Below are 113,179 nucleotides of genomic sequence, written 5' to 3'. Positions count from 1 at the left end.
GGCGGGGTTCCGCCGCGCGGTCGGCCCAGGAATAGCGGCCCCGGCGCGGGCGTTGACCCCATGCAGCGAGGGAAGGACTCTGTCGTGCCCGAGACCAGCGGTTCGACCGGACGGACCCCGGAGACGGATGTCATCGACTTCCGCGCCGCCGAGCAACTGCTCGCCGCGCGTGATCCGCGGGGCGCGGTGAAGCTCCTCGACCAAGTCATCGCCGCGCACCCGGAGAGCACCGCGGCACGGCTGCTGCGTGCCCGCGCCTTCTTCGCGGCGGCGCAGCTCAGACCGGCCGAGCTGGAGTTCACCATCGTCCTGGAGCGCGAGCCGGACAACGCGTTCGCGCACTTCGCGCTGGCCCGCACCTTCGAACGCCGGGGCTGTCCCGACCAGGCCAGACGCCACTTCCGGCTGGCGGCGGCCCTGGACCCGAACCCGGAGTACCTGCAACAGGCGCGGTTCGACTCCTGATCCCCCGGGTGCGCGTCCGGGCTCCGGGTGCGCGGCTACGGGCCGCCGGGCGGCCGCGGCTGCCCCGGAGGCCGCGGCGGCTGATCGGTCCCCGTTCGCTGTCCCGGCGGCCGGTACGGCGGGACGTCCGGGCCGGGCTGGTAGTGCGGGCCCTGGCGGATGTGCCGCAGGACCACCGTCAGGTCGACCGTGACGATCAGCCACAGCACGGCGAAGGCGGCGGCCCAGCCGGGCCGCCCGATGAGCGCGAAGACGGCCGTCCCGAAGATCGTCCAGACCAGTCCCCACACGCACAGCCAGAGACGCGCCCGCAGGGCACTGCGCGCGGTTGTCGGTTCACTGCCCGTACGCATGGGGACGACCACTCCTGTCAAGCAACGTACTCCCGGAAGACCGAGGAGGAAACCGAGCCGTGCGACCGGACCGAGCCGTGCTGCCCGACACGGACGACCTGCCCGACGTGCTGCTCGACCTCGCCGTCCCGTACGAGGACGTCAACACGCTGATCGCACTGCGGCGGGTGGTGACGGGTGACCCCGCGGTGACGCGGCTGCTGGAGGAGTGCGTCGAGGAGCTGGTGCGGGATCTCGGCGAGGTGGCCGTGCCGGCGGACGTGGCCGACGACGGCCCGCGGGACGGACGGGCGGCGCGGGCGGGCGGCGTCCCGCGGTTCGTCGAACGGCTGGCCGATGCGCCGGACGCTTTGGGCGACCACTTCGCCGCCTTCGTCTTCGTCGCGGCCCTGCCGCACACCCGCGCGTACCACCGCGAACGCGGCATCCCGGCCGAGATCACCCGGCGTACCCTGGCCGACCTGGGCCGCAACATGGCGGGGCATCGCAGCCGGCACGGCACGGGCGGGGTGCAGGCCCCGCAGTGGCTGGCCCACCACTTCAGGGGCGAGCTGTACCAGCTGGGGAGGCTGCAGTTCGAGCGGGCCCGGTTCGGCCGCCGCACGGCACCGCTGCTGCGGCAGGCCGGCCTGGACGCCGTACCGGGGGAGCCCTGCCTGAACCTGCACATCCCCGGCTCCCGGGGGCCGCTGACGCCGACCGGGTGCGACCGCTCCCTGGCCCTCGCCCGGGAGTTCTTCCGCCGCCACTTCCCCGAGGAGCCGTACCGGGCCGTGACGTGCCACTCGTGGCTGCTGGACCCGCAGTTGCGGCGTCATCTGGGCGGGGACTCCCGCATCCTCCTCTTCCAGGAGCGCTTCCGGCTGGCCGCCGGCACCGAGCCGGCCGACACCGAACCCGTCCGGTTCGTCTTCGGGGACCCGGATCTGCCGGTCGAGCTGCTGCCGCGGCGTACGTCGGTGGAGCGTGCCGTCGGGGACCATCTACGGGCCGGCGGCCACTGGCACCTCGGGCACGGCTGGTTGCCGCTCTGAACCGGCGACAGCCGGGCGTTCACTCGGTCGGGTGAAGCGGCCCCGGAGTGGAACGGCTGTGCGGGTGCGGCCCGTTGGACGGGCATGGAGCTGGAAATGCGAGAGGGACACCAGGGGACAGGACCCGGAGCCATCACTCCGGACGGCTGCGCGGTCGAGCTCTACTCGCGGCTGCCCGTCGGCACCGAGCCGGACATCGTGGCCTCGGCCGTGCCCGCCGGCGCCCGCATCCTGGAGCTGGGCAGCGGGGTGGGCCGCATGACCCGGCCGCTGCTGGAGCGCGGGTTCGCCGTGACGGCGGTCGACGAGTCCGCCGAGATGCTGGAGCAGGTGCGCGGGGCGCGGACGATATGCAGCCCGATCGAACACCTCGGCCTGGACGAGACGTTCGACGCGGTGATGCTGGCCTCGTTCCTCGTCCACACCGGGGACGTCGCGGTGAGACGGGGGCTGCTGGAGACGTGCGCCCGGCACGTCGCCGAGGACGGCTGCGTACTGATCCAGCGGGAGGGCGAGGACTACCACACGAACGTACCGCGCGAGCGGGCCGATCCCAGCGGCTTCACCGTGCGGATCGTGTCGGCCGAGCCGGTCGGCGACGGCGTCAACTCGGTACACGTGGAGTACGAGTTCCCGGACGCGGTCTGGACGCAGACCTTCCGCGCCCGCCCGCTGACCCGGGACCAGTTCGAGGAGGCACTCGCAGAGGCGGGACTGCGGGTGGACCGGTATCTCACCGAGGACAGGACCTGGGTCCGGGCCATTCCCACGGGCCGGGGCTAGGCAGCACCGCGGGAGGACATGCGGAAGGGGCCGGTGCGGGGCCGGCCCCGTCGTCTCAGTGGCCTTCCGGGCGGCCCATGCCCTCCAGGCCGCGCAGGCGTTCCAGCTCGCGCCGGTCCCGCTTGGTCGGACGTCCCGCGCCGCGGTCGCGGATGCCGGCCGGGGCGACGGCCTCGCGGGGCGGGGGCGGCGGGGAGTTGTCGATGTAGCACTGTGCGGCGACCGGGGCCCCGACCCGCTTGCGGATCAGCCGCTTCACGACGACGACCCGCTCCCTGCCCTCGTGCCGCAGGCGCACCTCGTCGCCGACACGCAGGGAGTACGCGGGCTTCACGCGCTCGCCGTTCACCCGGACGTGACCGCCCCGGCAGGCGGTCGCCCCCAGGGAGCGCGTCTTGATCAGGCGGACGGCCCAGATCCAGCTGTCGACGCGGACGCTTTCGCCGTTCTGCGGCCCGGCAGCCTCGGCGGCGGCGATCGCGGCGGCGGTCTTCGGGTCCGGGGCAGGGGCGGCGGCCTTCGCCACGGCGGAGTCCGGTGCGGCGGTCGTCGCCTCGTCGTTTCTGCCTTCGTCATGCTCGGAAGCCATGCCCCGACCTTAGCCGCCCGGCCTCGCGCGGGGGATCGGATATCCGCGGGGCAGGGCAGGGCGGGGCCGAGCGGGACGGGACGCCGGGAGCACCGGGGGCCTTGCCGGCGCGGTGACCCGGTGGTCTTACGGTGGGGGCATGGACACCAGCGGCCTCGTCGGACTCGATCAGCGGATCGCGGGGTGCCGGGCCTGTCCGCGGCTGGTCGACTGGCGGGAGGAGGTGGCCCGCACCAAGCGCGCGGCCTTCGCCGACTGGACGTACTGGGGCCGCCCGGTGCCCGGCTTCGGCCCGCCGGACGCGCGCCTGCTGATCGTCGGGCTCGCCCCCGCCGCGCACGGCGGCAACCGCACCGGCCGGATGTTCACCGGCGACCGCTCCGGTGACGTGCTGTACCAGGCGCTGTACGACGTGGGGCTCGCCTCCCAGCCCACCGCGGTCTCCGCCGACGACGGCCTGGAACTGCACGGCGTGCGCGTCACCTCCCCGGTGCACTGCGCCCCGCCCGCCAACAAACCCACCCCCACGGAGCGTGACACCTGCCGCCCCTGGCTCGTCCAGGAACTGGGCCTGCTGCGGCCGACGCTGCGCGCCGTGGTCGTCCTCGGAGCCTTCGGGTGGCAGGCCGCGCTGCCCGCGTTCGCCGGGGCGGGCTGGACCGTGCCCCGGCCCCGTTCCGCCTTCGCCCACGGCGCCCACGTCACGTTGCACGCGCCCGACGACCCGGACCTGCACCTCTTCGGCTGCTTCCACGTCAGCCAGCGCAACACCTTCACCGGCCGGCTCACCCCCGAGATGCTGCGGGAGGTGCTGCGCACCGCGGCCGGGGCGGCGGGGCTGCCCACGCAGGAAAGCAGGTGAAGCGCCCGGAGGCAGGCGCTACGGTGCCCCGATGGGCCTGTATCCGAAAATCGAACCGTACGCCCACGGCATGCTCGACGTCGGTGACGGCAACCGCGTCTACTGGGAGACCTCGGGGAACCCGCACGGCAAGCCCGCCCTCGTGCTGCACGGCGGGCCCGGATCCCGCACGAGCCCGAACCTGAGGCGCTACTTCGACCCGGCCGCGTACCGGATCGTGCTGCTCGACCAGCGGGGCGCCGGACGGTCGCTGCCCCCCGCCAGTGACCACGCCACCGACATGAGCGTGAACACGACCGACCACCTCCTGGCGGACCTGGAGCGGCTGCGCGCCCACCTGGGGATCGAGCGGTGGCTGGTGTGGGGCGTGTCGTGGGGGTCGGTGCTGGGACTGCGGTACGCACAGACCCACCCGGGCGTCGTGTCCGAACTCGTGCTGACCGGAGTGGCGACCGGCTCGAACCCCGAAGTGGACCTGCTCACCCGCGGGTTGGGCCACGTTTTCCCGGAGGCCCACGAGCGGTTCCTCGCCGGCCTGCCCGCCGACGAGCGCGGCGGCAACCTGGCAGCCGCGTACAACCGGCTGCTGGAGTCACCCGACCCGGACGTGCGGGAGCGGGCCGCGCGGGCCTGGACCGACTGGGAGACGGCGACCGTCCCCGCGCCGCCGGGCTCGGTCGCACGCTTCCAGGACCCGGTGTTCCGTCTCGGCTTCGCCCGTACCGTCACGCACTACTGGGGCAACGACCACTTCCTCGGCGACGGCAACGACGAGGGCGTGGTCCTGCGGGACGCGCACCTGCTGAAGGGGATACCGGGCACCCTGGTGCAGGGCAGCCTCGACTTCGGCAACCTCCTCGGCATCGTCTGGCGGCTCCACCACGCCTGGCCGGACAGCGAGCTGGTGGTCGTGGACGAGGCGGGACACGACGCCGGAGCGGCCGGGGACGCCGCGCTGGTGACGGCGACCGACACGTACGCCCGCGCCCAGACCTGACCGGCCCGGTGGACCTCCGCGGCTGCCACCCGTACCGCAGGTCGGGCTCCCTCTCCCCGTCGCGGGCACCGTCCGTCCACTCCCGCGGCCGTGGACCCGTGCCGCTCGTAGAAACGCCGCGCGGGCGTGTTGACCTGGAAGGTCCACAGTGAGAGTCCTTCCGGACGGCGCCGATCGGCCAGGGCGACGATCCGGTTCTCGATCCCGCGCCCGCGCCGGTCGGGGGCGAGGGCACCACCCCGTGCCGGAACCAGTCTCGGACCTCCGCATCGGTGCGAGGCCGCATCACGGCCGGCAGCGCGGCGGTGAAGGATCCAGCCAGACGTCGGCGGCGGCCAGGGCATCGGTGGCCTACGCGCGCCGCTCCTGGGATGCGTACGGGCAACCCGTGGGCCCTCTGCTCCTCGTCCGCCCGGCGCACCCGAATGTGCCTCGTGCTCCACCCCTCGGCCGCCTAGGCTTCCGATGTCCGCTCTTGCCGGCCCCCCACCACCACCAGGAGCCCGCCGCAGTGCCCTCCGTCACGGACCAGGCCTTCCTCGCCACGACCGCCGACCGGCTCGCCGCGCTGCCCGCCGTCCGGGCCGTCGCCCTCGGCGGCTCCCGGGCCCAGGGCACCCACCGGCCCGCCAGCGACTGGGACCTGGCCGTCTACTACCGGGGCGCCTTCGACCCCGACGACCTCCGCGCCCTCGGCTGGCCGGGGGAGGTCTCCGGCATCGGAGAGTGGGGCGGGGGCGTCTTCAACGGCGGCGCCTGGCTGACGATCGACGAGCGCCGGGTCGACGTGCACTACCGCGACCTCGACGTGGTGGAGCGCGAGACGGCGGAGGCGGAGGCGGGCCGTTTCGCCGTGGAGCCGCTGATGTTCCACCTGGCCGGCATCCCGACGTACCTGATGGTCGCGGAGCTGGCCGTCAACGAGGTGTTGCGCGGCGAACTTCCCCGCCCCGCCTACCCCGAGGCGCTCCGCGTCACCGCCCCTGCGCACTGGTACGGCGCGGCCACGGCCACACTCGCCTATGCCAAGGCCGGCCACGCCCCCAGGGGAGCGCTCACCCAGGTCGCCGGTGCGATCGCCCTCGCCGCGACACAGACGGCGCACGCGGTGCTGGCGGCACGCGGGCAGTGGGTCACCAACGAGAAGGGGCTGGTGGAACGGGCGGGGCTGGGCGGGACCGACGTGCTGATGGCGGAGCTGCTGCCGGAGCCAGCGGCCTTGGCCCGGTCCGTGACGCACACTGAGATGCTGCTCCGTGGGGCCATGGAAGCGGGCTGACGCTCGGCGGAATCAGCCCGCCCACCGGGACGGGGAGGACAGGCCAGGTCGTTTCACCTCCGCGAAACACGCTCGTTTCCGCCTCATCGACAACCGCCCGTACCCTTGACAGCGCACGTCACAGCCCGGCCACCGTCGCCCGAAGGCTCACACCCGCCCTCGACGAGACGACAGGAGCCCCGCCCCGTGCCCCGCCCCGCCCGCCCCGCCGCCCTCGCGCTTCCGCCCTGGCTCGCCCACGCCCTGAGTGCCCAGCGCGGCCCCGTGCCCTGGAGCGCGGTGACGCGGGGTGCGCTGGCCGGTGGGCCGCTGCTGCTCGCCGCGCTGCTCGCCGGGCGGACCTCCCTCGGTGTCGTCGCCGCCATCGCCGCCATGCTGGCCGGCATGAACGACCGGCCCGGCAGCCGCCGTACGTCGGTCAGGCGGATCGGCATGCCGGCGCTCGCGGGAGCGGCCGGGCTGTTGGGCGGCACCTACGCGGGGCAGCACCTGGGCCCCGTGCCGCTGACCCTGGCGCTGACCGTGCTCGGGCTGGTCGCCGGAGGCATCAGCGCCGTCGGGACCGTCGCCTCCGGGACCGGGACGCAGTTGCTGGTCACCGCCGCCGTGGGGGCCGGCATGCCGCTGCCCGGCCCCGGGTGGCAGAGCGGCCTCGCCTTCCTCGCCGGCGCCGGCTGGCTGCTCACCCTGCGGCTGCTGCTGCCCACTCCGGGCTCCCTCACCGGTGAGGTGCGCCTCGGCTTCCGTTTCGACGGGGAGCGCGCGGCCGTCGCCGAGGTGTACGACGCCGTCGCCGCGTTGCTGGAGGCGGCGGGCACCGAACACGCCGGTGCCCGCCGGGCCGCGCTCACCGCCGCCCTCGATCACGCGCAGGACGCCCTCGCCGGCCCCCGGCTGCGGCGCCACGCCTCCTCCTCGGCCGAACGGCGACTGCACGCGCAGTACGCCGCGGCGCTGCCCCTCGGCGAGGCCGCGACCGCGCTCGCCTGGGCGGAGCACCCCGTGCCCGCGCGGGCCGCCGCAGGCCCCCGGCGACTCGCCGCCGCCGTCCGCGGCAACACCCACACCGGGCCGCTGCCCGCCCCCTCCCGCACCGAACCCGCCCTGCGCGCCCTCGACGACGCCCTGCTGCACGCGGCGGAGGTCTTCGACCAGGGCCGCGCCCGGGACCTGCACACCCGCAGCCGGCCGCTCGCCTCCGTGGCACGCACCGTCCTCGGCGCCGGCGGCCGGGAGTACGGGCTGCGCGTCGGTCTGTGCTTCGGAGCCAGCGCCGCCGTCGCCCAGATCCTGCACCACGGCCACTGGTACGGCCCGCACCAGCACTGGTACTGGCTGCCCGCCACCGCCGTCTTCCTGGTCAAGCCCGACCTGGGGCCGCTCGTGTCCCGGGTGCTGTGCCGGGCGGCCGGGACCGTCCTCGGGGCCGTCGTCTTCGCCGGGTTCGCGGCCGTGCTGCCCCGGCCGGAAGGACTCGTCGCGCTCGTCGCCGTCAGCGGCGCCCTCGTGCCCGTCGCAGCCCGGCACTTCGCCGCCCAGACCGCCGTCGCCACCGTCCTCGTCCTCGCCCTCGTCATGACCGGCGGCGAACCGCAGGCCGCGCTCAGCCGCATCGGGGAGACACTCCTGGCCTGCGCGATCGTGCTGATCGTCGGGCACCTGCCGATGCCCGGACAGCGCGGCGGCACGGTCCGCGCCCGGCTCGAGGCGGCGGGCGACGCCGCGCACGCCTACCTCGCCCACGTGCTGAGCGAGTCCGACGACCGCGCCGCCCGGTGGCGGCTGCGCAGGGAGGCCTACCGCACCCTCGCCGAGGCCCGTACCGCCGTCGCCCTCGCCGCCGCCGAGCTGCCGGCGCTCGCCCGGCACTCCGCGGGCGGGGAAGAGGTCGCCGCCGTACTGGAACGGCTCGTCGACACCACCACCGCGTGCGCGGTGCACCTCGACGACAGTGGCCGCCTCACGCCCCGCCACACCCGACGGCTCGCCGAGCTGAGGGACGAGCTGGCCGAGCGTCGCGACCGCGCGGGACTGCGCCTGCCGGAGCTGCCGGTCGCCGGGTAGCCGTTACGCCGTGCGACCGTCAGGCGCGGCGACCGTCAGGCGCGGCGACCGTCACGCAGGGACCGCGGGCACGCCGGACCGTCGGCCCGGTGAAGAATCTTGCCGCGCCGCGATGAGTTACGCGCCTCCCTCGGGTCAGCACCCCCGACGGACCGTTGCACCGGAGGAGCTGGAGCCCATGTCGCTTCCCGAGATCGTCTCGCGCGAGGACTGGCGCGCGGCGCGCGAGGCATTGCTGGCCAAGGAGAAGGCGGCCACACACGCCCGGGACGCGCTCAACGCCGAGCGGCGCGGACTGCCCATGGTGGAGATCGACAAGGAGTACGTCTTCGAGGGCGGCGACGGCAAGGCCACCCTCCTCGACCTCTTCGACGGGCGCGACCAGCTCGTCGTCTACCACTTCATGTTCGCCCCCGAGTGGGACGCCGGCTGCCGCAGCTGCTCGGCGTTCCTGGACCAGATCGGGCACCTCGCGCACCTGCGCGCACGCGGCACGTCGTTCGCGGCGGTGTCCCGGGCGCCGTACACGAAGATCCTGCCGTTCAAGGCGCGGATGGGCTGGACGCTGCCCTGGTACTCGTCGTACGTCAGCGACTTCAACACCGACTTCGAGGTGACCCTCGAACACGACGGCGAACTCGGCGAGCGGCCGGGACTCAGCTGCTTCCTGCGGGAGGGAGACCGGGTCTTCCACACCTACTCGACGTACGAACGCGGCCTCGACGGGCTCGGCTCGACCACCAGCCTCCTGGACCTGACCGCGCTCGGCCGGCAGGAGCGCTGGGAACGGCCGGAGGGGCGTGCGTCGGCTCTCGGGGCGCCTGCGGGCAGTGAGGCGATCCGGTACCACGACGAGTACGAGGACTGACACGCACCGTAGCGGAAGAGCCCGAACAGCTGAGACAGCGCTCACACTTTGCGGTGAACGAGTGTCAACTTAGTCTCAGTACCATCACTTCACGAGGCGTTCACTCCATGGTTGGCGTTTAACTCTACGAGTACAGCGCTACATGGAGGTGCAGGGTGAACGGGCGAACGGTGCTCGAGCGCTTTCCCGCCGGCGGGCCGCGCGGCTCCTGGCCGGCGGAGGAGTTCGCGCATGCGCGGCGTCTGGAGGGCCTGCCCGCCGAGGTCGTCATGGACCTCGCCACGGACATGTTCCTGGTCGTCGTCCGCAGCGGTGAGACCGCCGGTGGCGCGGTCGCGTGACGGCGGGCCCCGCGTCGGGTGAACGGCAGGGCCGGCCCGCCTCCGGGGCGGCCCCCGGCCGGTCCTCGGCTCGTCCGCGACGAGGGTGAGGCCCGGCACCGTGCGCGTCGGCGGCTACGCGCTCACCGGGCGCGACCACGTCGGCGTCGTGCCCGTCAGGCGGCACAGCGCCAGGTACAGCGGGATGGGCGGGGTGTAGGGGACCGTGCCGTCCGGCCGGTGTATCAGGCCGGGGACCGCCGGGGCGTCGGGGACGACCGCGCCGGCGGCGTACCGCGCCGGGGCCGGCCACTCCAGGGCGTAGTCGGAGTCGGACGGGACGATCCACCACCAGTGGGCCTCGTCGGCGTAGACGCATCCCACGCGTGGCAGCCGGGGCAGCACCAGAGGGCCGAAGCGTGCGGGCACCGCCACCGCGTCGCAGCCCAGCGGGGCCGTCATGCCGTCCGGCACGGGCAGGCGCCGGGGCGTTCCGGGCTCGCGCAGCGCGCGCTGCAGGCGGACCAGGGTGTCCAGGCCGAGCGGGCGGCTGCCGGACGGAGCCCTCATAGCCATTCGGTCCCCGTTCCGCGGTGTGCCTCTCGGTGGTGTGCCTCCGCCTCGCCGCCGCCGTCGTCGCCGGCGTCGTCGGCGGGTCCCGGCTTCGGGCGGGCGCCCCAGCCCAGGTCGTTGCGGGGCTCGGACGGGTCGCGCGGCGTGTCGGCCTTGCGTGGCAGTTCGGCCCAGACCAGCAGTCCGGGCCCGTTCTCGTGGGCGCCCCAGGCGTCGCACAGGGCGTCGACGAGGAGGAGTCCCCGGCCGTGCTCGTCGTCGGGCCGCTGCCCGTCCGACGGGTGCGGCTGGCCGGGCGCGCATCCCTCGTCGTGCACGGCTATGCGCACCAGCTCGTCGCCGTCGTGCAGCTCGCACACGATGTGCCGGCTCGCGGTGTGCACGATCGCGTTGGTCACCAGCTCGGAGACCACCAGGGCCGCGGTGTCGCAGGTGTCCTCGCACACCGACCAGCCGTTCAGCCGGGCCCGTGTCAGGCGTCTGGCCTGCGCGGGTGAACCCGGATGTGCGGCCAGCTCGAAGCGGAACCGGCGCTCGGCGGCGGCGGCCCCCGCGGGGCCGGCTCCCCTCGCGGTGCCGAGGCCCGGCGGGGCCGCGACGGCGTCTGTTCCTAAGGGCGCGGACGGAATCACGCTTGCCACTATCGCCCCGCCATGAACACTTGGCAAGTGTCACTCTGAAAATTGCAGAGTGCTGTGTGACGGTCCGGGCGGCCGTGGCACACTGCTTCGCAACAGCACGTCGAGCGGCGCCACTTCAGATCACCGAAGGTCTGCCCAGGCTTTCGAATAGGTCTTCGAATGGCGCCGCCGGGCTGTCCGCGCACATCGCGGCCGGCCCGTCGATGATCGCGGGGTCGCCGGTTCGGGGACCATCGGATCACGGGACGGTTCAGGACTCTTCGTGGAGGTGGGGCGGTGAGCGAGCCGCGGTCCGCGCCGACGGTCGGCCAGGTCGTCCTCGGCCGACGCCTGCTGGACCTGCGCGAACGCGCGGGGCTCAAGCGCGAGGAAGCCGCCCGGATCCTGCGTGTGGCCCCCGCGACGGTGCGCCGCATGGAGATGGCCGAGGTCGCCCTCAAGATCCCGTACCTCCAGCTGCTGCTGAAGGCCTACGGCATCGGTGACGAGGAGGCCGAGGTCTTCGTCCAGCTGGCCGAGGACGCGAACAAACCCGGGTGGTGGCAGCGCTTCCACGACATCCTTCCGGGATGGTTCTCCATGTACGTCAGCCTGGAGGGCGCGGCCGCGCTGATTCGCTCCTACGAGCCCCACTTCGTCCCCGGGCTGCTGCAGACCGAGGACTACGCGCGCGGCGTGCTCCGCTCGGGCGCCATCGGCCAGACCCGGCCCGACGACATCGAGCGCCATGTCGCCCTGCGCATGCAACGCCAAGACCTGCTCACCCGTGAGGACGCGCCCCGGCTGTGGGTCGTCATGGACGAGACCGCGCTGCGCCGCCCGGTCGGCGGTCCGGAGGTGATGCGTGCCCAGATCGACAGACTGCTCGACGCCGCGAAGCTGCCCAACGTGACGCTGCAGATCGCCCCGTTCGCGAACGGGCCGCATCCCGGCACGTACGGGCCCTTCGTGCTGTTCCGATTCGCCGTGCCGGAACTGCCGGACATGGTCTACAGCGAGTACCTGACCGGCGCCGTCTACCTCGACGCGCGCGCCGAGGTGGCGACCCACCTCGAGGTCATGGACCGCATGGCGGCCCAGGCCGCCACGGCACATCGCACGAAGGAGATCCTCCGGGATCTCCGCAAGGAGCTGTGAATGAACCGCATCAAGTCCCAGCCATCGCCACGCGGCCGCGCCGAGCGGATCTACAACGGCATGCCCGCCCGCGAGCTGGGCAGCGAGGGCTGGCACAAACCGTGGAGCGGCGGCAACGGCGGCAACTGCCTGGAGGCGATGAAGCTCGCCGACGGCCGCATAGCCGTACGGCAGTCCACCGACCCCGACGGACCGGCGCTGATCTACACCTCCGCCGAGATGACCGCCTTCATCGAGGGGGCCAAGGCGGGAGAGGCGGACTTCCTGCTGTCCTGAACCGCGCACCATTGTTGATGATGTTTCTTCCTAAGCTGTTTGGCACTGAGTCGATCACTTGTCGCTGCGAGAACCCCACACCGTGGAGCGCGCCATGACCGGGCAGGACGACGGGGTCGTCCCGGGCTACGGGGCGGTGGCCCGCAAGCCGTGACCGCGGGCGGGGACGGCCCGACGGGGGAGCGGGGACCGTCGGGGTTCAGGCCGTCATCGGACGGTCGTACGGGCCGATCGGCGCGGGCAGCCGTGTGCTGCCGCCCGACAGGTGCCGGTCGACGGCGGCCGCCACCGACCGTCCCTCGGCGATCGCCCACACGATGAGCGACTGCCCGCGGGCGGCGTCCCCGGCGGCGAAGACCCCGGGGACGTTGGTGGCGAAGTCCTCGCCGCGGGCGATCGTGCCCCGGCGCTCCAGCTCCAGCCCCAGCCCGTCGACGAGCCCGTCCGTCCGGTCGGGTCCGGAGAAGCCGAGGGCGAGCAGCACCAGGTCGGCGGGGAGCGTCCGTTCGGTACCCGGCAGTGGACGGCGTCCGGCGTCCACCCCGACCAGGTGCAGCGAGCGCACGTGCCCCTGCGCGTCGCCGGTGAGGCGGAGCGTGGACGCCGCGAACAGCCGCGCGTCCGCGTCCGCCGCCGGTGCCGACCGCAGGTGGCGTGCCTCCTCGTGGGCGACCGACAACCGGTAGAGCTTCGGATACGTCGGCCAGGGCTCCGCCTCCTCGTCGCGTGCCGCACCCGGCTGGGCGTAGATGTCCAGCTGGGTCACGGACGCGGCCCCGTCCCGCACCGCCGTGCCCAGGCAGTCGGCGCCGGTGTCACCGCCGCCGACGATCACCACGTGCCGCCCGGCGGCGGACAGCGGGGAGGCCACCAGGTCCCCCTCGCACACGCGGTTGGCCAGCGGCAGGTACTCCATCGCCTGGTGCACCCCGGCCAGCTCCCGGCCCGGTACGGGCAGTTCGCGCCAGACGGTCGCCCCGGTGGCGATCACGAGCACGTCGTAGCGGGCCCGCAGCTCCGCCGCGTCGGCGTCCCGCCCGACCGCCGTCGACGTCCGGAACTTCGTGCCCTCGGCCCGCATCTGCTCGATGCGGCGCTCCAGATGCCGCTTCTCCATCTTGAACGCGGGGATGCCGTACCGCATGAGCCCGCCGATCCGGTCGTCCCGCTCGTAGACGGCGACCGTGTGCCCGGCCCGGGTCAGCTGCTGGGCGGCCGCGAGCCCGGCGGGCCCCGACCCGATCACCGCCACCGTCCGCCCGGACAGCCGGTCCGGCGGGTGCGGGGAGGTGAACCCCTCCTCCCACGCCCGGTCCGCGATGGCGCACTCCACGTTCTTGATGGTCACCGCCGGCTGGTTGATGGCGAGCACGCACCCCGCCTCGCACGGCGCCGGACACAACCGGCCCGTGAACTCGGGGAAGTTGTTCGTGGCGTGCAGCCGGTCGCTCGCCGCCCGCCAGTCCGCGCGGGAGACCAGTTCGTTCCACTCGGGGATCAGGTTGCCGAGGGGGCAGGCCTCGTGGCAGAAGGGCACACCGCAGTCCATGCACCGGTCGGCCTGCGGACCGATCAGGGGAAGCAGCGCGCCGGGGACGTACACCTCGTCCCAGTCCCGCACCCGTTCCCCGGCGGGCCTGCGGGGCCAGTCCTCGCGGGGCGTGGTCAAGAATCCCTTGGGGTCGGCCATGGCCGTCTTCCTTGCGTGCGGGCTGGCAGGCCGGGCGTCGCCGGGCGACGCTCTTGCCGTCACGATACGTCCGCCCGCCGCCGCCCGCAGAGCGCCGGACCGGGCCCCGGGCGCCGGCCCTCCCGTCAACCCGCCCGGCCCTCTTCGCACCGGGCCGCCGCAGGTCCCGCGCTGCGCCGGCGCTCAGGCGAGGGCAAGCACGTACGCCACCGCCGCCGCGGCCGATGCGGCCGTGCGGACGTGGTTCCACGCGGTCCACTCGCGCACGTACGCGGCCCAGTGGCCGGCCGCCTCCGCCGAATCCGGCTCCAGCCGGAGCAGCGCCGCGTTGCGCGGCACGTTCGCCGCCACGGTGACCCCGAACGCCCCGAACAGATAGAGCGCGCTGCCCAGCAGCAGCCCCACCGCCCCCTCGTCCGGCCACAGCACGAACGTCACCACCGCGATCACCGCGGAGACCACCGTCGTCCCGAGGAACACGAGCATGAACGCCGGGCGCACCGCGGCCGTGTTGATCGCGTTCATCGCCGCGAGGCCCTGCGCGGGCGGCAGCGCGGCGAGACCCCGCATGACGAACGTCGAGAAGGCGCAGAACACCCCGGCCGCCAGCCCGGCACCGAGCACCCCCAGCACCGCCAGCACGAAGTACGGCCCATTGATCATGTCGCGTCCACTCCCACCCCTCGGGCCGGTGCCCCTCCGGCACCGCCTGCCATCGGTCACCCCCAGTCAACCCCCGCACGGGCACGGTGACCATGGGCGAGCGGCGCTGGACCGTCCGCGGGCGTCCGTACGGGCCCCCACGCGTGCCGGACCGCCGACGGAGCATCATGGGCACGTGCGACTCGAAGCGATCACCTGGGACCGGCTCGGCGACCGGCTCGCCGAGCGCCTGCTCGACCTGACACCGGCCGACGGCAGCCCCTGGCCGCGCGTCGCCTTCGACGGTGCGCCCGCCGCCCGCCCCGGCGACCTCGCGGAACGCGTCGGCGAGGCACTGCGCCTGCGCGGCCGCCCCTCCCTCGTCGTCGGCACGGAGGGCTTCCTGCGGCCCGCCTCCCTCCGCCTGGAGTACGGACATCAGGACGTCGAGGCCTACTACAACGGCTGGCACGACACCGGCGCCCTGTGGCGTGAGGTCTTCGATCCCCTCGGTCCCGGCGGCGACGGACGGGTGCTGCCCGACCTGTGGGACCCGGTGACCGACCGGGCCACCCGCAGCCCCTACGTCCATCTCCCGGCCGGCGGCGTGCTGCTGTTGCACGGACCCTTCCTGCTGCGCCACTGGTTCCCCCTCGACCTCAGCGTCCACGTCGTCCTCACCCCCGGCGCCCTGCGCCGCCGCACCCCCGAGACCGAGCACTGGACCCTCCCGGCCTACGACCGCTACGCCGAGGAGGCCGACCCCGCCGGCACCGCCGACGTCCTGGTGCGCGCCGACGACCCGCGCCACCCGGCGTGGAACGGCTGACCGGACGGCTGCCGTGCCGCCTGCGCAGGAGACCCGTCAGAGCCAGCCGTTGCGCCGGAATCCCCGGTGCAGCACCAGGCACGCGACCGATATGACGCCCAGCACCAGGCCGTAGCCGTACCGCCAGCCCAGCTCCGGCATGTGGTCGAAGTTCATCCCGTACACGCCGCAGACCATCGTCGGCACGGCGACGATCGCGGCCCAGGCGGTGATCTTCCGCATGTCCTCGTTCTGCGCGACCGTGACCTGGGCGAGATGCGCCTGCAGGATCGAGTTGAGGAGTTCGTCGAACGCGGCGATCTGCTCCACGGCCCGCAGCAGATGGTCGGACACGTCACGGAAGTAGGCCTGTATCTCCGGGTCGACCACCCGGGCCGGCCTGGTGGCCAGCTCCTCCAGCGGGCGGCCGAGGGGCACCACCGCCCGCTTCAGCTCGAGGAGTTCACGCTTGAGCTGGTATATCCGCCCGGGGTCGACCCGCGCGCCGTTCTCCGCGAACACGTCGGTCTCGACCTGGTCGATGTCCGCCTGCACCGCCTCGATGACCGACAGGAAGTCGTCGACCACATGGTCGGCGATCGCGTGCAGCACCGCCGACGGCCCCTTGGCGAGCTGCTCGGCGTCGGTCTCGAGTTCCTCGCGCAGCGGGCCGAGCGAGCCGTGCCGGCCGTGCCGCACGGTGATCACGAAGTCCTCGCCGACGAACACCATGATCTCCCCGGTGTTCACCACCTCGCTGGTGGCGGTGAGTTCCTCGTGCTCGACGTAGCAGACCGTCTTGAACACGGCGAAGAGGGTGTCGCCGTACCGCTCCACCTTCGGGCGCTGGTGGGCCTCGATCGCGTCCTCGACCGCCAGCGGGTGCAGATGGAAGAGCTCGGCGATGCCGGCGAACTTCCGGGCCGTCGGTTCGTGCAGACCCAGCCAGAGGAAGCCGTCGCCGTGCGCCCGCATCCGCCGCACGGCGTCGACCGGTTCGTCGTCCGCGGGAGTGCGGACACCGTCCCGGTAGGTCACGCAGTTCACCACCGAGGAACCCAGCGGGGAGCGGGCCGGGTGGCTCAGATCGACGCGCGGGCGCCGCCGGGCCAGCCGCGCCACTCCGCGGAGACCGCCGACCCTGCCGAGAGTCGTCACCTTCCGCAGATTCCCCGCCATCGACATGCCGATCTCCTCGCGTGGGCCCTCTCGCGCCGCGCTTTCCGCGCCGTGGCGCGTCAGTCTGCCAGCTCGGCGGGAACGACGTACGAGCCTGTGGAAACGGGAGATTCCGCTTCGTTCCCGCCTGTGGAGGGCCTGTGGAAAGAGTCCTCGTGCCCCGCTTTCCGTGGACCGGCACCTCGCCGAACTCGCGGTCCGGCTGCATGAACCAATGGCCCCTGGCCCCCCCCCAAACGGTGCGTGCACGACGGCGCGCGTCCGGGCGGGGGCGCCGATCCCGGTGGTCCCGCCGTCAGCCGTCAGCCCCGGCTCGCGGGGGCCTCCCGCCCACCCGCTCGACCGCCACGGCTCCCGCCCGGCACCCAGCCGTCGCCGCGTCCTCGGGTGTCGCACCCGCGATCAGCGCGGCGAGGAACGCGCCCGTGAAGGCGTCGCCGGCGCCCGTACTGTCCCGCGCGGACGCCGGGACGGCGGGGACACGTGCGCACACGGCACCGGACCGGGCCACCAGGGCGCCCTCGCCGCCCTGTTTGGCGATCAGCAGCGGAACGTGCCGGCTCAGCTTGGCCGCGGCGTCCGCGCCGTCGGGCAGCCCGGTGAGCAGACACGCCTCGTCACGGCTGGGCAGCAGGACGTCGACTCCCTCGATCAGCTCCAGGAAACGGTCGACGCCCAGGTCCGTCAGGAAGCCCGCCGACGCCGGGTCCAGGCTCACCGGCACCCCGCGCGCGCGTGCCGCGCCCAAGGCGACCTCCACCAGCGCCCGGCTCGGTTCCGAGAAGAGGAGGTAACCCGACAGGTGCAGCCGGGAGACCCCGTCGAGCAGCGTGTCCGACCAGTCACCGGGCTCCAGGCGCAGCGACGCACCACTGTCCGTCAGGAACGTCCGCTCGGCCGAGGCGCCCGTGTCGACCAGGCAGATCACCGTCCCCGTCGGTGCCGACCGGTCGACGACCAGGAGGGGCCGCACCCCGTGCGCCAGCAGCTCCCGCTCGTGCCAGGCCGCCGCGTCCGCGCCGACCCGCCCCAGCAGCCGCACGTCCCCGCACCCCCCGTACGCGGCCCAGCAGGCCACGTTGGCGCCCGCCCCGCCGGGCAGCCGCCGGATCGACGCGGCCGTGTCCGTGCCGGTGGCCAGCGGGCCCCGGTGCCGGGCGACGACGTCGGTGACGACGTCCCCGACCACCAGCAGCGCACCGCCCGCTGCCGCGGTCATGCGCCGGTCCACGCCGCCGCGACTCGTGCCGCCAGCCGTACGTTGCCGCGCACCGCCGCCAGGTTGGCGCTCAGTGACGCGCCGTCGGTGTGCCGTACCAGGTAGTCCAGCAGGAAGGGGGTGACCGCCTGGCCCGTGACGTTCTCCTCGTCGCACGCGTGCAGCGCGTCGGCGAGTACCCGCGCGTGCAGTGCGGGATCGAGCTGCTCCTCCTCGGGGACGGGATGGGCGACGACGAGTGCCGACTCCGGGCCGCCGAGCGCGTCCTGCGCCCGCATCACCGCCGCCACCTGCCCGGGGGTGTGCAGCGTCCAGTCCACCGGTTGCCCCGAGTCCGACAGGTAGAAGCCCGGGAAGCGGTCCGTGCCGTACCCGGCCACCGCGACCCCCAGCGTCTCCAGCCGCTGCAGGGTCGCCGGCACGTCGAGGATGGACTTCACGCCCGCGCACACCACCGTGATCCGGGTGCGCGCCAGCAGCCCGAGGTCGGCCGACTCGTCCTGCGTCACGGTCCACTCGCGGTGCACGCCTCCCAGCCCGCCGGTCGCGAAGACGCGCACCCCCGCCCGGGCGGCCAGCAGCGCCGTCGCCGACACCGTGGTCGCCCCGCTCGCCCCGGCGGCCAGGGCGAGCGGCAGATCGCGGTGGCCCAGCTTGCGGATGCCGTCCTCGTTCGCGATCCACTCCAGCTGCTCCTTGTCCAGGCCGACGTGCGGCCGCCCGTCCAGCACGGCGATCGTCGCCGGGACGCCGCCCTCCTGCCGCACGGCCTCCTCGAGCTCCCGTGCCACCAGCAGATTCCGTGGGCGCGGCAGCCCGTGCGCGATGATCGTGGACTCCAGGGCCACGACGGGGCGACGCGCGTCGATCGCCTCCCGTACCTCTTCCGACACCACCAGCATCAGCGCCAGCCTCCCCAGTCCGTCGGTTCTCCCTCATCTCTGGCGGTCGGGAGGCCGGGTCAAACCACGGAGTGCGCGGGGCGCGGGCCGGAGCGCCGAGGCCGGATCAGAACAGCGGCTCGGGGAGCACACCCTCCAGCGCGAGCAGCCGCCGCTTGGTGTCCACGCCGCCGCCGAACCCGCCGATGCCGCCGTCGCTCGCCACGACCCGGTGGCACGGCACGACGACCGGCAGCGGGTTGGCCCCCATCGCCGTGCCCACCGCCTGACCGGCCCCGGGCTGCCCCACTCGCCCGGCCAGCTCGCCGTAGCCGACGACCGAGCCGTAGGGCACGCCGGACGCCAGCTCCCGCAGCACCTGCCGGTTGAACCCCGATATCAGCGACCAGTCCAGCGGCAGGTCGAAGTCGTGCCGCTCGCCCGCGAAGTACGCCTCCACCTGCCGTACCGCCTCGGCCAGCAGCGGGGATCCCGGCGCCTCGACGGGCCTGGTGCCCAGCCGGGACGCGAGCCGTTCCAGTGCCCGGTCGCGGACGGCGTCCGTGGCGTGGAAGACGACGTTGACCAGACCGTCGCCGGTCGCGGCCAGCAGCAGCGGGCCGATGCCGGTGCCGACCACGGCCCACACCACCTGCTGCTCGTACTGCCCATGGCTGTCCATGCGCCAACCGTACGGCCCGCCACTGACAGCGCCCGGGGCGGCGGACGCGGGCCGCCCCTCGCCCCGGGCGTCGCGGGTCAGCGGCCGGAGGAGTCCGCCGCCTGCTCCACCGCGTCCCGGACCACGTCGGGCTTGTTGGTGATGACGCCGTCCACCTCGTACCCGGCGACCCGCCGTGCGGTGTCCGCGTCGTCGACCGTCCAGGTGAAGACCTCCATGGTCCGGCCGTGCGGTCCGGTGAAGGTGTGCACGGCGGCCACGTAGCTCTGGGAGACCGAGCCGTAGGAGGGGTTGATCTGGTCGGTGAACCCGGCGTACTCGGGCAGGTCCGCCACGGCCGGGGTGCCCAGGAAGCCGGTCTTGACGGCGGGCTTGAGGCCGTGGACGGTCCGGATGCTGTCCGCGTCGAAGCTCTGGACGATCAGCCGGCCGGCCACGTGCCGCCGGTCCAGCCAGCCCTCGTTGGCGAGGACCTTGAGGGTCTGCTGTTCGATCCCCGGGTAGAGCCCCGGGCTCTTGAGCTCCAGCAGCAGCTTCTGGTGGTGGCGCTCCACCCGGTGCACGTACTGCTCCAGCGTCGGTACGCGCGCGCCCGCGTACTCGGCGCCGAACCAGCTCCCCGCGTCCAGACGGGCGATCTCGGCGGCGGTGAAGTCCTTCACCTTCCAGGGCGCACGGTCCGGGAAGACCTCCTCCACGTCAGTGGTGCGCTGCAGGCTCTCGTCGTGGATGACGACGAGCTCGCCGTCCTTGGTGCGCTGAACGTCGTTCTCCACCCAGCGGATGCCCAGGTCGGCCGCCTTGTCGACGGCGGCCAGCGTGTTCTCCGGCGCGTAGGCGGAGGCGCCCCGGTGGGCGACGACCGTCGGCGCACCGGCATCGGACAGAGTGTCTGCGTGAGAACCGGGGGCCGTGAGGACGACCCCCACGAGCGCGGTGGTCAGGACGGCAACTGCGCGCGCGTGCATGCGTACTCCTCGCGTCTAGCATTCACGGACAGCACCACTGTGACAGCAGAGAGTCAACGAGAGATGGGTGCAGAATGGCCACAGGCTGAATGGAGTTGATCAACTCCGCTCACCGGGGCCGCACAACTGGGGCAAGGGCGTGATTCTTTGCCGGAGAATCGTTCGTCCATTCCGGTGGGAGTCATACTCTCTGCCTCGGCCCTGACCGTTTGTACGGTCCTGGGAAGGGCGCACATCAGGGCATTCCGGGACGTAAAAGGGCGGAAGGGCAGCCGCACATGCAAGGCACGGTCGACGGCTTCAGTTACGGACTCGTCACACCGCTGGTGGCCTACCTCATGGCCTGCTTGGGCGGGGCCCTCGGCCTGCGCTGCACCACCAGGTCGATGCTGGTCACCCGGTCGTGGCGCCCCGCCTGGCTCGCCCTCGGCTCGGCGGCGATCGGCTCCGGGATATGGACCATGCACTTCATCGCGATGATGGGGTTCAGGATCGAACACACGCCGATCCGCTACGACTGGGCGATGACGTTCGCGAGCCTGGCCGTGGCCATCGTCATGGTGGGCGTGGGGACCTTCATCGTCGGCTTCCGGGGCGCGCGGGGAACGGCCCTGTTCACCGGGGGCACGATCACCGGCCTGGGCATCGCCTCGATGCACTACCTGGGAATGGCCGGTATGCGGCTGGACGGGCAGCTGGAGTACAACACGCTCACCGTGGCGGCGTCCGTCGCCATAGCGATGGCCGCCGCCACCGCCGCCCTGTGGGCGGCCGGGCAGGTCCGCGGCTTCGCCTGGAGCCTGGGTGCCAGCCTCGTGATGGGCCTCGCCGTCACCGGGATGCACTACACCGGCATGGCCGCCCTCGACGTCCACGTGCACGGCACGTCCGACCCCGGCACGGGCGGCTCACCGGCCGAGCTGCTCGCCCCCATGCTGATCGGCCCCCTGGCCTTCCTCCTCCTCGCCGGCGCCGTGGTGCTGTTCGACCCGCTGATGGTCATGGGGCGCCCGGCCGGAACGCCCGTCGAGCACAAGCCGGGCATCCCCGCCCACGGCGACCTCCCGCCGAGGGCCCACCGTCCGGCGCCGCACCTCACGCACCACACGCGCCGCCCCCTCGCCCACCGGGGCCCGCGCACCCCGCAGAACCGCTGATCCGGGCCGGTTGTCAGTGCGGGGTCGTACGGTGGATGCCATGCGGCCCGTTTCCCAGATCGAACGCACGGTGGCGCCCTTCGAGGTCGTCAGTCCCTACCAGCCGAGCGGCGACCAGCCCACGGCCATCGCCGACCTCGCCCGGCGCATCGAAGCAGGCGAGAAGGACGTCGTCCTGCTCGGCGCGACCGGCACCGGCAAGTCCGCCACCACCGCGTGGATGATCGAGAAGCTCCAGCGCCCCACCCTCGTGATGGCGCCCAACAAGACCCTGGCCGCCCAGCTGGCGAACGAGTTCCGGGAACTGCTGCCGAACAACGCCGTCGAGTACTTCGTCTCGTACTACGACTACTACCAGCCCGAGGCGTACGTCCCGCAGTCGGACACCTACATCGAGAAGGACTCCTCGATCAACGAGGAGGTGGAGCGCCTGCGCCACTCCGCGACCAACTCGCTGCTCACCCGCCGCGACGTCGTCGTGGTCGCCTCCGTCTCCTGCATCTACGGTCTCGGCACCCCGCAGGAGTACGTCGACCGCATGGTCCCCCTCCGCGTCGGCGAGGAGCACGACCGGGACGAGCTGCTGCGCCGCTTCGTGGACATCCAGTACACGCGCAACGACATGGCCTTCGCCCGAGGCACCTTCCGCGTGCGCGGCGACACCATCGAGATCTTCCCGGTCTACGAGGAGCTCGCCGTCCGCATCGAGATGTTCGGCGACGAGATCGAGGCCCTTTCCACGCTCCACCCGGTCACCGGCGAGATCATCAGCGACGACCAGCAGCTGTACGTCTTCCCGGCCTCCCACTACGTCGCGGGCCCCGAGCGCATGGAGCGGGCGGTCAACGACATCGAGAAGGAGCTGGCCGAGCGCCTGACCGAGCTGGAGAAGCAGGGCAAGCTCCTGGAGGCCCAGCGCCTGCGGATGCGCACCACGTACGACCTCGAGATGCTCCGTCAGATCGGCAGCTGCTCCGGTGTCGAGAACTACTCGATGCACTTCGACGGCCGCTCGCCCGGCTCCCCGCCCAACACCCTGCTGGACTACTTCCCGGACGACTTCCTGCTCGTCATCGACGAGTCGCACGTCACCGTGCCGCAGATCGGTGCCATGTACGAGGGCGACGCATCCCGCAAGCGGACCCTGGTCGACCACGGATTCCGGCTGCCCTCCGCGCTCGACAACCGCCCGCTGAAGTGGGAGGAGTTCCAGGAGCGCATCGGGCAGACCGTGTACCTCTCGGCGACCCCCGGCACCTACGAGCTCTCCCGCTCGGACGGCGCCGTCGAACAGATCATCCGCCCCACCGGCCTCGTCGACCCGGAGGTCGTCGTCAAGCCCACGGAGGGCCAGATCGACGACCTGGTGCACGAGATCCGCAAGCGGACCGAGCAGGACGAGCGCGTCCTCGTCACCACGCTCACCAAGAAGATGGCCGAGGACCTCACCGACTACTTCCTGGAGCTCGGCATCCAGGTCCGCTACCTGCACAGCGACGTCGACACGCTGCGCCGCGTGGAGCTGCTGCGCGAGCTGCGCGCCGGCGAGTACGACGTCCTCGTCGGCATCAACCTCCTGCGTGAGGGCCTCGACCTGCCCGAGGTCTCCCTGGTCGCCATCCTCGACGCGGACAAGGAGGGCTTCCTGCGCTCCGGCACCTCCCTGATCCAGACCATCGGCCGCGCGGCGCGCAATGTCTCCGGCCAGGTCCACATGTACGCCGACAAGATCACCCCGGCGATGGAGAAGGCCATCGACGAGACCAACCGCCGCCGGGAGAAGCAGATCGCCTACAACACGGCGAACGGCATCGATCCGCAGCCCCTCCGCAAGAAGATCAACGACATCGTCGCGCAGATCGCCCGCGAGGACGTCGACACCGAACAGCTCCTCGGCTCGGGGTACCGCCAGTCGAAGGACGGCAAGGCCGCCAAGGCCCCCGTGCCCTCCCTCGGCGGCAAGGCGGCGGCCGGTGCCAAGGCGGCCAAGGGCAGGAAGACGGAGACGGTGCCCACCGACCGCCCCGCGGCGGAGCTCGCCGAGCAGATCGAGGACCTCACCACCCGCATGCGGGCCGCCGCCGCGGACCTCCAGTTCGAGATCGCCGCCCGGCTGCGCGACGAAGTCTCCGAGATGAAGAAGGAACTGCGCCAGATGAAGGAGGCCGGACTGGCCTGACGGCCCGCCCGGCACGCACTGTGTTGCAAGACCGACACAAAGTGCGGCCCTGGGTACGGCACGGTCAGTGGCTCTGCGTAGGGTTCTGGTCAACCGCGGGCGCCGCGGCAACAGGGGACAGTTCGTAGAGGGGAATCAGCGCGTGACCGTCAACATGACCAAGGGTCAGGCCATCAGTCTGCAGAAGAACGACGGCGGCAGCCTGACGTCGGTGCGCATGGGTCTCGGCTGGCAGGCGGCTCCCCGGCGTGGCCTGTTCGGCTCGCGCACCCGGGAGATCGACCTCGACGCCTCCGCCGTCCTGTTCGCCGACAAGCAGCCGGTCGACGTCGTCTTCTTCCGTCACCTGGTGAGCGACGACGGCTCGGTGCGCCACACCGGGGACAACCTGGTAGGCGGCGTCGGCCAGGGCGGCGACGACGAGGCGATCCTCGTCGACCTGCAGCGCGTTCCGGTCCACATCGACCAGATCGTCTTCACCGTGAACTCCTTCACGGGCCAGACGTTCCAGGAGGTCCAGAACGCGTTCTGCCGCCTGGTGGACGAGACCAACGGCCAGGAGCTCGCCCGTTACACGCTGGCCGGCGGCGGCGCCTTCACGGCCCAGATCATGGCCAAGGTGCACCGGGCGGGGCAGGGCTGGTCGATGACCGCCCTCGGCTCCCCGGCCAACGGCCGCACCTTCCAGGACCTGATGCCGGCGATCCTGCCGGTCCTGTAAGGCGGGACACCGGCCCCGCCCGTTCCGCCAGGGACGGGCGGGCGGTCCACTGCACATCACGAGCGGCGCACGAGTGACACAGGGGGAAAGGCGATGACGGCCGAGCTGGTGCGGGGGCAGAACCACCCGCTTCCCCAGGCCCGTCTGGAGATTCGGGTCTCGGCCGGCACGCCGGTGGTGGCCGCGGCCACGCTCGGCGACGAGAACGGGACGGTCCACGGGGCCGAGTGGGTGGCCCATCCGGGCACTCCCGCGCTGCCCGGACTGGAGGTCTCCCGGCAGGCAGCGGCCGACCACCGGCTCGCGGTGGACCTGGACGCCGTTCCCGACGCCGTGCACCGGGTCAGTGTGCTGCTCGCCCTCGCCGCGGCCCACGCGGCCGGCCCGACCCGCTTCGGCGCCGTCGCCGCTCCCTTCGTCGCCGTCACCGGCCTCGACGGGACCGAGGTCGCCAGCTACACCATCACCGGCCTGGAGGCCGAGTCGGCCGTCGTCGCGCTGGAGCTCTACCGCAGGCAGGGCGCCTGGAAGGTGCGCGCCGTCGGCCAGGGATACGCGGGCGGTCTCGCCGAACTCCTCGCCGACCAGGGCCTGCCGCAGGCCCACCGGCTCGCCGGCACGGTCCAGGAGGCGGTGGCCGGCGGCCTGGCCCGCTCGGTACCCGCGCACACGGCGGACGGTGACCGCGCCCGGCAGACCACCGCCCCGGCGCTCGGCCCGGACCACGCGGCCGGCGCCCCCCAGGGGACGCCCCAGGGCGTGCCCGGACCCGTGCCGGCGGCGTCCCCCTACGACCCCCAGGGCACCGGCGGCCCGCAGACGCCCGGCGGACCGATCGACTACAGCCACCCGCGCCGGCAGCACGCGGCTCCGCCCGCACCCGCGCCGACCGCGCCCCCGGCCGCACCCGGGCAGCCCGCACAGCCCGTCGCGGGCGACGCCACCGGCTGGTCGATGGACGAGCGGCTGTACAACCAGGTGTGGGGCATGTTCGAGGACCTGGCCCGCACCGCGGCCGCGTACCGCAGCGCCGTCGACTTCGCCGAGTCGCGCATGGACAAGGAGATCGACCAGGCCCTGTCCGACCCGCGCAGCCGCATCGGCGGGCAGGGCGACGCCGCGCGCGAGGCCGCCCGCGCCCGGCACGCCCAGCTCGTGGCCCAGGCCCGGGAGGCCCTCGACCGGGACCTCGCCCAGCTCGCGGCCGAGGCCGAGGTCGTCGAGCCCGCCCTCCCGGCGGCCTACGCCCGCTGGGACAACCCCGTCTGGCACGCCTACCGCGTGCCCATGGAGATCCCGATGGCGGTGCGGCTGGGCGACCTCCGCCTGCCCGAGGCCGACCGCATCCGCATACCGATGCTCGTCCGGCTGCCGCTGGAGCGGGGCCTGTGGATCGACAGCGGGCGTTCCGGCTCGCCCGACGGTTCCTTCGCCGACTCCCACGAGACGGGACGCCTGGCCCTGGAGACGGCGGTCGCGCACGCGGCCCGGCTGCTCGCCGTCTACCCGGCGGGCGAGTTCACCGTCCACGTCATCGACCCGGCCGGAGCGGGTGCGCAGGCCCTGGCGCCGCTGGTGCACACCGGGGTGCTCGCCGCCCCGCCGGCCCAGGGGGCCGCGGGGACCGCGGACGTGCTCGCCCGGCTCACCCAGCGCGTCGACCTGGTGCAGATGGCGCTGCGCGGTGGGGCGGCCGACGCCCTGCCCCCCGGCCTCGACACGTCCCAGCAGCTTCTGATCGTCAACGACTTCCCGCACGGCTTCGACGACCGGGCCGTGAACCAGCTGCGCTACCTCGCCGACGAGGGCCCGGCCGTCGGTGTGCACCTGATGCTGGTCGCCGACCGCGAGGAGTCCGCGGGTTACGGACCGCTGCTCGACCCGCTGTGGCGGTCGCTGCTGCGTCTGACCCCGGTGGCCGACGACCATCTGGCCGACCCGTGGGTCGGCCACGCCTGGACGTACGAGCCCTCGCTCGTGCCGCCGGGAAGCCAGGTGCTCCAGCAGGTGCTCACCATGGTCGCCGCGGCCCGTCGTTCGTGGAACCGGTGAGCCGGCGCCTGCACCAAGTCCACGTAAAGCCACGCTGAACTGCTGCTTTGGCTTTTCCTTTACCTCTCTCTTTACCTTCCCTTGGTGATTGGGGTACTGTTTTTCGTACGGAGGGGAGTACTCCCTGCCAACTGCGGCGTACCCGTCAATACGGATCAGGCCAGATCCCGGGGCGTCGGCCCGTGGGCTCCGGACGCGCATCGCGCACCGGGCGCCCGGGGTGGAAGAGACCTCCGGCAGCGACGACGCTGACATCTGCCGTGTGACGTACTGCCGGAGGCGTAAGTGGAAGTTTCCGTGACCCTGTGGGTCCTGACCATCGTGGGCCTCGCGGCCCTCATCGCGGTCGATTTCTTCATCGGCCGCAAGCCGCACGACGTGTCGGTCAAGGAAGCCGGGATCTGGACGGTCGTCTGGATCGCGCTGGCGGGTCTCTTCGGACTCGGGCTCCTCGTCTTCGGCGGCGGCCAGCCCGCCGGCGAGTTCTTCGCGGGCTTCATCACCGAGAAGTCCCTGAGCGTCGACAACCTCTTCGTCTTCGTGCTGATCATGTCGAAGTTCGCGGTGCCCTCGCAGTACCAGCAGCGGGTGCTCCTCGTGGGTGTCCTCATCGCCCTGGTCCTCAGGGCCGTGTTCATCGCCGCCGGTGCCGCGATCCTCGCCAGCTTCTCGTGGGTCTTCTACCTCTTCGGTGCCTTCCTGATCTGGACCGCCTGGAAGCTCATCCAGGAGGCCCGGGCCGAGGAGGAGGACGAGGAGTTCGAGGAGAACAAGCTGCTCAAGGCCGCCGAGCGCCGGTTCGGTGTCGCCGACCGGTACCACGGCACCAAGCTGTGGATCCAGGAGAACGGCAAGCGCGTCATGACCCCGATGCTGGTCGTGATGCTCGCGATCGGCACCACCGACGTCCTCTTCGCCCTCGACTCCATCCCGGCGATCTTCGGCCTGACCCAGGACCCGTACATCGTGTTCACAGCCAACGCGTTCGCCCTGATGGGTCTGCGGCAGCTGTACTTCCTCATCGGCGGCCTGCTGAAGAAGCTGGTCCACCTCTCGTACGGCCTGTCGATCATCCTGGGCTTCATCGGCGTGAAGCTGGTGCTGCACGCTCTGCACGAGTCCGGGGTCCACGTCCCCGAGATCAGCATCCCGGTCTCGCTCGGCGTGATCTGCTCGGTCCTGATCGTCACCACGATCACCAGCCTCCGGGCCTCCCGGAAGCAGGCGGAGGAGGCGGCTGCCCGGGACGCGGCGAAGCACGACGTCGAGGCCTGACCCGCGTACCGCCCGACGGGCGTCCGGGCACCACCGGGAGCGGCGAGCGGCGCGGAGCCGTCCGCCGCTCCCGGCGCCGTGACGCGGGCCGGGCGAGGGGCCCCGGGTGCAGGACTCGGCGGTGTTCCCCGTCCGTGTGACCGGGAGTGCGGGGTCCGTTCGCCTCTGCGACGATCGCTGCATGATCACTCGGCCCAGGGCGCTCCTCGCACAGTGGACGACCGTCACGCCTGTGGTCGCGGTCGTGCTGCTGGGCCTCACCTGGGGGCGCGACCTGCCCGGCTTCGTCGTGGCGCTGCTGACCGTCGTCCTCGCGGTGTCCGTCCTGGCCGCGGTGCACCACGCGGAGGTGGTCGCCCACCGGGTCGGTGAGCCCTTCGGCTCCCTCATGCTCGCCATCGCCGTCACCGTCATCGAGGTCGCCCTGATCGTCACCCTGATGGCGGACGGCGGTGACAAGAGCGCGACGCTCGCCAGGGACACCGTCTTCGCGGCCGTGATGATCACGTGCAACGGCGTCGTCGGGCTCAGCCTGCTCGTCGCCTCCCTGCGCCACGGCACGGCGGTGTTCAACCCGGAGGGCACCGGCGCCGCCCTCGCCACGGTGGCGACCCTGGCCACGCTCAGCCTGGTGCTGCCGACGTTCACGACCAGCGCGCCGGGCCCGGAGTTCTCCACCGTCCAGCTGACCTTCGCGGCGCTGTCCTCGCTGATCCTCTACGGGCTGTTCATCACCACCCTCACCGTGCGGCACCGCGACTACTTCCTCCCCATCACCCGGCAGGGCGAGGTGATCACCGTCGAGGACCACGCGAACGCACCGTCGGCCCGTACCGCACTGCTCAGCCTGGGACTGCTGGCGCTGGCTCTGATCGGCGTCGTCGGGCTGGCGAAAGGGGTGTCGCCCACCATCGAGGACGGGGTGGCAGCGGCAGGACTCCACCACGCCGTCGTCGGCGTGATCATCGCTCTGCTGGTCCTCCTCCCCGAGACCATCGCCGCCCTGCGCACCGCCCGCCGCGACCGGGTGCAGACCAGCCTGAACCTCGCGCTCGGTTCCGCGATGGCCAGCATCGGCCTGACCATCCCGGCCGTCGCCCTGGCCTCCGTCTGGCTCTCCGGGCCGCTGGTCCTGGGTCTCGGCCCCACCCACATGGTGCTGCTCGCGCTGACCGTGGTCGTGGCCTCCCTCACGGTCGTGCCGGGGCGCGCGACCCCCCTCCAGGGAGGCGTCCACCTGGTGCTGTTCGCGGCGTACCTGGAACTCGCGATCAACCCGTAGCCGGCAAGGCGCCCACCGTGCGGACCGGTGCGCCCGGCCGAGGGCTCGGACGCACAGATGATCATCGGTCTGCGCGGAGGCTACGGGCGCCGACACCGCCGGCGCACCGTGATAGACCGGGGCGAGCGCCGGTCAGTCAAGGACCGCCGCCCCTCGAACGGACCGGAGGAAACCGTGCCCCGCACCCTGGCCAACGCCCCGATCATGATCCTCAACGGGCCCAACCTGAACCTGCTCGGCCAGCGACAGCCGGAGATCTACGGGTCCGACACCCTCGCCGACGTCGAGGCCCTGTGCGTCAAGGCCGCCACGGCACACGGCGGCACGGTCGACTTCCGCCAGTCCAACCACGAGGGCGAACTGGTCGACTGGATCCACGAGGCACGGCTGAACCACTGCGGGATCGTGATCAACCCTGCCGCCTACTCGCACACGTCCGTCGCGATCCTGGACGCGCTCAACACCTGCGACGGGCTGCCCGTGGTGGAGGTCCACATCTCCAACATCCACCAGCGGGAATCGTTCCGGCACCACTCCTACGTCTCGCAGCGCGCCGACGGAGTCATCGCGGGCTGCGGTGTGCAGGGATACGCGTTCGGCGTGGAGCGGGTCGCGGCGCTGGCGGGGACGGGGCGGGCCGACACCTGACGGGACGGGGCCGCCGGCCGAGGGCGGGACGGGAAGACCGGCGGCCCGCGCCGCCCAGGAGCCGTCGTCCTGTGCGGGCGGCCACCAGTGGACCGCGCCTCCCCGCACGCCGGCAGCGCGCGGGGAGGGCCGACCGTGGTGAACGGTTCACACGGGGCGCGTACCGGGGTTCACCACCCGCGCGCGTGCCACTCCGGCAGGTGCGGGCGCTCCGCGCCCAGCGTGGTGTCGTTGCCGTGTCCCGGGTAGACCCACGTCTCGTCCGGGAGGACGTCGAAGACCTTGGTCTCGACATCGTGGATCAGGCTCGCGAACGCCTTCGGGTCCTTGAAGGTGTTGCCCACGCCGCCGGGGAAGAGGCAGTCCCCGGTGAACACGTGCGGATGCCCGTGCGGGTCGTCGTAGACGAGGACGATCGAGCCCGGTGTGTGCCCCACCAGGTGGCGCGCGGTGAGTTCCACCTGCCCGACCCGGATGGTGTCCCCGTCGTCGACCGGCACGTCGGTGGGGACGGGGATGCCCTCGGCGTCGTGCCGGCCCGCGTGGGTACGGGCGCCGGTGGCCGCGACGACCTCGGCGAGCGCCTGCCAGTGGTCGCCGTGCCGGTGGGTGGTGACGACGGAGGCGATGCCGTCGTCACCGATCGTGCCGATCAGCGTGTGCGCGTCGTTCGCGGCGTCGATCAGCAACTGCTCGTCGGTGGCCCGGCAGCGCAGCAGATAGGCGTTGTTGTCCATCGGGCCGACCGCGACCTTGGTGATCATCAGGTCCTTGAGCTCGTGCACCTGGGCGGGGCCGCCGACCCGCACCTCTCCGCTGTAGGTCATGACGGCCAGCCTAGCGCCGGGAGGCGGTCCGCAACCGCCTCCCCGGGCTACAGCGGCGGCAGCGCGGGCAGCGGGCCCCCGTCCACGGTCAGCGCGGTTCCCTCGCGCCGTCCGGCGAGCCAGCCCAGCAGGTCGGCGGGGGCCCCGGTGACGGTGATCTCCCGTCCGCCGTCCTCGCGGCCCGTGCGCCACGCGCGCGTGCCGTCCGTGAGACGCGTGGGCGGCACATCGGGATTGCCGGTGAAACGGGCGGCCAGGAACGCGGTCTCCCGCTCGGTGAACTCCTCCGGGACGTCCTCCAGCTCGTAACCGATGCCGAGGTCCACGTGGTGCAGCTCCACCTCGGCCCAGCGCCGGAAGGGCACCCGGGACGCCGAGTCGGTGATCCCGTTGCGCAGCGTGACCGTGCGCGACCAGTCGGCGGGGACGGCGCCCGCCTCCTGGAAGCGGGCAGCGCTCTCGCGCACGTCCGCGAGCTGCGCGGCCAGGGGGCGTGGGGCGTCCCGCTCGATGTCGGCGTCCCGGGCCTCGGCGGAGACGTACATGGGGCGGCCCTCGAGAACGTTCACGAGGGCGTCCGCGTTGCGGGCGAGGTGGGCGAGGACATGGCCACGGGTCCAGCCGGGAAGCCGTGACTGGTCCGTCACGCCCGCGTTGTCCAGTTTGCCGACCGCGTTCAGCAGCCGTTCGGTGGCGTCCTGTACAGACGCCAGGTCACGCGCGTGATCAATCATGCAGCCGACCCTAGACCGCACCACACGTTCGGGTGAAGGCGGCGGACGACGCCCGCAAATCGAATGCACGTGCTATATGGTCGGGTGCGGCGTCGGGCATGCTGGGAAGTCGGGGTTTGTTGACAACCGGTGAATCCGACCGGCGTTGTCAGTGGCTCCCCCTAGTCTGAGAAGGACGGGGGCCCCGCCCCTGTCACTTCTCTCAAGAAAGGTGCGGACCGGCGTGGCCGACCGTCTCATCGTCCGTGGCGCGCGCGAGCACAATCTGAAGAACGTCTCGCTCGACCTGCCTCGTGACGCGCTCATCGTCTTCACGGGCCTGTCCGGGTCGGGCAAGTCCTCCCTGGCCTTCGACACGATCTTCGCCGAGGGCCAGCGTCGCTACGTGGAGTCGCTCTCCTCGTACGCCCGCCAGTTCCTCGGCCAGATGGACAAGCCGGACGTCGACTTCATCGAGGGCCTCTCCCCGGCGGTCTCCATCGACCAGAAGTCGACCTCGCGCAACCCGCGCTCCACGGTCGGCACCATCACCGAGGTCTACGACTACCTGCGCCTGCTCTTCGCCCGCATCGGCAAGCCGCACTGCCCCGAGTGTTCCCGGCCGATCTCGCGCCAGTCGCCCCAGGCCATCGTCGACAAGGTGCTGGAGCTGCCCGAGGGCAGCCGCTTCCAGGTGCTGTCGCCGCTGGTGCGTGAGCGCAAGGGCGAGTTCGTCGACCTCTTCTCCGACCTGCAGACCAAGGGCTACTCCCGCGCGCGGGTCGACGGCGAGACCGTGCAGCTCTCCCAGCCGCCCACGCTGAAGAAGCAGGAGAAGCACACCATCGAGGTGGTCGTCGACCGCCTCACGGTGAAGGACTCCGCCAAGCGCCGCCTCACCGACTCCGTCGAGACCGCGCTCGGCCTGTCGGGCGGCATGGTCGTGCTCGACTTCGTCGACCTCCCCGAGGACGACCCCGAGCGCGAGCGCATGTACTCCGAGCACCTGTACTGCCCGTACGACGACCTGTCCTTCGAGGAGCTGGAGCCCCGCTCCTTCTCCTTCAACTCGCCCTTCGGCGCCTGCCCCGACTGCTCCGGCATCGGCACGCGCATGGAGGTCGACCCGGAGCTGATCGTCCCGGACCCGGACAAGTCCCTGGACGAGGGCGCCATCCACCCCTGGTCGCACGGGCACACCAAGGACTACTTCGCCCGCCTGATCGGCGCCCTCGCGGACGCGCTGGGCTTCCGCACGGACATCCCCTTCGCGGGACTGCCGCTGCGCGCCCGCAAGGCCCTGCTCAACGGGCACAAGACCCAGGTCGAGGTCCGCTACCGCAACCGGTACGGGCGTGAGCGCCGGTACACCACGGCGTTCGAGGGTGCCGTCCCCTTCGTCAAGCGCCGGCACAGCGAGTCCGAGAGCGACGCCAGCCGCGAGCGCTTCGAGGGCTACATGCGCGAGGTGCCCTGCCCCACCTGTGAGGGCACCCGCCTGAAGCCGCTCGTCCTGGCCGTCACCGTCATGGGCAAGTCGATCGCCGAGGTCTCGGCGATGTCCATCAGCGACTGCGCCGACTTCCTCGGCGAGCTCAAGCTCACCGCCCGGGACAAGAAGATCGCCGAGCGCGTGCTGAAGGAGGTCAACGAGCGGCTGCGCTTCCTGGTCGACGTCGGCCTGGACTACCTCTCGCTGAACCGCGCGGCCGGCACCCTGTCCGGCGGCGAGGCCCAGCGCATCCGCCTGGCCACCCAGATCGGCTCCGGACTCGTCGGCGTGCTGTACGTCCTCGACGAGCCGTCCATCGGCCTGCACCAGCGCGACAACCACCGGCTGATCGAGACCCTCGTCCGCCTCCGCGACATGGGCAACACGCTCATCGTCGTCGAGCACGACGAGGACACCATCAAGGTCGCCGACTGGATCGTCGACATCGGCCCCGGCGCCGGCGAGCACGGCGGCAAGGTGGTGCACAGCGGCTCCGTCAAGGAGCTGCTCGACAACGCCGAGTCGCAGACCGGCCTGTACCTGTCCGGCAAAAAGGCCATCCCGCTGCCCGACGTACGCCGCCCGCAGGACCCGTCCCGCCGGCTCACCGTGCACGGTGCCCGCGAGAACAACCTGCAGGACATCGACGTGTCCTTCCCGCTGGGCGTCTTCACGGCCGTCACCGGCGTCTCCGGCTCCGGCAAGTCGACGCTGGTCAACGACATCCTCTACACCCACCTCGCGCGGGAACTGAACGGTGCCCGCAGCGTGCCCGGACGGCACACGCGCGTGGACGGCGACGACCTCGTCGACAAGGTCGTGCACGTCGACCAGTCGCCCATCGGCCGCACCCCGCGGTCCAACCCGGCGACGTACACCGGCGTCTTCGACCACATCCGCAAGCTGTTCGCCGAGACGACCGAGGCGAAGGTCCGCGGCTACATGCCCGGCCGGTTCTCCTTCAACGTCAAGGGCGGCCGCTGCGAGAACTGCGCGGGCGACGGCACGATCAAGATCGAGATGAACTTCCTCCCGGACGTCTACGTCCCGTGCGAGGTCTGCCACGGTGCCCGGTACAACCGGGAGACCCTGGAGGTCCACTACAAGGGCAAGTCCATCGCCGACGTCCTGAACATGCCGATCGAGGAGGCGACCGACTTCTTCGAGGCGGTCCCCGCCATCGCCCGGCACATGAAGACGCTCAAGGACGTCGGTCTCGGCTACGTCCGGCTCGGCCAGTCCGCCACCACCCTGTCCGGCGGTGAGGCGCAGCGGGTGAAGCTCGCCAGCGAGCTGCAGCGCCGCTCCACCGGCCGTACGGTCTACGTCCTGGACGAGCCGACCACCGGTCTGCACTTCGAGGACATCAGCAAGCTGCTGACCGTCCTGTCCGGCCTGGTCGACAAGGGCAACACGGTCATCGTCATCGAGCACAACCTCGACGTGATCAAGACGGCCGACTGGGTCGTCGACATGGGCCCCGAGGGCGGCGCCGGCGGTGGTCTGGTGGTCGCCGAGGGAACGCCGGAGCAGATCGCCGCCGTTCCGTCCAGCCACACCGGCAAGTTCCTCAGGGACATCCTCGGCGCCGACCGGGTCAGCGACGCGATCCCGGCACAGGCCACGCGCAGGGCGGCCAAGACGGTGGCGGCCAAGGCCACCACCAGGAAGACGGCCACCAAGAAGGTCGGCGCCACCACGGCGAAGACCACGGCCGACAGCGCGGCGAAGGCGGCCAAGGCCACCAAGCCGGCCGCGAAGAAGGCGACGCGCGCGCGCAAGGCCTGACCGGCCCGGCGGGCACCCGAAGGCCCACGCAGGGGTCCGCCGGCACACGGACGCGGGGGGGGGGCCCGGGGGGGCCGGGGGGGGGGGGGCGGGGGGGGGGCGGGGGGGGGGCGGCGCGCCCGCGCCCCCCGCGCCGGTGGTGCCCCCCCCCCGCGGGGCGCCGGCGGCCCCCCCCCCCCCCCCGCGGCCCCCCCCCCGCGTCCGTGCGTCCGGCGCTCAGGCGCCCGCCGGCTCCACGAACTGCATGTCGAGCTGGATCTTCACCACCTCCCCGAGCAGCCCCGGAGCGAAGTCCAGCCCGAACTCGCTGCGCCGGATCTCACCCGTCGCCTCGAACCCGGCGTGCCGGCTGCCGTCCATCGGCACGTCGACCAGGCCGCCGAACTCCACGGCGAGCGTCACCGGCCGGGTCACGTCCCCGATCGTCAGCTCGCCCTCCATGACCCAGTCGTCGCCCTCGCCCGACACCCGGGTCGAGCGGTAGGTCATCGTCGGACGCTTCTCCACGTCGAGCAGATCGGCGGAGCGCACGTGCGCGTCCCGGTCGGTGTTCCCCGTGTCGACGGAGGCCAGGTCGATCGTCGCGGTCACCCGGACGTCCCCGGCCGTCTCCCCGACGAAGAGGCCGGCCTCCACACCGTTGAAGCGGCCCCGCACCTTGGCGATGCCGAGGTGGCGAACGGTGAAGTTCACGGCGGAGTGGAACGGGTCGAGAGCCCACTGGCCGGGAGCGATCGGCAGGGGAGTGGTGGCTGCGGTGGCGGTGTCGTTCGTCATGCCGACCACCCTGCGGGCCCCGCGCCCCGGGAGGGAGACCGGCGCGAGCGTGGTAGTGGCAGGGCCACCCTCATCACCGCGCGGGTTGGTACGTTCCCCGGGTGAGCGACAACGAGTTGGGCACGTTCCTGCGCAGCTGGCGCGAGTCCGTCGGCCCCGCCGAGGTGGGGCTGCCCGCCGGTCCCCGGCGCCGCACGCCCGGCCTGCGCCGCGCCGAACTGGCGACGCTCGCCGGCGTCAGCGTCGAGTACCTCACCCGGCTGGAACAGGGGCGCGACCGCCACCCGTCCGCCCAGGTGCTCGGCGCCCTCGCGGACGCGCTGAACCTGTCCCTGAGCAACCGGATGGTGCTGCGCCGGCTGACCAAGGAGGCCGACGGCGGCGACCCGCTGCTGTGCGCGGCGGCCCCGCCGCTCGCCCGAGAGGCGCGGCCCACCGTGCGGGCCGTCCTGGACCGGCTGGAGCCCGCACCCGCCGCGGTGCTGAACTGGATCGGCGACGTCCTCGCGCACACGTCCGGCTACGCCCGGCTCACCGGCCCGCTCGGCCTGCTCGACGCTGAGCATCCCAACCTGCTACGCCACCTGTTCACCGACGAGCGCGCCCGCGACGCCTACCCCGAGTGGGACCGCGTCGCCGACGACCTGGTCGCCCGGCTCCGGCACAACGCCCCGCTGAGGGACCCGTACGTCGCCGAGCTGGCCGACGAGCTGACGGTGACGGCCGGCGCGGAGTTCACCGACCGCTTCGCCGACCTGGCCCTGACCCCGCGACGGGTCGGCACGCAGCGCGTCCGGCACCCGGAAGCCGGTCCGCTGAGCCTGCTGCACGAGACGCTCGCCCTCCCCGAGGACGGCCAGTGGATCGTCGTGCACCTGCCCGCGGACGACGCCACGGCAGCCGCCCTGGACCGCCTCGACGGCCGTCGCCCCGGCGCCCTGCGTGCCGTACGGCCGGCCGGCTGAGGCCGGCGGTCCGTCAGCGAGCCAGCTCGCGGGCGTACGGGGGTTCCGCGCCCGCGCGGGAACAGGTGACCGCCGCCGCGCGGGCGGCGAAGCCCAGCAGGTCCGCCCAGCCGTCGGGCCCCAGCCCGGCCACCGCGTGCTCGTCGAGCGCGTCCCGCACCGCTAGGCCGTGCAGCAGTGCCGCGTTCACCGTGTCGCCCGCGCCGATGGTGTCCACCACCTCGACCCGCTCACCCGGCACGGCGTACTCGCCCCCGTCGTGGGTGAACGCCGTCAGCCCGTCACCGCCGCGGGTGATCACCACCGCCGCCGGACCGGCCGCCAGCCACTCCCGGGGGGTGCCGCCGAGCCACTCGGCGTCCTCCGCCGACAGCTTCAGCAGCGACACGGACGGGAGCCAGCTCTTGAACCGGGCCCGGTAGGCGTCCGGGTCCGGAATCAGACCCGCGCGGATGTTCGGGTCGAGTGCCGTGAACACGCCCCGGGCCGCCGTCTCGCGCAGCAGTTCCTCGTACGCGCTCGCCCCCGGCTCCAGCACCAGCGAACAGGTGCCGAAGGACACCGCCCGGGTGCCCGGCGGCAGCGCGGACGGCACCGTGAACAGCCGGTCCGCGCTGCCCTCCACGTAGAAGGAGTACGCGGCAGAGCCGTCCGCGCCGACCGTGGCCACGGCGAGCGTCGTCGGCTCGGTCCCGCGCTGCACCGGCGACACGTCCACGCCGGTCTCGCGCAACCGGTCCAGCAGCGCCTCGCCGAAGGCGTCGTACGACACGCGGGAGCAGAAGGCGGCGGGGGAGCCGAGGCGGCCCAGCGCGACGGCGGTGTTGTACGGTCCGCCGCCGAGCGCCGGGCGCAGCGCCGCGAGGGCACCCGTGCCCTGCGGTACCAGGTCGATCAGTGCCTCACCGGCGACGACGATCACGGGAGGGTCCTTTCGTGGTCCGGTTCGGGAAGGTGCCGGGGCTGCTCCGGGCAGCCGCAGGAGGTGCGGTGGACGAAGGTGCAGGGCAGCCGCACGGTCCGCGCCGGCCGGTCCGGCGCGGCCAGCCGTTCCAGCAGCAGCCGGACGGCCTGGGCGCCGACGTCCCTGCTGGGCTGCGCGACGGCGGTCAGGCGCGGTGCGAACAGGTCCGCCCAGGGGAAGTCGTCGAAGCAGCACAACGCGAGATCGCCGGGCACGGACAGGTCCCGGTCCCGCAGGGCGCGCAGCGCACCGATGGTCATCGCGTTGTTGGCGGTGACCAGCGCGGTGGGTGGCGCCGCGAGGGACAGCAGGGCCGCCGTGGCCCGTTCGCCGCCGGCCGCGTCGGAGTCGCCGTGCACCACGAGCCGCTCGTCGTACGGCAGCCCGGCGGCGGTGAGGCCGTCCCGGTACCCGGTGATCCGCTCGTGCGTCGTGCTGAACCCCGGCCGCCCGGCGACGAGGGCGATCCGCCGGTGACCGAGCCCGGCGAGATGGCCGACCAGACCGGAGGTGGGCCCGGCGCTCTCCGCGCACACCTGGTCGAAGCGCGGGCCGCCGTTCTCCGGAGCCTCGACGGCCCGGTCGAGGAACACGGCGGGCACCCGGTGCCGGCCCAGGTAGGCGAGGAGTGCGCCGGGGTCGGCGGAGGGCGCGACGATCATGCCGTCCACACGCCGTTCGTGCAGCAGCCGCACGACCGTGAGTTCGTGCCCGGGGTCGTCGTGCGGGTCGGCGATGAGCAGGCTGTAGCCGTGTTCCAGGGCCTCGGCCTCGACGCCCTGGAGGATCTCCGTGAAGTAGGGATTGCTGATCGCCGACACCGCGAGCCCGAGGGAACGGGTCCGGGAGGTCACCAGTGAGCGGGCGAGGGTGTTCGGGGTGTAGCCGAGCTCCTCGACGGCGTTCAGCACGGCCTCGCGGGTGTGCGGCAGCACGGGACGGGTGTCGTTGAGCACGTGCGAGACCGTCGCCACGGAGACCCCGGCGCGCCGCGCGACGTCGGCCATGGTTGCCACCGGTGCGCTCCCTCCGTCGTACGCCTGCCGTGGTTCCCGGTTCGTGCCGCCGGGGAGCGTATCCCGTCCAGCGGCGGACGTAAACGCTTGCGCAATCGTTTACGCCGATGAACGCGAGGCGCCGTTCGTACGACCCCACCCGGACGGACGCCGGGCACAGCCGGATATCGTCGCCCTGCACGCCCCCGACCAGTGGAGATCCCATGCCCGGCCGCCCCGTTCCGAGCCGTCGTACCGTCCTGCGCTCGGCGGCCCTCACGCCCGTCGCCGGGCTCGGTCTGACCGCCTGCTCACCGGGTGACGACGGCGCGGCCGCGCAGCCGACCGCGCCCGTCGACCTCGGCGCCGACGACGCCGTCGCCAAGGGCGACGCCACGCTCTACCGGGACCAGAACGTGGTGGTGAGCCGCGCGGAGGACGGGTCGCTGAAGGCCTACAGCACGATCTGCACGCACGCGGGCTGCCCGATCAAGAAGCTGGAGGGCACCAAGCTCGTCTGCCCCTGCCACGGCAGCGAGTTCGACGCCCGCACCGGCGAGGTGCTGCACGCCCCGGCGACCGAGGCCCTCATGCAACTGCGGGTCGACGTGCGGCAGGGCAGGATCGTCGCGACCCCCGGAGCCTGACCGCGCCGGATCAGGGGTGCCCGCTCACTCCCAGTCCCACGCGATCCCCAGCATGCCCGGCCGTACCCGCGCCTCCACGAGGTGCACCGAGTGGTGCGGCCCGCTCATGGCCAGCTCCCGCCGGCCGCCCCGCGGCGCCGCCGCCGAGTGCTGCGTGAACCGCCGGCAGCGCAGGGGCGGGGCCACCGTGTCGAACCCCACCTCGAGGGCGTACTGCCCGCCCGCCGCGCCGAACGCGCGGACGTACTCGTGGGACACGCCCGCGGTGCCGTCCTCGACGCCGTACCGGAAGAGGTAGGTGTCCCCGGCCCGCAGACGGGTGTCGAAGAGCAGCTCCGTCACCAGCACGCCGGTGTCCTGGTGGATGCGCACGCGCCCCGTACGGCAGTTCTCCAGCGCGTGGACGGCCATCCGCGCAGGGGCGCACCCCGGGTCGCCGTGGTGGACGGCGACGAAGCGGTCGACGCCGTCCCGGTGGGCGCGGACGATGCGGTGCGACTCGCGCCCCGCCAGCTCGCGCCGGGCGCCGATCCGGACCCGCTCGTGGTGCCCGAGGGTGTGCAGCCCGTCGTCCGCCGACGGGTGGCCGAGCTCGCCCAGCAGCCGGTCCAGGACGCCCGAGGCCTCGACGCGGGCCCGGTAGGAGCGCACCGCGGGCCGGTGGGCCGACGTGGGCTCGTCGGTCTCGGCGAGCAGGCGGATCAGCGACTCCTCCGGCAGCTGGAGTATCTCCTCCAGGGCCCGCACGGCCCGCAGCGACTCGGGACGCTGCGGGCGCCGGGCGCCCTGCTGCCAGTAGCTCAGGCTCGTGACGCCCACCGTCACCCCGTGCCGCGACAGATGGTGCTGGACGCGCTGCAGCGGCAGTCCGCGAGCGGCGATCGCGGCGCGCAGGGCGACGTGGAACGGGCCGCCGCGCAGGACCGAGTCGAGTTCCGCGGTGTCCTTGCCCGAGGGGGCGGCGCCCGAGGGGTCGGCGCCCGCGGTGACGACGTCCGCGATGTCGGCGTCCGCGTGCTGTGTGGCGTGCGGCATGCAGGGGCCTTTCTGTGAAGGTTCACAACGGCTGGTCGGACCGTTCGGCGCGGATCCGCGGGGCCCGCCCCCTGTCGCGGCGCAGGGGGGATCTCCACGTCCGTACGCCGCGCTTCAGGGCCCCGAGTTCCCCCGCATTGAAGCGTGTTGACCTAGTCCCGACAACACCTGAAGCCGGTCCGCGGCACACTCCTGGCCGAGAACGAACCGGCCCCCACCCCCGGCGCCACCGCGCGTGACCGACCGGCCCCGGACGGTCCCCGGGCGACCCCCGACGGGCTCCGGGCGGCCTGCCGCGGCGCCCCGCCGCCGGTTGTCCACAGGGGCCCGCGCCCGTCGTCCACAGGGCCGCCGGACTGTCGGTCCGCGCCAGTAGGGTGTGAGTCATGGCCGACCCCTCCAGCTACCGCCCCAGGCCGGGAGAGATCCCGGACTCCCCGGGGGTGTACAGGTTCCGTGACGAGCACCGCCGGGTGATCTACGTCGGAAAGGCGAAGAGCCTGCGCCAGCGCCTGGCGAACTACTTCCAGGACCTGGCGAACCTCCACCCCCGCACCCGCAGCATGGTCACCACCGCCGCGTCGGTGGAGTGGACGGTGGTGTCCACGGAGGTCGAGGCACTGCAGCTGGAGTACTCCTGGATCAAGGAGTACGACCCCCGGTTCAACGTCAAGTACCGCGACGACAAGAGCTACCCCTACCTCGCGGTGACGATGAACGAGCAGTTCCCGCGCGTGCAGGTGATGCGCGGCCACAAGAAGAAGGGCGTGCGCTACTTCGGGCCGTACACGCACGCCTGGGCGATCCGCGACACGGTCGACCTGCTGCTGCGCGTCTTCCCGGTGCGCACCTGCTCGGCCGGTGTCTTCAAGAACGCGGCCCGCACCGGCCGCCCCTGCCTGCTCGGCTACATCGGCAAGTGCTCCGCGCCCTGCGTCGGCCGGATCTCTCCCGACGACCACTGGGACCTGGCCGACGAGTTCTGCGACTTCATGGCCGGCCGCACGGGCACGTACCTGCGCCGCCTGGAGCGGCAGATGGCCGAGGCGGCCGAGGACATGGAGTACGAGCGGGCGGCCCGCCTGCGCGACGACATAGGCGCCCTGAAGAAGGCCATGGAGAAGAGCGCGGTCGTGCTCGCCGACGCCACCGACGCGGACCTGATCGCCGTCGCCGAGGACGAGCTGGAGGCGGCCGTCCAGATCTTCCACGTGCGCGGCGGACGCGTGCGCGGACAGCGCGGCTGGGTCACCGACAAGGTGGAGGACATCACCACCGGCGCCCTCGTCGAGCACGCGCTCCAGCAGCTCTACGGCGAGGAGAGGGGCGACGCCGTCCCCAAGGAGGTCCTGGTCCCGGCCCTGCCCGACCCGGTGGAGCCGGTGCAGCAGTGGCTCACCGACCGCCGCGGCTCGGGCGTGTCCCTGCGCATCCCGCAGCGCGGCGACAAGAAGGCGCTCATGGAGACCGTCCAGCGCAACGCCCAGCAGACGCTCGTGCTGCACAAGACCAAGCGCGCCTCCGACCTGACCACGCGCTCGCGCGCCCTGGAGGAGATCGCCGAGGCCCTCGGCCTGGACAGCGCCCCGCTGCGCATCGAGTGCTACGACATCTCCCACCTCCAGGGGGACGACGTGGTGGCCTCCATGGTCGTCTTCGAGGACGGACTGGCCCGGAAGAGCGAATACCGCCGGTTCCAGATCAAGGGCTTCGAGGGACAGGACGACGTCCGTTCCATGCACGAGGTCATCACCCGGCGCTTCCGGCGCTACCTCGCCGAGAAGGAGCGCACCGGCGAGTGGGCGGACGGCGACGACGTCCTGGACGGCGAGCCGCTCAAGGACGAGGACGGCCGCCCGAAGCGCTTCGCCTACCCGCCCCAGCTCGTCGTCGTCGACGGCGGGCAGCCGCAGGTCGCCGCGGCCCAGCGGGCCCTGGACGAGCTCGGCATCGACGACATCGCCGTGTGCGGCCTCGCCAAGCGGCTGGAGGAGGTCTGGCTGCCCCGCGAGGACGACCCGGTCGTGCTGCCCCGCACCAGCGAGGGCCTGTACCTGCTCCAGCGGGTCCGAGACGAGGCCCACCGCTTCGCGATCACCTATCAGCGCGCCAAACGCGCCAAGCGCTTCCGGTCGAGCCCCCTGGACGACGTGCCCGGTCTGGGCCAGACCCGCAAGCAGGCGCTGATCAAGCACTTCGGTTCGGTGAAGAAGCTGCGGTCGGCGACGATCGACCAGATCTGCGAGGTGCCCGGCATAGGCCGCAAGACGGCCGAGACGGTCGCCGTGGCCCTCGCCCGGGCGATCCCGGCCGCGCCCGCCGTGAACACGGCGACCGGAGAGATCATGGAAGACGACGACGGGGCACCCGGGACGACGGAGGATGCCCTGGGGGAGCCCGTACCCGCGGGCACCCCGGACGAACGACGGGGGCAGGAGAGATGACCGAGCACGACACACAGCCCGCAGCGGGACGAGAACAGACCCAGGCCACGGCCGGCGAGGGCGTGGGCCCGCAGACGGCCCGGCCCGACGGACGTCAGGACGACGGAGCACAGGTGAGTACGGCCCAGGAGTCAGCCGGGGCGCACGAGGCGGCCATCCCCGAGCTGGTGATCATCTCCGGCATGTCCGGGGCCGGCCGCTCGACGGCCGCCAAATGCCTGGAGGACCTGGGCTGGTTCGTCGTCGACAACCTGCCGCCCGCACTGATCCCCACCATGGTCGAGCTGGGCGCACGCTCGCAGGGCAATGTGGCGCGGATCGCCGTGGTCGTGGACGTCCGCGGCCGGCGCTTCTTCGACAACCTGCGCGAGTCCCTCGCCGACCTCGACGCCCGCGGCGTCACCCGGCGGATCGTCTTCCTGGAGTCCTCCGAGGAGGCGCTGGTGCGCCGCTTCGAGTCGGTGCGCCGCCCGCACCCCCTCCAGGGCGACGGCCGCATCGTCGACGGCATCGCCGCCGAGCGGCAGCTGCTGCGCGAGCTGCGCGGCGACGCCGACCTGGTGATCGACACCTCCAGCCTCAACGTGCACGAGCTGCGCGCCAAGATGGACGCCCAATTCGCCGGGGAGGAGGAGCCCGAGCTGCGGGCCACCGTCATGTCCTTCGGGTTCAAGTACGGCCTGCCGGTCGACGCCGACCTGGTCGTGGACATGCGCTTCCTGCCCAACCCGCACTGGGTCCCGGAGCTGCGCCCGTTCACCGGCCTGAACGAGGAGGTGTCGTCGTACGTCCTCAACCAGCCCGGCGCCAAGGAGTTCCTCGACCGCTATGCCGAGCTGCTCCAGCTGATCGCCGCGGGTTACCGTCGTGAGGGCAAGCGCTATGTGACCGTCGCCGTCGGCTGCACCGGCGGCAAGCACCGGTCCGTGGCCATGTCGGAGAAGCTCGCCGCGCGGCTCGCTGCCGAGGGCGTGGAGACGGTGGTCGTCCACCGGGACATGGGACGGGAATGACACGACGTACTCCGCGGCTGAGCAGGCTGCGCCGGGTGGTGCCCGAGGGGCGCGGCGGCAGACCCGCCGACGCCCGCGCGGGCCGGCCCGAGCAGGCACGCGGCGGCAAACCGCGCCGCCGGGGCGCGCAACCCAAGGTCGTCGCCCTCGGCGGCGGCATGGGCCTGTCCGCCTCGCTCGCCGCACTGCGCCGGATCACCGGCGACCTGACCGCCGTCGTCACCGTGGCCGACGACGGCGGCTCCAGCGGGCGGCTCCGCGACGAGCTGGGCGTCCTGCCGCCCGGCGACCTGCGCAAGGCGCTGGCCGCGCTGTGCGGCGACGACGACTGGGGCCAGACCTGGGCCCGTGTCATCCAGCACCGTTTCCAGTCCCAGGGCGACCTGCACGAACACGCGGTCGGCAATCTGCTGATCGTCGCCCTGTGGGAGCAGCTCGGCGACCACGTCCAGGCCCTGGACCTGGTCGGCAAGCTGCTCGGCGCGCACGGGCGCGTGCTGCCCATGTCCGCCGTCCCGCTGGAGCTCCAGGCCCTGGTCAGGGGCCACGACCCGGAGCGGCCGGAGGAGGTCGACACCGTACGGGGCCAGGCCACCGTCGCCCTCACCCCCGGCGAGGTGCAGTCCGTGCACCTGGTGCCGAACGACCCGCCCGCCGTCCCCGAGGCGGTCGAGGCCGTCCTGGACGCGGACTGGGTGGTGCTCGGCCCCGGCTCCTGGTTCTCCTCGGTCATTCCGCACCTGCTCGTGCCCGACCTGCTGGACGCCCTGGTCGAGACGAAGGCGCGCCGGGTGCTCTCCCTGAACCTCGCCCCGCAGCCCGGAGAAACCGAGGGCTTCTCCCCGCAGCGTCATTTGGAGGTTTTGGGACGACACGCCCCTAAACTCGCCCTGGACGTGGTGCTGGCCGACGAGGCCGCCGTGCCCGACCGTGACTCGCTCGCCGACGCCGCGAAACGGTTCGGCGCCGCGGTCGAACTCGCTCCGGTCGCCCGGACCGACGGGACCCCGAGGCACGACCCGGAGCTGCTGGCCGCCGCGTACGACCGTATTTTTCGGATGCATGGAAGGATCGGCCCATGGCGATGACGGCAGCGGTGAAGGATGAGATCTCCCGGCTTCCCGTCACCCGGACCTGCTGCAGGAAGGCGGAGGTCTCCGCCGTTCTGCGGTTCGCCGGCGGCCTTCACCTGGTGAGCGGGCGCATCGTGATCGAGGCGGAGCTGGACACCGCGATGGCGGCCCGCCGGCTCAAGCGGGACATCCTGGAGATCTTCGGACACAGCTCCGAGCTGATCGTGATGGCGCCGGGCGGGCTGCGCCGCGGCTCGCGCTACGTCGTACGGGTGGTCGCGGGCGGTGACCAGCTGGCCCGCCAGACCGGCCTGGTGGACGGCCGGGGCCGGCCGATCCGCGGCCTGCCTCCGCAGGTGGTCTCGGGGGCCACCTGCGACGCCGAGGCCGCCTGGCGCGGGGCCTTCCTGGCGCACGGCTCGCTCACCGAGCCCGGCCGCTCCTCCTCCCTCGAGGTGACCTGCCCGGGTCCGGAGGCCGCGCTGGCCCTGGTCGGCGCCGCCCGCCGGCTGTCGATCGCGGCCAAGGCCCGTGAGGTGCGCGGCGTGGACCGGGTCGTCGTCCGCGACGGCGACGCGATCGGCGCGCTGCTCACCCGGCTCGGCGCCCACGAGTCGGTGCTGGCCTGGGAGGAACGGCGGATGCGCCGCGAGGTGCGGGCCACCGCCAACCGCCTCGCCAACTTCGACGACGCCAACCTGCGCCGCTCGGCCCGCGCGGCCGTCGCCGCCGGTGCCCGGGTCCAGCGGGCCCTGGAGATCCTCGCCGACGACGTGCCCGAGCACCTCGCCGCCGCCGGCCGGCTGCGCATGGAGCACAAGCAGGCCTCGCTGGAGGAGCTGGGCGCCCTCGCCGACCCGCCGCTGACCAAGGACGCCGTCGCCGGCCGCATCCGCCGCCTGCTGGCCATGGCCGACAAGCGGGCCTCGGACCTCGGCATCCCGGGCACGGAGGCCAACCTCGGCGAGGAGCTCGCCGACAACCTCGTCGGCTGACCGCGGCACGGCCGACCGCCTCCGCACCGACCGCCCGCGCACGCACGGGCGTCGGCGCACGGGCGCTCGCGGGCGTTCCTGCGCGAACGGGTCGTCAAACAGCCGGTGCCGGCACCCACTTGGGTGACCGGTACCGGCTTCCGCGTGTCCTTACCGCGCTCTTGACTCGATCATGAGGTGTCATGAGCCTGGCATCTGTTCGCTGCTGTGGCGGACCCACGCTAGGGGGGTTCATGAGACGAAGAGCGAGATCGATCCTCGCCGTCGGCGCGCTCCTGATCGGCGGAGTGAGCTTCGCACCCATCGCCCAGGCACGACCCGCGGATCCGGGAACCCCGGACGCGGACGAAGTGAAGGTCTTCCGCGCCGACGTCACCCAGCAGCAGGTGCCCCTGCTGCTGGCCGCCGGGCAGGACGGCCACGAACTCGGCGAGCAGGTTCCCGACCGGGGAACGGCCACCGTCGAGGTCTACCTCACCGACCGGCAGGCCCAGACGCTGGAGAAGAAGGGCGTCGACCTCACCGAGCACACCCTCTCGGCCCGGACCGCGGACCGCGTCGAGGCCGCGGCCGACGGCGTCTTCCGGCCGTACAGCGGCGGTGGCGGCCTGGAGGAGGAGATCCTCCGCACCGCCCAGCAGAACCCCGGCCTCACCAAGGTCGTCTCCATCGGCAAGACGGTCAGGGGCCAGGACATCCTGGCGCTCAAGCTCACCAAGAACGCCAAGAAGTCGAAGGACGGCTCCAAGCCCTCCGTCCTCTACATGTCCAACCAGCACGCACGTGAGTGGATCACCCCGGAGATGACCCGGCGGCTGATGCACCACTATCTGGACAACTACACGAAGGACCGGCGGATCAAGAAGATCGTCGACTCCACCGAACTGTGGTTCGTCCTGTCGGCCAACCCCGACGGCTACGACTACACGTTCCAGGACCCGGCGAACCGCCTGTGGCGCAAGAACCTGCGCGACGTCAACGGCGACGGTGCCATCAGCACCGGCGACGGCGTCGACCTCAACCGCAACTTCGCCTACAAGTGGGGCTACGACGACGAGGGGTCGTCGCCCAACCCCACCAGCGAGACCTACCGCGGGGCGAGCCCCGCCTCCGAGCCCGAGACGAAGGCGCTGGACGCCTTCCAGAAGCGGATCGGCTTCACGTACGGCATCAACTACCACTCCGCCGCCGAACTCCTCCTCTACGGCCTCGGCTGGCAGGTGGCCACGAACACCCCGGACGACGTCCTCTACCGGGCGCTCGCCGGCACGCCGGACAACTCCGCGATCCCCGGCTACCACCCGCAGGTCTCGTCGGAGCTGTACACCACCAACGGTGAGGCGGACGGTCACGCGGCCAACGTCAACGGCATGGCGATGTTCACCCCCGAGATGTCGACCTGCCAGACCGCGTCCGCCGTGGACCCCGACGACCAGTGGAACGCGCGCGACTGCCAGTCCGGCTTCAACTTCCCGGACGACGAGAAGCTGATCCAGCAGGAGTTCGCCAAGAACATCCCGTTCGCGCTCTCCGTCGCCGAGACCGCCGCCCACCCCGACCGGCCGTCCTCCTCGGTCGGCCTGGACGCCGCCGACTTCACCCCGGCCCCCTTCACCACCTCGTACTCGCGCGGCGCCGACCAGGAGGTCTCGGTCGTCGTCCGCAAGGCGGTGCGCGACAAGGAACTGAAGTACCGCGTCAACGGCGGCCGCACCCGCGACATGGCACTCAAGCCGTGGCAGGGCGGCGAGACGTACGGCGGGGAGGACAACCTCTACTTCGACGAGTACCGGGCCAAGGTCAAGGACGGTGTCCCGGGCGACAAGGTCGAGGTCTGGTTCACCGGCGAGACGCGGCAGGGCAAGAAGGTCTCCAGCGAGCACTTCACGTACACGATCGCCCAGCGGCCCCGCGCGGACGTCCTCGTCGTCGCCGAGGAGGGCGCCGCGGCCACGCAGACGCAGACCTACGTGGACGCGCTCGAGGCGAGCGGCCGGCGGGCCGCCGTGTGGGACGTCGCCACCCAGGGCGCTCCCGACGCGCTCGGCGTCCTCGGCCACTTCGACACCGTCGTCCACTACACCGGTGCGGCGACCCCGGGCAACGCCACCCAGCTCCAGCTGCGCGCCTTCCTCAACGAGGGCGGCCGGCTGATCGAGGCGGGGGAGCGGGCGGGCGGCAGCGTCGACCTCGGCGACGGCACCCCGTCCGACGACTTCAGCCAGTACTACCTGGGCGCCTACACCCGCACGTCGACCTCCGGCGCCACCGGCTTCACCGGCTCCGGCAAGCTCGCCGGAACCACCGGCGCGCTCGGCGGGGCCCCCGGCAACCCGCTGGACACCGCCGGAACCTACAGCGTGACCTCGGACGAGCTGGACCCCGCGACCTACCCGCAGTTCGCGAGCGCGGGCGCCGGCGAGTTCTCCGGCACAGTGAACCCGTACGGGCCCTACGCGGGCGACTGGATGGCGGCCGCCGTCCACACCGACGACGCCTACAAGCGCCTCACCCGTACCGTCGACCTCACCGGTGTCACCGCCGCCGACCGGCCCACGCTGCGCACCCAGCTGCTGTGGGACACCGAGCGCGGCTACGACCACGCCCTGGTCGAGGCCCACGTCACCGGCGCCGGCGACTGGACCACGCTCCCGGAGAACGGCGGCGCCACGAGCACCGCCGTGCCCGCCGAGTGCGCGGCCGGCTTCTACCTCGCCGACCACCCCTGGCTGGAGCACTACCTGACCCTGTCCGACGACGGCTGCACCGCTGCCGGCACGACCGGGCAGTGGAACAGCCTCACCGGCTCCTCCGGCGGCTGGAAGCAGGTCGAGTTCGACCTGAGCGCCTACGCCGGGAAGTCCGTCGAGCTGTCCCTCGCCTACGTCACCGACCCCGGCAGCGGCGGACGCGGCGTCCTCGCCGACGAGGCCTCGCTGGTCGTCGGCGGCACGGCGACCGGGACCGAGGGCTTCGAGACCTCGCTCGGCGCCTGGCAGGTCTCCGGGCCGCCCGCGGGCAGCCCCGCCGTCCTGAAGGACTGGGCCCGCACCGGCACCCTGTTCCAGACCTACGGCGCGGTCACCACGGACGACACCGTGCTGCTGGGCTTCGGCCTGGAGCACCTCACCGCGCCGGCCGACCGGGCCGCGCTCGTCCGGCAGGCGCTGCGTGCCCTGGACGAGTGACAACGCGGTCCCCGGGAACTGACACCGTGTAGCGAAATCGGGTGATCGGTCCCCGGGCCCGGGCGGTCCGTACCCCTACTGGCGGGTACGGACCGCCGTGCCGGGTATGGGGCGTCTCGATGTCACCCCGGCCGCCTCGGAGAGGTAGGGTCGGAGGTGGTCGGGGACATCCCAAATACAGCTCGCCGGCACATCGGGCCGGCGTACCAACGAGGAGATCGGTTCGTGACGATCCGCGTAGGCATCAACGGCTTTGGCCGCATCGGTCGTAACTACTTCCGCGCGCTGCTGGAGCAGGGTGCAGACATCGAGATCGTGGCTGTCAACGACCTGGGTGACACCGCGACCACCGCCCACCTGCTGAAGTACGACACCATCCTCGGGCGCCTCCCCTACGAGGTCTCGCACACCGAGGACACCATCACCGTCGGCGACAGGACCATCAAGGTCCTCGCCGAGCGCAACCCCGCCGACATCCCGTGGGGCGAGCTGGGCGTCGACATCGTCATCGAGTCGACCGGCATCTTCACGAAGAAGGCCGACGCCGAGAAGCACATCGCGGGCGGCGCGAAGAAGGTCCTCATCTCGGCCCCGGCCAAGGACGAGGACGTCACCATCGTGATGGGCGTCAACCAGGACAAGTACGACCCGGCGCAGCACAACGTCATCTCCAACGCCTCCTGCACCACCAACTGTGTGGCGCCGATGGCCAAGGTCCTCGACGAGAACTTCGGCATCGTCAAGGGCCTGATGACGACGGTCCACGCGTACACGAACGACCAGCGCATCCTGGACTTCCCGCACAAGGACCTGCGCCGCGCCCGCGCCGCCGCGGAGAACATCATCCCGACCACCACGGGTGCCGCCAAGGCCACCGCCCTGGTCCTCCCGCAGCTCAAGGGCAAGCTGGACGGCATCGCCATGCGCGTCCCGGTCCCGACCGGCTCGGTCACCGACCTCGTCCTGGAGCTCTCCCGCGAGGTCACCAAGGAAGAGATCAACGCCGCCTTCCAGAAGGCCGCCGAGGGCGAGCTGAAGGGCATCATCGAGTACACCGAGGACCCGATCGTCTCCTCGGACATCGTCAACGCCCCGGCGTCCTGCACCTTCGACTCGTCCCTGACCATGGTCCAGGACGGCAAGAACGTGAAGGTCATCGGCTGGTACGACAACGAGTGGGGCTACTCCAACCGCCTCGTCGACCTCACGGTCTTCGTCGGCAACCAGCTCTGATCGACTCAGACTCAAGCGGCACCTCGAATGCGGTAGCAGGGCTCGGGCAGCGCAAGGTCGCGCTGCCCGGGCCCTGCGTCGCGTCCGCAGCGACCAGCCCTCGTAGGATCACGAGCGAGCACGAGAACCCAGGAGCCCTCTGCATGAAGACGATCGACGAACTCCTCTCCGAAGGCGTCGCGGGCAAGCGCGTCTTCGTCCGCGCCGACCTCAACGTGCCGCTGGACGGCACCACCATCACCGACGACGGCCGCATCCGCGCCGTGCTGCCCACCGTCAAGGCCCTGGCACAGGCGGGCGCGCGCGTGATCGTCGCCTCGCACCTGGGCCGGCCCAAGGGCGCCCCGGACCCGGCCTTCTCCCTCGCCCCGGCCGCCGCCCGCCTCGGTGAACTGCTCGGCGCCGACGTCGCCTTCGCCGAGGACACGGTCGGCACCTCCGCCGAGGCCGTCGTCTCCGGCCTCGCCGACGGCCAGGTGGCCGTCATCGAGAACCTGCGCTTCAACGCCGGCGAGACCAGCAAGGACGACGCCGAGCGCGCCGCCTTCGCCGACAAGCTGGCCGGCCTCGCGGACGTCTACGTCGGCGACGGCTTCGGCGCCGTGCACCGGGGGCACGCCTCGGTCTTCGACCTCCCCAAGCGGCTGCCGCACTACGCCGGCTACCTCATCGCCACCGAGGTCGGCGTCCTGAAGAAGCTCACGGACGACGTCCAGCGCCCCTACGTGGTCGCGCTCGGCGGCGCCAAGGTCTCCGACAAGCTCGCCGTCATCGACCAGCTGCTCGGCAAGGCCGACCGGCTCCTCATCGGCGGCGGCATGGCGTACACCTTCCTCAAGGCCAAGGGCCACGAGGTCGGCATCTCGCTCCTCCAGGAGGACCAGATCCCGGCCGTCCAGGAGTACATCGAGCGCGCGGAGAAGAACGGCGTCGAGCTGGTCCTTCCCGTCGACGTACTGGTCTCGCGGGAGTTCCCGGACCTGAAGACCAAGGCCCCGGCCAACCCCACCACCGTCGCCGCGGACGCCATCCCGGCCGACCAGGAGGGTCTGGACATCGGTCCCGAGACCCGCAAGCTCTACGCCTCGAAGCTCGCCGACGCGGCCACCGTCTTCTGGAACGGCCCCATGGGCGTCTTCGAGCACCCCGACTACGCCGAGGGCACCAAGGCGGTCGCCCAGGCCCTCGTCGACGCCCCGGGCTTCACCGTGGTCGGCGGCGGCGACTCCGCCGCGGCTGTGCGTACGCTCGGCTTCGACGAGAAGGCATTCGGCCACATCTCTACCGGCGGCGGCGCCTCCCTCGAATACCTCGAGGGCAAGACGCTCCCCGGCCTCGCCGCACTGGAGGACTGACCCCGATGACCACCCGCACGCCGCTGATGGCGGGCAACTGGAAGATGAACCTCAACCACCTCGAGGCCATCGCGCACGTCCAGAAGCTCGCCTTCGCCCTCGCGGACAAGGACTACGACGCCGTCGAGGTCGCCGTCCTGGTTCCCTTCACCGACCTGCGCTCGGTGCAGACCCTGGTCGAGCACGACAAGCTCAAGATCAAGTACGGAGCCCAGGACGTCTCCGCCCACGACGGCGGCGCCTACACCGGCGAGATCTCCGGCCCGATGCTGGCCAAGCTGCGCTGCGCCTACGTCGCCATCGGTCACTCCGAGCGCCGGCAGTACCACGCGGAGTCGGACGAGCTGGTGAACGCCAAGGTCAAGGCCGCCTACAAGCACGGTCTGACCCCGATCCTGTGCGTCGGCGAGGAGCTGGACGTCCGCGAGGCGGGCAACCACGTCGCCCACACCCTCGCCCAGGTCGAGGGGGGCCTGAAGGACCTCACCGCCGAGCAGGCCGAGACGATCGTGATCGCCTACGAGCCGGTGTGGGCCATCGGCACGGGCAAGGTCTGCGGTGCCGAGGACGCCCAGGAGGTCTGCGCGGCCGTCCGCGGCAAGATCGCCGAACTGTACTCGCAGGAGCTGGCCGACAAGGTCCGCATCCAGTACGGCGGCTCCGTCAAGTCCGGCAACGTCGCCGAGATCATGGCGCAGCCCGACATCGACGGTGCCCTGGTCGGCGGCGCCTCGCTCGACTCCGACGAGTTCGTCAAGATCGTGCGCTTCCGCGACCAGTAGCCCCGGCCGGTGAGTATGCGCTAGCGACGATACGTCGTACCCTTGCGGGGGCATGGTGGCCTGCAGCCTCCGTGCCCCCGTCGTCCGTCAGAATCCGAGGAAGTTGGTCCAGCCGTGGTTTTGGGGTTCTCGATCGCCCTGATCGTCTTCAGCCTGCTGCTGATGCTGCTGGTGCTGATGCACAAGGGGAAGGGCGGCGGCCTCTCCGACATGTTCGGTGGCGGCATGCAGTCGTCCGTCGGCGGCTCCTCGGTCGCCGAGCGCAACCTCGACCGGATCACCGTGGTGGTCGGTCTGCTGTGGTTCGCGTGCATCATCGTGCTCGGCCTGGTGATGAAGGCGAACAACTGACCCCGCACGCACTGCGTACGCGATGCCCCATGTCCGGTACGCGCCCCCCGGCGCGGCCTATCATGGGGCTTGCGTCTGTGTACGGGGGCTTGTAACTCCAACCACTGGACGCGCGTTGGGCCTTACGTAGACTGAGGCGCTCGCAGCGAAGCGAAACGCCGACTCGCTTTGCGGCACCATCACGCAGGGAGTTACGACCGTGGCAAGTGGCAACGCGATCCGGGGAAGCCGGGTCGGGGCGGGGCCGATGGGCGAGGCCGAGCGCGGCGAGTCCGCGCCGCGTCTGCGCATCTCCTTCTGGTGCTCCAACGGACACGAGACACAGCCGAGCTTCGCGAGCGACGCACAGGTCCCCGAGACCTGGGACTGCCCGCGCTGCGGCTTCCCCGCCGGACAGGACCGGGACAACCCGCCGGACCCGCCGCGCACCGAGCCCTACAAGACGCACCTCGCGTACGTGCGCGAACGCCGCAGCGACGCGGACGGCGAGGCGATCCTCGCCGAGGCGCTCGCGAAGCTGCGGGGCGAGATCTAGCCCGGCGGTCCGCGGGCGGCCGCCTTCGGCCTCTTCTGCCTCTTCGGCCTTCCGTCTTCTCGGGTCCTCTTCACCGTCGGCCTTCCTCACCGCTGATCAATTAGGTTGGGAACAGCCGGGACAGCTGGGACACCAAGGAAGAAGGCTGAAGTCCGACATGAACGCAGACGGCCGTACCAGGATCAACCGGACGCCCGAATGGGCCGCGCTGGCGGCACACCGCGACGAGCTCGGCGAGGTGCGGCTGCGCGACCTGTTCGCCGCCGATCCCGGGCGCGGCACCGGATACGTCCTGCGCGTGGGTGACCTGTACGTCGACTACTCCAAGCACCTGGTCACCGACGACACCCTGCGGCTGCTGCGGGAACTGGCCGCCGCCGCCGACGTGTTCGGGCTGCGCGACGCCATGTTCCGCGGCGAGCGGATCAACATCACCGAGGACCGGGCCGTCCTGCACACCGCGCTGCGGGTCCCGCGGGACGCGGTGATCGAGGTCGACGGCGAGAACGTCGTCCCCAAGGTCCATGCCGTCCTCGACAAGATGGCGGCCTTCGCGGACCGGGTCCGTTCCGGCGAGTGGACCGGCCACACCGGCAAGCGCATCCGCAACGTGGTCAACGTCGGCATCGGCGGGTCCGACCTCGGCCCCGCCATGGCCCACGAGGCGCTGCGCCCCTTCACCGACCGCGAGCTGACGGTCCGCTTCGTCTCCAACGTCGACGGCTCCGACCTGCACGAGGCCACGAGGGACCTGGACCCGGCCGAGACCCTGTTCATCATCGCCTCCAAGACGTTTACCACCATCGAGACGGTCACCAACGCCACCTCGGCCCGGAGCTGGCTGCTGGACGCGCTCGGTGACAAGGAGGCCGTCGCCCGGCACTTCGTCGCCCTGTCGACGAACGCCGAGAAGGTCGCCGAGTTCGGCATCGACACGGCCAACATGTTCGAGTTCTGGGACTGGGTCGGCGGTCGCTACTCGTACGACTCGGCGATCGGTCTCTCCCTGATGATCGCCATCGGCCCGGACCGCTTCCGGGAGATGCTCGACGGCTTCCACCTGGTCGACGAACACTTCCGCACCGCCCCCGCCGAGTCCAACGTTCCCCTGCTGCTGGGCCTGTTGGGCATCTGGTACGGCAATTTCCACGACGCGCAGTCACATGCCGTGCTGCCGTACTCGCACTACCTGTCGAAGTTCACCGCCTACCTCCAGCAGCTCGACATGGAGTCCAACGGCAAGTCGACGGACCGCGAGGGCCGCCCGGTGGACTGGCAGACCGGCCCGGTGGTGTGGGGCACGCCCGGCACCAACGGGCAGCACGCCTACTACCAGCTGATCCACCAGGGAACGAAGCTGATCCCGGCGGACTTCATCGGCTTCGCCCGGCCCGCGGCCGAGCTGAGCGACGAGCTCAAGGCCCAGCACGACCTGCTGATGGCCAACTTCTTCGCCCAGACCCAGGCGCTCGCCTTCGGCAAGACGCCGGACGAGGTGCGGGGCGAGGGCGTGCCGGAGGAGCTGGTCCCGCACAAGACGTTCCGCGGCGACCACCCGACGACGACGATCCTGGCCGGCGAGCTGACCCCGTCGGTGCTCGGCCAGCTGATCGCGCTGTACGAGCACAAGGTGTTCGTCCAGGGGGCGGTGTGGAACATCGACTCCTTCGACCAGTGGGGCGTGGAGCTCGGCAAGGTCCTCGCCAAGCGCATCGCACCCGCCCTCACCGACGGCGCCGAGGTCCCGGGCCTGGACGCCTCCACGAAGGCGCTGGCCGGCGCCTACCGGGAGCTGCGCGGCAGGCGGTGAGACCGGCGCGGACAAGCGGGCGGCGGCACCCCGCCCGCTTGTCGTAGAATCCCCCGGCGATCATCACGGCGAGTGCTCGGGGGAGCAAGGTGGCAGGTACGCGCGGAAGTTGGACGGCCGGCAGACTGACGGCACGGTCCCTCCTCAATCCCAAGCAGGCGGCGACCGCCGTGTTCCACCCCGCGTGGATCCCTGCGTCGGTCGATCCGTCGATCGAGCAGCTCAAGCGCTTCCGGGTCATCGCGGGCGCCGTCGCCTCGCTCGGCGTCTACACCTTCCTGGAGGGCGGCTTCGACCTCACCCAGCTGCTGGAGAACGCGCTGACGGCCTCCGTCGTCCTGCTGTTCATCACCCCGCTGGCGGTGGGCGCGATGCTCTTCGTCTGGCGGCGCACCGGCACGGTGGGGCAGCTGCGGGGGCCGCTGTTCAACGCGCTCAAGCTGCTGCTGCTGTTCGTGGGCTGCGTCGCCGCGCTGGTGGTGCTCGTCACCACGATCAACGCCTCGGGCAACCCGCTGGTGATCATCGTCGGTGGTCTGACGATGCTGTGGATGCTGGGATTCGTGGTCTGGGGGGCCATCAGGGTCTCCGGGAACTTCTTCGGCACCGCCGCCGTCCACCGAGGCCTCCCGGCGCTGCTGGCCACCGTGACGAGCTGGCTCATGGCCATCCCGGACCTCGTCACCGGCGACCTGCACGGGCTCAGCCTCACCCTGGGCATCGTCTTCATCCTGGGCGCACCCGTGACGGTCACCGCGATCGCGCTGCTGGAGACGGGGCGGCTCAAGCGGCGCTACGGCATCCGGCTGAAGGCCCACCCGGCGACCCTGCCGCCGATCCCCGGACACCTCCCGCCGACCGGGCTGCCGCACGTGCCGCCGCAGGGCAACCCCTTCGGACACCCGTACCCGCCGGCGGGCGCCGGCCACCCGTACGCCCCCGGGCCGCGGAACCCCTACGCGCCGCCGCAGCCGCCGTACGCGCCGCACCCGAACGGCTACGGCAACCCCTACTCCCCGGGCCCGAACGGGTCCTGACACCACGTCCGCAGCACCGGACCACCGAGAACGCCGGGCCCCCTGGACAGGGGACCCGGCGTCGTCGGTGTGCGGGGGAGGTTACGCCGAGGCCGGCGGATACATCGACCGCGGCAGCTGTGAGGCCGCCGCAGCGTCCAGCAGCCACAGGGTGCGGGCGCGGCCCCGCGCCCCGGCCGCCGGGGCCTGGATCTCACCGGCGCCCGACAGGGCCATCGCCACGGCGTTCGCCTTGTCCTCGCCCGCCGCGAGCAGCCACACCTCACGGGCCGTGCGGATCGCGGGCAGGGTCAGGGAGACCCGGGTGGGCGGCGGCTTCGGGGAGCCGTGGACGCCGATCACCGTGCGCTCCGTCTCCCGCACCCCCGGGTGCTCCGGGAACAGCGAGGCCACGTGCGTGTCCGGGCCGACGCCGAGGAGCAGGACGTCGAAGGACGGCACCGACGCGTGGTTCTCCGGCGCGGCCGCCTTCGCCAGTTCCTGCGCGTACGCCGCCGCCGCGGCCTCCACGTCGGTGCCGTGCGGGCCGTCCGAGGCGGGCATGGCGTGCACCCGCTCCGGGTCCAGCGGCACCGCGTCCAGCAGGGCCTCGCGGGCCTGCGTGACGTTGCGCTCCGGGTCGCCCTCCGGCAGGAAGCGCTCGTCGCCCCACCACAGGTCGAGGCGGGCCCAGTCGACGGCGTCCCGGGCCGGGGACGACGCCAGTGCGGCCAGCAGGCCGTTGCCGTTGCGGCCGCCGGTCAGGACCACGGACGCCGAGCCCCGGGAGGACTGGGCGTCCACGACCTTCGTGATCAGCCGGGCGGCCGCGGCCTCGGCCATCAGCTCCTTGTCCCGGTGCACGACCAGCTGGGGAGTGTCACTCACTTCGCCGCCGCCTTCCGCACCGGTGTCTTCTCCCGCGCCGCGTCCTTCGCGGGGGCCTTCGCGACCGTCTCGACGGGAGCGGGGACCGCGCCGGGCCCTTGGTCCGCCTTCCCGCCGGACGCCGCGTGCAGCCGGTCCACCCCGAAGCGCAGCGCCGAGGCGTACGTGTCGTCCGGGTCGAGGCGCCGCAGCTCCTCCGCGATCAGTTCGGCGGTCTCGCGGCGCTTGAGGGCCACAGCGCGGGCCGGCTGTCCCTGGATGGACAGGGTCGCGAGCGAGCCGTCGGCCCGGTCCAGGACGACCGGACCGCAGTCGGTGTCCATGCGGACCGCGGTCAGTCCGGGCCCGCTGGAGGTGCTGCGCTGCACCGGCACGTTCAGCCGGTCCGCGAGCCACATCGCCAGCAGCTCGCAGCTCGGGTTGTACTCCTCGCCCTCCACCTCGACGCCCTGCACCTCGCAGTCGACCTGGTCCAGGGCCGCCGCGAGCATCGACCGCCAGGGGGTGATGCGGGTCCACGACAGGTCGGTGTCGCCCGGCGTGTAGGCGTCGGCGCGGGCCGCCAGCTCCCGTACCGGCTCCTCGCAGGCGTAGGTGTCGGTGACCCGGCGCTGGGCCAGCGCGCCCAGCGGGTCGCCGGCCGGATCCAGCGGCGCGTTCACCGGCCACCACACCACGACCGGCGCGTCCGGCAGCAGCAGCGGCAGGACGACCGACTGGGCGTGGTCGACGACGTCGCCGTACAGCCGCAGCACCACCGTCTCGCCGGTGCCCGCGTCGGCACCGAGGCGGACCTCCGCGTCCAGCCGGGACTGGGTGCGGTCCCGGGGGGAGCGCGAGACGCGCTTGATGACGACGAGCGTGCGCGAGGGGTGCTCGTGCGCGGCGTCGCTCGCGGCCTTCAGCGCGTCGTAGGCGTTCTCCTCGTCGGTGACGATGACCAGCGTGAGCACCATGCCGACGGCCGGCGTGCCGATCGCCCGGCGGCCCAGCACCAACGCCTTGTTGATCTTGCTCGACGTGGTGTCCGTGAGGTCTGTCTTCATGGCCGGCGCCAGCTCCGTCCGTCTCGCTCGAGCATCTCGTCCGCCTCGACGGGTCCCCACGTACCGGACGGGTACTGCGCGGGCGTGCCGTGCTTGTCCCAGTACCGCTCGATCGGGTCGAGGATCTTCCAGGACAGCTCGACCTCCTCCGTGCGCGGGAAGAGGTTCGCGTCGCCGAGCAGCACGTCCAGGATCAGGCGCTCGTACGCCTCCGGGCTCGACTCCGTGAAGGACTCGCCGTACGCGAAGTCCATGGACACGTCCCGGATCTCCATCGACGTGCCCGGCACCTTCGAGCCGAAGCGGACGGTGACGCCCTCGTCGGGCTGGACGCGGATGACGATCGCGTTCGAGCCCAGCTCCTCGGTGGCCGTCGTGTCGAAGGGGGAGTGCGGGGCCCGCTGGAAGACCACCGCGATCTCGGTGACCCGGCGGCCCAGCCGCTTGCCGGTGCGCAGGTAGAAGGGGACGCCCGCCCAGCGGCGGTTGTCGATCCCGACCTTGATCGCGGCGTAGGTGTCGGTCTTCGACTTGGGGTCGATGCCCTCTTCCTCCAGATAGCCGACGGCCTTCGCGCCGCCCTGCCACCCGGCCGCGTACTGGCCGCGCACGGTGTCCCGGCCCAGGTCCTTGGGGAGGCGGACCGCGCCGAGCACCTTGGTCTTCTCCGCGGCCAGCGCGTCCGCGTCGAAGGAGGCGGGCTCCTCCATCGCGGTCAGGGCGAGCAGCTGGAGCAGGTGGTTCTGGATGACGTCGCGGGCGGCGCCGATGCCGTCGTAGTAGCCGGCCCGGCCGCCGATGCCGATGTCCTCGGCCATGGTGATCTGCACGTGGTCCACGTAGGACCGGTTCCAGATCGGCTCGAACATCGTGTTGGCGAAGCGCAGCGCCAGGATGTTCTGGACGGTCTCCTTGCCCAGGTAGTGGTCGATGCGGAAGACCTGGTCGGAGCCGAAGACCTCGTGGACGATCCGGTTGAGCTCCTCGGCCGACTCCAGGTCGTGGCCGAACGGCTTCTCGATCACCGCGCGGCGCCAGGAGCCGCCCGTCTGGTCGGCGAGACCGTGCTTCTTCAGCTGCTGGATGACGACCGGGAAGGACTTCGGCGGCACCGACAGGTAGAAGGCGAAGTTGCCGCCCGTGCCCTGCGCCTTGTCCAGCTCCTCGATGGTGCCGCGCAGCCGCTCGAACGCCTCGTCGTCGTCGAAGGTGCCCTGGACGAAGCGCATCCCCTGGATGAGCTGCTGCCAGACCTCCTCGCGGAAGGGGGTGCGGGAGTGCTCCTTGACGGCGTCGTGCACGACCTGGGCGAAGTCCTCGTGCTCCCAGTCGCGGCGGGCGAACCCGATGAGCGAGAAGCCCGGCGGCAGCAGACCCCGGTTGGCGAGGTCGTACACGGCGGGCATGAGCTTCTTGCGGGACAGATCGCCGGTGACGCCGAAAATGACCAGACCCGACGGCCCCGCGATACGCGGGAGCCGTCGGTCTGCGGGGTCACGCAGCGGGTTGCTGCTTGACAAATTGTCAGCCCTCCGAGGGAGCGAGGCGCTTGAGCTCTGCCTCCGTCGACTTCAGCAGGTCGTTCCAGGCGTCCTCGAACTTTTCGACGCCCTCCTTCTCCAGGAGCTGGACCACCTCGTCGTAGGGGATCCCGAGCTTCGCGACGGCGTCGAGGTCGGCGCGGGCCTGCTCGTAGGTGCCGGCGACGGTGTCGCCGGTGATCTCGCCGTGGTCCTCGGTGGCGAACAGCGTCGCCTCCGGCATGGTGTTCACCGTGTTGGGTGCGACCAGGTCGGTGACGTACATGGTGTCGCTGTACGCCTTGTCCTTCACGCCGGTCGACGCCCACAGCGGACGCTGCTTGTTGGCGCCGGCCTTCTCCAGGGCGTTCCAGCGGTCGGAGGAGAAGATCTCCTCGTAGGCCTGGTAGGCGAGGCGGGCGTTGGCGACGGCGGCCTTGCCGCGCAGCGCCTTGGCCTCGTCGGTGCCGAGCGCGTCGATCCGCTTGTCGATCTCGGTGTCCACGCGGGACACGAAGAAGGACGCCACGGAGTGGATCTGCGACAGGTCGAGGCCGCGCTCCTTGGCCTTCTCCAGACCGGTGAGGAAGGCGTCCATGACCTTGCGGTAGCGCTCCAGCGAGAAGATCAGCGTGACGTTGACGCTGATGCCCAGGCCGATGGTCTCGGCGATCGCCGGGATGCCGGCCTCGGTCGCCGGGATCTTGATCAGCGTGTTGGGCCGGTCCACCAGCCAGGCGAGCTGCTTGGCCTCGGCGACCGTCGCCCGGGTGTTGTGCGCGAGGCGCGGGTCGACCTCGATGGAGACCCGGCCGTCCTTGCCGCCGGTGTTGTCGAAGACCGGACGCAGGATGTCGGCGGCGTCGCGGACGTCCGCCGTGGTGATCATCCGGATGGCCTCTTCGACGGTCACCTCGCGTGCGGCGAGGTCGGTGAGCTGGGTGTCGTAGCCGTCGCCCTGCGAGATCGCCTTCTGGAAGATCGACGGATTGGTGGTGACGCCCACGACGTGCTGCTGGTCGATCAGCTCGGCGAGGTTGCCGGACGTGATCCGCTTGCGCGACAGGTCGTCCAGCCAGATCGCGACGCCTTCATCGGAGAGGCGCTTGAGTGCGTCTGTCATGGAAAATGCATCTCCTACGTGTCGTATACGAGCGTCAGCGCTGGGCCGCGGCGAGCGATTCCCGGGCCGCGGCGGCCACGTTCTCGGCGGTGAAGCCGAACTCCTGGAAGAGCAGCTTGCCGTCGGCCGAAGCACCGAAGTGCTCCAGGGAGACGATGCGGCCGGCGTCCCCCACGTACTTGTGCCAGGTGAGACCGATCCCGGCCTCGACCGCGACACGGGCCTTCACGGACGGGGGCAGGACGCTGTCCCGGTACCCCTGGTCCTGCTGCTCGAACCACTCGACGGACGGCATCGACACCACGCGGGTCGGCACACCGTCGGCCTGGAGCGCCTCACGGGCCTCGACCGCCACGTGCACCTCGGAACCGGTGGCGATCAGCACGACCTGGGCCTCGGTGCTCTGCCCTTCGGGCCCTTCGGCCTCGAACAGGACGTAGCCGCCCTTGGCCGCGTCGTCGTTGGCCTCGTACGTCGGCACGCCCTGGCGGGTCAGCGCCAGACCGTGCGGCTGGCCCTTGCCGAACTCCTTCGTCCAGCGGCGCAGGATCTCGCGCCAGGCGACGGCGGTCTCGTTGGCGTCGGCCGGGCGCACCACGTTCAGACCGGGGATGGCGCGCAGCGAGGCCAGGTGCTCGACCGGCTGGTGGGTCGGGCCGTCCTCGCCGAGGCCGATGGAGTCGTGCGTCCACACGTAGGTCACCGGCAGGTGCATCAGCGCGGACAGGCGCACGGCGTTGCGCATGTAGTCGGAGAACACCAGGAAGGTGCCGCCGTAGATGCGCGTGTTGCCGTGCAGGGCGATGCCGTTCATCTCCGCGGCCATCGCGTGCTCGCGGATGCCGAAGTGGACGGTGCGGCCGTACGGGTCCGCCTCGGGCAGCGGGTTGCCCGCCGGGAGGAAGGACGACGTCTTGTCGATCGTCGTGTTGTTCGAACCGGCCAGGTCGGCGGAGCCGCCCCACAGCTCGGGGATCACCGCGCCGAGCGCCTGGAGGACCTTGCCGGACGCGGCACGCGTGGCCACACCCTTGCCGGTCTCGAAGACCGGGATCTTCTCCTCCCAGCCCTTGGGGAGCTCGCCCTTGGCGATCCGGTCGTACTCGGCGGCGCGCTCGGGGTTGTTGTCCCGCCACTGCTGGTAGGACTTCTCCCACACGGCGCGGGCCGCCTGGCCCCTCTCCAGCGCCTTGCGGGTGTGGCCGATGACCTCGTCGGAGACCTCGAAGCTCTTCTCCGGGTCGAAGCCCAGGACGCGCTTGGTGGCCGCGACCTCCTCGTCGCCGAGCGCCGAGCCGTGCGCGGCCTCGGTGTTCTGCGCGTTCGGGGCGGGCCAGGCGATGATCGAGCGCATCGCGATGAAGGACGGCCGGTCGGTGACCTGCTTCGCCGCCTCGATCGCCGCGTACAGCGCGTCCGGGTCCAGGTCGCCGTCCGCCTTCGGCTCCACGCGCTGCACGTGCCAGCCGTAGGCCTCGTAGCGCTTGACCGTGTCCTCGGAGACGGCCGTCTCGGTGTCGCCCTCGATCGAGATGTGGTTGTCGTCCCACAGCAGGATCAGGTTGCCGAGCTTCTGGTGGCCCGCGAGGGAGGAGGCCTCGGCGGAGATGCCCTCCTGGAGGCAGCCGTCACCGGCGATGCAGTAGATGAAGTGGTCGAACGGGGAGGTGCCCTCGGCGGCCTCCGGGTCGAACAGGCCGCGCTCGTAGCGGGCGGCCATCGCCATGCCCACCGCGTTGGCGACACCCTGGCCCAGCGGGCCGGTCGTCGTCTCCACGCCCGTGGTGTGGCCGTACTCGGGGTGACCCGGGGTCTTGGAGCCCCACGTCCGGAAGGACTTCAGGTCGTCCAGCTCCAGGCCGAAGCCGGCCAGGTACAGCTGGGTGTAGAGGGTCAGGGACGAGTGTCCGGCGGACAGCACGAAACGGTCGCGTCCGACCCAGTTCGCGTCGGCCGGGTCGTGCCGCATCACCTTCTGGAAGAGGGTGTAGGCAGCGGGCGCCAGGCTCATCGCCGTACCCGGATGGCCGTTGCCAACCTTCTGTACGGCGTCGGCGGCCAGGACGCGGGCGGTGTCCACGGCCCGCTGGTCCAGTTCGGTCCACTCGAGGTCTGTGGTGGTCGGCTTGGTGCTCACCCTGAGTCAGGGCTCCTCTCCACATGTCGGATGCCGGTGCACGTGGCGCCCACCGGCTGCCGGCGCATTCGTGCGTCGGCCGGCCGCTGTCGAGCCTACCCCCGTAAGTACGTGCGTTTTTCCGCTGGAAACCAGACTGCAGGGCCTCGTGTGGATCCGCCTGTCGACTGGACGAAACCGCATTCGGCAAGTGAATACGCAGCCGCTCATCTGACTGCTCAATCGACTCTCCGTATGCACGTCGGAGCGCCCTCCTCAACACGAACGCACCCCCGCGAATGCCGGGCTCTGGGCAACGTCTAAAGTGGCGTGGTACGCGCGAGCCTTTACCGCCACTTCACAGGGCAGGCTCGCTGGGAGTCTCTGTCAGGGGTGTGCGTGACGGCCGTTGAATCCCGTCCTGCGGGGGTAATCGGGACGAGCCAGAGCCCGAGTCACCGGCCGTTCGGGGCCCGTGTCAAGGCGTTCGTGGCGCTGACCAAGCCGCGGATCATCGAGCTTCTGCTGATCACCACCGTTCCGGTGATGTTCCTGGCCGAGCAGGGCGTGCCCGATCTGTGGCTGGTGCTGCTCGCCTGCGTCGGCGGCTACCTGTCCGCGGGCGGCGCGAACGCGCTGAACATGTACATCGACCGCGACATCGACGCGCTGATGGACCGCACCTCGCAGCGCCCGCTGGTCACCGGCATGGTCAGCCCGCGCGAGTGCCTCGCCTTCGGCATCACGCTGGCGGTCGTCTCGACGCTGCTGTTCGGCCTCACCGTCAACTGGCTGTCGGCGTGGCTGTCGCTGGGCGCACTGCTGTTCTACGTGGTCGTCTACACGATGATCCTCAAGCGCCGCACCTCGCAGAACATCGTCTGGGGCGGCATCGCCGGCTGCCTGCCGGTGCTGATCGGCTGGTCCGCCGTGACCAACTCGATGTCCTGGGCGCCGATCATCCTCTTCGGGGTGATGTTCTTCTGGACGCCGCCGCACTACTGGCCGCTGTCCATGAAGGTCAAGGAGGACTACGCGCGCGTGGGCGTGCCGATGCTCCCGGTCATCGCCTCCAACAAGGTCGTCGCCCGGCAGATCGTGATCTACAGCTGGGTGATGGTCGCGGTGTCGCTGCTGCTGACGCCGCTGGGCTACACCGGATGGTTCTACACGGCGGTCGCCGTGGCGGCCGGCGGCATGTGGCTGTGGGAGGCCCACGGGCTGCAGAACCGCGCCAAGGCCGAGGTCACCGGCGGGAAGCTCAAGGAGATGCGGCTGTTCCACTGGTCCATCACCTACGTGTCCGTGCTGTTCCTGGCCATCGCGGTGGACCCCTTCCTGCGCTGAGCCGACGGCCGTCCGGCGGGCGGGGCGCGTGGTCAAGGCCACGCACCCCGCCCGTCGCCGTTTGATCTACCCGTCGGTAGCATCCTGGTCATGGCAGACACGCAGCAGGTTGACGCGAAGGCCGAGCGCCAGGTGACCCGGCTGGCCCGGCGGATCGACTCCTTCTCCAAGGCGCACGGCGGCGCCGAGGGCCAGGTGGCCTACATCGGCGAGCGCGGCGCCCGCGTCGTCCTCGTCGGCGAGGACGGCGGCTGGGGCGACCTGGTCGCCCCCTCCTACGAGATCGCGCGCAAGGCCGTGGAGAAGTCCGGGATCACCGTCCACGAGGACTTCGACGGCGAGTTCGCGGCCAAGGTCACGACCGGCCGCTACGAGTGGTCGCGCATGGCGGGCATCCAGGTCGGCGGGCCGAGCAACACCTGACGCCGGGTTCACCCGTTAGGACCGTAGGAAGCCGTGAGGCGCACGGTCCCTACGCGGGGAGTCCGGATGATCGAAACGCCGTCCCTGGTGGACCAGTACTGCCACGGCGTCCTGAGAACGGAGCTGGGCCTCGGCACCTTCGAGGCCCAGCTGGCCCGCACGGAGGGGCCGCCCGCACCCGGCACCACCCTCTTCGACACCCAGACCGGCTTCGCGGTGCGCCGCTGGTGCCCGCCCCTGCTCGGCCTGGAACCCCACTGCGCCCCCGCCCGCTACCTCGCCCGGCGCCGCGAGCTCGGCGTCCTGGAGGCGGACCGCAGGCTGCTGCGCGGCAGCGGCATCACCACGTACCTGGTCGACGCGGACCTGCCCGGCGACCTCACCGGCCCCGCCGAGCTGGCCGGCGCGGCGGACGCCGACGCCCACGCGATCGTGCGGCTGGAACTGCTGGCCGAGCAGGTCGCCGACACCTCCGGCACCGTCGAGTCCTTCCTCGCCAACCTCGCCGAGGCCGTCCACGGTGCCGCCGCGTACGCGGTCGCCTTCACCTCCGTCGCCGGAGTGCGGCACGGGCTGGCTCTCGCCCCGGAGCCGCCGGGCCCCGGGGAGGTGCGCGGCGCCGCCGCCCGCTGGCTGGCCGGACGCGAGGTCGGCGGTGAGCTGAGCGACCCCGTCCTGCTGCGTCACCTGCTGTGGATCGCCGTCGCCTCCGGGCTGCCGCTCCAGCTGCACGCGGGGCTCGGCGAACCGGGCCTGCGCATCGACCGCACCGACCCGGTGCTGCTGACCGACTTCGTGCGGGCCACCGCCGGCCTCGGCACCGACCTGGTCCTGCTGCACGGCTACCCGTACCACCGCCAGGCCGCCCACCTCGCCGGCGTCTTCCCGCACGTCTACGCCGACTCGGGCGCCGCCCTGGTGCGCACCGGCGCCCGCGCCGCGACCGTCCTCGCGGAGATCCTCGAGCTGGCCCCGTTCGGCAAGGTCCTGTTCTCCAGCGGCGCCCAGGGCCTGCCCGAGCTGCACGTCGTGGGCGCGCGCCTGTTCCGCGAGGCCCTCGGCCGGGTGCTCGGCACCTGGGTGGCCGAGGGGGCGTGGGCGCAGGCGGACGCGCAGCGGGTGGCGACCATGATCGCGTCGGGTAACGCGCGCCGGGTGTACGCACTGGAGTGAGCCGCGCATACTGATCCGATGCCGACCGACGCGCTGCTCGACCGTTTCCTCACCGGCCTGATGCCCTTAGGCCCCGTCTCCGTCTGGGCCCACGGCTCACTGGGCGCGGGCGACTACCAGGAGGGCCGCAGCGACCTCGACCTGATCGTGGTCCTGCCGTCGCCGGCCACCACCCGTACGGCCTGGCGGCTGGGGCAGCTCCACGCCCGCCTGCGCGACCGGCCCCTGGCCGGGCAGCTGCATTGCAGCTATCTGTCCCCCGACACCGCCGCGGACCCCGAGCAGCGACACCTGACCTGGGCCCACCGGCAGCTGTTCAAACGGACGGTCACCCCGGTCACCCGGCGGGAGCTGCACAGCTTCGGGCGCGTCCTGTACGGCGAGTCGCCGGACGCCCTGCTGCCGCCGGTGCCGGACGCGGAGCTGGCCGAGTACGTCCTCCGCAACGAGCGGGACTACTGGCGGCCGGCCGTGCGCAAGGCGGAGCTGTGGCGCCAGGACGGCTGGGTCGACCTGGGCCTGCTCACCTTCGCCCGCGCCACCGTCACGCTGCGGGACGGGAGCCTGATCACCAAGCGGCAGGCCCTGGCGGAACTGCCCGGCCTCGGCGCGCCCGGCGAGGTCGTCGAGGACATCACCCGGCGCCGCTACGGCACTCCCGCGCCGCCCGCCGACGGGTGGACCGCCCGCCGTGCCGAGCTGACCCGGGACTACCTGGGGCCGGCCATCGACACGCTGGTGGCCTCGTACTCCTGAACGGGCAGCCCGGTCGCCGTCTCCTCGGGGCGTTCGCGCAGCGCCAGCAGCACCCGCAGCACCCCGATCCACACCAGGCACGAGCCGAACATGTGCAGGCCGACCAGGATCTCGGGCAGGTCGGTGAAGTACTGCACGTAGCCGATGACGCCCTGGGCGAGCAGGATCAGGAACAGGTCGCGGGTGCGGGCCAGCGGCCCCTTGGGCGCGTCGACCGCCTTCAGCACGAACCACAGCGCGAACGTCAGCGTCACCACGATCCACGCCAGAACGGCATGGCCCTTGGCGATCATCTCCCAGTCGACCGGCATCCGCGGGACGTCGCTGGAATCGCCCGCGTGCGGACCGGCGCCGGTGACCACCGTGCCGACCGCGATCAGCAGGGCCGAGACGACGATCAGGACCCACACCAGCTGCTCGACGGCCTTGCCGACCAGGGGGCGCGGTGCCGCGTCGCCCTCCCTGGTGCGCTGCCACATCACCGTCGCCACCGCGATCAGCGCGGTCGACAGCAGGAAGTGCGCGGCGACGGTGTACGGGTTCAGGCCGACCAGGACCACGATGCCGCCGAGGATCGCGTTGCCCATGACGATCCAGAACTGCAGCCAGCCCAGCCGGGTCACGCTGCGCCGGTACGGCTTCTGGGACCGCGCGGCGATGATCGCCCAGCCGACCGCGGCGCACAGCACGTACGTGAGCATGCGGTTGCCGAACTCGATGACGCCGTGGAAGCCCATCGCGCTCGTGGTGGTCAGCGAGTCGTCGGTGCACTTCGGCCAGGTCGGGCAGCCGAGGCCGGAGCCGGTCAGGCGGACGGCACCGCCGGTGACCACGATGACCACGGCCATGGCGAGGGCGATGAAGGCCGCCCGCTGGACCGTCCGGGGTTCCGGGGTCCAGCGCGCGGCGATGAAGGCGAGCGGGTTGCGCACCGCGGCTGCGGCGTCGGCGCGGGTCACGTTTGGCACGCGGTCCATCGTAGGCGGCCGCTTGTGCACGCGTTCACGAGGGTCGCTCATCGCGCCTCCTCCTACTCCCAGCGGAAGAACTTCCCGGCGGCCGCCAGCCCCGCCACCGCCCACACGGCGAGGATCCCGAGGTCGCCCCACGGCATCGCGGCCCCGTGCTGCAGCACGTCGCGCAGCCCGTCCGACAGGGCGGAGACCGGCAGCAGGCCGAGCACGTCCTGCGCCGCGCCGGGGAACTTGTACAGCGGCACGATCACGCCGCCGCCCACCAGCAGCAGCAGGAAGACCAGGTTGGCCGCGGCGAGCGTGGCCTCCGCCTTGAGCGTGCCCGCCATGAGCAGCCCGAGCCCGGAGAAGGCCGCCGTCCCGGCCACCATGAGCAGCAGCACCGCGAAGGGGCTGCCCTGCGGCGACCAGCCCAGCGCGAAGGCGATGGCGGTCAGCAGGACCACCTGGAGGACCTCGGTGACCAGCACGGACACCGTCTTCGCGGCCATCAGGCCCCAGCGTGGCAGCGGTGACGCGGCGAGCCGCTTCAGCACCCCGTAGCGGCGCTCGAAGCCGGTGGCGATGGCCTGCCCGGTGAACGCCGTCGACAGGACGGCCAGCGCCAGGATGCCGGGGGCGAGGAAGTCCACGGCCTCTCCCTCGCCGGTGTCGACGATGTCGACCGAGCTGAACAGCACCAGCAGCAGCGTCGGGATGATCACCGTCAGCAGCAGCTGCTCGCCGTTGCGCAGCAGCATCTTCGTCTCGAGCGCGGCCTGCGTCGCGATCATCCGGGCGAGCGGCGCGGAGCCGGGCCGGGGGGTGTACGTGCCGGTGGTCGTGGTCATGCGCGCAACTCCTTGCCCGTGAGCTCCAAGAAGACGTCCTCCAGGGTGTGCCGTTCCACCGAGATGCGGTCCGGCATCACGCCGTGCTGGGCGCACCAGGAGGTCACCGTGGCCAGCAGTTGCGGGTCGACCCTGCCGACGACGCGGTAGGAGCCCGGCGTCAGCTCGGCGGCCGAACAGTCCGGGGGCAGGGCCTTGAGCAGCGAGGCCACGTCGAGCCCGGGCCGGCCGGTGAAGCGCAGCGTGTTCTCGGCGCCGCCGCGGCACAGCTCCTCGGGCGAGCCCTGGGCGATGACCCGGCCGGCGTCGATGATCGCGACGTCGTCGGCCAGCTGCTCGGCCTCGTCCATGTAGTGCGTGGTGAGGATCACCGAGACGCCGTCGCCGCGCAGGTCCCGCACGAGGTCCCAGGTGGCGCGGCGGGCCTGCGGGTCCAGGCCGGCCGTCGGCTCGTCCAGGAACACCAGCTCGGGGCGTCCGACCACGGCCATCGCGAGGGCGAGCCGCTGCTGCTGGCCCCCGGAGAGCCTGCGGTACGTCGTCCGGCCGCAGGAGCCGAGACCGAGCCGCTCGATCAGGGCGTCGACGTCCAGGGGCTGGGCGTGCAGCCTGGCGACGTGGCGCAGCATCTCGTCGGCGCGGGCGCCGGAGTAGACGCCGCCGGACTGGAGCATCACGCCGATCCGGGGACGCAGCTCGGGTCCCTGCCGCACCGGGTCCAGGCCGAGCACGCGCACCGTCCCGGAATCCGGCCTGCGGTACCCCTCACAGATCTCGACGGTGGACGTCTTGCCGGCCCCGTTCGGGCCGAGTACGGCGGTGACGCCCGCCCGGGCCACCAGGTCGAGGCCGTCCACCGCGGTCTTCGTGCCGTACCGCTTCACCAGGGCCTGGACCTGGACCACGGGCTCGCTTCGCATGGGTCACGAGTCTAGGTACGCCCGCGAGGGCTCAGGCGCGGGGGTGCGCGATGTCCTCCGCACGGGGACGGTGCAGCGGCAGCCACCGCTCGGCGTAGGCGACCGCGTCCGCCAGCGGGAACAGCCGTACGTCGGCCGCGCCGAGCCGCCCGCGGACGACGGGCCGGTCCCGCTCGAAGTCGTGGCCCAGCTCGTCGAACCGCTCCGAGGTGATGGAGACCTCGGTCACCCGCTCCCAGCCCACCGGTCCCGGCCGCCCCACCTCGACCAGCGGGGAGGGGATCCGGTACTCGGCGAGGTGGAAGCCGGTGCAGGCGTCGTAGCCCGCCCCCAGCAGGAGTATCCGCGCGCCCAGGCGCTCCAGGGTCGCCAGGGGGCTGCGCTCGCCCAGCCGGCAGTCGGTCGCGTGCCCCTCGACCACCTCGGCGGCGCGCGGGCCGACCGCCGCGAAGGACGTCTGCGGGTGCGCGCTGCGCAGGGCACCCGGCCAGGTGCGCACGGTCTCGGGGATCACCCCGACCCCGCGCGAGGGCGTGATCAGCGGGTCGTAGGCGGGCATCGCGGCGCGGATGCCGTCCCACCACTCCGCGGGCACCGGCGGACTGCTCCACAGGGCCGGGTCGGAGAGGTCGCCGGTCTGGGTGGGAACCACCAGGGTGCCGTCCGGGCCGAGCGCGTCCAGGAGTCCCTGGACCACCGCGACGGGGCCTCCGCAGACCCAGCCGAGGGAGCTGAGGGAGGAGTGCACGAGGAGGGTGTCGTCGGTCCGGACGCCCAGCTCGCGCAGCCCGGCGGCGATCGTGCCGCGGGTGACGAGCGGGCCGGTCGGAGCGGGTGCGGGCATGCGGGCGAGTCTGGCGGAAGCGTGCCCGGGACGCCAGCGGTTTGATCGATCAAAGATCGTTTCCGCAGGTCATCTTAGGTATACCTAAGTGACGCAGGGCACCTTCGGGCCGTCCGGACGCGGCTTGCCCGCCCCTGAGGAATTACGCAACAATGGCGTTGTGAAAAACGTTGGCGAGGCTCCCCAGGAGGAACTCGCGACCGGTGAGCGGTCCACCCGCAACCGAGTCGCGCGCTCCATCCTGGACCACGGGCCCTCGACCGTCGCCGAGCTCGCCGGGCGCCTGGGCCTGACCCAGGCCGCCGTCCGGCGCCACCTCGACGCCCTGGTCGCCGACGACGTGGTGGAAGCCCGTGAACAGCGGGTCTACGGCACGCGCACGCGCGGGCGCCCCGCGAAGGTGTTCGCGCTCACCGACTGCGGCCGTGACGCCTTCGACCAGTCGTACGACAAGCTCGCCGTGGACGCCATGCGCTGGATCGCCGAGCGGGAGGGCGGGGAGCAGGCGATCGCCGCCTTCGCCCGCGCCCGGATCGCCGCCCAGGCGGGTGCGTACCGCAAGGCCGTCGAGGGCGCCGCCCCCGAGCAGCGCACGCAAGCCCTGGCCAAGGCCCTGAGCGCGGACGGGTACGCTGCTACCGCGCGCAGCGCGCCCCGGCCCCAGCAGGGCGAGCAGCTCTGCCAGCACCACTGCCCGGTCGCCCACGTCGCCGAGCAGTTCCCGCAGCTGTGCGAGGCGGAGACGGAATTTTTCGCCGAGCTGCTCGGTACACATGTGCAGCGGCTGGCGACCATCGCGCACGGTGACGGCGTCTGCACCACGTACGTTCCCAAGACTTCCAAGACCATCGACAACGCATCTGCAAGCACGGCCGGGAGGAACCCCGCATGACTCTCCCCACGGAGACTGCTCACCCTGAGCTCGAGGGCCTGGGCAAGTACGAATACGGCTGGGCCGACTCCGACACGGCCGGCGCCTCTGCCAGGCGCGGCATCGACGAGGACGTCGTCCGGGACATCTCCGCGAAGAAGAACGAGCCGGAGTGGATGACCAAGCTCCGCCTCAAGGGTCTGCGCCTCTTCGAGAAGAAGCCCATGCCGAACTGGGGCTCGGACCTGTCGGGCATCGACTTCGACAACATCAAGTACTTCGTGCGCTCCACGGAGAAGCAGGCGGAGTCCTGGGAGGACCTGCCCGAGGACATCAAGAACACGTACGACAAGCTCGGCATCCCCGAGGCGGAGAAGCAGCGCCTCGTCGCCGGTGTCGCGGCCCAGTACGAGTCCGAGGTCGTCTACCACCAGATCCGCGAGGACCTGGAGGAGCAGGGCGTCATCTTCCTGGACACCGACACCGCCCTGAAGGAGCACCCGGAGCTCTTCAAGGAGTACTTCGGGACCGTCATCCCCGTCGGTGACAACAAGTTCGCCTCGCTGAACAGCGCCGTGTGGTCCGGCGGCTCCTTCATCTACGTGCCGAAGGGCGTGCACGTGGAGATCCCGCTGCAGGCCTACTTCCGCATCAACACGGAGAACATGGGCCAGTTCGAGCGGACCCTGATCATCGTCGACGAGGGTGCCTACGTGCACTACGTCGAGGGCTGCACCGCCCCGATCTACAAGTCGGACTCGCTGCACTCCGCGGTCGTCGAGATCATCGTCAAGAAGAACGCCCGCTGCCGCTACACGACCATCCAGAACTGGTCGAACAACGTCTACAACCTGGTCACCAAGCGCGCCGTGGCGTACGAGGGCGCGACCATGGAGTGGATCGACGGCAACATCGGCTCCAAGGTGACGATGAAGTACCCGGCCGTCTACCTGATGGGCGAGCACGCCAAGGGCGAGACGCTGTCCATCGCCTTCGCGGGCGAGGGCCAGCACCAGGACGCCGGCTCCAAGATGGTCCACATGGCGCCGAACACGTCCTCCAACATCGTCTCGAAGTCCGTGGCGCGCGGCGGCGGCCGCACCTCCTACCGCGGTCTCGTCGAGATCGGCGAGGGCGCCCACGGCTCCAAGTCGAACGTGCTGTGCGACGCGCTGCTCGTCGACACCATCTCCCGCTCCGACACGTACCCCTACGTGGACGTCCGCGAGGACGACGTCTCCATGGGACACGAGGCGACCGTCTCCAAGGTCTCCGAGGACCAGCTCTTCTACCTGATGAGCCGCGGTCTGAGCGAGTTCGAGGCGATGGCGATGATCGTGCGCGGCTTCGTCGAGCCGATCGCCAAGGAGCTGCCGATGGAGTACGCCCTCGAGCTCAACCGGCTGATCGAGCTGCAGATGGAAGGCGCGGTCGGCTAAGACCCGCCCCCCAGCAGCCGCCAGATTTCTGACGTAGGAAGAGAGCAGACCGACAGCCATGGCTGAGGCTCAGAACATCCCCGTGGGGTCCACCACCGCGGGCCAGATCGCGGTGGCCGCCGAGTCGACCGTCGCCACACGCATGAGCGCCCCCGCGTCCTTCGACGTGGCGGACTTCCCGGTCCCCCACGGCCGTGAGGAGGAGTGGCGGTTCACGCCGCTGGAGCGGCTGCGCGGGCTGCACGACGGCACCGCGGCCGCCACCGGCGACGGCGTGAAGGTCGACGTCGACGCCCCCGAGGGCGTCGTCGTCGAGACCGTCGGCCGTGACGACGCGCGCATCGGCAGGGCGGGCGCCCCGGTGGACCGGGTCGCGGCGCAGGCGTACTCGGCGTTCGAGAAGGCCGGCGTGATCACCGTCCCCAAGGAGACGGTCCTCACCGAGCCGATCCGCATCGCCGTGCACGGCCAGGGCGGCACCGCCTACGCCCACCAGGTCGTCGAACTGGGTGCCTTCGCCGAGGCCGTGGTCGTCATCGACCACACCGGTGACGCGGTGCTCGCCGCCAACGTGGACTACGTCCTGGGCGACGGCGCCAAGCTGACCGTCGTCTCCGTCCAGGACTGGGACGACAAGGCCGTGCACGTCGGCCAGCACAACGCGCTGGTCGGCCGCGACGCCACCTTCAAGTCGTTCGTGGTCACCTTCGGCGGCGACCTGGTGCGGCTGCACCCGCGCGTCGCCTACGCCGGCCCCGGCGGCGAGGCCGAGCTGTTCGGTCTGTACTTCACCGACAAGGGCCAGCACCAGGAGCACCGCCTCCTGGTCGACCACAACGTCCCGCACTGCAAGTCCAACGTCGTCTACAAGGGCGCGCTCCAGGGCGACGACGCGCACGCGGTCTGGATCGGCGACGTGCTCATCGAGGCCGCGGCCGAGGGCACCGACACCTACGAGATGAACCGCAACCTCGTCCTCACGGACGGCGCGCGGGTCGACTCGGTGCCGAACCTGGAGATCGAGACCGGCGAGATCGTCGGCGCCGGCCACGCCTCCGCCACCGGCCGCTTCGACGACGAGCAGCTCTTCTACCTGATGGCGCGCGGCATCCCCGAGATCGACGCCCGCCGTCTGGTGGTCCGCGGCTTCTTCGCCGAGCTGGTCCAGCAGATCGGCGTCCCGGACATCGAGGAGCGTCTGGTCGCCAAGATCGAAGAGGAGCTGGAGGCGTCGGTCGCATGACCTTCGTACGCGTCTGTGGAGCGGACGAGCTGGAGGAGGACACCCCGAAGCGGGTGGAACTCGACGGCACGCCGATCTCCGTCGTGCGGACCGAGGGCGACGTCTTCGCGATCCACGACATCTGCTCGCACGCGAACGTCTCCCTCGCCGAGGGCGAGGTCGACGACTGCCACATCGAGTGCTGGCTGCACGGCTCGCGCTTCGACCTGCGCTCGGGCAAGCCCGACAGTCTTCCGGCGACGCGCCCCGTCCCCGTATACCCCGTAAAGATCGAAGGGGACGACGTGCTCGTCTCCCTCACCCAGGAGTCCTGAGGCACCCATGGCAACGCTTGAAATCCGAGACCTGCACGTCACCGTCGAGGCCGACAACGCCACGAAGGAGATCCTCAAGGGCGTCGACCTCACCGTGAAGCAGGGCGAGACGCACGCCATCATGGGCCCCAACGGCTCCGGCAAGTCGACCCTCGCCTACTCGCTCGCGGGTCACCCCAAGTACACGATCACCGGCGGCACCGTCACCCTCGACGGCGAGGACGTCCTCGAGATGTCCGTCGACGAGCGTGCCCGCGCCGGCCTGTTCCTGGCCATGCAGTACCCGGTCGAGGTCCCCGGCGTCTCGGTCTCCAACTTCCTGCGCACCTCCGCGACCGCCGTCCGCGGCGAGGCCCCCAAGCTGCGCACCTGGGTGAAGGAGGTCAAGGAGGCCATGGAGCGCCTCAACATGGACCCCGCCTTCGCCGAGCGCAACGTCAACGAGGGCTTCTCCGGCGGTGAGAAGAAGCGCCACGAGATCCTCCAGCTCGAGCTGCTCAAGCCGAAGGTCGCCATCCTCGACGAGACCGACTCCGGCCTGGACGTCGACGCGCTGCGCGTCGTCTCCGAGGGCGTCAACCGCGTCCGCGAGACCGGCGAGGTCGGCACCCTGCTGATCACCCACTACACGCGCATCCTGCGCTACATCAAGCCCGACTACGTCCACGTCTTCTCGGCCGGCCGCATCGTCGAGTCCGGCGGCGCCGAGCTCGCCGACAAGCTGGAGGAAGAGGGCTACGAGGCTTACACGAAGGGTGGCGCATCCGCGTGACACAGCTGCCGGGCCTCCTCGACACCGAGGCGATCCGCAAGGACTTCCCGATCCTGGACCGCGTGCTCCACGACGGCAAGAAGCTCGTCTACCTCGACAACGCCGCGACCTCGCAGACCCCGCGCCAGGTCATCGACGTGCTCGACGAGTACTACGAGCAGCACAACGCCAACGTCCACCGTGGCGTGCACGTCCTCGCCGAGGAGGCCACGGCGCTGTACGAGGGCGCGCGTGACAAGGTCGCGGAGTTCATCAACGCACCGTCGCGCGACGAGGTGATCTTCACCAAGAACGCCTCGGAGTCCCTCAACCTCGTGGCGAACATGCTCGGCTGGGCCGACGAGCCCTACCGCGTGGACCACGAGACCGAGATCGTGATCACGGAGATGGAGCACCACTCCAACATCGTGCCGTGGCAGCTGCTCGCGCAGCGCACGGGCGCGAAGCTCCGCTGGTTCGGTCTCACGGACGACGGCCGCCTGGACCTCTCGAACATCGACGAGGTCATCACGGAGAAGACGAAGATCGTCTCCTTCGTGCTGGTCTCCAACATCCTGGGCACCCAGAACCCGGTCGAGGCGATCGTGCGCCGCGCCCAGGAGGTCGGAGCGCTCGTCTGCGTCGACGCCTCCCAGGCCGCGCCGCACATGCCGCTGGACGTGCAGGCCCTCCAGGCCGACTTCGTGGCCTTCACCGGCCACAAGATGTGCGGTCCGACCGGCATCGGCGTCCTGTGGGGCCGCCAGGAACTCCTGGAGGACCTGCCCCCCTTCCTCGGCGGCGGCGAGATGATCGAGACCGTCTCGATGCACTCCTCCACCTACGCCCCGGCGCCCCACAAGTTCGAGGCGGGCACGCCGCCGATCGCGCAGGCGGTCGGTCTCGGCGCGGCGATCGACTACCTCGGCTCGATCGGCATGGACAGGATCCTCGCCCACGAGCACGCGCTGACCGAGTACGCGGTCAAGCGGCTGCTGGAGGTCCCCGACCTGCGCATCATCGGCCCCACCACGGCCGAGGAGCGCGGCGCCGCGATCTCCTTCACACTGGGTGACATCCACCCGCACGACGTGGGCCAGGTCCTGGACGAGCAGGGCATCGCGGTCCGGGTCGGCCACCACTGCGCGCGGCCGGTCTGCCTGCGGTACGGAATTCCTGCGACCACGCGAGCGTCGTTCTATCTGTACTCCACGCCGGCCGAGATCGACGCGCTGGTCGACGGCCTGGAGCACGTACGGAACTTCTTCGGCTGACGGGACGAGCGAATCGCATGAAGCTGGACTCCATGTACCAGGAAGTCATCCTGGACCACTACAAGCACCCGCACGGGCGTGGTCTGAGGGATGGCGACGCCGAGGTGCACCACGTCAACCCGACGTGCGGCGACGAGATCACGCTGCGCGTGAAGTACGACGGCACGACGATCAGCGACGTCTCGTACGAGGGGCAGGGCTGCTCGATCAGCCAGGCCTCCGCCTCCGTACTCAACGACCTGCTCGTCGGCAAGGACCTCGCCCAGGCGCAGAAGATCCAGGAGACCTTCCTGGAGCTGATGCAGTCCAAGGGGAAGATCGAGCCCGACGACGCCATGGAGGACGTCCTGGAGGACGCGGTCGCGTTCGCCGGGGTGTCGAAGTACCCGGCCCGGGTCAAGTGCGCCCTGCTGAGCTGGATGGCCTGGAAGGACGCGACGGCCCAGGCGCTGGACGCCGAAGCCGAGAAGGAGACGACGGCATGAGCGAGACCGTGGAGATCAAGCCGGCTTCGGAGGAGGAGCTCCGCGAGGCCCTGATGGACGTCGTCGACCCCGAGCTGGGTATCGACGTCGTCAACCTGGGCCTGATCTACGGCATCCACGTCGACGACGCGAACATCGCGACCGTCGACATGACCCTGACGTCCGCGGCGTGTCCGCTGACGGACGTGATCGAGGACCAGGCCAAGTCCGCCACGGACGGCCTCGTCAGCGAGCTGCGCATCAACTGGGTCTGGATGCCGCCGTGGGGTCCGGACAAGATCACTGACGACGGCCGCGAGCAGCTGCGGGCGCTCGGCTTCAACGTCTGAGCAGCACTGCGTACGAGAACGGCGGCACCCATCGGGTGCCGCCGTTCCGCTGTCCGCGGCCGGTCCCGTTATGTACGCTCGTACACATGGGATACCTGCTCCTGGCCGGAGCCATCGCCGCCGAGGTCGCCGGGACCACCGCCATGAAGTACAGCGAGGGCTTCAGCCGGCCGGGCCCGTCCGTGCTGACCGCCCTCGGCTACCTGATCTCCTTCGCGCTGCTCGCCCAGACCCTGAAGACCCTCTCCGTCGGCACGGCCTACGCCATCTGGTCCGGCGTGGGCACGGCGGCCATCGCCACGATCGGGATCGCGTTCATGGGGGAGGGGATGACCCTCACCAAGGCGACCGGGATCGCGCTGATCATCGTGGGTGTCGTGGTGCTGAACCTGGGCGGCACGCACTGATGCCCCGGCGCTACGACCCCGAGCGGCGGCAGCGGATCATCGACGCGGCGATCCGGGTCGTCGGGGCGAAGGGCATCGCGGGGCTCAGCCACCGCACGGTCGCCGCGGAGGCGGACGTGCCGCTCGGCTCCACGACGTACCACTTCGCGACCCTCGACGACCTCCTGGTCGCCGCGCTGCGCCAGGCCAACGAGGGCTTCGCCCGGGTCGTCGCCGCGCACCCGGCGCTGTCCGACCCCGCGGCCGACCTGCCGGGCGAGCTCGCCCGCGTCCTCGGCGAGTGGCTGGCCGGCGACCGTACGGGGGTCGAGCTGGAGTACGAGCTGTACCTGGCGGCCCTGCGCCGTCCGGCGCTGCGTCCGGTCGCCGCGGAGTGGGCGGAGGGCGTGGGCGCCCTCCTCGCCGCCCGCACGGACCCGGTCACGGCACGGGCGCTGGTGGCCGTGCTGGACGGGATCTGCCTCCAGGTGCTGCTGACGGACGCGCCGTACGACGAGGAGTACGCGCGGGTGGTGCTGGGGCGGGTGCTGGCGGGGTGAACGGGTGGGTTCGCGGCCCGGCGGTGCGGGTGCCCGGCGCGGGCGCCCCGTAGCCCGGCGGTGCGGGTTGTCCGGGGCGGGCGCGGTCACGTGGCCCGGCGCGACGGGGTGCCCGGGGCTGAGGCGGGGCGGGGTGGGCGACGCGGCCCGGCGCTGCCGGGGTGCCTCCCCACCTCTCGGCTTCGCTCGAGCGGGGGGACCCCCACCGCCCACCCGTGCCGCCCTGGGGGTACCTCCCAGGCCGTTCAGGCACAGGGGGAGGCGCGACTGCCCGCAGCGGGCGCGGCGGCACGGGCGGCGTCCCGCTCGCCACGTGAGATGGCCTGTCGGCCGGTTCGCACCGGGTGCCCCCGGCCGGTTAGGTTGCCCTCATGACCGACACGACTGCTCCCCGCACCACCGGCGCCGTGGCCGCCGGGCTTGCCACGATCGCCGCCGACGGCACCGTCCTCGACACCTGGTTCCCCGCCCCCGAACTCACCGCTGCGACTGCCGAGGGCCCCGGCCCGGCCGGCACCGAGCGGCTCTCCGCCGAGCAGGCCGCCCAGCTGCTCGGCGGCGGCGCGACCGCGGCGGTCGGTCCGGACGCCCGCCGCGGCGTCGAGGTGGTCGCGGTCCGCACGGTCATCGCCTCGCTCGACGACAAGCCGATCGACGCCCACGACGTCTACCTGCGCCTGCACCTGCTCTCCCACCGCCTGGTCAAGCCGCACGGCCAGAACCTCGAGGGCATCTTCGGGCACCTCGCCAACGTCGCCTGGACCTCGCTCGGCCCGGTCGCCGTCGACGACGTCGAGAAGGTCCGCCTCAACGCCCGCGCCGAGGGCCTGCACCTCCAGGTGACCTCGATCGACAAGTTCCCCCGCATGACGGACTACGTCGCTCCCAAGGGCGTCCGCATCGCCGACGCCGACCGCGTCCGCCTCGGCGCGCACCTCTCCGAGGGCACCACCGTCATGCACGAGGGCTTCGTCAACTTCAACGCCGGCACGCTCGGCACGTCGATGGTCGAGGGCCGCATCTCCGCGGGCGTCATCGTCGGCGACGGCTCGGACATCGGCGGCGGCGCCTCCACCATGGGCACGCTCTCCGGCGGCGGCAACGTGATCATCTCCATCGGCGAGCGCTGCCTGGTCGGCGCCGAGGCGGGCGTCGGCATCGCCCTGGGCGACGAGTGCGTGGTCGAGGCCGGCCTGTACGTCACCGCCGGCACCCGTGTCACCATGCCCGACGGTCAGATCGTCAAGGCCCGCGAACTCTCCGGCGCCTCCAACATCCTCTTCCGCCGCAACTCGGTCACGGGTGCGGTCGAGGCCCGCCCGAACAACGCGGTCTGGGGCGGCCTGAACGACGTCCTGCACAGCCACAACTGACCACCGACGGCCGTGAATCGCGGCCGCCTCATCGATCGACGACCCTGACCTGCCGCGAGCTGTCGGCACCTTGTCGACGTCGGTCAACACTGAGCGCCCTTCCACGGCCCGAGGACGGCCCGGGAGGGCGCTTGCCATCGATGGCTGTCAGCGTTGGTTGTCGTCGAGCGCCCTTCGACGGCTCCGGGAAGCCCCGGTTCCGCTTTGGACCGGCATGCCACACTGCGGCTGTGGAGGGGATCTACCGACTGTGGCTGGCCGCCGTGCCGAGCCCCATACCTGAGAACGAGGCTCGGATCTATTGGAACTGCAAGGATGATCCGACCCCCGTTCTGGACGAGAGCTTGCGTCGCGCCTCGTACCTCTACGTCGGTTCCTGGGATGACGAGCACGAGCCGGCGAGTCTGCGTGCGGGCCAAGGGCACTGCCCTGCCTACCGGCTGCACAGCTGGCTCTTCTACCTCGGGACGATCGACCGCTATCAGGCGCCGTTGCTCGACGAAGAGCTGCTGGCCCGGCTGGCCGAGCTCTACCGTCCCCGTTCCGGCGATCTCCCGGCCGACGCGGTAGGTCTTCCACGGCTGGAGAGCTTTCTCCACGAGCACTTGGGGCTGTACCTCCTCACCGAGGAACCCAGCTCGTAGTTGAGCGCCGCGAGGCTCGGTTGCCTCTCTGTGCGGCGGGTGAGGCGAGGTCCGTCCGTTGCGGTACGACTCCCGCAGCACAGGTCCATGGCGGTGCGAGTCGCCAGTCGTGATGGCGAGGCTATGTACTAACCTTCATGTTACTAACACTGTCGTTAGTGTCATAGCTGGAGGTCGCGAGCATGGTGGACTTCGTGGGGCGGCGGCAGGAACTGGCCACGCTGGAGCGGGAGCTGCAGAAGGTGGCGGCAGGAGTGGGCGGCGAGCGGCCTGGTCGGTGCGTGATGCTGCGCGGTCGGCGCCGGGTGGGTAAGTCGCGCCTCGTCGAGCGGTTCGCGGAGCGCTCCGGAGCTCCGTTCCTGTTCTACGCGGCGACCGGCGCCTCTCCCGGGGACGATCTGGCGCGGCTGGCCCGGGACGCTCAGGCGTCGACACTGCCGCTGGCACAGCTGGTGGCCGCCGCTCGGCCGGAGAGCTGGGACGCCGCCTTCGACGTGCTGGCTGCGGCGCTGCCCGCCGACCGGGCGAGCGTGCTGGTCGTCGACGAGGTGCCGTACCTGATGGACGCCGACGGCGCGTTCGAGGGCATGCTGCAACGGGCCTGGGACCGGGTGCTGGAGACCAAGCCGGTACTGCTGGTCCTCATCGGGTCGGACCTGTCGATGATGGAGGCGCTGAACAGCTACGGCCGGCCCTTCCATCAGCGTGGCCGGGAGATGGTGCTGGGACCGCTCAATCCCGCCGAGGTGGGGCAGATGCTCGGGCTGGATCCGGCGGAAGCCTTCGACGCCGCTCTGGTCACTGGCGGGCTGCCGCTGATCTGCGCGGAGTGGCCGCACGGCGCCGGGCTGTGGGACTTCCTGGGCGAGGCGCTGAGCGACCCGGTCTCGTCTCTGCTGGTGTCGGCCGAGCGCTCACTGGCCGCCGAATTCCCTCCGCGGGCCCAGGCGCGCAAGGTCCTGGCGGCGATCGGCAGTGGCGAGCGCACCTTCACCAACATCGCCCGTGCGGCCGGCGGCATCGGGGCCACGCCGTTGCAGCGAGCCCTTGAGCTGCTTGTCGACAAGCGGGTGGTGGTGGGGGAGCTGCCCGTGTCACTGCGCCCCTCGAAGGACCGCCGCTACCGGGTGGCAGATCCGTACGTCCGGTTCTGGCTGCGTCTGCTCGGCCCGTCCATGGACGAGATCGAGCGAGGGCGGGGCGATCTGACACTGGCGCGAATCCGGGAGAACTGGACCAGTTGGCGCGGTCGGGCCGTAGAGCCCCTGGTCCGCGCGGCCCTGGCGCGGATGCTGCCCGACGACAGGGTGCCCGCGGCCCCCGTGGTGGGCGGCTACTGGACCCGCACCAACGACGTCGAGATCGACATCGTCGGAGCGGATCGCGGTCCCGTCGCCAAGGAACTGCTCTTCGTCGGCTCCGTCAAGTGGCTGGAGCAGTCACCCTTCGACCGGCACGACCTGGCGGCTCTCCACCGCCACCGCGCCGCCCTCACCGACGCGCCGGTTCCCGTCGTGGCGGTCTCGCGCAGCGGAGTCGACTGTCCGGGGCTCGATGCCGCCTACGGCCCCGGCGACTTGCTGACCGCCTGGCCGCTGTGAGTGCCTGCGGTCGGTACGTGGTCGACGTGCCCTTCCGGCGGTCCCTGTGGGTGTGTTCGGGGAGGGCGGTCCGGGGTGTTTCCGGGCTCGGGCGCACGCTGCTGTTCGGTGACGGCTACGTCTGGGACCGGGCGGCGTCGGGGGCGAGTTCTGCGTGGGCCGTCAGCAGTCGGGCGGTCGTCGCGGCGTCCGCGGGGCGCAGGGGTGCGCGGACCGGGCCCGCGGGCAGGCCCAGTGCGTTCAGCAGGGCCTTGGCGGTGACCGTGCCGGGCAGGTCCGACGCCGTCATCAGCTCGATGAGGGCGACCATGCGCAGCTGAAGCCGGGCCGCCTCCCGGGTGTCGCCCGCGTCGAAGGCGTCCAGGACGGCCCGGAAGGGCTCCGGCGCGACGTTGGCGACCGTGCTGACACAGCCCGCGGCGCCGATCGCGTACAGGGCGAGGACCTGCTCGTCGCAGCCCGCGTAGTACGCCAGGTCCGTGCGGGAGAGCACCTTCTGGGTGCCGAGGAGGTCGTAGCCGCAGTCCTTGACGGCCACGATGCGTGGGTGAGAGGCGAGGCGGACGAGCGTGGCGGGTTCGATGCGGACTCCGGTGCGGCCCGGGATGTCGTAGAGCATGACCGGCAGCCCGCAGGCGTCCGCGATGTCCCGGAAGTGGGCCTCCAGCGCGTCCTGCGGGGGTCTGCTGTAGTACGGCGCGGACAGTAGGAGGCCGTTCGCGCCCGCCTTCTCCGCGGACCGTGCCAGCTCCTCCGTGTGCCGGGTGTCCGCGGTGCCCACCCCGGCGACCAGCGGCACTCCGTCCCCGACGGCTTCGCGCACGGCCTCGATCAGCGCTGCCTTCTCCGCGTCCGTGGTGGTCGGCGACTCGCCCGTGGTGCCCGACAGCACCAGGCCGTCGCAGCCCCGCGACACCAGCCGGTCCGCGAGCAGCTGCGCACCCTCGAGGTCGAGCGTGCCCGCCTCGGTGAAGGGGGTGACCATGGCGCACAGGAGGCGGCCGAAGGGGCGCGGAGGGGTGGGCGGCGGGAGGGGGCTCTCAGTCGTCATGGGGGTAGTGTCGGCCGACGGACGGTGTAGCTCTACTTAAATCTGCTACGCGGTGTGCTTAAGCAGAGCTGACCGATTCGACTCCAGGGTAGTGCCCGGCGGGCGGGGGTACCCGGATGCCTCCGAACCGAGAGGAGGCGGAACACCGTGACCGGGACCATGCACACCAGGCCAGTGCACGACGAGCACCACTCCGTGGGCGAACTCGTCGGTCAGGCCACCGAACAGCTCTCCCGGCTCGTGCGCCAGGAAGTGGCCTTGGCCAAAGTGGAGCTGGCCGAGAAGGGCAAGCGCGTCGGACGCGGCGGCGGAATGCTCGGTGCCGCGGGCGCCGTCGCCTACGTCGGACTGTTCGCCCTGGCCGGCACGGGCGTCGCCGCACTCTCGCTGGCGCTGCCCGTCTGGGCCGCGGCACTCATCGTGACGGCGGTGCTCTTCGTGATCGCAGGCGTCCTGGCCATGACCGGCCGCGCCCAGCTCCGCCGTGCCGCACCCCCCACGCCCGAGCAGACCCTCGGCAGTGTCAGGGCCGACGTGGACGAGATCAGGGAAAGGGCGCATCGATGACCGACGCGACGAGCGGAGACGGGGCGAGGACCGGCTCCACCGCGCAGCCGACCGGGGCCAAGGGGCCCGACGAGCTGCGACGGCAGATCGAACAGACCCGCAGCCAGCTCGGGGACACCGTGGAGGAGCTGGCGGGGAAGGCGGACGTCAAGGGCCGAGCCAAGGCCCGGGCCGCCGACCTCAGGGACAAGGCCGGTGCCATGACCGTGCAGCTGCGCAGTTCCGCCGCGCAGGCCGGCCACAGTGTGCAGGACCGGGCGAGCCGGGCCACGCACACCGCGCAGGACAAGGCACGTCACGCGGGGCACACCGCGCAGGACAAGGCGGGCCGCGCCGGTCACTCCGCCCAGGACCGCGCCCGGCAGGGCGTGCCCGAGCGGATGCGCGGCGTGGTCCAGGCGGGCAAGCGGCATCCGCGTCCGCTGCTCGTCGCCGGCGCGGCGGCCGGTGCGGTGATCGCGGCGGGTGTGCTGCGGGGCCGGCGGCACGGGCACTGCTGACCCCGGTGACGGTGCGACGAGAGGCCCCCTGCAGCGGGGCCTCTCGCCGTTTCTGTGCGATGCCGGTGGGCCGGGCTTGACCTCAAGCTTGGTCGAGGTCGGAGAGTGGTGCGTGCACCCGACGACCATCGACCAGTGGAGGCCGGCATGACCCGCCGTACCGACGCACACCCCGACCTCGAACGCCCCGACGTGCAGGCCCCGTTCTTCAGCACCTGGCGCGTCGGCACCCCCGACCGGCAGCGGGAGACCGTCGAGGCCATCGCCCGCACCTGGGAGCGGCGCCCCTGGCCCGCCGAGGACCTGGTGAGCTACCACGTCTACACCGGCCACGACGGCAGCACGCTCCTGCACCACTCGCAGTGGGCGAGCGAGCACGCCTACGAGGCCTTCGTGAAGACGCACCGGCAGGAAAGGGTGGACGAGATCGACACCGTCGTTCCCGGCATCGAGCGGCTGAGCCTCGGCCGGTACCGGCGCCACCGCAGCGGCACCCGCGCCCAGGCCCCCGTCCCGGGCTGCGTCGTCATCGTCGACATCGAGTTCGACGGCCCCGACCCCGACCGGCAACGCGCCTGGGTCGACGCCGTGTTCGACGCCCTGGCGAGCGAACCCGAGCCCGCCCCCGGCGGGATCTCCGCCCACTTCCACCTCAGCACCGACGGCACCCGGGTCCTCAACTACGCCGAGTGGGAGAGCGCCCAGGCCCACATCGACGCCCTCGCCGCGCCCGGCGACGGCGTCGGCTCGGCGACGGCCGCGTGGGAACGGGTACAGAACTGGCCCGGACTCAAGAGCAGCACGGTCGAGCGCTACGACCACGCCCTCGGCCTCGTGCCCCGCTGAACCGCCGCCCCCACGCGACCTCGCGACCCGCTTACGGACGGAACCGCAGCACCTGCGGGTCGTGGTCGCTGATCTGGTCGGGGAACTCGGCGTTGATGTGCACGCTGTCGTAGGACAGGTGCCCGCCGCGCCGGATCGACGGGCTGACCAGGATCTGGTCGAGGACCTGGCTGTTGCCCTGGTAGACGTACGAGTAACGCTCGCTGCGCGGCAGTGACTTGACCGCCGACCACAGCGCGCCGCCGTCCTCGAGGATCTTCGCCGTCCCGGAGAACTCGAAGTCGTTGATGTCGCCGAGGGCGATGACGTCCGCGTTCTTCTGGGCGGAGAGGATCTCCTTGACGAAGGTGTTCACGGCCTTCGCCTGGAGGTGGCGCTGCGTCTCCGAGCTGCGCGCCGGCGGCTGGTACTGCGCGGTCAGGCCCTGGTCGCCGCCCTTGGAGTTGAAGTGGTTGGCGATGACGAAGACCGTGCGGCCGCGGAAGACGAACTCGCCTGCCAGCGGCTTGCGGCTGTTCTCCCACGCCGCGTTCGCCGGGTCGACGCGGCCGGGGGAGTGCGTGAGCACCGCCTTGCCGCGCACCTTGGCCACCCCGGTCGCGGTGGTCGCGTCGCCGGCCGCGCGGTCGGTGAAGGAGACCCGCTCCGGGTTGAACAGGAAGGCCTGGCGGATGTTGCCGCCGGGCTCGCCGCCGTCCGCCTTGTCGACCGGGTCGATGCCCCGCCACTCGTAGCGCGGCCCGCCCGCCGCGACGATCGCGTCGATCAGCTTGCCGACCGTCACGTCGGCGGCCACCGTGCCGTCGTCCTCGGCGCCGTTGTTGTCCTGGATCTCCTCCAGGGACACGATGTCGGGCGACTTCAGGCGGTGCACGATCGCGTCGGCGTGCGCGGCGAAGGTGCCGTCGGACGGGTCGAGGTTCTCGACGTTGTACGTGGCCACCGCCAGCTCGCGGGCGCTCTGCGCGCGCGTCGACTCGCGCTCGGTGCCCCCGCTCCGCAGGGCGCCGATCTCGCTCGCGACCAGCGTGTAGCCACCGAACTGGTTGTAGTCCAGCGGGCCGGCGGTCGTGCCGGCGAGGGTGTCGCCCACGGTGGCTTCGGGGAAGTCGGCGGGCTTGCCCAGGGACTGGATCTGGAGCCGGCCGGTGTTCTGGGAGCCGTAGGAACCGTAGACGGTGCCGCCGCGACGGTCGGCGTTCTCCCACGGCTTCACCGTGACCCACAGCTCGGTGTACGGGTCGGAGGCGCCGACCACGCGGGCGTCGGCGACCCGGACGTTCATGCCCTCCAGCGACTCGTAGTAGTCCAGGGCGTACGTCGCCGGGCGCAGCGGCAGGGCGTCGACCGAGCCGTTCGCGGCCGGGTCGCCCTCGGGGGCGTAGGCGCGCGGCACGGACCGGGCGGAGACGGTCGTCGCCACCGGGACCGCGTTGCCGCCGGAGACGACGGTGACCGTCGGGCGGGTGATCTCGGTGACCGACTGGTTGCCGGAGGAGGTGCCGCCCGGGACGTACTCCGAGATCGTGCCGGAGACGGTGACCGCGTCACCGACGGCGACCTTCGGGGTGGAGCTCGTGAAGACGAAGACGCCCTCACTGGTGGCCGGATCCGCGTCGGGCCGGGTGTCCTGCATCCAGAAACCCTTGGAGGAGCCGTAGCCGCGGACACCGGTGACGGTTCCGGCCACGTCCGTGACCTGCTTGCCGGCGTACGGCGACAGCCGGGTGGTGCCCTGGATGTCGTGGATGCGCACCGAATCGGCGTGCGCGGGCGAGGTGAGGACGACGGTGGACGCCGCCGAGCAGACGGCGGCGACGGTGAGCGCGGCGAGGCGCGTGGAGGACTTGCTGGCCAACGGGATCCCTCCGGGGACGTGACAGAGCGCCGGGACGAGGGTGCGACGCGAGGGGCCCCAGGGCCCACGTGGACCTGAGTGAACACTTGTCCCCCCGCTTTCTACGCGCGTCAATCTCCTGCCTGCTCAGGCCGGTTGTCAAGGTTTCGGCCATGTACGGCGTCCGACGGGGAGATGAACCGGGCGGCATCGGTGGAAACCCGTCTAGGCTGAGCGGCTGAGCCGTACGGCGGTGAGGATGGCCGTACGGCGGTCGAGGCGCGCGAGGAGAAACAGCCGATGTCAGACAGCTCCACCCTGCCGCCCGCACGGCTGCGACCCGAAGCGGAGCTGGCCCGCGACGCGCTGTCCACGCCGGTGCTCTCCCGGGCCGCGAGGCTCGCCCGCTGGGCCGGGCCGGACACGCGGGTCGACGCCGGCGGCGGGCTCGTCGAGGAGCAGCTGCCCGCCGCGGCCGAGCTGCTCGGGCTGACCGGGGACGACGCCGCGGCGTACGCGAGCGAGGCGTGGCGGATCGCCGTGGACACCGGGTTGGTCGAGATCGTCGACGAGGAGGAGGGCACCGTCACGACGGGCGAGGACCTCGCCCTGCTCACCGGCGGCTCCCCGCAGGACGTGCTCGGCGTGTGGCTCACCGCCCTGGAGACGGTGCTCGCCGACGCGAGCGTGCCCGACCTGGACGACATCGTCGACGCGATGGCCGAGGGCGGCGAGGTCGACCTGTCGTCCCTCGGCTGGGACCCCGAGTCCGAGACCGAGTTCCTCGACGGCGTGCTCGGCAACCTGTACCTGCTCACCGTCGGCGAGGACGGGGCCGGCGACGCCCCGGTGCCGCTGCCCGCGCTGGCCGCGTCCGTCATCGTGCCCAGCGACATGGCCGAGCCCACCAACGACGTCCTGGAGCAGGTCTCCGACGCGATGATGCGGCTGGACGACCAGTTCCGGCTGCTGGAGCCCGTCGGCCTCGTCACCTACCGGCCGGTGGACGAGGCGCTGATGGCCGACGCGGACGAGGAGCCCGCGGCGCCCGTCGACGAGACCGACGTCGCCCGCTACGGCATGGTCCGGCTCACCCCGCTGGGGCTGTACGCCCTGCGCGCCCGGCTGATGGAGGCCGGCTTCGAGGCGCCCGCCGTCGGAGACCTCGCGGACAAGGGTGCCGACGCGCTCCTGGACGGCACGGCGTCCTACCCGCCGGCGTCGGCCCACGCCGAGACCGAGCTGTGGCTGACCCGGCGTGAACCGCTCGCCGCGGCGCGCGAACTCCTGGGCGCGGCCCGCGGTTCGGACGCCGGCGCGCCCCTGCGCCGGCTGCGCTGCCAGCAGGCGCTGTCCCTGGTCGGCGCCGGGGCCGAGCCCGCGCTGCGGGAGGTCCTCGACGACGCGGAACTCGGGGGCCTGGCCCGGGTCTGGCTGACCGAGCACGGGGCCCGGGACGTGCCCGCACCGTCGCAGGAGATGGTCTTCTGGCTGACCATCGACACGGTGGCGGCGCAGCTCGCCGCGGAGGGCAACTCCGAGGAGCTGCGGGGCCTGGTGCAGGGGCTGGCCATGCAGCACAGCGGGTTCTTCGACACCGCGTGGCGGGTGGAGCACCCGGCCACGGCGGACGTCCTGGAGGCGATGGGGCGGCTGCACCCCGACAAGAAGGTGGCCAAGGAGGCGCGGAAGGCGGCGTTCAAGGCGCGGTCGCAGCAGGGGGGTTGAGCGGGCGTGGGGTGACCGGGGGGTGTCCCGGGTGTCCCGGATCCCTGGGTCCAGCGGACCGGCGGGTGGGCCATGCGGGCCCGGCGCCTGAGGGGTGCCCGGCGCTGCTGCGGGCGCGGGGTGGGTGACGCGGCCCGGCGTGTGCCGGGTGCCGCCGCGCCCACCCGTGCCGCCCTTGGCGGCACGATTGCCCGCGGCTGCGCCGGGCGGTGGGCGGCGTGATGTTCCGCGGTTGCGCGGGGCGGTGGCCCGTGGTGACGTGTGCCGGGTTGGGTGACGCGGTCCGGCGTGTGCCGGGTGCCGGCGCGCCCACCCGTGCCGCCCTTGGCGGCACGATTGCCCGCGGTGACGGCGTGATGGCTCGCGGTGGTGAGTTGCCGTGTGGGTTCACTCAAGTGGGCAGGGGGTGGTCGTGTGCAGTTCAGGTGTTGTTCAGGCGTGGGCGACAGCGTGACGCCGAACCGAGGTCCGCCACCCTCCACGGCACGCTCATCGTCACAGGAGACACCATGTCGCTCACCCGCAGGGACTTCGCCAGTCGATCCGCACTCACCGGTGCCGGAGTCGTGCTGGCGGGCAGCGTCGGCGCCCTCGCCACCGCACCGCAGGCCCTCGCGTCCACCGACACCGAGAGCGCGGACGCGCACGGCCACGGCCACGGTCACGACCACGGCGGGGTCGGCTACGGACCGCTCGTCCCCGACCCGGACGGCATCCTCGCCCTGCCCGCCGGCTTCCGGTACGAGATCGTCACCTACTGCGGCCGCACCAAGCTGGAGACGGGCGAGTACACCCCCTCCAACCACGACGGCACCGCCACCTTCGAGGGCCCGCGCGGCGCCACCCTCCTCGTGAACAACCACGAACTCGCCGGCCCCCGCGCCGACTGGGACCACCCGGTGCCGCTCACCGAGGGCCTCGTCTACGACCCCGCGGCCGCCGGCGGCTGCACCGTCGTCGAGGTCCGCCGCGGCGGCCACGTCGCCGAGTGGGTCGGCATCGCCGGCACCGCCACCAACTGCGCGGGCGGCAGCACCCCGTGGGGCACCTGGCTGACCTGCGAGGAGACCGAGGACAAGGCCGGCAAGAACGGCATGACCAAGGACCACGGCTACGTCTTCGAGGTCGACCCCGAGGACCGCCGCGCCAACCGGAACCCCAAGCCGATCAAGGCGCTCGGCCGCTACGCCCACGAAGCCGTCGTCATCGACCCCAAGCGCGGGCACGCGTACCTCACCGAGGACGCCTCCGGCCCCAACGGCCTGTTCTACCGATGGACCCCGCCGGAGGGCTTCCGGCACGGCCGGGGCCGGCTGCGCACCCTCGCCGACGACGCCGGCGTCCTCGAGGCGTTCAAGTGCTTCGACTCCGGCGGCAAGTTCGTCGACGACCTCTCCCGCGCCACCAGGACGGGCACCGTCTACGGCGTCGACTGGGTCGAGGTCCCCGACCGGGACGCGAAGACCACCTCCGTGCGCAAGCAGTTCACCGACGGCCAGGTCACCCGCGCCCGCAAGCTGGAGGGCATGTGGTGGGCCGACGGCGGCGCCTACGTCGTCTCGTCCTTCGCCCGCGACGAGAGCCCCCGGCAGCACGACGGACAGGTCTGGTTCTACGACCCCAAGCGCCGCACCCTCACCCTGAAGGTGCTCCTCGGCGTCAACCCCGATCCTGCCGCCGACGGCGCCTTCGACGGCCCCGACAACATCACCGTCTCGCCCTACGGCGGTCTCGTCATCGCCGAGGACGGCGAGGGCGTCCAGCACCTGTTCGGCGCCACGGACAGCGGCCGCACCTACCCCATCGCCCGCAACGAGCTGAACATCGGTTCCGAGGAGGGGCCCGAGTACAGCGAGTTCACCGGCGTCACCTTCTCGCCCGACGGCCGGACCCTGTACGCCAACATCCAGACGCCCGGCATCATGCTGGCCATCACCGGGCCGTGGAAGCGGCAGAAGCGCGGCAATTAATTCGCTCGCCCGACCGGTGGCCGCCCTTTTAGAGTGATGAACGTCCAGGTGCGAAGGCAGGACCTACTTCCACTCATAATGGGGCGGTCACGGGTTCGAGTCCCGTCTCCGGCACAACGCGCCGGTGTAACTCAGGGGTTAGAGCACCTTGTCGGTTCCGCCGACCTGAACTCTGGACACCGAAAACTTCACGCACCTCCCGGTGCGAGGGCCGCGGCTACTTCTTCTCCAAAAAGAACCCGATGCCGCGGCCGACTTGATCTCGGGAGGCGCAGCGAACGGCAGGGTGCCCGGTGCGCAGGCAGCGGATACTTCCTTCGACCGGAATGCTGCGGGTTCGAATCCCGTCACCGACTTCGGGTCGGTGTAGCTCAATCGGCAGAGCATCCGGAAAGTCCCGCAGTCGATTCCGACCTCGGGCACCCTCCTTTCGCCACGCCTCCCTCCGGACGAATTCGGGGGGAATTCATCATGGCGCGATTCAACACCAGGTCCGCGAAGGCGCAGCCCGCCTCCCGCGTGACGTCGACGGGCCGGGTCCTCACCACCCACCAGGGCGGCCGGGGCCGCGAGCGCGACCCGCGCTCCGAGCTCTTCCTGCTCGCGGTCGCCAACTTCGTGTCGCAGCAGACCTTCTACGAGTCCGGAGCGGACCGCGACGACCGGTTCGCCGCGCTCGTGCGCGAACTCGCCCTCACCGACCCGTCCTGGACGGCCGGCCTGCTCGGCTGGCTGCGCGGCGAGGGCAACCTGCGCACCGCCTCGATCGTCGGCGCCGCCGAGTACGTCAAGGCCCGCCTCGACGCCGGCGCCACCGACGGCCCCACCAACCGCGAGGTCGTCGCCTCCGTGCTCCAGCGGCCCGACGAGCCCGGCGAACTGCTGGCCTACTGGACGGCGACGTACGGCCGCGCCGTGCCCAAGCCGGTCAAGCGGGGGATCGCCGACGCCGTACGACGGCTCTACCACGGCAGGTCGCTGCTGAAGTACGACACCGCGTCCAAGGGGTACCGCTTCGGCGACATCCTCAACCTGGTGCACGCGGCGCCGGACCCGGACAAGCCGTGGCAGGGCGAGCTGTTCCAGTACGCGCTGGACCGCCGGCACAACCCCGACACCGCGGTGCCGCCCGCGTCGAACCGCGTCCTGGTCGCGCACCGCGAGCTGATGGCGCTGCCCGTCGAACGGCGGCGGGCGGTCGTCACCGCACCCGACGGTGCCGAGCGGCTCGCGGCGGCGGGCATCACCTGGGAGATGCTGGCCGGCTGGCTCCAGGGCCCGATGGACAAGGCGGCCTGGGAGGCCGTGATCCCGTCCATGGGCGCCATGGCGCTGGTCAGGAACCTGCGCAACTTCGACGAGGCCGGGGTGTCCGACGAGGTCGCCGCGCAGGTCGCGGCCCGGATCGGTGACCCGGAGCAGGTGGCGCGCTCGCGGCAGTTCCCCTTCCGCTACCTCGCCGCGTACCGGCACGCGCCGTCGCTGCGCTGGTCGTACCCGTTGGAGCAGGCGCTCGGCCACTCGCTGGCCAACGTGCCCGCGCTGCCCGGCCGGACACTGGTCCTCGTGGACCGCTCGGGCTCCATGTTCTACTCCCGGATGTCGGACCGCTCGGAGCTCAACCGGGCCGACGCGGCGGCGGTCTTCGGCACGGCGCTCGCCCTGCGCGCGGCGGACGCGGACCTCGTCGAGTTCGGAAGCTCCAGCGATCGCGTGACGTTCCGCCGGGGCGAGTCGGTGCTGAAGGTCCTCGGCCGCTTCGGCGACCTGGGCGGCACCGACACGACCGAGGCCGTCCGGCGGCACTACCGGAAGCACGACCGGGTGCTGATCGTCACCGACGAGCAGTACGCGTACAGCCGGCACGGCGACCCCACCGAGCAGGTGCCGGCGGACGTGCCGGTCTACACCTGGAACCTCGCCGGGTACCGGGCGGGCCACGGCCCGTCGGGCCGGGCGAACCGGCACACCTTCGGGGGCCTCTCGGACGCGGCCTTCCGCATGGTGCCGCTGCTCGAGGCCGCCCGGGACGCCGACTGGCCCTGGGCCGCGGCCTGAGGGCACCGGCCCTCGCGGCCCGCACCCCCGCACGGCGGGTGCGGGCCGCGGGCCGCTCACCGGGCCGCTCACCGGGCCGCTCACCGGGCCGCTCACCCGGCCGGGCGAGCCCCGCGCGGTAGGCTGCCCGGGAGGTTCCCCGGCGGGCAGGGAGTAGCGGGATGGCGCAGGTCAGGCCCATGCGGGCGGACGCCCGGCGCAACCGGGAGCGGTTGCTCGCGGTGGCCGTGGAGGCCTTCGCCGAGCACGGGCAGGGCGCCTCGCTGGACGACATCGCCAAGCGCGCCGGGGTCGGCGTCGGCACCCTGTACCGGCACTTCCCGACACGTCAGGCCCTGCTGGAGGCCGCCTATCTGGAGCGGATCGAGGCCATCGCCGCCCGCGCCGACGTCATCGCGGCCGGGCGGCCCGCGGGCGAGGCGCTCGTCGCGTGGCTCGACGAGCTCGCCGTCGGCATGCTGCGGGTGCGAGGTCTGAAGGCGTTGCTGGACACGGCCGTCACCCGCGGCGGACCGGCGTGCGGCGACTGCGTGCGGCGCGCGGCGGCACGGCTCGTGCGGGCGGCCCAGGAGGCGGGCGCGCTGCGGCGGGACGTCGAGCCGATCGAGGTGCTGCGGCTGGTGCACGGGCTGGTGACGGCGGCCGAGTCGGCCGGTGAGGTCGACGGGACCGCCGTGCGGCGGTACCTGTCACTGCTCATGGAGGGGCTGACGCGGACGTGGGGGCGGCCGTCGGTGCCGGCGGCCCCTGGCTCCCGTCGTCCGTCGTTCTAGAGGGCCTGGCCGGCCGGCTTCACCATGCCCCGTACCGTGCGGGACTTGACGAAGTCGCCCATGGCGGTCATCTCCCACTCGCCGGAGTACTGGCGGATCAGCTTCGCCATCATCACGCCGGTCTGCGGCTCCGCGCCGGTGAGGTCGAAGCGGACCAGCTCCTCGCCGGTCGTGCCGTCCAGCAGACGGCAGTAGGCCTTGGCGACCTCGGTGAACTTCTGGCCGGAGAAGGAGTTGACCGTGAAGACCAGGCCGGTGACGTCCATGGGGAGCCGGCCGAGGTCGACGGTGATCACCTCGTCGTCGCCGCCGCCCTCACCGGTGAGATTGTCGCCGGAGTGGCGGATCGCGCCGTTCACGATCTGGAGCTTGCCGAAGTAGCAGCTGTCGATGTGATTGCGCTGCGGGCCGAAGGCGATGACCGAGGCGTCCAGGTCGATGTCCTTGCCGCGGTAGGCGGGCTCCCAGCCGAGGCCCATCCTGACCTGGGACAGCAGCGGCGTGCCGCCCTTGATCAGGGAGACCGTCTGGTTCTTCTGGAGGCTGACCCGGCCCTTGTCGAGGTTGATCTTCCCGGTGCCCGCGGCGGGCGCGGGCGGGGCGGCCGGCGGGGCCGGGGGAGCGGCGGGCATCGTGGGCGCGGCGGCGGGCGGGGCCGGCGGCGGGGTGACCGTCTGCGGCGGGGCCGGCTGGGCGGGGGCCGCCGGCTCCTCGACCGTGACACCGAAGTCGGTGGCGATGCCCGCGAGGCCGTTGGCGTAGCCCTGGCCGACGGCGCGGGCCTTCCAGGCGCCGTTGCGCAGGTAGACCTCCACGATCACGAGTGCCGTCTCGGTGCCGAGCTGCGGGGGAGTGAAGGTGGCGAGGACGGCGTTGTCGTCGGCGTTGCGGATGGTGGCGGTCGGTTCGATGCCCTGGAAGGTCTGGCCGGCGGCGTCCGGGCTGGCGGTGACGACGATCTTCTCGATGCCCGGCGGGACGGCCGCGGTGTCGACCGTGATCGCGTCCGGGGCGGTGCCGCCGCCGGAGCGGTAGGTCACGCCCGGGCCGGTGGGCTGGTTGTAGAAGATGAAGTCGTCGTCTGAGCGCACCTTGCCGTCGGCGGTGAGCAGCAGGCCCGATACGTCGAGCCGCACGGGGGCGGTGACGTCCACCGTCACGCGGGCGGCGGAGAGGGGGATGTTCGAGCCGGGGGTCATAGCTGTCATGCCGGGTGAACGAGCGGGGGCGTTTTACCGTTCCCTTACCCGGGGCCATTCGGGGTGGGGGCGGCGGTCTCGGGGTTCTCGCCCCCGCCGCCCCCTTCCCTTCCCGTCCCGGGGGCTGCGCCCCCAGACCCCTGCTTCGGCCCTGAACGGGCCTCGTCCTCAAGCACCGGACGGGCTGGGTGTGCCGGACGTCGGCTGACGAGCGCTACGGCACCACCACGATCTTCCTGCCCACTCCCGCCGCGAACTGCTCCAGCGCCTGCGGATAGCGGTCCAGACCGATGCGGTCGCTGATGAAGACGTCCGGGTCCAGGACGCCGTTCGCGAACAGTTCCGCCGCGCGCTCGTAGCTGTGCAGGACCGCCATCGAGCCGGTGATGGTGATCTCCTGGTTGTAGATCCGGTACGGGTCGATCTGCACCCGCGTCGCGTAGTCGGCCACGCCGAACTGGAGGAACGTGCCCGCCTTGGCGACCCGGTCCAGCCCGTCCTGGATCGCCGCCGCGTTGCCCGTCGCGTCGATGACCAGGTCCCAGCCCTGGGGGCGGTCCAGCTCGTCCGGGGTCGCCGCCGAGGCCGAGACGCCGAGGCCGCGGGCGGTCTCCAGCCGGGCCGGGTTGAGGTCGACCATGTCGACGCTGGCCGCACCGGTCCGCTTGGCCAGCTCCAGCATCATCAGGCCCATGGTGCCGGAGCCGTAGATCAGGACGTGGGCGCCGAGGCGGGACCGCAGGACGTCGTAGCCGCGGACGGCGCAGGAGAGCGGCTCGATCAGCGCCGCGTCCTGGGTGCGGACGTGCTCGGGAAGCTTCACGCAGTTCGCGACCGGCGCCACCGCGTACTGTGCGGCGCCGCCCGCCGTAGTGACGCCGATGGCCGCCCAGCGTTCGCAGAGGTTGTTGTGGCCGGTGCGGCAGTAGCGGCACTCGTAGCAGTAGAGGGAGGGGTCGACGGCCACCTGGTCGCCGACGGACACCTCCGTGACCCGGGTGCCCACGCCGACCACCTCGCCGGCGAACTCGTGGCCCGGCACGATCGGGAGCTTGGGCGCGAACTCGCCCTGGAGGATGTGCAGGTCGGTGCCGCACAGGCCGCAGGCGGCGACCTCGACGACGACCTCGCGCGGGCCCGGGGCCGGGTCGGGGACCTCGGTGACGACGGCACGGCCCACGGACTCGATGACGGCGGCCTTCATTTCACGGCTCCCAACGACAGGCCCTGGACCAGTTTGTCCTGGGCGGCGAACCCCGCGGCGAGCACCGGCAGGGAGATGACGAGCGACGCGGCGCACACCTTGGCCAGGAACAGGCCCTGGCTGGTGATGAAACCGGTCAGGAAGACGGGGGCGGTCTCGGCGACCACGCCCGTCAGCACCCGGGCGAAGAGCAGCTCGTTCCAGCTGAAGATGAAACAGATGAGGGACGTCGCCGCGATGCCCGGGAGGGCGATGGGGGCCACGACCCGGACCAGGATCGTCGGCAGTCTCGCGCCGTCCACCCGGGCCGCCTCGATGATGGCGACGGGGACCTCGGCCAGGAAGGACTGCATCATCCAGACCGCGATCGGCAGGTTCATCGACGTGTAGAGGATGACCAGCAGCCAGATGTTGTCCAGCATGCCGGTGTTCTTGGCGAACAGGTAGATCGGCAGCAGGCCCGCCACCACCGGCAGCATCTTGGTGGACAGGAAGAAGAACAGGACGTCGGTCCACTTCTTCACCGGGCGGATGGAGAGCGCGTACGCGGCCGGGAGGGCCAGCACCAGGACGAACAGGGTCGACGCGACGGACGCCACCGCCGAGTTGACCAGCGCCGGCCAGGGGCTCGCGCCGCCGCCCGCGCCGAAGAACTCGCGGTAGCCGTCCAGGGTCAGCGAGGCGGCGAAGGACGGCGGGTTGGTGGCGGCGTCCTCCTCCGAGTGGAAGGAGGTCAGGGCCATCCACGCGATGGGCAGGAAGAAGACGATCCCGGCCAGCCAGGCGACCAGGCCCAGGCCTGCGCCGCCCCTGCGGCGGACTCGTGCGGCCTCGGGGCGTACGGCGGCGGGGCGTACGGCGGTGGTGCTCATGCGCGGGACACCTCCTCGCGGAACAGGGACGACACCACGCGCAGCGCGAAGGTGGCGATGACGATCGAGCCGAGGACGACCAGGACGCCCGCGGCCGAGGCGAGCCCGTTCTCGTGGGCCTGGTAGAAGCTCTGGTAGACGGTGTAGGGCAGGTTGGCCGTGCCCAGGCCGCCGGACGTGAGGGTGAAGACCGCGTCGAAGTTCTGGACGATGTAGATCGAGCCGAGCAGGGCCCCGAGTTCGAGGTAGCGGCGCAGGTGGGGCAGGGTGAGGTGGACGAAGATCTGCCAGTCGCTCGCGCCGTCCACCCGGGCGGCCTCGATCTGCTGCTGGTCCCGGCTCTGCAGTCCGGCCAGCAGGATGAGCATCATGAACGGCGTCCACTGCCACACCAGTGAGGCCTCGACGGCGAGCAGCGGGGTGTTCGAGATCCAGTCCGGCTGCGGACCTCCGACGTAGTGCAACAGGCCGTTGAGCAGACCGTATTCGGGGTTGTACAGGACGTGCTTCCACAGCAGCGCGGCCGCCACGGGCACGACCAGGAACGGGGCGATCAGCAGGGTGCGGACCACGCCCCGGCCCGTGAAGCGGCGGTCGAGGAGCAGGGCGAGGGCCAGGCCGAGGACCAGACTGACCAGGACCACCGCCACCGTCAGGAGGATCGTCGTCCACACCGACCGGCGCAGGTCGGGGTCGGTGAGGACGTCGCCGTAGTTGGCGAGGCCGGTGAAGTGACGGGCGTCCGGGTAGAGGGCGTTCCAGTCGAAGAGGGAGATCACCAGGGTGGCGACGAAGGGCAGCTGGGTGACCGCGATCATGAAGATCAGGGCGGGGAGCAGCGGGGCCCGGGTGGCCCAGGCCTTCAGCCGGGAGGACGGCGGGCGCACGGTGGTGCGGACGTTCTCGGGTGCGGCCGCGGGGGCCGAGGTCGTGGCGGTCATCGTCCCTCGTACTCCTCGGAGATCTTCTCGGCGAGCTGCTGGGACTTCTTCAGGGCCTCCTCGACGGACTGGCGTCCGGCGATGGCCGCGCTGATCTCCTGGGAGACCTTGGTCCCGAGGTCGGTGAACTCCGGGATGCCGACGAACTGGATGCCGGGTGCGGGGCGCGGCTGCACGCCGGGGTCGCCCGGCTTGGCGCCCTCGATGGCCTCGCGGGTCATCTCCTGGAAGGCGGCGGCCTCGGCGCGGTAGGCCGGGTTGTCGTACGTCGAGGCCCGCTTGCCGGCCGGGACGTCGGACCAGCCGACCTGGTCGCCGACGAGCTGCTCGTACTCCTTGCCCGACGCCCAGGAGACGAACTTCCAGGCCTTCTCGGGGTTGCGGGACGCCTTCTGGATGCCCCAGGCCCAGGTGTAGAGCCAGCCGGAGGAGTCGGTCCTCTCCACGGGGGCCGGCGCGTAGCCGATCTTCCCCTTGACCGGGGAGTTGGCCGATTCCAGGGAGCCCGCCGCCGACGTGGCGTCGTACCACATGGCGACCTTGCCCTGGGTCAGGTTGTTGAGGCACTCGGCGAAGCCGGACTGGGCGGCGCCGGACTCGCCGTGCTCACGGACCAGGTCGACATAGAACTTCGTCGCCTTCCGCCACTCGGGCGAATCGAGACGGGCCTGCCAGTCCTTGTCGAACCAGGTGCCGCCGAAGGTGTTGACGACCGTCGTCAGCGGTGCCATCAGCTCGCCCCAGCCGGGCAGTCCGCGCAGGCAGATGCCCTTCATGCCCGGCTCGGCCCCGTCCAGTTCGGCGGCGAGGCCGGCCACCTGGGTCCAGGTGGGGTGGGCGGGCATCGTCAGGCCCTTGGCGGCGAAGAGGTCCTTGCGGTACATGAGGAAGGACGACTCGCCGTAGAAGGGCTGCCCGTAGAGCTTGCCGTCGTCGCCGGTGAGGGACTCGCGCATCGGCCCGAGGATGTCCTTCTCGTCGTAGGCCGGGTCCTTCGCGACGTAGGGGTCCATCTCGTGGAGCCACTCGTTGCGGGCGTAGATCGGTATCTCGTAGTTGGAGAGGGTGGCGACGTCGTACTGGCCGGCCTGGTTGGCGAAGTCCTGGCTGATCTTGTCGCGGACGTCGTTCTCGGGCAGGACGGTGAAGTTCACCTCGATGCCGGTCTCCTTCGTGAAGTGGTCGGCGGTGAGCTTCTGCAGCTCGGTCATCTGCGGGTTGTTGACCATCAGGACGTTGATGGCGTCGCCGCCCGACCCGGCTCCGCCCGCTCCGACCCAGCAGCCGGAGAGCAGCGGGGCGAGCAGCGTCCCTGCGGCGGCCGCGGCGAGCAGGGCTCGCGGCCTCCGTCGGCTCTGGGTTCGCATGGATCGCTCCTGAACATAGGGGGAGATATGGGGCAGTGCGGGGCGTGGGGGTGCCCCGCGGGGACGTGCGGGTGGTGCTCAGACGCGGATGACCTGGGGGCCGAGCAGCGAGTAGCGGTGGGCCTCGGCCGCGGGCAGGAGGGTGCTGGTGACGATGGCCTCCAGCGCGCCGATCTCGGCGAAGCGGCAGAAGCTGACCGCGCCGAACTTGGTGTGCGTGCCGGCGAACACGGTGCGGCGGGCGGCGCGGACGGCCTGTGCCTTGACCTCGCTGACGGCGGGGTCGGGGGTGGTCAGGCCGTGCTCGCGGGAGATGCCGTTGGCGCCGATGTAGGCGAGGTCGACGACGAACCCGGCGAGCATCTTCGTCGTCCAGTGGTCGACGGTGGCGAGCGTGCCCGGCCGGACCCGGCCGCCGAGCAGCAGGACGGAGATGGCGCCGGCCTCGGCGAGGGCGCCCGCCACCGGCAGGGACGCGGTGACCACCGTCAGCGGACGGTCGCGGGGGAGGGCCTCGGCGATGAGCTGCGGGGTGAAGCCCTCGTCGACGAAGACCGTCTCGGCGTCGCCGAGCAGCTCGGCGGCGGCGGAGGCGATCCGGCGCTTCTCGGGGACGTGGCTGGTGGCGCGGAAGGCGAGCGTGGTCTCGAAGCCCGCGCTCTCCACGGGGTAGGCGCCGCCGTGGGTGCGGCGCACCAGGCCGTGGTCCTCCAGGGCGCGCAGGTCGCGCCGTACGGTCTCCTTGGCCACGCCCAGTTCGGCCGCGAGCGCGGTGACGTCGACCGAACCGGTGGCGCGGGCGGCCCGCACGATCTCGCGCTGCCGTTCCTCCGCCGTCCTCGTGCCCATGTCGGACACCCGCCTCACCGCCTCGTCGCCGCGTCCTTGCCCGTTCGGGCCCTGGGCGGGCCCTGGGCGGGCCCTGGGTGAAGTTCTACAGCGGCTCCGCGGCACTGACCAGGCTTGTTGCGGGCCCGATGCTGCCCGGTTGTGCCCGCTTCGACTGCCGGGTGCCCGTCGCGGACCTGGGAGGCAGCGGTGCGCGGGGTGAGAACGGGCAGTGCGGATGCCCGCATACGGGGGCGGGCGGGCCCGTTCGGTGCCCGCCCGCCCGTCGTGGGGTCGTCTTCCGGTCAGTACGGCCAGATCGGCGGGTCGGTCACGAAGTGGCCGCCGAGGCGGGCGTGCGCCGGGTTGTCCGGGTCGAGGTCGCCCTGTTCGGCGACGAGCTTCTCGGCGTACGGCTCGGAGTCGTCCTGCGGTTCGTAGCCGAGCGCCCGCGCGGAGGTGAGGTCCCACCACAGCCGGGTGTTGGCGGAGGAGCCGTGGACGACGGTGTGGCCGACGTTCTCCGCGGTGAGGGCCGCGTGCAGGAGCCGGGCGCCGTCGGCGGGGCTCATCCACACCGAGAGCATGCGCACGCTGGTCGGCTCCGGGAAGCAGGAGCCGATGCGGACCGAGACGGTCTCCAGTCCGTGCTTGTCCCAGTAGAGCTGGGCGAGGTCCTCGCCGAAGCACTTGGACACGCCGTAGAAGGTGTCCGGGCGGCGCGGCGTGTCGACCGGGATGAGGGGGTCGTCGCCCTGCGGGCGCGGGGTGTAGCCGACGGCGTGGTTGGAGGAGGCGAAGACGATGCGCCCGACCCCTTCCTCGCGGGCGGCCTCGTACAGGTTGTACGTGCCCTCGATGTTCGCCTTGAGGATCTTGTCGAAGGAGGCTTCCAGGGAGATGCCGGCGAGGTGGATGATCGCGTCGACGCCCCGGACCGCCTCGCGCACGGCGTCCCGGTCGGCGAGGTCGGCGACGATCGCGTCCGGCTCGCCCTCGACGGGGCGCAGGTCGAGCAGGCGCAGCTCGTAGCCGTAGCCGGGGAGCAGGTCCCGCATCAGGGTGCCGAGGCCGCCGGCGGCGCCGGTGAGCAGAACGGTGCGGGGAGCGGGCATCCTCGGGGTCTCCTGGGGTCTCCTCGAAGCGGCTGCCATACGCATGCGCGTACGGCGTTCATATGCGTGGACACGCTAAGGAGGGGAGGCGCGGCCCGTCAAGTGTCCGGGCGGGGTGATGCGGAAGCGGTGAATCCGCTGGTGTGTCGGCCGTTGGTGCGCTTGACCGGCCTCGCGGGGGCGGCTTAGCGTGGAGCCGTTCAGAAATATAGACGCAGATCATACATATGGAATGGGGACCGCCCGTGACCTCAGCCCCTCTCGCCGCCCGGCTCACTGTCCCCAGCGGGCCGCTGTTCTTCCCCGTCACGGCGTACGGCCCCGGCGGCGAGGTCGACCTCGACGTCTACCGCGCGCACGTGCGCCGCGGCGTCGAGGCCGGGGCCGCCGCCGTGTTCGCCTGCTGCGGCACCGGGGAGTTCCACGCGCTCACGCCCGAGGAGTTCCAGGTCTGCGTGCGGGCGGCCGTGGAGGAGACGGCCGGGCGGGTGCCCGTCGTCGCCGGCGCGGGCTACGGCACCGCGCTCGCCGTGCGCTACGCCCGGCTCGCCGAGGAGGCGGGGGCCGACGGACTGCTCGCCATGCCGCCGTACCTGGTCGTCGCCGGTCAGGAGGGGCTGCTGCGGCACTACCGGGAGGTGGCGGCCGCGACCTCCCTGCCGGTGATCGTCTACCAGCGGGACAATGCCGTGTTCACCCCGGAGACGGTCGTCGAACTGGCCCGCACGGACGGCGTGATCGGCCTCAAGGACGGGGTCGGCGACCTCGACCTGATGCAGCGCATCGTCAGCGCCGTGCGCACCGAGGCCCCCCGCGGGGACTTTCTTTACTTCAACGGGCTGCCGACCGCCGAGCAGACCCAGCTCGCCTACCGCGCCCTCGGCATCTCCCTCTACTCGTCCGCCGTGTTCTGCTTCGCCCCCGAGATCGCCCTCGCCTTCCACCGGGCGCTCCACGCGGGCGACGAGGCCACCGCGCACCGCCTGCTGGACGGCTTCTACCGGCCGTTCGTCGACCTGCGCGCCCAGGGCCGCGGATACGCCGTCGCCCTGGTCAAGGCGGGCGTACGGCTGCGCGGACTGGACGTGGGGGAGGTACGGGCGCCGCTGCACGAGCCGAGCGAGGACCATGTGAAGCAGCTCGCTCAGCTCATCGAGCGGGGGCACGCGCTGCTCGACGACGAGGGCGCGGCGGGCGACGAGGGGGAGGGCAAGTGAAGACGTCGGCGTTCGTCTACCCGTGGGACGTCAACGGCGACCCCGGGGCGGCCGGGTTCGTCGCGGGCATCGGCGTCGAGCAGGTGACGCTCGCCGCCGCCTACCACTCCACCCGCGCCCTCACCCCCCGCCATCCGCGCCACCGCGTCGTCACCGCCGAGTACGCCGCCGTCCTCTACCCACCGGACGCCGCCCGCTGGGAGGGCCGCGGACCCCGCCCCTACGAGGCCGGTGACTGGGCGCCCGGCGACGCCTGGGGCGAGGCCGCCGCCGCGCTCGCGGACGCCGGTCTCGAGGTGCACACCTGGGTGGTCCTCGCCCACAACTCCCGCCTCGGCGCCGAACAGCCGCACACCTCCGTCGTCAACGCCTACGGCGACCGCTACCCCTGGGCGCCGTGCATCGCACAGCCCGCCACTCGCGCCTACCTCGTCGACCTGGCCGCCGAGGCCGCGGTGCGGCCCGGCGCGCGCGGCACCGAACTGGAGTCCCTCGGCTGGTACGGGCTGGCGCACCTGCACGCCCACGACAAGACCGGCGGGGTCGGTCTCGGCGACGCCGGGCAGTACCTGATGTCGCTCTGCTTCTGCCCGGACTGCCGGTCGGGCTACGGCACACAGGGCCTCGACCCCGACGAACTGGCCGCCGCCGTGCGGGCCGCGCTGGAGCCGGTGTGGCGGGGGGCCGCGCCGTCGGACGGGGGCTGGGCGGGTGTGGAGAAGCTGCTCGGCGAAACGCGGGCGAACGCCACGCGCGCGTGGCGGGACGACACCGCGCGCACCCTCCAGGAGGCGGCGGTCGCCGCCGTCCGGGCCGCGGCACCCGACGGCTTCCAGGTCATGCTGCACGCCGACCCGGTGTCGTACCACTGCGGCGCCAACGCCGGTGTCGACCCCGCGCACATCCTGTCCGTCGCGGACGGCGTGACCGTGCCCTGCACGGGCGGCGCGGGCCTGCTGACCCCCTTCGCCGAGGTGCGCCGCACCGGTGCGGTCCTGGCCGCCAACCTCACGGTGGTATCCGGCATGGGCGGCAGCCCGCACACCCTCGCCGCGGACGCAACCCGCGCGCGGGAGCTGGGCGCGACGGAACTCCGGCTGTACCACGCCGGGCTGGCGTCGGACGCGGACCTGGAGGCGGTACGGGCGGCGCTGCGGGCGGGGTGAGCGGGGCGCGGGGGACGCGCGGCCTCGGCGACGGCTCCCGGGCCCGCCGTCCCGGGCGGGTCATGCCCGGTCGGTGGCCGCCGGGCGCCGGGCCAGTGCCGCCGCCGTCGCCAGCAGGACCACGCCCAGCACCGGCAGCAGGAGCCGCAGGGTGACCGACCCGACCAGGGCCGCGCCGGCGGCCAGGCCGAGCACGTTCGGCGCGAGGACCAGGGTGTTGGCCGTCGCGGCGACCCGGCCCAGCAGCGGCCCCGGTGTCTCGTGCTGGACGGCGGTCAGGGCGGCGATCAGCACCGCCGGCATGCCCGCGCCGGCCGCCGCGAAGGACACGACGGCCACCGCGTCGTACGGGACGGCCCGCACCGCCACCGCCGCCGCCAGCAGCGCGATCCCGGCCGTCGCGAACCGCCGTCCGCCCAGCACCCGCAGAGCGGGCCCGGCCAGCAGTCCGGCCGCCACCGAGCCGGCGCCCTGGACGGCGTACAGCGCACCGGCGTAGGCGGGAGAGCGCCCCAGGGAGTCGACGACGGCGTACACCGTGGCTCCGCAGACGCCCGCGCACAGCATCATGACGCCGCCGACGAGGACGAGCGGGCGCAGCCGCGGGTGCGCCCACAGGTACCGGGCGCCCTCGGCCGTCTGGCGCCGCCAGTGCACCGCAGGCCGCTCCGGCGGCGCCTCCCGCACCCGCAGAGCGGCGTACAGCCCCGTGGCCAGCACGAACGTCGCCGCGTCCAGCGCCGCCACGCTCGCACCGCCGTACGCCGCGCAGACGCCCGCGCCCGCCAGGGGTGCCACGAGCTTCACGCCCTCGGCCGCGGTCGTGCGCAGGCCGTTGAAGGCGCCGAGCAGCCCGGGGCGGAGGGCCGCCGCGACCAGCGCCGACTCGGCCGCGTCGTGCACGACGCCCACCGCGCCGTACACGAACAGCACCGCGAACAACAGCCACACCGTGTCCGGAGAGTCGACGGCGAAGAGGGTGAGGAGGAGGCCCGCGAGCAGCAGGTTGCCGGCGATCAGCAGGGGTTTGCGGCGGACGCGGTCGGCGAGGGTGCCCAGCGCCGGGCCCAGCAGCGTGGGCGTCCACATCGCGAGCACGCACAGGGCCGCGAGCCCGTCCGATCCGGTGAGCTCCTTCACCCACACACCGGACGCCAGCCACAGCGCGGAGGTGCCGAAGCCGGACACCACCACCGCGGCGAGATACAGCCCCGCGTTGCGGTCGCGCAGGACGCGGGTCAGAGGCCGGGTCCCCCGCGTCGTCTTCCCCGGGTGCGTCGGTTCTGCCTTCATACCCGGCACAGTGGGGCTGAGGTGCGGGGGAGGGCATCGGGCAGGTGCCCTAGATGCGAGGCCCGTGACCGATGAGTCCGGCGGCCCCCGTCGGTCTACCTACCGAGAGAGCCGGTCACGCGTCACCGAGGAGCAGCTGATGACCCAGGACACCCCCGCCCCCGCCCCCACGCTCGACCTCGGACCGCAGGCGCGGATCGTGGCACGCCTCGCGGAAGGGGTGAGCGACGCCTGCCTCGGGGACGCGACGCCGTGCCCGGACCTGGCCGTCCGCAACCTGCTCGGCCACCTGACCGGCCTGGCCGCCGCGTTCCGCGACGCCGCGCGCAAGGACCTGGGCGCCACCACCGACACCAGCCCCGGCGCGAGCGTGCCGGACCTCGGTCCCGGCTGGCGCGAGGAACTGCCCAAGGTGCTCGACGAACTCGCCGACGCCTGGCGGGACCCGGAGGCCTGGACCGGCATGACCCGGGCCGGCGGCGTCGACCTGCCCGGCGCGGTCGCCGCCGCCGTGGCGGTCGACGAGCTGGTGATCCACGGCTGGGACCTGGCCCGTGCCACCGGCCAGGAGTACGCGCCCGACCCGGCCGCGCTCCAGGTCTCGCACGGCTTCCTCACCGCCGCCGCGGAGGAGCCCGACTCGGGCGGCGGCATCTTCGGCCCCGCCGTACCGGTCCCGGCCGACGCTCCGCTGCTGGACCGCACGGTGGGCCTGAGCGGCCGCGACCCGGGCTGGACCCGCCCCGCACGCTAGAGGGCGGCGGGCGCCGTGGGGGCGCCTGGGCGTGGGTGGGCACCGGGACCGGAACGTTCGCGAAGTTGCAGCGGCACACCGGTCGGGGCGGCTGAGCGCGACCTGGATCTCCCACCCCGACGCGGACACCGCCGACCCGCTGCCCGCGCCGTACGCCTGCTCCCTGCGGTGGCACGACCCCCGCCCGCGTCCGTTCCCGTCCACGCCCCGCAGGGCTGCGCCGAGCGTCCGACCGGTTTCCTCGGGCGCCCGGACACCGCGTTCCTCGACTTCAGGCCGCTGCACGACGGCGACACCGCCCGCCCGCCAGCGCCAGCCGGATCCTCACGGAACCCGCCCGCGGCGCCGGCCTCTCCCTGTGCGAGGCGGACATCGACGCCCATCGCGAACGCGAACAGGTGCACCTGACGCCCGAGGGCGCGGGCGGCACCGCCCGTGAGGCCGGCGCCCGGCGTCTGCTCCTCACGCATGTCGGGCCCACGCTCATCCCCGGGGCCGCGGCCGCACGGGCCGCCGCGGCGTTCGGCGGGCCGGCCGCCACCGCGCGCGAGGGCCACAGCACCGTCGTCCGAGCGCCACCCGAACTTTCTTTGTCAGAAGCATTGACGCGGCCCCGCGCCCCTCCTACCTTCAACGCGTCGTACTCCGTACGTCATATATGAGACGCGATATGTGAGATCCGAGAGGCGCGCATGACCTCTGTGCCCACGCCGATCCCCTCCCGCACGCAGTACGTGCTGGAGGAGATCAAACGCCGCATCCTCACCGGACGCCTGACGCCCGGTCAGGCCCTGGTCGAGACCGACCTCGCCGCACAGTTCGGGGTCTCCAAGACCCCGGTGCGCGAGGCGCTCAAGACCCTGGCCGGCACCGGACTGGTCGTGATGAGCCAGTACAAGGGCGCCACCGTGCGCATGGTGGACGCGGACATGGCGCGCGAGGTCTACGACGTGCGGCTGCTCCTGGAGCCGGAGGCACTCAAGCGCGCGGTCCGCCGCGGCGCCTCCCTGGACGCCGCCCGCGACGCGCTGTCCCGGGCCGACCAGGCCACGGACACCGCCGAACGGTCGCTCGCCAACCGCGAGTTCCACCGCGCCCTGTACGTGCCGTGCGGCAACCCGCTGCTCGGCCGGATGCTCGACGAGGTACGCGACCAGGCGGCCCTCGTCTCGGCCGTCGCCTGGGCCGCCGACCCCTCCTGGGAACGGGAGGCCGGCGAGCACCAGGAGATCCTGCGTCTCGCTCTCGCGGGCGACGCGGACGGCGCCGCGAGCGCCCTCCACGCCCATATCGCGTCGTTCGTCGAGCGGGCCTTCCCGCACGCGGGAACCGAGGCCCAGGAAGAGGTCGGTCAGGCATGACAACGACGTTCGAGTCCCAGCGGGCGGCCCTGGCCGACGTGGTGGCCATCCCGGTGACCCCGTTCGCCGAGGACGGCTCCGTCGACCCGGCCGGCTACCGGGCCCTGCTGCGTCGTCTCCTCGACGCCGGCATCACGACCCTCACCCCGAACGGCAACACCGGCGAGTTCTACGCCCTCTCCCCGGCCGAGCGCCGCCTCGTCACCGAGCTGACGGTCGAGGAGGCCGGCGACCGGGCCGCCATCCTGGTCGGCGTCGGCCACGACGTGCCGACGGCGGTCGCCTCCGCGCAGCACGCCCGCGAGCTGGGCGCCCAGATGGTGATGGTCCACCAGCCTGTCCACCCCTACGTCTCCCAGGGCGGCTGGGTCGACTACCACCGGGCGATCGCCGAGGCCGTGCCCGAACTGGGCGTCGTGCCCTACCTGCGCAACCCCCAGCTCCCCGGGGCCCGCCTGGCCGAGCTCGCCGACCACTGCCCCAACGTCCTCGGCGTGAAGTACGCCGTCCCCGACGCGGCCCGGTTCGCCGCCTTCGCCCGGGACGCCGGCCTCGACCGCTTCGTGTGGGTGGCGGGGCTCGCCGAGCCGTACGCCCCCTCCTACTTCTCCGCGGGCGCCACCGGCTTCACCTCGGGCCTGGTGAACGTCGCCCCGGCCGTTTCGCTGAACATGATCGAAGCGCTTCGATCCGGTGACTACCCGGCCGCCATGAAGGTCTGGGAGCAGATCCGCCGCTTCGAGGAACTGCGCGCCGCCAACGGCTCCGCCAACAACGTCACCGTCGTCAAGGAGGCCCTCGCCTCCCTCGGGCTGTGCCGCCGCGAGGTCCGCCCGCCCAGCAAGCCGCTGCCCGACAGCGAGCGCGCCGAGGTCGCAGCCATCGCCGCGGGGTGGGCGATATGAAGCCCGGCAAGTCCCCCGAACAGCTCCGCAGCCACCAGTGGTACGGCACCGACGGCCTGCGCTCCTTCAGCCACCGCGCCCGCACCCGTCAGCTCGGCTACCTGCCCGAGGAGCACCTCGGCAAGCCGGTCATCGCCATCCTCAACACCTGGTCCGACATCAACCCCTGCCACGTCCACCTGCGCGACCGCGCCCAGGCGGTGAAGCGGGGCGTGTGGCAGGCGGGCGGCTTCCCGCTGGAGTTCCCGGTCTCCACGCTCAGCGAGACCTTCCAGAAGCCGACCCCGATGCTCTACCGCAACCTGCTCGCGATGGAGACCGAGGAGCTGCTGCGCTCCTACCCGGTCGACGGCGCCGTGCTGATGGGCGGCTGCGACAAGTCCACGCCCGCCCTGCTCATGGGCGCCGCCAGCGTCGACCTGCCGGCGGTGTTCGTGCCCGCCGGGCCCATGCTTCCCGGGCACTGGCGCGGCGAGACCCTCGGGTCCGGCACCGACATGTGGAAGTACTGGGACGACAAGCGGGCCGGCCTCATCGGCGACTGCGAGATGCAGGAACTGGAGAGCGGCCTGGCCCGCTCGCCCGGCCACTGCATGACGATGGGCACCGCCTCCACGCTGACCGCCGCCGCCGAGGCCCTCGGCGTCACGGTCCCGGGCGCCTCCAGCATCCCGGCCGTCGACTCCGGGCACGACCGGATGGCCGCCGCAGCCGGGCTGCGCATCGTCGAGCTCGTCCACCGGGACCGCAAGCTGAGCGACATCCTCACCGCCGACGCCTTCGAGGACGCCGTCACCACCGTGCTCGGCCTCGGCGGCTCCACCAACGCCGTGATCCACCTGATCGCCATGGCGGGCCGCGCGGGCGTCACCCTCACGCTCGACGACTTCGACCGCATCGCCCGCACCGTCCCGGTGCTGGCCAACGTCCGCCCCGGCGGACAGACGTACCTGATGGAGGACTTCCACTTCGCCGGCGGCCTGCCCGGCTTCCTCTCCCGCATCACCGACCTGCTCCACCTGGACCGCCCCACCGTCTCGCACGACACGATGCGCGAGCAGCTCGCCGGTGCCCTCGTCCACGACGACGACGTCATCCGGCCCCGGCACAACCCGGTCGCGAGCGAGGGCGGGGTCGCCGTCCTGCGCGGCAACCTCTGCCCGGACGGCGCCGTCATCAAGCACATCGCCGCGGAACCGCACCTGCTCAAGCACACCGGCCCCGCCGTCGTCTTCGACGACTACAGAACCATGCAGCGCACCATCAACGACCCCTCCCTGGACATCACCGCCGACAGCGTGCTGGTGCTGCGCAACGCCGGCCCCAAGGGCGGACCGGGCATGCCCGAGTACGGCATGCTGCCCATCCCCGACCACCTGCTCAAGCAGGGTGTGCGGGACATGGTGCGGATCTCCGACGCCCGGATGAGCGGCACGAGTTACGGCGCGTGCGTGCTGCACGTGGCGCCCGAGTCGTACGTCGGCGGACCGCTCGCGCTGGTGCGCACCGGCGACTCGATCACCCTCGACGTCGAGGCGCGCTCCCTGCGGCTCAACGTGGACGACGAGGAGCTGGAGCGCCGCAGGGCCGCGTGGACGCCGCCGCCCGCCCGCTACGAACGCGGCTACGGCGCGCTCTACAACGAACAGATCACCCAGGCCGACACCGGCTGCGACTTCGAGTTCCTGGCCCGCCCGGGCACGGTGCAGGACCCGTACGCCGGCTGACCCCCCCGCGGCAGCAGGACACCGCACACCCACGCACCCGGAGAAAGCGCTTCCCGCGCCGCCGCGCCGCAGGCGCACCGCACGCGCACCACCCACGCACGACGTACCAGAACGGAGAACTGTCATGGCCCAAGCCGCAGCCGTGGCGAAACCGCCCGTGCCACCCCGGCGGCGCCGCCGTGCCTCCGCCACGCCGCGCAGGCTCCCGTACCTGCTGATCGGTCCGGCCGCCCTCCTCATGCTGGGCTTCATCGCCTACCCGGTCATCAGCGTCTTCTACTACAGCCTGCAGGACTACAACCCCACCAAGCCGTGGCGGAACGGCTTCGCTGGCCTCGACAACTTCGTCAAGATCTTCACCGACGACCCGCAGTTCTGGGACACCCTCGTCTTCAGCGCCAAGTGGGTCTTCGTCGAGGTCGGGCTCCAGCTGCTGTTCGGCCTGGCGCTGGCCCTCATCGTCAACCAGACCTTCGTGGGCCGGGGGATCGGACGCGCCCTGGTCTTCTCCCCGTGGGCCGTCTCCGGCGTGCTGACCTCCGCGATCTGGGTGCTGCTCTACAACTCCCAGACCGGCGTCACCCGTTACCTCGCCGACATGGGCATCGGCTCGTACGGCACCAGCTGGCTGTCGGACACCTCGACCGTGTTCTCCGCGGCGGTGGTCGCCGACCTGTGGCGCGGCGTCCCCTTCTTCGCCATCCTCATCCTCGCCGACCTCCAGTCCGTCTCGAAGGACCTGTACGAGGCCGCCGAGGTGGACGGGGCCAGCCGGATCAAACAGTTCTGGCACATCACGCTGCCCCACCTGAAGGACGCCATCATCCTGTCCACCCTGCTGCGCGCGGTGTGGGAGTTCAACAACGTCGACCTGCTCTACACACTGACCGGCGGCGGACCCGCGGGCGAGACCACGACCCTGCCCCTCTACATCGCCAACACCAGCGTCGACGCCCACGACTTCGGCTACGCGTCGGCCCTCACCACGGTCGCGTTCGTGATCCTGCTCTTCTGCTCGATCGTCTACCTGCGGCTGAGCAAGTTCGGAGGCGAGAACAAGTGATCACCAAGGAGGCCCCCGCGCCCGCCCCCGCCCCCGTGCGGGCCGGCCAGGAACCGCCGCGCCCCGCCAAGAAGCGCCCCGCCTGGGACGAGGTCCCCCGCTGGCAGATCTACCTGCCGCTCGGTGTCTACCTGGTCTTCACGCTGATCCCGTTCTACTGGATCCTGCTCTTCGCGGTGCGCCCCGCCGGCTCGACCTCGCTCGTGCCCTGGCCCATCACCTTCGAGCACTTCGAGAAGGTCTGGACCGACCGCAGCTTCGGCACCTTCTTCCAGAACAGCGTGCTGGTCGGCCTCGCCACCCTGGTCATGACGACGCTCGTCGCCCTGGCCGGCGGCTACGCCCTCGCCCGGTTCGACTTCAAGGTCAAGCGGGGCTTCATGCTCGCCCTGCTCTGCTCCCAGTTCGTGCCCGGCGCGCTGCTGCTGGTGCCGCTGTTCGAGATCTTCGCCGAGCTGAAGCTGATCAACTCCCTGGTCAGCGTCATCATCGCCGAGACGGTCTTCCAGCTCCCGCTGTCGATGATCCTCATCAGCAACTTCATCAAGAACGTGCCCTACTCCCTGGAGGAGGCCGCCTGGGTCGACGGCTGCGGCCGGTTCCGGGCCTTCAGGGTCGTCGTCCTGCCCCTGCTGCGGCCGGGTCTGATCGCCGTCGGCTCCTTCGCCTTCGTGCACTCCTGGAACCACTTCCTGTTCGCCCTGATGTTCCTCAACAACCAGGACAAGCAGACCATCCCGGTCGGCCTCAACACCCTGATGAGCGCGGACAGCGTCGACCTCGGCGCGCTCGCCGCCGGCGGCATCATCGCCGCCGTCCCCGTCGTGATCGTCTTCGCCTTCATCCAGAAGTGGCTGATCACCGGCTTCAGCGCGGGGGCGGTGAAGGGATGAGCCGGGTTCCCGTCGTCCTCGCCGGCGCCCGCGGCCACGGCCGCTGGCACGTCGCCAACATCCGCCGTCTGGAGCGGGCGGGCCTGGTCCGCCTGGCCGGCATCTGCGAGCTCAGCCCGCTGACCGAACAGGAGGCCGGCGGCGAACTCCCCGAGCAGTCCGCCGACTTCGGTGCCCTGCTCGACTCCACCGGCGCCCGGATCGCCGTGATCTGCACACCGATCCCCACCCACACCGACCTCGCGCTGACCGCCGCCCGCCGGGGCGTGCACCTGCTGCTCGAGAAGCCCCCGGCACCGTCGTACGCCGAGTTCCGGCGCATGGCCGACGGGGTCGCCGAGGCCGGCGTCGCCTGCCAGGTCGGGTTCCAGTCGCTGGGCTCGCACGCCGTGTCCGCGATCCGCTCGCTGATCGCCGACGGCGCGGTCGGCGAGGTGACGGGCGTCGGCGGGGCCGGGGCCTGGGTGCGCGACGAGGCCTACTTCCGCCGGGCACCCTGGGCGGGCCGGCGGCGGCTGGACGGCGCCGACGTGATCGACGGCGCGCTGACCAACCCCCTCGCGCACGCCGTCGCCACCGCCCTGGCACTGGGCGGCACCGCCCGCGCCGAGGACGTCACCGGCATCGAGACCGAGCTGAGTCACGCCAACGACATCGAGGCCGACGACACCTCGTGCGTACGCGTCACCACCGCGCGGGGCCATCGCGTCACGGTCGCCGCGACCCTGTGCGCCGAGCGGGCCGGCGAGCCGTACGTCCTGGTGCACGGCAGCAGCGGCCGGATCACCTTCTGGTACAAGCAGGACCGCGTCCTGCTCCAGCGCGCCGGCCACGGACCCGAGGAGTACGACCACGGCCGCACCGACCTGCTGGAGAACCTGGTCGACCACCTCACCACCGGCGCCGGCCTGCTGGTCCCGCCGGACGAGACCGGCGCGTTCATGCAGGTCGTGGAGGCCATCCGCCGGGCCCCGGACCCGCAGCCGCTGCCCGACGGCGCCTGGCACCGGGTCCCCGGCGAGAACCGCCGCTCGGTCCCCGGCATCGACGGACTCGTGGCCGCCGCCGCCGACACCCTCTCCCTGTACTCCGAACTCGGCGCCCCCTGGGCGCCGCGCACGGAGCACCCGCTGAAAGAGGTGAGCACCCGATGACCGGCACCGACTCCCCGGTGCTGCGCGTGGCGGGCCGGCCCGTCGGCCGGTACGTCGTCCGGCCCGAGCTGCCCGCCCGCCTCTCCCCGCGCCCCTACCTGCACCCCGTCACCACCCTGGCCGGCACCGTGGTCACCGAGTTCGGCCCCGCCGACCACCTCCATCACCTCGGCGTCGGTGTCGCCGTTCCCGACGTCGAGGGCCACAACTTCTGGGGCGGGCGCACCTACGTCCGCGACCAGGGGCCGACCGAGCTCGACAACCACGGCGCGCAGCGTCACACCGCCTTCCAGCTCCGCGACCCCGACGGCTTCGTCGAGGAGCTGCGCTGGGTCGCCGCCGGCACCGAGCTGCTGCGCGAGCGCCGCACCGTCGCGGCCACCGGGCTCACGGACACCGCCTGGGCGCTGGACTTCACCTTCTCCCTCACCAACGTCACCCCGGACCCCCTCACCATCGGCAGCCCCGCCACCAACGGGCGCCCCGGCGCGGCCTACGGCGGCTTCTTCTGGCGGGCCCGCAAGGAGAACACGGCCCCGCACGTCTTCACCCCCGACCGCGAGGGCGAACAGCAGGTCCACGGCGGCACCGCCGACTGGCTCGCCCTCACCGGCGACACCTGGTCGCTGGTCTTCGCCGGGGCCACCGACCGCACCCGGCGCGACCCGTGGTTCGTGCGCACCGAGGAGTACCCGGGCGTCGGCTCCTCCCTGGCCCACGACGAGCGGCTCCCGCTCGCCCCCGGCGACACCCTCGTCCGCCGCGTCGTCACGGTCGTCGCCGACGGCCGCCTCGACGCCGACGGCGCCGCGACCCTCGTCCGCAAGGCGGTGAGCCCGTGACCCCCGAGACCGCGGAGACCTACACCAACCCGGTGCTGAACGCCGACTGGTCCGACCCGGACGTGGTGCGCGCCGGCGACGACTTCTACCTGACCGCCTCCAGCTTCGGCCGCGCCCCCGGCCTGCCGCTGCTGCACTCCCGGGACCTGGTCAACTGGACCCTGGTCGGGCACGCGCTGGACCGCCTGGAACCGGCGGACGCCTTCGCCGCGCCCCGGCACGACTGCGGCGTCTGGGCCCCGTCCCTGCGCCACCACGCCGGCCGCTTCTGGATCTTCTGGGGCGACCCCGACCAGGGCGTCTTCCAGGTCAACGCCCCCGAGATCCGGGGCCCGTGGACCGAGCCGCACCTGGTGAAGGCCGGCAAGGGCCTGATCGACGCCTGCCCCCTGTGGGACGAGGAGACCGGCGACGCCTACCTCGTGCACGCCTGGGCCCGGTCCCGCTCCGGCGTCAAGAACCGCCTCACCGGGCACCGCATGCACCCGGACGGCACCGAGCTCCTCGACGAGGGCAAGGTGATCGTCGACGCCGACCGCATTCCGGGCTGGTTCACCCTGGAGGGCCCCAAGCTCTACCGGCACGACGGCTGGTTCTGGATCCTGGCGCCCGCCGGGGGAGTGGAGACCGGCTGGCAGGGCGCCTTCCGCTCCCGCGGCTTCTTCGGGCCGTACGAGGAGAAGGTCGTCCTCGAGCAGAAGGACACCGACGTCAACGGCCCCCACCAGGGCGGCTGGGTGCGCACCGCGGCCGGCGAGGACTGGTTCCTGCACTTCCAGCAGCGCGGCGCGTACGGCAGGGTGGTCCACCTCCAGCCGATGACCTGGGGGACGGACGGCTGGCCGGTGCTGGGCGACGACGGCGCCCCGGTGACCGTCCACCGGCGTCCCGCCCTGCCGCCCCAGCCGCCCGCCGCGCCCGCGACCGACGACGACTTCCCCGGCGGACGTCACGGGCGCCAGTGGTCGTGGACGGCCAACCCCGGCGACGGCTGGGCCACCCAGCACTCCGGGGACGGGCTCCGGCTCGCCTGCGTCCGCACGGCCGACGCGCACGACCTGCGCAAGCTGCCGAACGTCCTGACGCAGCGGCTGCC

105 protein-coding genes, 1 tRNA gene and 1 pseudogene (1 of these 107 running past the window's edge) are annotated in these 113,179 nt (G+C 72.2%); 70 read left to right on the top strand and 37 right to left on the bottom strand.

From position 1 onward, the window contains the following. The first annotated feature begins 84 nt into the window (after positions 1-84). Positions 85-465, top strand: coding sequence for a tetratricopeptide repeat protein (locus ACGF3H_RS01080; RefSeq protein ID WP_239771294.1), 381 nt, complete (start codon positions 85-87; stop codon positions 463-465). A gap of 35 nt (positions 466-500) precedes the next feature. Here the strand turns inward: ACGF3H_RS01080 and ACGF3H_RS01075 are convergent, their stop codons facing one another. Beyond that, complete coding sequence (locus ACGF3H_RS01075; protein WP_362495298.1) at positions 501-818, bottom strand: DUF6343 family protein; 318 nt, start codon at positions 816-818, stop codon at positions 501-503. Between the two features lie 77 nt (positions 819-895). Here ACGF3H_RS01075 and ACGF3H_RS01070 point away from each other — a divergent pair, with 77 nt between their 5' ends. Together ACGF3H_RS01070 and ACGF3H_RS01065 are read left to right on the top strand one after the other, a co-directional pair. Further along, a complete protein-coding gene (locus ACGF3H_RS01070) occupies positions 896-1,852 on the top strand; it encodes an acyltransferase domain-containing protein (RefSeq protein ID WP_362495482.1) in 957 nt (318 codons plus the stop codon). 96 nt (positions 1,853-1,948) lie between these two features. Further along, a complete protein-coding gene (locus ACGF3H_RS01065) occupies positions 1,949-2,635 on the top strand; it encodes a class I SAM-dependent methyltransferase (protein WP_362495300.1) in 687 nt (228 codons plus the stop codon). A 55-nt stretch (positions 2,636-2,690) separates the two neighbouring features. On the opposite strand, the gene ACGF3H_RS01060 is transcribed toward ACGF3H_RS01065, so the two are convergent. Continuing rightward, entirely contained in the window at positions 2,691-3,224 is a 534-nt protein-coding gene (locus tag ACGF3H_RS01060; protein ID WP_362495303.1) for an RNA-binding S4 domain-containing protein, read from the bottom strand. A gap of 139 nt (positions 3,225-3,363) precedes the next feature. On the opposite strand from ACGF3H_RS01060, the gene ACGF3H_RS01055 reads away from it, so the two are divergent. After that, a complete protein-coding gene (locus ACGF3H_RS01055; RefSeq protein ID WP_362495306.1) occupies positions 3,364-4,086 on the top strand; it encodes a uracil-DNA glycosylase in 723 nt (240 codons plus the stop codon). A gap of 31 nt (positions 4,087-4,117) precedes the next feature. After that, on the top strand, positions 4,118-5,083 hold the full coding sequence (pip, locus tag ACGF3H_RS01050) for a prolyl aminopeptidase (protein ID WP_362495309.1): 966 nt from the start codon (positions 4,118-4,120) through the stop codon (positions 5,081-5,083). Between the two features lie 19 nt (positions 5,084-5,102). Here pip and ACGF3H_RS01045 read toward each other — a convergent pair. Further along, positions 5,103-5,422: pseudogene (locus ACGF3H_RS01045) on the bottom strand (histone acetyltransferase); the annotation flags it as partial. A gap of 172 nt (positions 5,423-5,594) precedes the next feature. Between ACGF3H_RS01045 and ACGF3H_RS01040 the strand changes: the two are divergent. From ACGF3H_RS01040 to ACGF3H_RS01025, 4 genes are all read left to right on the top strand, one after another. Beyond that, positions 5,595-6,362, top strand: coding sequence for a nucleotidyltransferase domain-containing protein (locus ACGF3H_RS01040; protein ID WP_362495312.1), 768 nt, complete (start codon positions 5,595-5,597; stop codon positions 6,360-6,362). A 186-nt stretch (positions 6,363-6,548) separates the two neighbouring features. Next, positions 6,549-8,426, top strand: a complete 1,878-nt coding sequence (locus ACGF3H_RS01035; RefSeq protein WP_362495315.1) for an FUSC family protein — start codon at positions 6,549-6,551, stop codon at positions 8,424-8,426. 178 nt (positions 8,427-8,604) lie between these two features. Continuing rightward, the gene (locus tag ACGF3H_RS01030) at positions 8,605-9,294 is read left to right on the top strand and encodes a DUF899 domain-containing protein (RefSeq protein WP_362495318.1); all 690 of its coding nucleotides are present in this window, start codon (positions 8,605-8,607) and stop codon (positions 9,292-9,294) included. Positions 9,295-9,449: 155 nt separating this feature from the next. Next, complete coding sequence (locus ACGF3H_RS01025) at positions 9,450-9,635, top strand: hypothetical protein (RefSeq protein WP_362495321.1); 186 nt, start codon at positions 9,450-9,452, stop codon at positions 9,633-9,635. A 114-nt stretch (positions 9,636-9,749) separates the two neighbouring features. Here the strand turns inward: ACGF3H_RS01025 and ACGF3H_RS01020 are convergent, their stop codons facing one another. Continuing rightward, complete coding sequence (locus tag ACGF3H_RS01020) at positions 9,750-10,184, bottom strand: hypothetical protein (protein ID WP_362495323.1); 435 nt, start codon at positions 10,182-10,184, stop codon at positions 9,750-9,752. Next, positions 10,181-10,828 carry an ATP-binding protein gene (locus ACGF3H_RS01015; protein WP_362495326.1) on the bottom strand — a complete coding sequence of 216 codons (648 nt, stop codon included), beginning with the start codon at positions 10,826-10,828 and terminating at the stop codon, positions 10,181-10,183. The genes ACGF3H_RS01020 and ACGF3H_RS01015 overlap by 4 nt, the downstream gene beginning before the upstream one ends. A gap of 276 nt (positions 10,829-11,104) precedes the next feature. Here ACGF3H_RS01015 and ACGF3H_RS01010 point away from each other — a divergent pair, with 276 nt between their 5' ends. Continuing rightward, complete coding sequence (locus ACGF3H_RS01010; protein WP_362495328.1) at positions 11,105-11,965, top strand: helix-turn-helix transcriptional regulator; 861 nt, start codon at positions 11,105-11,107, stop codon at positions 11,963-11,965. Further along, positions 11,966-12,241 (top strand): DUF397 domain-containing protein, encoded by a 276-nt coding sequence (locus tag ACGF3H_RS01005; RefSeq protein WP_161168324.1) that lies wholly within the window; start codon positions 11,966-11,968, stop codon positions 12,239-12,241. A 199-nt stretch (positions 12,242-12,440) separates the two neighbouring features. Here the strand turns inward: ACGF3H_RS01005 and ACGF3H_RS01000 are convergent, their stop codons facing one another. Continuing rightward, a complete protein-coding gene (locus ACGF3H_RS01000; RefSeq protein WP_362495331.1) occupies positions 12,441-13,931 on the bottom strand; it encodes a glutamate synthase subunit beta in 1,491 nt (496 codons plus the stop codon). A 183-nt stretch (positions 13,932-14,114) separates the two neighbouring features. Then, entirely contained in the window at positions 14,115-14,594 is a 480-nt protein-coding gene (locus tag ACGF3H_RS00995; protein ID WP_362495333.1) for an anthrone oxygenase family protein, read from the bottom strand. A gap of 175 nt (positions 14,595-14,769) precedes the next feature. Between ACGF3H_RS00995 and ACGF3H_RS00990 the strand changes: the two genes are divergently transcribed. Next, positions 14,770-15,402, top strand: a complete 633-nt coding sequence (locus ACGF3H_RS00990; RefSeq protein WP_362495336.1) for a uridine kinase — start codon at positions 14,770-14,772, stop codon at positions 15,400-15,402. Positions 15,403-15,438: 36 nt separating this feature from the next. Here ACGF3H_RS00990 and ACGF3H_RS00985 read toward each other — a convergent pair whose 3' ends face one another. The 5 genes from ACGF3H_RS00985 to ACGF3H_RS00965 form a co-directional block, all read right to left on the bottom strand. Then, on the bottom strand, positions 15,439-16,566 hold the full coding sequence (locus ACGF3H_RS00985; RefSeq protein ID WP_362495338.1) for a magnesium and cobalt transport protein CorA: 1,128 nt from the start codon (positions 16,564-16,566) through the stop codon (positions 15,439-15,441). A gap of 289 nt (positions 16,567-16,855) precedes the next feature. Then, positions 16,856-17,779, bottom strand: coding sequence for a sugar kinase (locus ACGF3H_RS00980; protein WP_362495341.1), 924 nt, complete (start codon positions 17,777-17,779; stop codon positions 16,856-16,858). After that, positions 17,776-18,684 carry a pseudouridine-5'-phosphate glycosidase gene (locus tag ACGF3H_RS00975; RefSeq protein WP_362495485.1) on the bottom strand — a complete coding sequence of 303 codons (909 nt, stop codon included), beginning with the start codon at positions 18,682-18,684 and terminating at the stop codon, positions 17,776-17,778. The genes ACGF3H_RS00980 and ACGF3H_RS00975 overlap by 4 nt, the downstream gene beginning before the upstream one ends. Positions 18,685-18,787: 103 nt before the next feature. Next, entirely contained in the window at positions 18,788-19,342 is a 555-nt protein-coding gene (locus ACGF3H_RS00970) for a methylated-DNA--[protein]-cysteine S-methyltransferase (RefSeq protein ID WP_362495343.1), read from the bottom strand. Positions 19,343-19,419: 77 nt separating this feature from the next. Beyond that, positions 19,420-20,310 carry a glycerophosphodiester phosphodiesterase family protein gene (locus tag ACGF3H_RS00965; RefSeq protein ID WP_362495346.1) on the bottom strand — a complete coding sequence of 297 codons (891 nt, stop codon included), beginning with the start codon at positions 20,308-20,310 and terminating at the stop codon, positions 19,420-19,422. A gap of 278 nt (positions 20,311-20,588) precedes the next feature. Between ACGF3H_RS00965 and ACGF3H_RS00960 the strand changes: the two genes are divergently transcribed. The 7 genes from ACGF3H_RS00960 (at position 20,589) to aroQ (ending at position 29,624) form a co-directional block, all read left to right on the top strand. Then, the gene (locus ACGF3H_RS00960; RefSeq protein WP_362495348.1) at positions 20,589-21,467 is read left to right on the top strand and encodes an MHYT domain-containing protein; all 879 of its coding nucleotides are present in this window, start codon (positions 20,589-20,591) and stop codon (positions 21,465-21,467) included. A gap of 40 nt (positions 21,468-21,507) precedes the next feature. Then, complete coding sequence (gene uvrB, locus ACGF3H_RS00955) at positions 21,508-23,646, top strand: excinuclease ABC subunit UvrB (protein WP_362495351.1); 2,139 nt, start codon at positions 21,508-21,510, stop codon at positions 23,644-23,646. 142 nt (positions 23,647-23,788) lie between these two features. Continuing rightward, positions 23,789-24,367, top strand: coding sequence for a TerD family protein (locus tag ACGF3H_RS00950; protein WP_077798703.1), 579 nt, complete (start codon positions 23,789-23,791; stop codon positions 24,365-24,367). Between the two features lie 93 nt (positions 24,368-24,460). Further along, entirely contained in the window at positions 24,461-26,419 is a 1,959-nt protein-coding gene (locus ACGF3H_RS00945; protein WP_362495355.1) for a TerD family protein, read from the top strand. 285 nt (positions 26,420-26,704) lie between these two features. Next, complete coding sequence (locus ACGF3H_RS00940; protein WP_362495358.1) at positions 26,705-27,694, top strand: TerC family protein; 990 nt, start codon at positions 26,705-26,707, stop codon at positions 27,692-27,694. Positions 27,695-27,875: 181 nt separating this feature from the next. After that, entirely contained in the window at positions 27,876-28,976 is a 1,101-nt protein-coding gene (locus tag ACGF3H_RS00935; RefSeq protein WP_362495360.1) for an ionic transporter y4hA, read from the top strand. Positions 28,977-29,150: 174 nt separating this feature from the next. Continuing rightward, positions 29,151-29,624, top strand: a complete 474-nt coding sequence (gene aroQ, locus ACGF3H_RS00930; RefSeq protein ID WP_362495363.1) for a type II 3-dehydroquinate dehydratase — start codon at positions 29,151-29,153, stop codon at positions 29,622-29,624. Between the two features lie 170 nt (positions 29,625-29,794). On the opposite strand, the gene ACGF3H_RS00925 is transcribed toward aroQ, so the two are convergent. Then, entirely contained in the window at positions 29,795-30,451 is a 657-nt protein-coding gene (locus ACGF3H_RS00925; protein WP_362495365.1) for an MBL fold metallo-hydrolase, read from the bottom strand. A 47-nt stretch (positions 30,452-30,498) separates the two neighbouring features. Further along, complete coding sequence (locus ACGF3H_RS00920; protein ID WP_362495367.1) at positions 30,499-31,185, bottom strand: maleylpyruvate isomerase family mycothiol-dependent enzyme; 687 nt, start codon at positions 31,183-31,185, stop codon at positions 30,499-30,501. 223 nt (positions 31,186-31,408) lie between these two features. Here ACGF3H_RS00920 and uvrA point away from each other — a divergent pair, with 223 nt between their 5' ends. Then, complete coding sequence (uvrA, locus tag ACGF3H_RS00915) at positions 31,409-34,444, top strand: excinuclease ABC subunit UvrA (RefSeq protein WP_362495370.1); 3,036 nt, start codon at positions 31,409-31,411, stop codon at positions 34,442-34,444. A gap of 216 nt (positions 34,445-34,660) precedes the next feature. Here the strand turns inward: uvrA and ACGF3H_RS00910 are convergent, their stop codons facing one another. Then, a complete protein-coding gene (locus ACGF3H_RS00910; RefSeq protein WP_362495373.1) occupies positions 34,661-35,221 on the bottom strand; it encodes a YceI family protein in 561 nt (186 codons plus the stop codon). Between the two features lie 101 nt (positions 35,222-35,322). On the opposite strand from ACGF3H_RS00910, the gene ACGF3H_RS00905 reads away from it, so the two are divergent. Then, on the top strand, positions 35,323-36,186 hold the full coding sequence (locus ACGF3H_RS00905) for a helix-turn-helix domain-containing protein (RefSeq protein WP_362495376.1): 864 nt from the start codon (positions 35,323-35,325) through the stop codon (positions 36,184-36,186). A 13-nt stretch (positions 36,187-36,199) separates the two neighbouring features. On the opposite strand, the gene ACGF3H_RS00900 is transcribed toward ACGF3H_RS00905, so the two are convergent. Then, positions 36,200-37,108 (bottom strand): carbohydrate kinase, encoded by a 909-nt coding sequence (locus ACGF3H_RS00900; RefSeq protein WP_362495379.1) that lies wholly within the window; start codon positions 37,106-37,108, stop codon positions 36,200-36,202. Beyond that, entirely contained in the window at positions 37,105-38,166 is a 1,062-nt protein-coding gene (locus ACGF3H_RS00895; RefSeq protein WP_362495381.1) for a LacI family DNA-binding transcriptional regulator, read from the bottom strand. Before ACGF3H_RS00895 ends, ACGF3H_RS00900 begins: the two co-directional genes overlap by 4 nt. Positions 38,167-38,369: 203 nt before the next feature. Between ACGF3H_RS00895 and ACGF3H_RS00890 the strand changes: the two genes are divergently transcribed. Then, a complete protein-coding gene (locus ACGF3H_RS00890) occupies positions 38,370-38,792 on the top strand; it encodes a Rieske (2Fe-2S) protein (protein ID WP_362495384.1) in 423 nt (140 codons plus the stop codon). Positions 38,793-38,816: 24 nt separating this feature from the next. On the opposite strand, the gene ACGF3H_RS00885 is transcribed toward ACGF3H_RS00890, so the two are convergent. Continuing rightward, on the bottom strand, positions 38,817-39,827 hold the full coding sequence (locus tag ACGF3H_RS00885; protein ID WP_362495387.1) for a hypothetical protein: 1,011 nt from the start codon (positions 39,825-39,827) through the stop codon (positions 38,817-38,819). A gap of 386 nt (positions 39,828-40,213) precedes the next feature. On the opposite strand from ACGF3H_RS00885, the gene uvrC reads away from it, so the two are divergent. The 12 genes from uvrC to ACGF3H_RS00825 all read left to right on the top strand — a co-directional run bounded on the left by uvrC (position 40,214) and on the right by ACGF3H_RS00825 (position 55,643). Then, entirely contained in the window at positions 40,214-42,271 is a 2,058-nt protein-coding gene (uvrC, locus tag ACGF3H_RS00880; protein ID WP_362495389.1) for an excinuclease ABC subunit UvrC, read from the top strand. Continuing rightward, positions 42,268-43,284, top strand: coding sequence for an RNase adapter RapZ (rapZ, locus tag ACGF3H_RS00875; protein WP_362495391.1), 1,017 nt, complete (start codon positions 42,268-42,270; stop codon positions 43,282-43,284). Before uvrC ends, rapZ begins: the two co-directional genes overlap by 4 nt. Continuing rightward, positions 43,281-44,372 carry a uridine diphosphate-N-acetylglucosamine-binding protein YvcK gene (gene yvcK / locus ACGF3H_RS00870; protein WP_362495393.1) on the top strand — a complete coding sequence of 364 codons (1,092 nt, stop codon included), beginning with the start codon at positions 43,281-43,283 and terminating at the stop codon, positions 44,370-44,372. The genes rapZ and yvcK overlap by 4 nt, the downstream gene beginning before the upstream one ends. After that, positions 44,363-45,352: a DNA-binding protein WhiA gene (whiA, locus tag ACGF3H_RS00865; RefSeq protein WP_077798688.1), complete on the top strand. Its 990-nt coding sequence runs from the start codon at positions 44,363-44,365 to the stop codon at positions 45,350-45,352. Before yvcK ends, whiA begins: the two co-directional genes overlap by 10 nt. A gap of 233 nt (positions 45,353-45,585) precedes the next feature. Then, positions 45,586-48,540, top strand: a complete 2,955-nt coding sequence (locus ACGF3H_RS00860) for a M14 family zinc carboxypeptidase (RefSeq protein ID WP_362495396.1) — start codon at positions 45,586-45,588, stop codon at positions 48,538-48,540. A gap of 225 nt (positions 48,541-48,765) precedes the next feature. Next, the gene (gene gap / locus ACGF3H_RS00855; RefSeq protein ID WP_362495399.1) at positions 48,766-49,773 is read left to right on the top strand and encodes a type I glyceraldehyde-3-phosphate dehydrogenase; all 1,008 of its coding nucleotides are present in this window, start codon (positions 48,766-48,768) and stop codon (positions 49,771-49,773) included. A 143-nt stretch (positions 49,774-49,916) separates the two neighbouring features. Next, positions 49,917-51,128 carry a phosphoglycerate kinase gene (locus ACGF3H_RS00850; RefSeq protein WP_362495402.1) on the top strand — a complete coding sequence of 404 codons (1,212 nt, stop codon included), beginning with the start codon at positions 49,917-49,919 and terminating at the stop codon, positions 51,126-51,128. A gap of 5 nt (positions 51,129-51,133) precedes the next feature. Continuing rightward, entirely contained in the window at positions 51,134-51,910 is a 777-nt protein-coding gene (gene tpiA, locus ACGF3H_RS00845) for a triose-phosphate isomerase (protein WP_362495404.1), read from the top strand. Between the two features lie 114 nt (positions 51,911-52,024). Continuing rightward, positions 52,025-52,261 carry a preprotein translocase subunit SecG gene (gene secG / locus ACGF3H_RS00840; RefSeq protein ID WP_161167105.1) on the top strand — a complete coding sequence of 79 codons (237 nt, stop codon included), beginning with the start codon at positions 52,025-52,027 and terminating at the stop codon, positions 52,259-52,261. Positions 52,262-52,460: 199 nt separating this feature from the next. Next, complete coding sequence (locus ACGF3H_RS00835) at positions 52,461-52,796, top strand: RNA polymerase-binding protein RbpA (protein ID WP_003976875.1); 336 nt, start codon at positions 52,461-52,463, stop codon at positions 52,794-52,796. A 157-nt stretch (positions 52,797-52,953) separates the two neighbouring features. Next, positions 52,954-54,606 carry a glucose-6-phosphate isomerase gene (gene pgi, locus ACGF3H_RS00830; protein ID WP_362495407.1) on the top strand — a complete coding sequence of 551 codons (1,653 nt, stop codon included), beginning with the start codon at positions 52,954-52,956 and terminating at the stop codon, positions 54,604-54,606. An 89-nt stretch (positions 54,607-54,695) separates the two neighbouring features. Beyond that, the gene (locus ACGF3H_RS00825) at positions 54,696-55,643 is read left to right on the top strand and encodes a hypothetical protein (protein ID WP_362495409.1); all 948 of its coding nucleotides are present in this window, start codon (positions 54,696-54,698) and stop codon (positions 55,641-55,643) included. A gap of 81 nt (positions 55,644-55,724) precedes the next feature. Here the strand turns inward: ACGF3H_RS00825 and pgl are convergent, their stop codons facing one another. Genes pgl through tkt form a run of 5 tightly spaced genes read right to left on the bottom strand, consistent with a single transcriptional unit; the run spans position 55,725 to position 62,336 of the window. Beyond that, on the bottom strand, positions 55,725-56,510 hold the full coding sequence (gene pgl, locus ACGF3H_RS00820) for a 6-phosphogluconolactonase (RefSeq protein WP_362495412.1): 786 nt from the start codon (positions 56,508-56,510) through the stop codon (positions 55,725-55,727). After that, positions 56,507-57,556 carry a glucose-6-phosphate dehydrogenase assembly protein OpcA gene (gene opcA / locus ACGF3H_RS00815; protein WP_362495414.1) on the bottom strand — a complete coding sequence of 350 codons (1,050 nt, stop codon included), beginning with the start codon at positions 57,554-57,556 and terminating at the stop codon, positions 56,507-56,509. Before opcA ends, pgl begins: the two co-directional genes overlap by 4 nt. Beyond that, on the bottom strand, positions 57,553-59,076 hold the full coding sequence (gene zwf / locus ACGF3H_RS00810) for a glucose-6-phosphate dehydrogenase (protein WP_362495416.1): 1,524 nt from the start codon (positions 59,074-59,076) through the stop codon (positions 57,553-57,555). The genes opcA and zwf overlap by 4 nt, the downstream gene beginning before the upstream one ends. Positions 59,077-59,080: 4 nt before the next feature. Then, positions 59,081-60,199, bottom strand: a complete 1,119-nt coding sequence (gene tal / locus ACGF3H_RS00805) for a transaldolase (protein ID WP_362495417.1) — start codon at positions 60,197-60,199, stop codon at positions 59,081-59,083. Between the two features lie 34 nt (positions 60,200-60,233). Then, the gene (gene tkt, locus ACGF3H_RS00800) at positions 60,234-62,336 is read right to left on the bottom strand and encodes a transketolase (protein ID WP_362495419.1); all 2,103 of its coding nucleotides are present in this window, start codon (positions 62,334-62,336) and stop codon (positions 60,234-60,236) included. Between the two features lie 372 nt (positions 62,337-62,708). Here tkt and ACGF3H_RS00795 point away from each other — a divergent pair, with 372 nt between their 5' ends. The 4 genes from ACGF3H_RS00795 to ACGF3H_RS00780 all read left to right on the top strand — a co-directional run bounded on the left by ACGF3H_RS00795 (position 62,709) and on the right by ACGF3H_RS00780 (position 66,014). Next, positions 62,709-63,662 carry a heme o synthase gene (locus ACGF3H_RS00795; RefSeq protein ID WP_362495421.1) on the top strand — a complete coding sequence of 318 codons (954 nt, stop codon included), beginning with the start codon at positions 62,709-62,711 and terminating at the stop codon, positions 63,660-63,662. Between the two features lie 90 nt (positions 63,663-63,752). Beyond that, positions 63,753-64,085, top strand: coding sequence for a hypothetical protein (locus ACGF3H_RS00790; protein WP_362495424.1), 333 nt, complete (start codon positions 63,753-63,755; stop codon positions 64,083-64,085). A 66-nt stretch (positions 64,086-64,151) separates the two neighbouring features. Continuing rightward, complete coding sequence (locus ACGF3H_RS00785) at positions 64,152-65,258, top strand: amidohydrolase family protein (protein ID WP_362495427.1); 1,107 nt, start codon at positions 64,152-64,154, stop codon at positions 65,256-65,258. A gap of 18 nt (positions 65,259-65,276) precedes the next feature. Further along, a complete protein-coding gene (locus tag ACGF3H_RS00780; RefSeq protein ID WP_362495429.1) occupies positions 65,277-66,014 on the top strand; it encodes a nucleotidyltransferase domain-containing protein in 738 nt (245 codons plus the stop codon). Here ACGF3H_RS00780 and ACGF3H_RS00775 read toward each other — a convergent pair. The 4 genes from ACGF3H_RS00775 to ACGF3H_RS00760 are packed head-to-tail and all read right to left on the bottom strand — an operon-like array spanning position 65,969 to position 69,582. Next, positions 65,969-67,033: a COX15/CtaA family protein gene (locus tag ACGF3H_RS00775; protein WP_362495430.1), complete on the bottom strand. Its 1,065-nt coding sequence runs from the start codon at positions 67,031-67,033 to the stop codon at positions 65,969-65,971. The genes ACGF3H_RS00780 and ACGF3H_RS00775 overlap by 46 nt on opposite strands. 11 nt (positions 67,034-67,044) lie before the next feature. Beyond that, the gene (locus ACGF3H_RS00770; RefSeq protein WP_362495433.1) at positions 67,045-67,818 is read right to left on the bottom strand and encodes an ABC transporter permease; all 774 of its coding nucleotides are present in this window, start codon (positions 67,816-67,818) and stop codon (positions 67,045-67,047) included. Further along, the gene (locus tag ACGF3H_RS00765) at positions 67,815-68,723 is read right to left on the bottom strand and encodes an ABC transporter ATP-binding protein (protein WP_362495487.1); all 909 of its coding nucleotides are present in this window, start codon (positions 68,721-68,723) and stop codon (positions 67,815-67,817) included. The genes ACGF3H_RS00770 and ACGF3H_RS00765 overlap by 4 nt, the downstream gene beginning before the upstream one ends. 46 nt (positions 68,724-68,769) lie before the next feature. Beyond that, positions 68,770-69,582: an AAC(3) family N-acetyltransferase gene (locus ACGF3H_RS00760; protein WP_362495436.1), complete on the bottom strand. Its 813-nt coding sequence runs from the start codon at positions 69,580-69,582 to the stop codon at positions 68,770-68,772. Between the two features lie 160 nt (positions 69,583-69,742). On the opposite strand from ACGF3H_RS00760, the gene ACGF3H_RS00755 reads away from it, so the two are divergent. From ACGF3H_RS00755 to ACGF3H_RS00695, 13 genes are all read left to right on the top strand, one after another. Beyond that, the gene (locus ACGF3H_RS00755; RefSeq protein ID WP_362495439.1) at positions 69,743-70,474 is read left to right on the top strand and encodes a metalloregulator ArsR/SmtB family transcription factor; all 732 of its coding nucleotides are present in this window, start codon (positions 69,743-69,745) and stop codon (positions 70,472-70,474) included. Next, complete coding sequence (sufB, locus tag ACGF3H_RS00750; RefSeq protein ID WP_311572226.1) at positions 70,471-71,892, top strand: Fe-S cluster assembly protein SufB; 1,422 nt, start codon at positions 70,471-70,473, stop codon at positions 71,890-71,892. The genes ACGF3H_RS00755 and sufB overlap by 4 nt, the downstream gene beginning before the upstream one ends. Before the next feature lie 58 nt (positions 71,893-71,950). Further along, positions 71,951-73,135 carry a Fe-S cluster assembly protein SufD gene (gene sufD / locus ACGF3H_RS00745; protein ID WP_362495440.1) on the top strand — a complete coding sequence of 395 codons (1,185 nt, stop codon included), beginning with the start codon at positions 71,951-71,953 and terminating at the stop codon, positions 73,133-73,135. Continuing rightward, the gene (locus ACGF3H_RS00740) at positions 73,132-73,449 is read left to right on the top strand and encodes a non-heme iron oxygenase ferredoxin subunit (protein ID WP_362495443.1); all 318 of its coding nucleotides are present in this window, start codon (positions 73,132-73,134) and stop codon (positions 73,447-73,449) included. Before sufD ends, ACGF3H_RS00740 begins: the two co-directional genes overlap by 4 nt. Positions 73,450-73,456: 7 nt before the next feature. After that, a complete protein-coding gene (gene sufC, locus ACGF3H_RS00735) occupies positions 73,457-74,221 on the top strand; it encodes a Fe-S cluster assembly ATPase SufC (protein WP_350721656.1) in 765 nt (254 codons plus the stop codon). After that, the gene (locus ACGF3H_RS00730; RefSeq protein ID WP_362495447.1) at positions 74,218-75,474 is read left to right on the top strand and encodes a cysteine desulfurase; all 1,257 of its coding nucleotides are present in this window, start codon (positions 74,218-74,220) and stop codon (positions 75,472-75,474) included. The genes sufC and ACGF3H_RS00730 overlap by 4 nt, the downstream gene beginning before the upstream one ends. 17 nt (positions 75,475-75,491) lie before the next feature. Beyond that, positions 75,492-75,959, top strand: a complete 468-nt coding sequence (gene sufU / locus ACGF3H_RS00725) for a Fe-S cluster assembly sulfur transfer protein SufU (RefSeq protein ID WP_362495450.1) — start codon at positions 75,492-75,494, stop codon at positions 75,957-75,959. Further along, complete coding sequence (locus ACGF3H_RS00720; protein WP_362495453.1) at positions 75,956-76,288, top strand: metal-sulfur cluster assembly factor; 333 nt, start codon at positions 75,956-75,958, stop codon at positions 76,286-76,288. Before sufU ends, ACGF3H_RS00720 begins: the two co-directional genes overlap by 4 nt. A gap of 86 nt (positions 76,289-76,374) precedes the next feature. After that, the gene (locus ACGF3H_RS00715; RefSeq protein ID WP_362495455.1) at positions 76,375-76,695 is read left to right on the top strand and encodes a multidrug efflux SMR transporter; all 321 of its coding nucleotides are present in this window, start codon (positions 76,375-76,377) and stop codon (positions 76,693-76,695) included. Next, positions 76,695-77,234 carry a TetR family transcriptional regulator gene (locus ACGF3H_RS00710; RefSeq protein WP_362495458.1) on the top strand — a complete coding sequence of 180 codons (540 nt, stop codon included), beginning with the start codon at positions 76,695-76,697 and terminating at the stop codon, positions 77,232-77,234. Before ACGF3H_RS00715 ends, ACGF3H_RS00710 begins: the two co-directional genes overlap by 1 nt. A 371-nt stretch (positions 77,235-77,605) precedes the next feature. Next, positions 77,606-78,607, top strand: a complete 1,002-nt coding sequence (gene dapD / locus ACGF3H_RS00705; protein WP_362495460.1) for a 2,3,4,5-tetrahydropyridine-2,6-dicarboxylate N-succinyltransferase — start codon at positions 77,606-77,608, stop codon at positions 78,605-78,607. Positions 78,608-78,837: 230 nt separating this feature from the next. Then, positions 78,838-79,251, top strand: a complete 414-nt coding sequence (locus ACGF3H_RS00700; protein WP_362495461.1) for a hypothetical protein — start codon at positions 78,838-78,840, stop codon at positions 79,249-79,251. A 182-nt stretch (positions 79,252-79,433) separates the two neighbouring features. After that, positions 79,434-80,852 (top strand): ATP-binding protein, encoded by a 1,419-nt coding sequence (locus ACGF3H_RS00695; RefSeq protein ID WP_362495463.1) that lies wholly within the window; start codon positions 79,434-79,436, stop codon positions 80,850-80,852. A gap of 115 nt (positions 80,853-80,967) precedes the next feature. Here the strand turns inward: ACGF3H_RS00695 and dapA are convergent, their stop codons facing one another. Further along, positions 80,968-81,903, bottom strand: a complete 936-nt coding sequence (dapA, locus tag ACGF3H_RS00690; protein WP_362495464.1) for a 4-hydroxy-tetrahydrodipicolinate synthase — start codon at positions 81,901-81,903, stop codon at positions 80,968-80,970. Between the two features lie 147 nt (positions 81,904-82,050). Here dapA and ACGF3H_RS00685 point away from each other — a divergent pair, with 147 nt between their 5' ends. The 3 genes from ACGF3H_RS00685 to ACGF3H_RS00675 all read left to right on the top strand — a co-directional run bounded on the left by ACGF3H_RS00685 (position 82,051) and on the right by ACGF3H_RS00675 (position 83,816). Beyond that, a complete protein-coding gene (locus ACGF3H_RS00685; RefSeq protein ID WP_362495467.1) occupies positions 82,051-82,470 on the top strand; it encodes a phage holin family protein in 420 nt (139 codons plus the stop codon). Further along, positions 82,467-82,970: a DUF3618 domain-containing protein gene (locus ACGF3H_RS00680; protein ID WP_362495469.1), complete on the top strand. Its 504-nt coding sequence runs from the start codon at positions 82,467-82,469 to the stop codon at positions 82,968-82,970. Before ACGF3H_RS00685 ends, ACGF3H_RS00680 begins: the two co-directional genes overlap by 4 nt. Positions 82,971-83,117: 147 nt before the next feature. Next, positions 83,118-83,816 (top strand): antibiotic biosynthesis monooxygenase, encoded by a 699-nt coding sequence (locus tag ACGF3H_RS00675; protein WP_362495470.1) that lies wholly within the window; start codon positions 83,118-83,120, stop codon positions 83,814-83,816. Between the two features lie 31 nt (positions 83,817-83,847). Here the strand turns inward: ACGF3H_RS00675 and ACGF3H_RS00670 are convergent, their stop codons facing one another. Further along, positions 83,848-85,674 carry an endonuclease/exonuclease/phosphatase family protein gene (locus ACGF3H_RS00670; RefSeq protein WP_362495472.1) on the bottom strand — a complete coding sequence of 609 codons (1,827 nt, stop codon included), beginning with the start codon at positions 85,672-85,674 and terminating at the stop codon, positions 83,848-83,850. Between the two features lie 279 nt (positions 85,675-85,953). On the opposite strand from ACGF3H_RS00670, the gene ACGF3H_RS00665 reads away from it, so the two are divergent. The 5 genes from ACGF3H_RS00665 to ACGF3H_RS00645 all read left to right on the top strand — a co-directional run bounded on the left by ACGF3H_RS00665 (position 85,954) and on the right by ACGF3H_RS00645 (position 92,182). Continuing rightward, a complete protein-coding gene (locus tag ACGF3H_RS00665; RefSeq protein ID WP_362495475.1) occupies positions 85,954-87,381 on the top strand; it encodes a hypothetical protein in 1,428 nt (475 codons plus the stop codon). A 509-nt stretch (positions 87,382-87,890) separates the two neighbouring features. Next, positions 87,891-89,351, top strand: a complete 1,461-nt coding sequence (locus ACGF3H_RS00660) for an alkaline phosphatase PhoX (protein ID WP_362494012.1) — start codon at positions 87,891-87,893, stop codon at positions 89,349-89,351. A 31-nt stretch (positions 89,352-89,382) separates the two neighbouring features. Then, positions 89,383-89,462: transfer RNA gene (locus ACGF3H_RS00655), tRNA-Met, on the top strand. A gap of 360 nt (positions 89,463-89,822) precedes the next feature. Further along, positions 89,823-91,409, top strand: a complete 1,587-nt coding sequence (locus ACGF3H_RS00650; protein ID WP_362494009.1) for a TROVE domain-containing protein — start codon at positions 89,823-89,825, stop codon at positions 91,407-91,409. Positions 91,410-91,570: 161 nt separating this feature from the next. Next, entirely contained in the window at positions 91,571-92,182 is a 612-nt protein-coding gene (locus tag ACGF3H_RS00645; RefSeq protein ID WP_362494006.1) for a helix-turn-helix domain-containing protein, read from the top strand. Here ACGF3H_RS00645 and ACGF3H_RS00640 read toward each other — a convergent pair. From ACGF3H_RS00640 to ACGF3H_RS00610, 7 genes are all read right to left on the bottom strand, one after another. Further along, the gene (locus ACGF3H_RS00640; protein ID WP_362494024.1) at positions 92,179-93,381 is read right to left on the bottom strand and encodes a TerD family protein; all 1,203 of its coding nucleotides are present in this window, start codon (positions 93,379-93,381) and stop codon (positions 92,179-92,181) included. The two genes, ACGF3H_RS00645 and ACGF3H_RS00640, sit on opposite strands and share 4 nt — an antisense overlap. 214 nt (positions 93,382-93,595) lie before the next feature. Next, positions 93,596-94,585 (bottom strand): zinc-dependent alcohol dehydrogenase family protein, encoded by a 990-nt coding sequence (locus ACGF3H_RS00635; RefSeq protein ID WP_362494004.1) that lies wholly within the window; start codon positions 94,583-94,585, stop codon positions 93,596-93,598. Further along, on the bottom strand, positions 94,582-95,457 hold the full coding sequence (locus ACGF3H_RS00630; RefSeq protein WP_362494001.1) for a carbohydrate ABC transporter permease: 876 nt from the start codon (positions 95,455-95,457) through the stop codon (positions 94,582-94,584). Before ACGF3H_RS00630 ends, ACGF3H_RS00635 begins: the two co-directional genes overlap by 4 nt. Continuing rightward, a complete protein-coding gene (locus ACGF3H_RS00625) occupies positions 95,454-96,398 on the bottom strand; it encodes a sugar ABC transporter permease (protein ID WP_362493999.1) in 945 nt (314 codons plus the stop codon). The genes ACGF3H_RS00630 and ACGF3H_RS00625 overlap by 4 nt, the downstream gene beginning before the upstream one ends. Further along, the gene (locus ACGF3H_RS00620) at positions 96,395-97,765 is read right to left on the bottom strand and encodes a sugar ABC transporter substrate-binding protein (RefSeq protein WP_362493997.1); all 1,371 of its coding nucleotides are present in this window, start codon (positions 97,763-97,765) and stop codon (positions 96,395-96,397) included. The genes ACGF3H_RS00625 and ACGF3H_RS00620 overlap by 4 nt, the downstream gene beginning before the upstream one ends. A gap of 78 nt (positions 97,766-97,843) precedes the next feature. Next, positions 97,844-98,614 carry a DeoR/GlpR family DNA-binding transcription regulator gene (locus tag ACGF3H_RS00615; RefSeq protein WP_362493995.1) on the bottom strand — a complete coding sequence of 257 codons (771 nt, stop codon included), beginning with the start codon at positions 98,612-98,614 and terminating at the stop codon, positions 97,844-97,846. A gap of 284 nt (positions 98,615-98,898) precedes the next feature. After that, positions 98,899-99,708, bottom strand: coding sequence for an NAD(P)-dependent oxidoreductase (locus tag ACGF3H_RS00610; protein WP_362493993.1), 810 nt, complete (start codon positions 99,706-99,708; stop codon positions 98,899-98,901). A gap of 245 nt (positions 99,709-99,953) precedes the next feature. Here ACGF3H_RS00610 and ACGF3H_RS00605 point away from each other — a divergent pair, with 245 nt between their 5' ends. Both ACGF3H_RS00605 and ACGF3H_RS00600 read left to right on the top strand, forming a co-directional pair. Then, positions 99,954-100,925: a 5-dehydro-4-deoxyglucarate dehydratase gene (locus tag ACGF3H_RS00605; protein WP_362493990.1), complete on the top strand. Its 972-nt coding sequence runs from the start codon at positions 99,954-99,956 to the stop codon at positions 100,923-100,925. After that, positions 100,922-102,091 carry a hypothetical protein gene (locus ACGF3H_RS00600; protein ID WP_362493987.1) on the top strand — a complete coding sequence of 390 codons (1,170 nt, stop codon included), beginning with the start codon at positions 100,922-100,924 and terminating at the stop codon, positions 102,089-102,091. Before ACGF3H_RS00605 ends, ACGF3H_RS00600 begins: the two co-directional genes overlap by 4 nt. 60 nt (positions 102,092-102,151) lie before the next feature. Here ACGF3H_RS00600 and ACGF3H_RS00595 read toward each other — a convergent pair whose 3' ends face one another. After that, on the bottom strand, positions 102,152-103,384 hold the full coding sequence (locus ACGF3H_RS00595; protein ID WP_362493984.1) for an MFS transporter: 1,233 nt from the start codon (positions 103,382-103,384) through the stop codon (positions 102,152-102,154). Positions 103,385-103,523: 139 nt separating this feature from the next. On the opposite strand from ACGF3H_RS00595, the gene ACGF3H_RS00590 reads away from it, so the two are divergent. The 9 genes from ACGF3H_RS00590 to ACGF3H_RS00550 all read left to right on the top strand — a co-directional run. Then, the gene (locus ACGF3H_RS00590; RefSeq protein ID WP_362493982.1) at positions 103,524-104,138 is read left to right on the top strand and encodes a TIGR03086 family metal-binding protein; all 615 of its coding nucleotides are present in this window, start codon (positions 103,524-103,526) and stop codon (positions 104,136-104,138) included. 692 nt (positions 104,139-104,830) lie between these two features. Continuing rightward, on the top strand, positions 104,831-105,499 hold the full coding sequence (locus tag ACGF3H_RS00585) for a GntR family transcriptional regulator (RefSeq protein WP_362493979.1): 669 nt from the start codon (positions 104,831-104,833) through the stop codon (positions 105,497-105,499). Then, positions 105,496-106,404: a dihydrodipicolinate synthase family protein gene (locus ACGF3H_RS00580; RefSeq protein ID WP_362493977.1), complete on the top strand. Its 909-nt coding sequence runs from the start codon at positions 105,496-105,498 to the stop codon at positions 106,402-106,404. The genes ACGF3H_RS00585 and ACGF3H_RS00580 overlap by 4 nt, the downstream gene beginning before the upstream one ends. Further along, complete coding sequence (gene araD, locus ACGF3H_RS00575) at positions 106,401-108,131, top strand: L-arabinonate dehydratase (protein WP_362493974.1); 1,731 nt, start codon at positions 106,401-106,403, stop codon at positions 108,129-108,131. The genes ACGF3H_RS00580 and araD overlap by 4 nt, the downstream gene beginning before the upstream one ends. Before the next feature lie 124 nt (positions 108,132-108,255). Continuing rightward, positions 108,256-109,194 (top strand): sugar ABC transporter permease, encoded by a 939-nt coding sequence (locus tag ACGF3H_RS00570; protein WP_362493972.1) that lies wholly within the window; start codon positions 108,256-108,258, stop codon positions 109,192-109,194. Further along, positions 109,191-110,087: a carbohydrate ABC transporter permease gene (locus ACGF3H_RS00565; RefSeq protein ID WP_362493969.1), complete on the top strand. Its 897-nt coding sequence runs from the start codon at positions 109,191-109,193 to the stop codon at positions 110,085-110,087. The genes ACGF3H_RS00570 and ACGF3H_RS00565 overlap by 4 nt, the downstream gene beginning before the upstream one ends. Beyond that, positions 110,084-111,241, top strand: a complete 1,158-nt coding sequence (locus ACGF3H_RS00560; protein ID WP_362493967.1) for a Gfo/Idh/MocA family oxidoreductase — start codon at positions 110,084-110,086, stop codon at positions 111,239-111,241. The genes ACGF3H_RS00565 and ACGF3H_RS00560 overlap by 4 nt, the downstream gene beginning before the upstream one ends. Next, the gene (locus ACGF3H_RS00555; protein ID WP_362493964.1) at positions 111,238-112,083 is read left to right on the top strand and encodes a PmoA family protein; all 846 of its coding nucleotides are present in this window, start codon (positions 111,238-111,240) and stop codon (positions 112,081-112,083) included. Before ACGF3H_RS00560 ends, ACGF3H_RS00555 begins: the two co-directional genes overlap by 4 nt. Continuing rightward, positions 112,080-113,179, top strand: partial view of a family 43 glycosylhydrolase gene (locus tag ACGF3H_RS00550; RefSeq protein ID WP_362493961.1) — the 5' portion only. It continues 418 nt past the right edge of the window; the window shows 1,100 of its 1,518 coding nt (coding positions 1-1,100); it begins with the start codon at positions 112,080-112,082; the stop codon falls past the right edge of the window. Before ACGF3H_RS00555 ends, ACGF3H_RS00550 begins: the two co-directional genes overlap by 4 nt.

The organism is Streptomyces sp. NPDC048185, from assembly GCF_043202495.1.
Taxonomy (GTDB): domain Bacteria; phylum Actinomycetota; class Actinomycetes; order Streptomycetales; family Streptomycetaceae; genus Streptomyces.
Note: the sequence above shows the minus strand (reverse complement) of the source record. Positions and strands in the feature narration are given on the sequence as shown.

What these genes read in the sequence shown, in the direction of transcription:
- uvrB (WP_362495351.1), top strand. Translation starts at nt 21,508, where the DNA reads ATGCGGCCCGTTTCCCAGATCGAACGCACGGTGGCGCCCTTCGAGGTC.
- ACGF3H_RS00710 (WP_362495458.1), top strand. Translation starts at nt 76,695, where the DNA reads ATGCCCCGGCGCTACGACCCCGAGCGGCGGCAGCGGATCATCGACGCG.
- ACGF3H_RS00615 (WP_362493995.1), bottom strand. Translation starts at nt 98,614, where the DNA reads ATGGGCACGAGGACGGCGGAGGAACGGCAGCGCGAGATCGTGCGGGCC.
- ACGF3H_RS00570 (WP_362493972.1), top strand. Translation starts at nt 108,256, where the DNA reads ATGGCCCAAGCCGCAGCCGTGGCGAAACCGCCCGTGCCACCCCGGCGG.
- ACGF3H_RS00790 (WP_362495424.1), top strand. Translation starts at nt 63,753, where the DNA reads ATGGCAGACACGCAGCAGGTTGACGCGAAGGCCGAGCGCCAGGTGACC.
- ACGF3H_RS00720 (WP_362495453.1), top strand. Translation starts at nt 75,956, where the DNA reads ATGAGCGAGACCGTGGAGATCAAGCCGGCTTCGGAGGAGGAGCTCCGC.
- ACGF3H_RS00595 (WP_362493984.1), bottom strand. Translation starts at nt 103,384, where the DNA reads ATGAAGGCAGAACCGACGCACCCGGGGAAGACGACGCGGGGGACCCGG.
- tal (WP_362495417.1), bottom strand. Translation starts at nt 60,199, where the DNA reads ATGACAGACGCACTCAAGCGCCTCTCCGATGAAGGCGTCGCGATCTGG.
- ACGF3H_RS01060 (WP_362495303.1), bottom strand. Translation starts at nt 3,224, where the DNA reads ATGGCTTCCGAGCATGACGAAGGCAGAAACGACGAGGCGACGACCGCC.
- ACGF3H_RS01055 (WP_362495306.1), top strand. Translation starts at nt 3,364, where the DNA reads ATGGACACCAGCGGCCTCGTCGGACTCGATCAGCGGATCGCGGGGTGC.
- ACGF3H_RS00650 (WP_362494009.1), top strand. Translation starts at nt 89,823, where the DNA reads ATGGCGCGATTCAACACCAGGTCCGCGAAGGCGCAGCCCGCCTCCCGC.
- ACGF3H_RS00555 (WP_362493964.1), top strand. Translation starts at nt 111,238, where the DNA reads ATGACCGGCACCGACTCCCCGGTGCTGCGCGTGGCGGGCCGGCCCGTC.
- ACGF3H_RS00680 (WP_362495469.1), top strand. Translation starts at nt 82,467, where the DNA reads ATGACCGACGCGACGAGCGGAGACGGGGCGAGGACCGGCTCCACCGCG.
- ACGF3H_RS00935 (WP_362495360.1), top strand. Translation starts at nt 27,876, where the DNA reads ATGATCACTCGGCCCAGGGCGCTCCTCGCACAGTGGACGACCGTCACG.
- sufC (WP_350721656.1), top strand. Translation starts at nt 73,457, where the DNA reads ATGGCAACGCTTGAAATCCGAGACCTGCACGTCACCGTCGAGGCCGAC.
- ACGF3H_RS00625 (WP_362493999.1), bottom strand. Translation starts at nt 96,398, where the DNA reads ATGACCGCCACGACCTCGGCCCCCGCGGCCGCACCCGAGAACGTCCGC.
- ACGF3H_RS01005 (WP_161168324.1), top strand. Translation starts at nt 11,966, where the DNA reads ATGAACCGCATCAAGTCCCAGCCATCGCCACGCGGCCGCGCCGAGCGG.
- sufB (WP_311572226.1), top strand. Translation starts at nt 70,471, where the DNA reads ATGACTCTCCCCACGGAGACTGCTCACCCTGAGCTCGAGGGCCTGGGC.
- dapA (WP_362495464.1), bottom strand. Translation starts at nt 81,903, where the DNA reads ATGACGACTGAGAGCCCCCTCCCGCCGCCCACCCCTCCGCGCCCCTTC.
- rapZ (WP_362495391.1), top strand. Translation starts at nt 42,268, where the DNA reads ATGACCGAGCACGACACACAGCCCGCAGCGGGACGAGAACAGACCCAG.
- ACGF3H_RS00995 (WP_362495333.1), bottom strand. Translation starts at nt 14,594, where the DNA reads ATGATCAATGGGCCGTACTTCGTGCTGGCGGTGCTGGGGGTGCTCGGT.
- ACGF3H_RS00775 (WP_362495430.1), bottom strand. Translation starts at nt 67,033, where the DNA reads ATGAGCGACCCTCGTGAACGCGTGCACAAGCGGCCGCCTACGATGGAC.
- ACGF3H_RS00850 (WP_362495402.1), top strand. Translation starts at nt 49,917, where the DNA reads ATGAAGACGATCGACGAACTCCTCTCCGAAGGCGTCGCGGGCAAGCGC.
- ACGF3H_RS01000 (WP_362495331.1), bottom strand. Translation starts at nt 13,931, where the DNA reads ATGGCCGACCCCAAGGGATTCTTGACCACGCCCCGCGAGGACTGGCCC.
- sufU (WP_362495450.1), top strand. Translation starts at nt 75,492, where the DNA reads ATGAAGCTGGACTCCATGTACCAGGAAGTCATCCTGGACCACTACAAG.
- ACGF3H_RS00630 (WP_362494001.1), bottom strand. Translation starts at nt 95,457, where the DNA reads ATGAGCACCACCGCCGTACGCCCCGCCGCCGTACGCCCCGAGGCCGCA.
- whiA (WP_077798688.1), top strand. Translation starts at nt 44,363, where the DNA reads ATGGCGATGACGGCAGCGGTGAAGGATGAGATCTCCCGGCTTCCCGTC.
- ACGF3H_RS00660 (WP_362494012.1), top strand. Translation starts at nt 87,891, where the DNA reads ATGTCGCTCACCCGCAGGGACTTCGCCAGTCGATCCGCACTCACCGGT.
- ACGF3H_RS00645 (WP_362494006.1), top strand. Translation starts at nt 91,571, where the DNA reads ATGGCGCAGGTCAGGCCCATGCGGGCGGACGCCCGGCGCAACCGGGAG.
- ACGF3H_RS01065 (WP_362495300.1), top strand. Translation starts at nt 1,949, where the DNA reads ATGCGAGAGGGACACCAGGGGACAGGACCCGGAGCCATCACTCCGGAC.
- ACGF3H_RS00860 (WP_362495396.1), top strand. Translation starts at nt 45,586, where the DNA reads ATGAGACGAAGAGCGAGATCGATCCTCGCCGTCGGCGCGCTCCTGATC.
- ACGF3H_RS00785 (WP_362495427.1), top strand. Translation starts at nt 64,152, where the DNA reads ATGATCGAAACGCCGTCCCTGGTGGACCAGTACTGCCACGGCGTCCTG.
- ACGF3H_RS00980 (WP_362495341.1), bottom strand. Translation starts at nt 17,779, where the DNA reads ATGACCGCGGCAGCGGGCGGTGCGCTGCTGGTGGTCGGGGACGTCGTC.
- pip (WP_362495309.1), top strand. Translation starts at nt 4,118, where the DNA reads ATGGGCCTGTATCCGAAAATCGAACCGTACGCCCACGGCATGCTCGAC.
- ACGF3H_RS00970 (WP_362495343.1), bottom strand. Translation starts at nt 19,342, where the DNA reads ATGGACAGCCATGGGCAGTACGAGCAGCAGGTGGTGTGGGCCGTGGTC.
- ACGF3H_RS00560 (WP_362493967.1), top strand. Translation starts at nt 110,084, where the DNA reads ATGAGCCGGGTTCCCGTCGTCCTCGCCGGCGCCCGCGGCCACGGCCGC.
- tpiA (WP_362495404.1), top strand. Translation starts at nt 51,134, where the DNA reads ATGACCACCCGCACGCCGCTGATGGCGGGCAACTGGAAGATGAACCTC.
- ACGF3H_RS00760 (WP_362495436.1), bottom strand. Translation starts at nt 69,582, where the DNA reads ATGCCCGCACCCGCTCCGACCGGCCCGCTCGTCACCCGCGGCACGATC.
- ACGF3H_RS00910 (WP_362495373.1), bottom strand. Translation starts at nt 35,221, where the DNA reads ATGACGAACGACACCGCCACCGCAGCCACCACTCCCCTGCCGATCGCT.
- ACGF3H_RS00925 (WP_362495365.1), bottom strand. Translation starts at nt 30,451, where the DNA reads ATGACCTACAGCGGAGAGGTGCGGGTCGGCGGCCCCGCCCAGGTGCAC.
- ACGF3H_RS01030 (WP_362495318.1), top strand. Translation starts at nt 8,605, where the DNA reads ATGTCGCTTCCCGAGATCGTCTCGCGCGAGGACTGGCGCGCGGCGCGC.
- ACGF3H_RS00890 (WP_362495384.1), top strand. Translation starts at nt 38,370, where the DNA reads ATGCCCGGCCGCCCCGTTCCGAGCCGTCGTACCGTCCTGCGCTCGGCG.
- ACGF3H_RS00920 (WP_362495367.1), bottom strand. Translation starts at nt 31,185, where the DNA reads ATGATTGATCACGCGCGTGACCTGGCGTCTGTACAGGACGCCACCGAA.
- ACGF3H_RS01020 (WP_362495323.1), bottom strand. Translation starts at nt 10,184, where the DNA reads ATGAGGGCTCCGTCCGGCAGCCGCCCGCTCGGCCTGGACACCCTGGTC.
- ACGF3H_RS00640 (WP_362494024.1), bottom strand. Translation starts at nt 93,381, where the DNA reads ATGACCCCCGGCTCGAACATCCCCCTCTCCGCCGCCCGCGTGACGGTG.
- ACGF3H_RS00740 (WP_362495443.1), top strand. Translation starts at nt 73,132, where the DNA reads ATGACCTTCGTACGCGTCTGTGGAGCGGACGAGCTGGAGGAGGACACC.
- ACGF3H_RS00965 (WP_362495346.1), bottom strand. Translation starts at nt 20,310, where the DNA reads ATGCACGCGCGCGCAGTTGCCGTCCTGACCACCGCGCTCGTGGGGGTC.
- ACGF3H_RS01075 (WP_362495298.1), bottom strand. Translation starts at nt 818, where the DNA reads ATGCGTACGGGCAGTGAACCGACAACCGCGCGCAGTGCCCTGCGGGCG.
- opcA (WP_362495414.1), bottom strand. Translation starts at nt 57,556, where the DNA reads ATGAAGACAGACCTCACGGACACCACGTCGAGCAAGATCAACAAGGCG.
- ACGF3H_RS00960 (WP_362495348.1), top strand. Translation starts at nt 20,589, where the DNA reads ATGCAAGGCACGGTCGACGGCTTCAGTTACGGACTCGTCACACCGCTG.
- ACGF3H_RS00715 (WP_362495455.1), top strand. Translation starts at nt 76,375, where the DNA reads ATGGGATACCTGCTCCTGGCCGGAGCCATCGCCGCCGAGGTCGCCGGG.
- ACGF3H_RS00945 (WP_362495355.1), top strand. Translation starts at nt 24,461, where the DNA reads ATGACGGCCGAGCTGGTGCGGGGGCAGAACCACCCGCTTCCCCAGGCC.
- ACGF3H_RS00580 (WP_362493977.1), top strand. Translation starts at nt 105,496, where the DNA reads ATGACAACGACGTTCGAGTCCCAGCGGGCGGCCCTGGCCGACGTGGTG.
- ACGF3H_RS00635 (WP_362494004.1), bottom strand. Translation starts at nt 94,585, where the DNA reads ATGAAGGCCGCCGTCATCGAGTCCGTGGGCCGTGCCGTCGTCACCGAG.
- ACGF3H_RS00695 (WP_362495463.1), top strand. Translation starts at nt 79,434, where the DNA reads ATGGTGGACTTCGTGGGGCGGCGGCAGGAACTGGCCACGCTGGAGCGG.
- ACGF3H_RS00675 (WP_362495470.1), top strand. Translation starts at nt 83,118, where the DNA reads ATGACCCGCCGTACCGACGCACACCCCGACCTCGAACGCCCCGACGTG.
- ACGF3H_RS00885 (WP_362495387.1), bottom strand. Translation starts at nt 39,827, where the DNA reads ATGCCGCACGCCACACAGCACGCGGACGCCGACATCGCGGACGTCGTC.
- araD (WP_362493974.1), top strand. Translation starts at nt 106,401, where the DNA reads ATGAAGCCCGGCAAGTCCCCCGAACAGCTCCGCAGCCACCAGTGGTAC.
- ACGF3H_RS00620 (WP_362493997.1), bottom strand. Translation starts at nt 97,765, where the DNA reads ATGCGAACCCAGAGCCGACGGAGGCCGCGAGCCCTGCTCGCCGCGGCC.
- yvcK (WP_362495393.1), top strand. Translation starts at nt 43,281, where the DNA reads ATGACACGACGTACTCCGCGGCTGAGCAGGCTGCGCCGGGTGGTGCCC.
- ACGF3H_RS00780 (WP_362495429.1), top strand. Translation starts at nt 65,277, where the DNA reads ATGCCGACCGACGCGCTGCTCGACCGTTTCCTCACCGGCCTGATGCCC.
- uvrC (WP_362495389.1), top strand. Translation starts at nt 40,214, where the DNA reads ATGGCCGACCCCTCCAGCTACCGCCCCAGGCCGGGAGAGATCCCGGAC.
- dapD (WP_362495460.1), top strand. Translation starts at nt 77,606, where the DNA reads ATGACCGACACGACTGCTCCCCGCACCACCGGCGCCGTGGCCGCCGGG.
- ACGF3H_RS00985 (WP_362495338.1), bottom strand. Translation starts at nt 16,566, where the DNA reads ATGTCGATGGCGGGGAATCTGCGGAAGGTGACGACTCTCGGCAGGGTC.
- ACGF3H_RS00590 (WP_362493982.1), top strand. Translation starts at nt 103,524, where the DNA reads ATGACCCAGGACACCCCCGCCCCCGCCCCCACGCTCGACCTCGGACCG.
- sufD (WP_362495440.1), top strand. Translation starts at nt 71,951, where the DNA reads ATGGCTGAGGCTCAGAACATCCCCGTGGGGTCCACCACCGCGGGCCAG.
- ACGF3H_RS00665 (WP_362495475.1), top strand. Translation starts at nt 85,954, where the DNA reads ATGTCAGACAGCTCCACCCTGCCGCCCGCACGGCTGCGACCCGAAGCG.
- ACGF3H_RS00585 (WP_362493979.1), top strand. Translation starts at nt 104,831, where the DNA reads ATGACCTCTGTGCCCACGCCGATCCCCTCCCGCACGCAGTACGTGCTG.
- ACGF3H_RS00610 (WP_362493993.1), bottom strand. Translation starts at nt 99,708, where the DNA reads ATGCCCGCTCCCCGCACCGTTCTGCTCACCGGCGCCGCCGGCGGCCTC.
- ACGF3H_RS00770 (WP_362495433.1), bottom strand. Translation starts at nt 67,818, where the DNA reads ATGACCACGACCACCGGCACGTACACCCCCCGGCCCGGCTCCGCGCCG.
- pgi (WP_362495407.1), top strand. Translation starts at nt 52,954, where the DNA reads ATGAACGCAGACGGCCGTACCAGGATCAACCGGACGCCCGAATGGGCC.